The following is a 113,059-nucleotide window of genomic DNA, read 5'->3' on the forward strand; positions in this document are numbered from 1 at the left end:
ACCGGTTCATTACGTGGGGAGACGATAATGGGACAGTCATTGAAACGTGGATTTGTATCGGCCATGGCGCTGAGTTCCGCGCTGATCGCGGGGCAGGCCTGGGCCAAGGATGACATCATCGTGGCCATGCAGCTTGAACCGCCGCATCTGGACCCGACGAGTGCTGCGGCGCAGGCCATCGACTCGGTCGTCTATTCCAACGTGTTCGAGGGGCTGACCCGTTTCATGGGCGACGGCTCCATCGTGCCGGGGCTGGCGGAAAGCTGGGAAATCTCGGATGACGGCACCGTCTATACCTTCAAACTGCACGATGGCGTGACCTTTCATGACGGCTCGGCCATGGATGCCGAAGACGTCAAGTTCAGCCTCGACCGCGCCCGGGCCGAGGATAGTGCCAACGCGCAAAAGGCTCTGTTTGCAGGCATTACAGATGTGGGCGTGGTCGACCCGCTGACCGTGCAGGTCACGCTGGGTGAGCCCAACGGCAATTTTCTGTTCAACATGGCTTGGGGCGATGCGGTGATCGTGGCGCCCGAGAGCATTGACGATATCAAGACCAATCCGGTTGGCACCGGGGCCTATACATTCTCTGAATGGGTGCAGGGCGACAAGATCGTGTTGGAGCGCAATCCCGATTACTGGGGCGACCAGCCTGCGCTGGCCAAGGCGACGTTCAAGTTCATCTCGGACCCGACCGCCGCCTTTGCTGCGATGATGGCCGAGGATGTGGACGTGTTCGACAACTTCCCGGCGCCCGAGAACCTGCCGCAGTTTGAGGCTGATCCGCGCTTTCAGGTGCTGGTCGGCTCGACCGAGGGTGAGACGATCCTGTCCACCAACAACAAGCAGGCCCCGTTTGACGACATCCGCGTGCGCCAGGCCGTGGCTCATGCCATCGACCGTCAGGCCATCGTTGATGGTGCGATGTTCGGTTATGGCACCCCAATCGGCACCCATTTCGCACCGCATCACCCGGCCTATGTCGATCTGACCAGCAAGTCGGGCCATGACCCCGAACAGGCCAAGGCGCTGCTGGCCGAGGCGGGCTTTGCCGACGGGTTCGAGACCACATTGCACCTGCCGCCCCCCTCTTACGCCCGGCGTGGAGGTGAGATCATCGCCGCCCAACTGGCCGAGGTCGGCATCAAGGCCGAGATCATCAATGTCGAGTGGGCACAGTGGCTGGAAAGCGTGTTCAAGGGTAAGGATTTCGGCCTGACCATCGTTAGCCATACCGAACCGATGGATATCGGCATCTATGCCCGACCCGAATATTACTTCCAGTATGACAATCCCGAGTTTCAGGCCCTGATGGAGACCCTGAACACAACCACCGACCCCGATGAGCGCACCGAACTACTGGGGCAGGCGCAGACCATGATTTCGCAAGATTATGTCAACGGCTACCTGTTCCAGCTGGCCAAGACCGGGGTCGCCAAAGCCGGTGTGCAGGGCTTGTGGGTCAACGCGCCCACTGCCGCGTTCGATCTGTCCGAGATCAGTTGGGCGGAATGATTCGGCCATTGCCGGGGCCCCAGATTGGGCCCCGGTCCTGAATTCCACTCAAAGAAGTCTCAACCAACATGCGCCGATCTGGACTGATTGCCCGGTTCCTGCCTTTTCTTATGCTGGTGTTCTCGCTGTGGCCCGCGGTGTCTGCCGCGCAGAACCTGTTTCATTCGGGATCGAGCCCGGCGCCAGGCTCGCGGGACGAACCGCTGGAGGTGGCCATCGGCATCCACATTGACCAAATCGTGGAGGTCAATCAGAAATCTGAAAACTACAGAGCCGTGGCCACGATCCGGGCTGAATGGCGCGATCCGGCGCTGGCCTTCGATGAGGCAGAGTTCGGCAGCGACGTGCGCATTTTCAAGCCTGAGGCCTTTACCGAGCACGCCCTGTCCCTGCCCACCATCGCGCCTGCCTTCGTGATCCAGAACCAGCAGTCGAACCGCTGGATTCATCAATCTGTCGTTGCCGTCTGGTCCGATGGGCGGGTGCGGTATCTCGAGAAGTCTTCGCTCACCTTGCAGGCACCGCATTTCAACTTCCGCAAGTATCCGTTCGACAAGCAGCGGTTCTATTTCGAGATTGTCTCGGTCTACCCGTCCGACATGGTGACCTACACTGTGCTCGATGACGACTCCGGCCTCGGCAGCCTGCTGGGGGAGGAGGAATGGATCCTCGAAAAGCCCCGGATGCAGCTTTCGAAAGCCACCGGCCTGTCGGGGATGGAAAGCGACATGGTGGCGCTGGCCTTCGAGGGGCGGCGGCACGTGATGTATTACGTCATCCGCATCTTCCTGCCGATGGTGGTGTTGATCCTGGTCAGCTGGACGCTGTTCTTTCTGGACGAATACCGCAAGCGGATCGAGATCGCGGGGGCGAACCTGCTGGTCTTTGTCGCCTTCAACTGGGCGGTGTCGGACGATCTGCCTAAGCTGGGGTATCTGACTTTCCTCGATTTCATTCTGCAATGGATGTTCGTGGTCACCGGCGCCATCATTGCCTTCAACGTGATCCTGCAACGGATGCAGGTGGCAGGGCGCGAGGCGCTGGCGGCCAAGCTCGACAATTACGCGGTCAAATGGATCTATCCGCTGGCCTATGTTGCCATCGTGGGCTTTGCGGTCGGCAATTATCTGGTCATTCACTAGAGGCTGGACCGCCCTGACCCGCACGCCTAACGTGGCTCTGATGCTAAGATACGCGCTGAAACGACTGCTTTCCCTGATCCTCAGCCTGGCCGTCGCCTCACTGGTCATTTTCGCGGTGATCGAGGTGGCGCCGGGCGATCCAGCCTCGTTCATGCTGGGGGTCAACGCGCAGCCGGACACGCTTGCGGCGCTCAGGGCTGAGTTGGGGCTGGATGTGTCCAAGCCTCAGCGCTATCTGGCCTGGGTTGGCGGCATGCTGACGGGCGATTTCGGCACGTCTTACACCTATCGCACGCCGGTCTCGGACATGATCGCCGACCGGTTGTGGGTGTCGCTGCCGCTGGCTCTATATGCGCTGACGCTGTCCACCGCGATTGCCTTTCCGGCAGGCATCTACGCCGCCGCGCGGCGCGGCAAGGCGGGGGATGTGGCGGTGATGGGGGCGACCCAATTGGGTGTGGCGGTGCCGAATTTCTGGTTTGCGATGATGCTGGTGCTGATCTTCGCCATCAACCTGCGCTGGTTCAACGCGGGTGGCTTTGCGGGGTGGGAGGGCGGCCTGTGGACCGGATTGCACTCCCTGACCTTGCCCGCCATCGCGCTGGCCCTGCCGCAAGCGGCGATCCTGGCCCGCGTGATGCGCTCGGCGCTCTTGGACATTCTGGGAGAGGATTTCATGCGCACCGCCCGCGCCAAGGGCTTGTCCCGCCGTCAGGCGCTGTGGCGGCACGGGTTGCGTAATGCGCTGATCCCGGTGCTGACCATCATCGGGCTGCAATTCTCGTTCCTGCTGGCCGGTTCGATCATTATCGAGCAGGTGTTCTATCTGCCCGGCCTCGGGCGGCTGGTGTTTCAGGCGATCTCGTCCCGCGACCTGATCGTGGTGGAATCGGTGGTCATGCTGCTGGTCTTTGCCGTCATCACCGTGAACTTTCTGGTCGATCTCGCCTATGCCGCCGTCGATCCGCGGCTGAGGAGCCGGACATGAGCCGCAACCTGATCCTCGGCGCGTGCCTGTCCTCGCTGGTGGTGCTGGCGGCGCTGATTTCGTTCGTCTGGACGCCGCATGACCACGCCGCCCTGAACATCCCGGCCAAGTTACAGACCCCCGGCGCACAGCACTGGTTCGGCACCGATCATTTCGGACGCGACATGTTTTCGATGATCATGGTCGGCGCGCGCACCTCGATTGCGGTGGCGTTGGTCGCCGTTGGCATCGGCATGGCGTTGGGCGTGCCATTGGGGCTGACGGCGGCGGCGCGCAAGGGCTCGTGGCTAGATGAGTTCATAATGCGGGGCAACGATCTGGTTTTTGCCTTCCCCTCGCTGGTCATTGCCATCCTGTTCACCGCCGTGTTCGGCGCCGGTGCGATCAACGCTATCGTCGCCATCGGCGTCTTCAACATCCCCGTCTTCGCCCGCATCACCCGGGGCGCGGCGCTGTCGCTGTGGGAACGGGAGTTCATCCTTGCCGCCCGCGTCGCGGGCAAGGGCGCGGCACGGATTTCGGCCGAGCATATCCTGCCCAATGTCGCCAACCTGCTGATCGTGCAGGGCACCATCCAGTTCAGCTTGGGCATTCTGGCCGAGGCGGGGCTCAGCTATGTCGGCCTCGGCGCGCAGCCGCCCACGCCCAGTTGGGGCCGGATGCTGGCTGATGCGCAGACCATGGTCAGTTTCGCCCCGCATCTGGCTGTGATCCCCGGCTTTGCAATCATCCTGACCGTGCTGGGGCTGAACCTGATGGGCGACGGGCTGCGCGACTGGCTCGATCCCCGCATCCGTGTGGCCCGCGCATGAGCTTGCTGCAGATCCATAACCTGTCGCTGGCAATTCATGACACTGAGGTGCTGAAAGAGGTCAGCCTAACCATCGAGCCCGGTCAGATCGTGGCGGTCACGGGTGAGAGCGGTTCCGGCAAGTCGATGACGGCGCTGGCAGTGATGCAGCTTTTGCCCATTGGGGCGCGGACCTCGGGTTCAATCACACTGGACGGGCAGGAGGTGCTGGACCTGCCCGAACCCCAGATGTGCGCCCTGCGTGGCGCCTCGGTGGGCATGGTGTTTCAGGAGCCGATGACGGCGCTCAACCCGGTCCGGACCATCGGCGATCAGGTGATGGAGACCATCCTGATCCACAAGGCGATGCCGCGCGTCCAGGCGGAGGAACGCGCGCGCGAGGTGCTCACCCGCGTCGGCCTGCCGCCCGACCGCTTCCCGTTGGGCCGCTATCCACATGAGCTGTCCGGTGGCCAGCGCCAGCGCGTGGTGATCGCGATGGCCATCGCTTTGCGCCCCAAGCTGTTGATCGCGGACGAACCCACAACCGCGCTGGACGTGACCACGCAGGCGCAGATCCTCGACCTGCTCAAGGGGCTGGTGAGCGAATACGGCATGGGGCTTTTGATGATCACTCACGATCTGGCGGTGGTGGCGGACATGGCCGATCGCATCGTCGTCATGCGGTACGGAGAGGTGGTCGAAACCGGCCCCACCCGGCGCTTGCTGATGGACATGAAGCACCCCTACACAAAGATGCTGTTCGAAGCCTCGGGCCATCAGGTCGACCTGCCGCCCACCCCGGATCCCGCACCCCTGTTGACGGTGGACAAGGTGGTGCGCGACTACCGCCTGCCGCGCACGCGCCTGTTTGCCAAACCGGGTCATGCCCGGGCGGTGGATCATGTGAGCTTTACCCTGAACCGGGGCGAACGCCTTGGTCTCGTGGGCGAGTCCGGATGCGGAAAATCGACCCTAACACGGGCGATTCTGGGGCTGGAGGAGGCGCAGAGCGGTCAGATCCTGCTCGACGGGCAACCGGTCTTTACCGGCCACAGACCCAACCCGGACGTGCGCCGCAAGATGCAGGTGGTGTTTCAGGACCCCTTTGGCAGCTTCAACCCCCGTCACCGCGTCGACCGGCTGATAACCGAGCCCTTCCACCTGCTCGATACCCCGCCCAAGGGCGCTGAACGGCATGACCGGGTGGCCGAGATGCTGACCGCCGTCGGCCTGTCTCCAGATGATGCACGGAAATACATCCACGAGTTCTCGGGCGGGCAGCGGCAACGGATTGCCATTGCCCGGGCGCTGATCATCCGGCCTGAACTGATCCTGTTTGACGAGGCGGTGTCGGCACTGGATGTCTCGGTCCGCGCCCAGATCCTCGATCTGCTGGCCGAGCTGTGCGACGCCTATGACCTGACCTATCTGTTCATCAGCCACGACCTGAGCGTGGTGCGCACCATCACCGACCGGGTGCTGGTGATGCAAGCGGGGCGGGTTGTCGAGCAGGGGGACACGGGTCAGGTCTTCGACGCTCCACAACATGCCTACACCAAGGCGCTGATCGCCGCCGCCCCGCGTTTGCCAGATTTGGGAAGGGGCGCGGCATGACGCTGCGGCTGACCCCGATCCACCCTGCCGAACGTGCCAAGCTCCTGGCCGATATCAGAGCCTACTTCGCGGAAATCGCGCCAGATGCGGGTATCCCCTCGCACGAGGTGGTGGACCGGTATTGGCATGAGGTCGGACGTCATGCCTTCTGGATTGAGCAAAACAGCACCGGCGTTGGATTTGCCCTGATGGTCATCCATCCCGGCGGTCAACGCGAAGTGACCGAGTTTACCATCTTCCCGCCGCATCGGCGTCAGGGGCTGGGTTCTGCCGCTGCTCACATGCTGTTCCGCCGCTTCCCCGGCTCGTGGACATTCGGCGTCTCGGCTGGGTCTCCGCAGGCAGCGCCATTCTGGCAAGTTTGCCTCGGCGCTTGTCCGCAGGTACGGGACATCCGCCGTTTACGCGCTAAAACCCCTTATCAAAGTCATAGTTTCGATTTTGTTGTTATCGAGGAGCCGTCCATGGCTGACCCCATCTGGTTTGACCCAAGCCTCTGCCTGATCGGTGGTGACTGGCGCGCGGCGTCCTCTGGCCAGACCCTGCCGCTGATCAACCCCTCGGATGGGACTGAAATCTGCCGGATCGCGCGTGGTGACGCGGTGGATATCGACGCGGCGGTAGGGGCGGCGCAGGCGGCGCTGGATGGTGGCTGGGGCCGGATGACCGCGCTGGAGCGGGGGCGCATCCTGACCCGGCTGGGGCAGTTGGTCCTTGAACGGGCGGACGATCTGGCGGCACTGGAGGCGGCGGATGTGGGCAAGCCGCTGACCCAAGCCCGCGCCGACGCGGTGGCGCTGGCGCGGTATTGCGAGTTTTACGGCGGCGCAGCCGACAAGGTACATGGGCAGACCATTCCGTACCTCGACGGCTACACCGTCTATACCCTGCGCGAACCACATGGGGTCACGGGCCATATCGTGCCATGGAATTACCCGATGCAGATCATCGGGCGTTCGGTCGGCGCGGCGCTGGCCATGGGCAATGCTTGCGTCTTGAAACCCGCCGAAGAGGCCTGCCTGACCGCGCTGGCCTTTTCCCATCTGGCTCTTGAGGCCGGGCTGCCCGCAGGGGCGCTGAACGTGGTGCCCGGGATCGGGGCCGAGGCCGGGGCGGCGCTGGCGGGTCATCCCGGCGTGCAGCATGTGTCGTTCACCGGCTCGGTCGCAACGGGCGCGCTGGTACAGCAGGCGGCGGGCCGCAATGTGGTGCCGGTGACGCTGGAGCTGGGCGGCAAGTCTCCGCAATTGGTATTTGACGACGCCGATCTGGATGTCGCGCTGCCGTTCCTCGTCAATGCGGGCATCCAGAATGCGGGGCAGACCTGTTCTGCCTCGTCCCGGATTTTGGTGCAAATCAGTATCTATGAAAGGGTCAAGAACCGGATGGCCGAGGCCTATGACCAACTGACCGTTGGTCCTGCTACCGAGGATCTGCGCCTCGGCCCGCTGATCTCGGCCCGGCAGAAAGAGATCGTCACCGGCTGTCTCGCCAAAGGCGCGGACCTGGCCATTGCTGCAAGGGGCCGGATCGTAGACCACGCGCCCGAGGCCGGGGCCTATGTCGCGCCGACGCTCTTGGCCGACGTACCACCCGATCACCCTCTGGCACGGGATGAGATCTTTGGCCCTGTGCAGGTGCTGATCCCCTTCGAGACCGAGGATGAGGCCGTCGCCATCGCCAACGGCACCGACTATGGGCTGGTCGCCAGCATCTGGACTCGCGACGGCGGGCGCCAGATGCGGTTGGCGAAGCGGCTGCGCTCGGGGCAGGTCTTCATCAACAACTACGGCGCGGGCGGCGGGGTGGAACTGCCCTTTGGCGGTGTCGGCAAGTCGGGGCACGGACGCGAGAAAGGGTTCGAGGCACTGTATGGCTTCTCTCAGCTCAAGACCGTGGCGGTGCATCATGGCTAGGCTGGGTGTCTTTCTGTTGCTGGTGGCGACGTCCGTAGGTGTCGCAGCCCTGTTCGGCGCGGTGCACAATCAGGTGAGCTACACGGTCGGGCCGGATTATTTCCACCAATTCAAGTTTCTCCAGTTCGGTATCCCAGCGGAAACGCCGCGTCTGGGCGCGGCTCAGATCGGGTTCCGGGCCAGTTGGTGGATGGGCTTGTTTGTAAGCTTGCCGCCGTTTTTGCTCGGTCTGCTGCTGCTATCGTCGGCGCGGCAACTCTGGCGGGTCGGCGTTCAGGTCATCATAGCGGTCATTCTTATCACCGCACTGGCCGCGGCCGTGGCGCTGGTCTTCGGTCGGGTTGCGGTGGACGAAGACGTGGCGGCTGTGATTACGTTGCCGGATCACATCTCGGACCCGGTCGGCTTCCTGCGCGCAGGGATCATGCATGACGCAAGCTATCTTGGCGGCTTCATCGGCATCTTTGTTGGCGTCTGGATCGTGTTCCGGGCGAGCCGCAATACGTGACTGGCCAGAGGGACAATGTGGCGCTGGCCATCACCCTGTCATTCTTGGCGCTGGTGCTGTTCGATGTGATGGGCCTGATCATCAAGTATCTCTCGCCAAGCTACACGGCGGCTGAGTTGTCGGCTTATCGCAACTTTTTCGGCATCTTTCCCAGTCTGATCGCGCTATGGTCCTCGAAATCCTGGCATCAAGGCCGCAGGCCGCTGAAGATGCGGCAATGGAAGCTGGGGCTGTTGCGCGGGCTGTACGTCACCTTTGCGCAGTTCCTGTTCTACTACGCGCTGGGCAAGCTGGCCTTTGCGACCGCGACCACCATAACCTATGCCAACGCGATCTTCATGACTGCGCTGGCGGTGCCGCTGCTGGGTGAAAAGGTGGGTCTGATCCGTTGGTCGGCTGTGCTGCTTGGGTTTGGCGGCGTGCTTATGGTGATGAAGCCGGGCGGCGACAGCTTCTCGCTTGATGCGATGGCACCGCTTGGGGCGGCGTTCCTTTATGCGCTGGCCGGGGTGTCGGCGCGGCAGATGGATGCCGAGGTGCCAAGCCCGCTGATCAACCTCTATTCCGTGGTTGCTGCCCTGGCCGGATCTCTGGCACTAGCCCTTGCGATGGGTGGATTTTCTCCGATCCCGCATGCCCGGGATATCTTCTGGATCGTGACCATGGGCGCGGTGGGTGGAACGGCGGTGCTGTGCCTTGTGGTGTCGTACCGGATGACCGAGCAGAGCAATCTGGCGCCGTTCAGCTATTTCGGCATCCCCATCGCTTTTGCCGCCGGGTGGCTGGTGTTCGACGAAACGCCGTGGGCCGATCTGTTCCCCGGCGCTTTGCTGATCATCGCGGGCGGGCTGATGGTGATCTGGCGCGAGCGACAGTTGAAACGGGCGCCCGTGGTGCCCCGGGTTTGACCCGGGTCAGACGACGACCTGGATTGCCTCTTGCTGACCGACGCCAAACACGCGCTTGTAGCGTTCGATTTGATCCTTGGGGCCCATCGCCTTTTCCGGATTGTCCGACAGCTTCACCGTCGGGCTTCCGTTGGCTGACACCGCCTTGCACACCAGTGAGAACGGCGCCAGCCCGTCGCTCGGCACCAATCGGCGGAAATCGTTGGTCAAAAGCGTGCCCCACCCGAACGAGATATTGGCCCGCCCGGAGAACTGCGCGTGCAACTCGCGGATCTTGCCCACGTCCAGCCCGTCAGAGAAGATGATCCGCTTTTGCTTGGGGTCCTCGCCACGCGAGTTCCACCAGTCGATAGCGATCTCGGCCCCCTTGGCCGGATCGCCGCTGTCGATGCGGATGCCGGTCCAGCCGGCCAGCCAGTCCGGCGCGCGATCCAGAAACCCTTTGGTTCCATAAGTGTCGGGCAGGATGATCCGCAGGTTGCCATCATGCTCCTCATGCCAGTCGCTCAGCACGTCATAGGGCGCCTGCGCCAGTGCCGTGTCATCCTCGGCCAGTGCTGAATACACCATCGGCAGCTCGTGCGCGTTGGTGCCGATCGCCTCAACCTCGCGCCGCATGGCGATCAGGCAGTTCGACGTGCCGGTGAAGGCCGCGCCCAGCCCCTCGATCATCGCCTGAACACACCAATCCTGCCACAGGAAGGAATGCCGCCGTCTGGTGCCAAAATCAGCGATGCTCAGCTCGTTGATTCCGCGCAGGGCTTCGATCTTTTCCCAAACCCGGGTCATGGCGCGGGCATAGAGTACCTGCAGTTCGAACCGGCGCATGCCGTTCAGCACCGCGCGCGAGCGCAACTCCATCAGCACTGCCAGCGCCGGGATCTCCCAAAGCATGACCTCGTGCCACTTGCCTTCGAAGGTCAGCTCATACTGATCGCCGTTGCGTTCAAGATGATAAGGCGGAAGGCGCATGTTCTCGAACCATTCCATGAAATCAGGCCGGAACATCTGGCGCTTGCCATAAAACGTGTTGCCGCGCAGCCAGGTGCTTTCACCCCGGCTGAGGCTGAGCGACCGGATATGGTCAAGCTGCTCGCGCAATTCGCCTTCGTCGATCAGCTGTGCCAGCGGGATCCTGGTCGAGCGGTTGATCAGCGAAAAGGTCACATTGGTGTCGGGCTTGTTGCGAAAGACCGACTGGCACATCAGCAGTTTGTAGAAATCCGTGTCGATCAGTGACCGGACAATCGGATCGATCTTCCACTTGTGATTGTAGACGCGCGTGGCGATATCAACCATGACAAGCTCCTGTTCTCAAATCACTTAGAACAAGGGCCATCCCGAATGGCAAGGGCCTGAACCTACACCACATTGCCCCGCTCAGGTCACAATATCGGCGCAAAATCTGGTCAGGGTTTCACCGGTCAAAAACAAGAACGACACCAAGGCCGGACTTTCCGATGGGTCTCAAATACGATTTCGACATTTGCCCAGAGGTGTCGGAGGAAATCGTTGAGAATGACGTGCGGGCGGACCTGCAGGGGCAGGCCGCCGGGTCATTTGCGTCGTCGCCCCGCCCCGTCGCGATGTTCCGGGATGTCAGGACCTCCGATGCCTTGCGCCGGGCGTCGCCCAGGGTGCGGCAACTGTTTCTGGCCTCGGGTTTCCGGCTGGGTGTCTATGACAGCGGAGCCCCCGAAGGTTTCTATCCGGCCGAGGATGAGGCAGTTCGCCACTTGATTCTGTCGAATTTTGTCGAGAACATGAAGAATACGCCGCTGAGGGGGGAATATTGCGGTGACTTTGATTTCTCGGAGTTCATGGAACACATTCTGGCAGCCAAGCCCATACTGGAAGAGCGCGATATGACCAAAAAGACGACACCGGAGCCAGAGCAGGAAGTCCAGCGTCCGGAGCGCAAGTCGGTATTGGGTCGCGTAATCTTTGCCGTCTCGATAGCGGTGTTGGCGTTGCTGGCACTCAAGTGGCTGTCCGCCACGATACCGAACTAGAGCGTTTCCAGTTTGACTTGACGTACGGCATCGGTTCTCCGCGTTCGAGCCGAAGGCGAGAGGCAGCGGAAACCGATCCAATATGAACTGGAAGCGCTTTCGCCTGTCAGACCGGGCCGTCAGGCGAGTTTCACGCCGGCCGCGCGCATCGCGGTTTCGGCGGCAGCAAGCGAGCCATCGAGGTCAATGGCACGGCAGGCTTCCATCCGCACGGTGACATCAAACCCCAGCTTGGCGGCATCCACCGCTGAGTAGTGCACGCAGAAATCCGTCGCCAATCCGGCGACCGTGAGCGTATCGATCCCGCGTGTGCGCAAATACCCCTCAAGCCCCGTCGGCGTGGTGTGGTCGTTTTCGAAAAAGGCCGAATAGCTGTCGATTGCCGTGCGAAATCCCTTGCGCAGGATCAGATCGGCGTCGGTTCTTAGGTTGGGGTGAAACGCGGCACCTTCTGTGCTTTGCACGCAATGGTCCGGCCACAGAACTTGCGGGCCGTAGGGCATCTCAGTCAGTTCAAACGGCGCCTTGCCTGCATGGCTGCTGGCGAATGAGGAATGCCCTGCCGGGTGCCAGTCCTGTGTCAGGATCACGCTGTCAAACTCAGCCATTCTCGCGTTGATCAGCGGCACGACCTCGTCCCCTCCTGGAACGGCCAGCGCGCCGCCGGGGCAGAAATCGTTCTGAACATCGATCACAAGCAGGGCGTGGGTCATGGTGGCCTCCGTTACACTGCCTTATCGGTAGGCAGGCGCGCAGCCCGCGTCAATCCGGTCTCTTGCGACTCTGTCCGCCCGGGACTAAATCGCGCGCATGTACACGATTGCCGCTCTCTATCACTTCACCTGGTTCGATAATCCGACCGCGCTGAAACCCGCTCTGCTTGAGCTGTGCAAGGCTCAGGACGTCAAAGGCACCCTGCTTTTGGCGAAAGAGGGGATCAACGGGACCGTTGCCGGGCCCCGCGCCGGCATCGACGCGGTTCTGGCCCATGTGCGCGGCCTGCCCGGCTGCGCTGATCTGGAGTGGAAGGAGGCCATTGCCGACCATCCGCCCTTTGGCAAGATGAAGGTGCGGCTGAAGAAAGAGATCGTCACCATGGGCCAGCCGGATATCGACCCGCTTGCCCGAGTTGGCCACTATGTCGAGCCCGAGGACTGGAACGATCTGATCCGCTCCGAGGATGTGGTGGTGATCGATACCCGAAACGACTATGAGGTGGCGATTGGAACCTTTGAGGGTGCAATAGACCCTAAAACGGAGAGTTTCCGGGAGTTTCCTGCGTGGTGGGACGAGAACAAGGAACGGTTTCACAACAAACGTGTGGCCATGTTCTGCACCGGGGGGATTCGTTGTGAAAAGTCGACCAACTTCCTGTTGGGGCAGGGGGTTGATGACGTGTATCACCTGAAAGGCGGCATCTTGCGGTACCTGGAAGAGATGCCTGCGGATGACAGCACCTGGCAGGGCGAATGCTTTGTCTTCGATAACCGGGTGTCAGTCGGTCACGGATTGGTCGAGGGGCCGCATGAGTTGTGCCACGGTTGCCGCCGCCCGATCCTGCCCAAGGATCGCGAGCGTCCCGAATACGAGCATGGCGTATCATGCCATCAGTGTGCGGGTGAGACCTCGGAAGCGGACAAGATGCGGTTCCGCGAGCGGCAGAAGCAGATCGCTTTGGCCCGCGCGCGCGGACAGGAGCATCTGGGCGCGCAGTAAGCGGGGCGCGATCAGCGGTTCCGGTCAATCCATTCGGACATCATCGCCTTGTCGCGGAAACACTCCTGCGGCACCGGGCGGCGCTTGCTCCGTGCGATCCGCTCGGCAAAAGCGACCTGTTTGCCAGTGGGATAATTGGCGAACGGAGAGGGATCGGCTGGCTTATGCGCCGAAATCCAGGCCGACAGCGATCGGCGGTCGCGCTGCGCCTCAACCGGGATCTCCAGCGCGGATTTTTCGGCAATAGCGCGGGCATAGCGCATCTGCTTCTCGGTCACGGGCAACAGATGATAGTCGTTGCTGGGTCCGTTCACCGACGATCTTTGCTGTGGATGGGGCATATCTAACCTCCGCTTACGTGTGAACAAATATAGAACATTTGTTTGAGATTTTCAAGAATCGCGCTGCGACGGTCTCTTGAGATTTCGGGTGCAGGGTTTTTATTGACCCGTCAGTCAACAAACGATAGGGGCGGGTTTGACAGGTTTCCTTCGCACCCCTTGGCGACCGGGGCGTGCTCAACGAAAAGGACGCAACATGGAATTTCAGCCCAAGGCCAGCCATTTCATCAATGGCGAATATGTCGAGGATACCGCTGGCAAGCCAATTGACGTGATCTATCCGGCCACGGGCGAGGTGATTGCTCGGCTCCATTCGGCCACCCCCACGATCATAGACCAGGCTCTAAACAGTGCAAAAGCAGCCCAATCCGTTTGGGCCGCACTGTCCGGAACCGAACGGGGCCGCATCCTGCGCCGCGCCGCCGACATCATGCGCGAGCGTAACCGCGAGCTGTCGATCATCGAGACCCACGATACCGGCAAACCGTTGCAGGAAACGCTGGTGGCGGATGCCACCTCGGGCGCCGACGCGCTGGAGTATTTCGGCGGTCTGGCCGCCTCGCTTACCGGCGAACACATCCCGCTGGGCGGCGGTGATTTCGTCTATACCATCCGCGAGGCGCTGGGTGTCTGCGTCGGCATCGGCGCGTGGAACTACCCGACCCAGATCGCCTGCTGGAAGGGCGCCCCGGCGCTGGCCTGTGGCAATACGATGGTATTCAAACCGTCGGAAACCACGCCCCTGTCCGCTCTGCAAGTGGCCGAGATTTTGATCGAGGCGGGCGCGCCCAAGGGTGTCTACAACGTTGTACAAGGCTATGGCGATGTGGGCGCCTCGCTGGTGACCGACCCGCGCGTAGCCAAGGTGTCGCTGACCGGCTCGGTGCCCACGGGGCGCAAGGTTTACGCCGCCGCAGCCGATGGCATGAAGCACGTGACCATGGAACTGGGAGGCAAGTCTCCGATGATCGTGTTCGACGACGCGGATATCGAAAACGCCGTCTCGGGCGCGATTCTGGGCAATTTCTATTCCTCGGGTCAGGTCTGTTCGAATGGTACCCGCGTGTTTGTTCAGAAAGGCATCAAGGAAGCCTTCCTGAACCGCCTGTCCGAACGCCTCGCCACCGCCAAGATCGGCGACCCGTTGGATGAGGACACCAATTTCGGCCCGATGGTCAGCGAAAACCAGATGAACATCGTTCTGGGCTACATAGAAAAGGGCAAAGCCGAAGGGGCCCGGTTGATCCATGGCGGCGAACGGATCGAGAGCGACGGGTTCTACCTGCAGCCCACCGTCTTTGCTGACGTGACCGATGACATGACCATCGCGCGGGAAGAGATCTTTGGCCCGGTCATGTCTGTGCTGGATTTCGAAACCGAGGAAGAGGTCATGGCCCGCGCCAACGACACTCAGTTCGGTCTCGCCGCAGGTGTCTTCACCAACGACCTGACTCGCGCGCACCGCATCGTCGCGGGGTTCGAGGCCGGGACCTGCTATATCAACACCTACAACCTCGCACCGGTCGAGGCGCCCTTTGGCGGGTCGAAAATGTCGGGCGTGGGGCGCGAGAACTCGAAGCTGGCGATCAACCACTTCAGCGAGATGAAAACCGTCTATGTCTCGATGAACGATGTCGAGGCGCCATACTGACGGCACTTAGGGCCACGCAATACCGGCGATCCCTGCTCTGTTCCCGACATTTCGCGTCGGGAACAGAGCATACGCTGACCATGACCTGTGGCTGACTCCTGTGAAACGGCGATGATCCGACATCGCTTGCCAATCAGGAGTGAAGCCCCATGAAAACCCACGCGCAGGCCGTCGTGATCGGAGGTGGCCTTGTCGGTTGTTCGATCCTCTACCACCTGGCCAAGCTCGGCTGGATCGATGTGGTTTTGCTTGAGCGGGACGAGCTGACCAGCGGCTCCACCTGGCATGCGGCGGCGAACATTCACGGGCTGCACGACAACAACAACGTCACCCGCATCCAGCACTATACGATGAACCTGTATAAGGAGTTGGAGAAGGAGACCGGCCAGGGCTGCGGCGTATTCCAGCCCGGCTCGCTCTATCTGGCGCAGACGGAGGATCGAGAGCATCAACTGCGCCTGCAAGAGGCCAAGGCGCGGTTCTATGGGTTGAACTTCCATGAGATCAGCCGCGAACGGGCGAAGGAATTGCACCCGCTGGCGCAGTTCGACGACATTCGCTGCATCATGTACGAACCCGATGGCGGCAACGTGGACCCCTCGGGCGTGACCATGGCCTACGCCGCCGGAGCGCGGGCCACGGGCGCCACGATTGAGCGGTTTTGCCCTGTAATAGGAACTGAACAGCAACCCGACGGGTCTTGGATCGTACGTACGGAAAAGGGCGATATCCATACGCAATGGGTAGTGAATGCCGGGGGATTGTGGGGTCGCGAGGTTGCGGCGCTGGCCGGGATCGAACTGCCACTGCAACCGACCGAGCATCAGTATTTCGTGACCGAAGCCATCCCCGAAGTGGCCAATCTGGGCCGCCGCCTGCCCTCCATCGCAGACCGAGATGGCGAGTATTATTTCCGGCAGGAGGGCAACGGGTTACTGATCGGCGCCTATGAGAAAGACATGCGGTTCTGGGCCGAAAACGGCACGCCGCTGGACTTTGCCCACGACCTGTTCCCCGATGACCTCGACCGGATCATGGAGAACGTGATCCGCGCCACCGAACGTGTGCCGGTGGCTGCGACCGCCGGCGTCAAGCGGGTGATCAACGGCCCGATGATCTGGTCGCCGGATTCGAACGCGATTTGGGGGCCGGTGCCGGAACTGAAGAACTATTTCTGCTGCACCGGCATCATCCCGGGCTTTTCGCAATCGGGTGGTCTGGGCCTGTTGGCGGCGCAATGGATGATCGAGGGTGAGCCGCAATACGATATGTTCGCCTGGGATCTGGCCCGCTTTGGCGACTGGGCGGACAAGGCATTCACCAAGGCGCGGGTCGAAGACGTCTACACCCACCGCTTTGCCATCCATTTCCCGAACGAGGAACGCAGCGCAGGCCGCCCTGCGCGCGTGCGCCCTGCCTACGAGATGCAAAAAGAGATGGGCTGCGTCTTTGGCCTCAATTGCGGCTGGGAACACCCGCTGTGGTTTGCGGATCAGCCCGGCGCGGTCGAGACCAACGGTTTCACACGCCAGAACTGGTGGAAGCCGGTCGGACGCGAGGTAAAGATGCTGCGCGAGCATGTGGGCGTCATCGACATCTCGAACTTCGCCAATTACGTGATCAAGGGGCCGGGCGGGCACGACTGGTTGGACCGCCTGGTCGCCAACCGGGTGCCGACCAAGGTTGGGCGTTCCTGCCTGACCCCGCTGATCTCGGTGCGCGGCGGCGTGGCCGGGGATTTTACCATCACCAAGGTGGCTGAGGACGAATACATGATGGTCGGTTCGGGTATGGCCGAACGCTATCATCAGCGGTTCTTCAACATGGTGGACTTGCCCGAAGACACGACGTTCGAGGTTGCCACCAACCGCATCGCGGGCTTCAACGTGGCCGGTCCCAAATCGCGCGACATGCTGCAACGGATGACCAACGCGGATCTCGCGAACGAGGCGTTCCGCTTCATGCGCTCTCGGACAATCGAGGTGGTAGGCGTCACCTGTCTGGCCATCCGTGTCAGCTTTACCGGGGATCTGGGGTGGGAACTTCATTGCGCCGAGGAGGACCAGATCAGGCTCTATTCCGCGCTGTTGGAAGCTGCGAAGGAGTTTGACGGTGGTCCTGTGGGAGGTCGCGCCCTTGGCTCTCTCAGGATCGAAAAGGGCTATGGCTCCTGGGGTCGGGAATACTCTCAGGAATATTGGCCGCAGGAGGTTGGGCTGGCGGGGCTCATCAAGCTCGACAAGGATTTCCTGCACAAGGAGGCCTACCTGGCAATCAAGGACAACGCCCCGCGTGAGGTGCTCGCGATCTTTGAGGTCGAGACGACCAGCGGTGCCGATGCCACCGGCGGGGAGCCGATCTTCGCACCCGACGGCACACCTGTGGGCCGCGTGACATCGGGCGCGTATGGCTATTCGGTCGGCAAGTCGCTGGCGATTGGCTATGCCGACCCACAGGTGGCCGGGCCGGGTGACACGGTCGAGATTTTCATCCTTGGCAAGCCGCACAAGGCGACGCTACTGGCCGAGCCGCCCTTCGATCCCACCGGTCATCGGCTGCGCGACATCCAACCGGCGAAAGAGGTGGCCGCGTGACCGATACTTTCGCCCGGGTCGCCGACTTCGCGCTGAACCGCGCGCCCGAGGACGTACCCGCCAGCACTGGTGAGGCGGCTGCGCTGATGGCGCTGGATACGATGGGAATCGTGATCGCCTCGGGTCCGATGGAGGCGGGCGTGATCGCACGCGACACGGCAGCGCTGCTTTATGGCAGCTCCGATCCCGACTTCAGTGCGCGAATGATGTTCGACGGGCGACGGGTCAGCATGGCAGGCGCGGCCTACGCGGCGGCCACGCAGACGGACAATCTGGACGGGCATGACGGCTATAACCCCACCAAGGGGCATATCGGGGTTGTCGTAGTCCCGGCTCTGGCAGCGTTAGCCGAGCACCAACCGGACCTGACCGGTCGCGAGACGCTGGCGGCGATCACCGCCGGTTACGAAATCGCGGGACGCGCCGGGCTGGCGCTGCATGCCACGGTCAGCGATTATCACACCTCGGGTGCGTGGAACGCGTTGGGCGTGGTGGCCATGGCGGCGCGCCTGCGGGGGCACTCGGCGGATCAGTTGCGACAGGGGCTGGGCATCGCCGAATATCACGGCCCCCGCAGTCAGATGATGCGCGAGATCGCCAACCCCACCATGCTGCATGACGGCTCGGGCTGGGGGGCGATGGTGGGCATCTCATCGGCCATTCTCGCCGAACGCGGCTTTACCGGGGCGCCCGCGATTACCATCGAAGAGGATCGCGCCGCGCCGTATTGGGCGGATCTGGGCGAGTTCTGGCAGATGGAACATCAATATGTGAAGCCCTACCCGATCTGTCGCTGGGCCCACGCTGCCATCGACGGGGTGCGGGCGGTCATGCAGGAACATGATCTGACCCACGATCAGGTGCGGCTTATTCAGGTGAACAGCTTTCATCAGGCGGCGCGCCTCTATCCCGGGCTTCCGGGCACAACCTCGCAGGCGCAATATTCGCTCCCCTTTGCGGTGGCCATTCAGGCCGTGTATGGGCGGATCGGGGTCGAACATATCTCGGGTGCGGGGCTGCAGGACCCGGTGGTCGCGGATGTCATGCAACGGATCAGTGTTGCCGAGACCGAGCGGCACAACGCCCGGTTCCCACAGGGCCGCTGGGCGGATGTTCAGATCACCACCACGGATGGGCGCGTTCTGGATTCGGGCGATACCCCGGCCCGGGGCGGCGGCGAGGCGCCGCTGAGCCGGGACGAGGTGGTGGCGAAGTTCATGGAATTTGCGGTGCCGAGTGTGGGCGAGGGTCGTGCCGCCGCGATCCGCGATGCGATGCTGGGATTGGCCGATCCAGGCAGTCGGTTCTCGGATCTGGCCGGGCTGCTCTACGACGCGCCGGGCGCTTGATGTGAACCTTTGTGTGCGAGGGGCCAGCCCCTCGCGCTCCCCGGGATATTTTCAAACAGAAGAAGAGCAGGGGTAGTTTGCGAGGCAGTCGTGGCGCGCGCCTTTTGGGTGAAGGGTTGACGCGTAAAGTGCGAATTGAGTGACGAGCATGTCGGGATAGCGGAGTGTGGCAGTGCTTTCATCTAGTATTAGAGCCGTATTCGGCCGCAGGCGCGCAATCGTCACATGTGGGCGGAACCGGCGGCGCGGCAGGGCGATCCCGGCGTGGCGAGCGGTGCGGCTGATCTGGTTTTGCAAGGCGGTCAGTTCGGGGGAGGCGGTGACGGTGGTATGGATTGAGGAGCCGAACTGACCGATGCCAGAAAGGCTGAGCGTGAAGGGATCGAAGCGGAGACGCAGCAGGTCTTCGTGCAGGTCTTCCAGGGTTTCCTGGGGCTGGTCATCCAGAAAGGCCAGGGTGAGGTGCAGGTTCTCGCGCGGGACCGGGCGTCCGGTTTGCAGGCGCTGTTGTTGCCGGATCAGCGCCTGCGCTGCGTCTTCGGTCATCGGAATGGAGATGAAACTGCGCATCGGCGTTACAGGCGGTCGAACAGGTGTCCGGGTAGCCCATCGTGGCGCGGCAGACCCAGCGCACGCATGAGGCAGAACATCATCGCCTGGTTGGAGGTGACCACCGGTTTGCCCAGCGCGGCCTCGATCCGATCGATGGCCTCGACCGAGCGCATGTCGGTACAGCTGAGGACGATGGCCTGTGCCTGCGCGTGATCGGCGCGGCGGGCGAGGTCAAAGACCTCGTCCGGGGTCAGCTCCCCTTGTCCGTAGTTGCCCAACTCGCGGCCAATATCGGCGCGGCTGACGGTTTCGATCCCGTTTTCTGATAGGAAGGCTACGGCCTGATCATTGATTTCGCCAACATAGGGCGAGGAAAAGCCGACCTTTGTGGCGCTAATGGCCTTGATTGCTGCAATGAGCGAACTAGCGGCGGTGATTGACAGTGCGCCGGAGCCCGTCTTGATCCGGGCGGCCAGATCGGTTTCGAAGGAGGGGCCGTGGGTCAGTGTAGCCGATGTGCAACCATAGAGCACCGCCGAGGGCCGAACACCCGAGATCATGCGCAGGTCATGGGCGATGTCGGACGCGCCCAGCCCCGCCATCTGATCGGCACCGGGGATTTTGTCCACGTCATAACCGCCGAGGCGCTGGAAGTGCAGGGTGGTGCCGGGTGGGCGCATCAACTCCAGATCTGGTTCCAGATTGGTGTTGGTGAAAGGGACCAGCACGCCGATCTTGGCGAGGGTTCTGGGGGCGGTCATGACAGCACTCCTTTCAGCACGTCGTGGGCGCGGGCCATGATATCAGGTGCGCAGATGGTGGTGCGCAGGCAATCGGGCAGGCCATAGCCCCCCATTCCGCGCATCAGCAGACCTGCCGCGCGCAGGGACGCGTCGGCCAGTTGTGCCTGTTCAGTGGAAGCGAAGCGCAGCAGGACGAAATTGGTGTGGGATTGCGGTGTGGCCAGGCCCAGTGCGCGGCAATCTTCGGCGAAATAGTCGCGGATCGCGACGGTTTTGGCGACCACGTTGCGCATATGGGCCTGATCCCACATCGCCGCTGCCGCTGCTGCCTGTGACGGGATCGAGATGTTGTTTGGGTTTAGTAACTTGCGTAGTTCCTTGGCGATCTCAGGGGGGAAGTACCCCCAACCGGCGCGCGCGCCAGCCAGTCCGTAGGCTTTGGACAACGTGCGCAGGACGACCGTGTCTCCCCGATCCGCGAGCGCGCAGATTTCGGCTGGATCGTGCAGCGCGTCGGAAAACTCGGCATAGGCCTGATCGACCACCAACAACGCTTCGGCTGGCAGCGCCTGGCGCAGCCGGATGATCTCGGCATTCGGGATCAGGGTGCCGGTCGGGTTGCCTGGGTTGCAGACAAAGACGATCCGGGTTTCAGGCGTCACGGTGGTGAGGATGTTATCAACCGAGATGGTCAGGTTCACCTCGTGCGCCTTCACGTAATCCGCTTGCACCTGGGCTGAGGCCGTGGCCACGAAGGCATAGCCGTATTCCGTGCCCAGCACCCGGTCACCCGGCCCCGCATAGGCGCGAATCAGGCAGCCGATCAGCTCCATCGACCCCGCCCCGCAAAGGATGCGCGCCGAATCGAGCCCGTGCACCTCGGCAATGGCAGCGCGCAGATCGGACCAGTCCGGATCGGGATAGAGCGGCATCCCGGCCATCGCCTGCTGCCCCGCCGCGATGGCGGCAGGGCTGGCGGGAAAGGCGCTTTCGTTCTGGGCCATTGAGACCGTGCCGGGCCCGCCCAGATCGGCCAGCGCATACGGCGCCATGGCCGCGACGTGGGGAACGGGCCGGATCATGATGTGCCCCCGTAGGATTTGGCGCCCGCTGGAGTGACCAACCCGCGTTTGAGATCCAGCGCCAGTGCCTCCGGGGCACGATCTGCCGGGTTGCCGAAGCCGCCGCCGCCAGGCGTTTCAAAGATGAAATAGTCATCGCCTTCGACCCGCAACTCACCTTTACCGAGGATATCCGTATTTGCATCCCGAAGCCGGATGCGCCCCGGTGCGCCCGGATGACCACCCAAGCGGCCCAGCGCGGGAAACTTCAGCCGCTCGACCGACAGGAACACGATGAAGGGGGCGCCATTGGCCGAAGTCATCTCGATCCGCTGCCCAAGTCCGCCGCGATGCCGGCCCGCGCCGCCGGAATCCGGGCGCAGCTCGCGCTTCCAGATGGTGACCGGGGCGACGCTTTCGGTGATCTCGACCTGGCTGCCATAGACACCCGAAGGGTAGGCAGTGGCCGACAACCCGTCGGAATGCGGCCGCGCACCGGTGCCGCCGTTATGCACCGGCTCGATGGCAAATTCGCGCCCGCCATTGGCCGCCACCTCCGGCGCGTGGCGCATGGGCAGATCGAACATGCAGGATGCGCCCTCGGCCGGGACCTTGTCGGGCAAGGCCTGATGCAGGCAACCCAGCACCAGATCCGGTGTCACCTGTCCCAGCGTATGGCGCATGGCGACCGGCACCGGGCGCTGCGCGTTCAGGATGCAGCCGGGCGGGCCGTCGACGGTGAAGGGCTCCAGAGAACCCGCGTTGTTCGGAATATCCGGGCCGACGATGCAGCGCAGGGCAAAGACCGTGTAGGCGGTGGCGTAGTTCAGCGGCACGTTGATACCCTTTTTCGAACAGCCCGAGGTGCCGGTGAAATCCACATGCATGGCGGTTCCGGTCACAGTCAGCGTGGCGTGCAGATCCAGCTCTTCCTCGTAGCCGTCCATGCGCAGCACGTTCCTGTAGACCCCCGGCGGCACCTCGGCGATGGCCTCCAGAGTGCCGCGGCGCGACGTGTTGATGATGTAGCTGCCGAGCGCCTCCAGATCGTTCAACCCGAACTCGTCCATCATGTCGGTCAGGCGCGTCACCCCGGCCTCGCAGCAGGCGATCAGGGCATAGATGTCGCCTTCGTTGGCGATAGGCTCGCGCGAGTTGGCGCGGACGATGTCCATCAGCAGGGCGTTCAGCTCTCCCTGATCGACGAGCTTGCAGGGCGGAATCAGCAGTCCCTCGTCATAGATATCCGAGCCCTCGGGGCCCATGCCCAGCCCGCCGAGATCGACCAGATGCGAGGTGCATGAGGTGAAGCCGACCACCTTACCATTCCGGAAGGCGGGCATCATCAACAGGAAATCGTTCAGATGCCCCGAGGCGAGCCATGGGTCGTTGGTCATGTAGATATCGCCCGGCTTCATGGTCTGCACTGGGAAGTGTTCGCGCAGATGCATGACTGCCTCGGCCATGGTGTTGATATGGCCCGGTGTGCCGGTCACCGCCTGGGCCAGCATCCGGCCCTGAGCGTCGAAGATCCCGGCAGAGATGTCGCCGCATTCCCGTACGATTGGGGAAAAGGCGGCGCGGATCAGAGTCTGGCCCTGTTCCTCGACCACGGCCAGAAGGCGGTTCCACATCACTTGCAGGCGGGCGGGGGAAAGGCCGGTCATCGAGCAGCTCCTTTCTCGGTTCGGGTCAGCAACAGATTGCCGATGGCATCCACCTGCGCGGTGAAATCGGCAGAGACAAGCGTGGTGGTCTGTGGCTCGGTGATCAGCGCGGGACCTTGCACCAGATCGCCGGGGGTCAGGTGGTCACGCGGGAACAGACCGGCCTGCCGGGTTTGCCCATCCAGATCGCAGGTGATCGGACGTCGTTCCACCGGGTCGACCTGCTTGGACGGAGGAGCCTCCGGGATCGGCGGCGCGGGCAGGTCGGCGGTGGCCACGCGCACCGCCCAGTTCAGGATCTCGATCTCCATTCCCGGCACCGGGCGCGAGAACTGGGTGCGGTATTCCGCCTCGAACGCTGTTCTCAGCGGTTCGATGTCATCCGCTGCAAGCGGCCTGTCCGGCAGCGGGATTTCGATCTCATGCCCCTGACCGTGATAGCGCATGAAGGCGCTGCGTCGGGTTTCGGTATCTGCGCCTGCCGCGCCCTGCGCCACCACCGATTGCGCTTCGGCGATCATCTGGCCGAACACTGCGTTCACTCCGTCCAGATCAAGCTGGTCCAACAGCGAGTAGCGGCTGCGGATCACCTCGAAACTCACCGGCGCGAACAGGAACCCGACCGCCGAGCCGACCCCGGGGTTGGGCGGCACGACGATGCGCGAAACGCCCGCCGACCGGGCCACCCGGGTCGCGTGCAGCGGGCCATTGCCGCCAAAGGCGATCATCGTCCGCACGCCCAGATCCTTGCCGGATTCCACGGCGTGCATGCGCCCGGCACTGGCCATGTTTTCATCCACGATGCGACTGACTCCGTCTGCAGCCTCGGTTCCGCCAACCTCAAGTCGGGCTCCGATTTCCTTTTTTAGAGCCTGTTTTGCGGCCTCCCGGTCGACATGCAGGTGCCCTTCGGCAAAGCTGTCGGGATGGATATAGCCCAGCGCGATGTCGCTGTCGGTCACTGTGGGTTCAGTCCCGCCCCGGCCAAAGGCGACCGGACCGGGCTCCGAGCCTGCGCTTTTTGGCCCGACGGTCAGGCGGCCCAGCCGGTCCACACCGGCGATCGAGCCACCGCCGGCTCCGATCTCGATCATTTCGATCACCGGAATGCGCACCGGCATCCCGGACCCCTTGACGAACCGCGCGGCGCGCGCGATCTCGAACTGGCGCGCGGTCTGCGGGCGGGTCTCATCAATCAGGCACAGCTTGGCCGTGGTGCCGCCCATGTCGAAAGAGACTACTTGATCCAACCTCGTCTGCGCCGCGATCCGAGCCGCCAGAATAGCGCCACCCGCAGGCCCTGATTCGACCAGTCGGATCGGAAACCGCATAGCGCTGCGCAGCGAACACATGCCGCCGCCCGCCGTCATCATCAGGATCGGGCAGGCCACCCCTTCGGTCTCGAAGCTTTGGACCAACCGGGTCAAATATCCCTCCATCAGCGGCTGGATATAGGCATTGGCGACGGTGGTGCAGAGCCTGTCGAACTCCCGCGCCTCGGGGCTGACCTCGCTGGAAATCGAGACGGTCAGGTCCGGGCGGCGTTCTGCCAGAACATCCCGCAGCCGCTGCTCGTGTGCAGGATTCCTGTAGGCGTGCATCAGGCAGATGGCGACTGCATCGGCGCCGCCTGCATCGATCTCGGCGATCAGCGCGTCGATCGCTGTCTGGTCGAGAGAGATCAGGACTTCGCCCTCGACGGACATCCTTTCGCGCACTGTCAGCGCCCGCTCACGCGGCACCAGAAGGTCAGGCTTTTCCAGATTGATGTCGTACTGCGCATAGCGCCGCTCATAGGCGATTTCGAGGATATCGCGGAACCCCTCCGTGGTCACCGTCACGACGCGAGCGCCACGACGCTCGATCAGCGCATTGGTTGCAAGGGTCGTTCCATGGATGAAGCCGGTCACATCTCGGGGCCGGTGACCGGAGTGGCTCAAAACCCGCCGAACGCCCTCAAGCGCGCCATCTGCCGGATTACCATGAGTAGTCAGCGTTTTTGTCGAAGCAAGGATCCGATCCGAGCCCTGAACAAGAACCGTGTCCGTGAAAGTACCGCCAATATCGACGGCAAGTCTCAGCTTGCGGGGTGCAGTCATGTGGCTATCCGAAGATCATTGCATTGCTGGAAAGAGGGAGCGGCTGGTCGTTTATGACGTAACCAGATCCGCCCCTGTGGCGCGGCGATGCAATTGTTTCGGAGTAACGGCAGTCATGCAGAAACGATCACTTCGGTTTCCCGTCGCGTCTGTTCCAAAGGCGACATGACCGCCCGATTGCGACGACACCACCCGGTTTTCCAATCCCGCAACAACTCTCGGAATTCTAAACAGGCATCTTGGGCAACAATGATTTAACTACCGGCTAATCAAACTGTCCTATTAGGTCGCCGACCATTTCTCTTGTAAGGGTACTGTTTTCCAGCAAACGTTTTGACTCGGCCAGAGGCGGAAGCGCATTATGCGCTGCTTGCGCACTCAGATCGCGGCTCAACCCCACAATCAGCGGATACTTCGTGCCGGCTTCACCTGAAACATGGTCCCAGGCGTCCGCCAGCCAAAGATACCGGGTGGCGGCTTCGTTGTCCCCCATTTGTGAGGCATGTTCAGCTGCCGCCGCATAATTTCCGCTGGAGTACATCGCGTCTGCCCGCACAAGCGATGCGGCTGGCGTTGTGTACTCCTCAACCGCCAGCATGGCACGATGGGGAAGCCCCGTTTCGAGAGCGGCGCGGGCTAGGATCATTGCCCTCGCTTCGCGTTGAACGCCTCGGTCACCAGCCAAGCTCAATGCGGTTTCATGAAACCCGAGCGACACCAGCCGGCCAGCGACTACGTCTACTGCGTCGTCGGACATCACGGAGATCAGATCAGAACTTAAACCGACTGTGTGGCGCAAAAAGGTGATGTCATCGGCTCGTTCGGTCATCGCCACTGCCACACGTTCGAACGTCTGTCCCCACATCTTGCGTGGCCTGTGGTCACGTTCGCCAAACAATGTACCCATCGCCTCATCGAATTGCTGGTTGAGGGCCATCGCCAGCACATGCGCCATTTTCAGGGGGTTCCCGAGTTCCGATCGCCTGTATTCCAACGCAAACGCAGCCGCCAACTCCACCTCTTTGCCCGAGACAACACCCTGTTCCTCCCAACGTTTTTCGATCAGCCTGATCAGTGCAAGGGGTGCCTCAGCCGTGGCCTGTTCCGCTTCAACTGCATCTTTGAGCTTGTTTTCTTCTCTTTCTGGGTTTTCTTCCGCACTGGCCAATTCGGCCTCGACCAAAGCTGTTGTGGCCTTGGAGTTCACACCGACGCGTTCCACTGCCCGTAGAATCCGCCGGGCCGCTTCCAATTGATCGGCTTTTGTCAGCAAGCGAGCCAACTCCGGCCCCAGATGAGTCACGAGGTGATCCGGTAGCCGTAGGAATGCGAGTTCGATTGCCTCCGTGTCCGCGTTTTCGGCCACATGGCCTTCGGTCAATGTCGCCCACAGGGCTGCGTCTCCGCCACATCTCTGCTGTCCGATAAAAGGGTTCTCCGCAAGCGCTGTCGTTTTTTCCACGGCAGCGGCAATCGCCCTGATCCTTGAGCTCTCGTCAGATGAGTGGTTAGCAAGCTCAAGGATCTGTTTCGCCTCGGCGCCAAACCCGAAATAGGCGAAGAGCCTTGCCAACCTCAGTGCCTGACCGCGATCCAGTCGGTCAAACTCACCGAATAAGTTGGATCGCGCGTTGGCAAGTTGCGTAGAAAAGCTCGTTCCATTGGACCACGAGGCGAAATCAAGGACATTGTCTGATAAACAGGCGGTCTCAGGTTCCAACAGCGATATGCCGGTCGGATCACCGGTCAGGTCACGATCGACGACGGTCCCCACGGCAATATTGTGGAGGTTCAGCGTTCGCTCAAGTGCCGCTTGCAGGCTGGCGCCCGATTGCCGGGGCCCGACTGCTGCCAGATCAAGATCGAGAACCTCTTGGTCGGTTCCCTTGAGGACTTGCGTCAACAACCGAGCTTCGATTTCTTCGCCTGTTCGAGCTATATTTAACGAGGGCACCGGGGTAGGCAGAGCGTGAATACCAGTTTTTGGAGCTTGGTCTGGCGTTTGGGGCGAGCTCCTACGCGCGGCGTGCAACGTCTCCCGCGGTTTTGTGCGTGCCAAGGGTAGAACCAGCGGTGCGGAAGGCTTGTCTTTTGACTCTCGTATGTCGATGACGATCATCGCGCCTGCGTGAAGAAACCCATTTGCCACGCAATTGCAGGCGAAGCCTATGTCCAAGTCGTCACCCGGTTTTTCCTGCTTCAGAAAGAGCAGTCTGTTTTGTGACAAGCGCTCAAACACAGCGTCTGTATCGTAAGTTACATCCGGAAGTTCGACATTGAGACGAGCGCCGCGATCACTTGAGTCAAGGGTCCAGCTTGTTCCCTCAGGCACCTTGATCACAAGTCGGGTAAAGTCCTCGTGCTCGCCCGAGCGTACGGACAGTTCCTCGGCCATGGCCGAGGTCGCTATCAAGATCAGACCAAGTGCAAGGCGGAATGTCATGCGGCGTCCTGCTTAAGCTCCTTGAGGGCATCCTCAAGCTCGGCAAACGCAGGCCGGTTGTGCGTCGGAGTGTTCTGGCGACCGACCTCGATGCACATGGCTGGGTTGTGATTGTGCAGATTGGCAACCAGCACCTCTTTGATGAGCTGGTAGAAATGGTTGTCCTCCTCGACCACCGCTTTCAGTTTGCCCGCAAACGGGCCCACCAGACCGTAGGCTAGGAACACGCCCAGAAAGGTCCCGACCAGCGCGCCGCCGATCAGCTTGCCGAGAATTTCGGGGGGCTGATCAATCGAGCCCATGGTCTTGATCACGCCCAGAACGGCGGCAACGATCCCCAGAGCGGGCAGACCGTCTGCCACGGTTTGTAACGCGTGGCTGGAATGCATGGCGTGATGGAAGTTCGCTTCCATCCGCTTTTCCAGAACTTCCTCCACTTGATGCGGGTCGTCATAGTTCATCGAAGCCGAGCGCATGGTGTCGCATATCAGGTCCACTGCCTCACGATCAGACTGAATCTTTGGATATTTCGAGAACAGGGCAGAGTTCGCAGGATCTTCGATATGCTGTTCAACCTCGACCGGGTTCGCCCGCGCGATGCGGATCAGTGAGAACAGCAGGCAGAGCAGATCGCGATAGTCCTCGGGCTTCCATTTCGCCCCTTTGAAGACCTTTGCGATGTCCTTGGCCGTATGCTTGATGCCGCCCATGTCGTTGCTGATGAGAAAGGCGCCGATCGCCGCCCCTCCGATCATCATCATTTCGAACGGCAGCGATTTGACGATGATCGTCATCTTGCCGCCTGCGGCCAGATAGCCGCCGAACACCATGGCGAAGATGACGACGATCCCGACGATCCCGATCATGCTGAAACTCCACTCAAAACGATTTCGGACATGGCTGCTGCTTTATTCCTTGGGCACCGAGGCGTTTCGCCCCGCCAAAACCACACTGATCGTATAGGCCGCCTGCGGGCTGAGCCCCGCCATCACGCCCGCCGCCGCCTCGGGCTGCATCCTTGCGAGGAAACCTGCCGCGAAGGTGGGATCCATTTCTTCGAACAGAGCGGCCGCCTCTTTTGGCTTCATGTTCTGGTAGACATCCGTCAGGCGGGTGAGGTCGTTCTCTGCCGCCACGTCGGCCAGCGCCAAAGTCGCCTTGAGTGACTCCTCGGCCTGCTGAAGTTCGGCCAGCCGGTTTTCCAAGGCCTTGTTGGCGATCTCAAGCGCCTTCATCCGGTCCGTATAGTCTGCCTCACGCTGTTTCAGGTCGCTTTCACGCTGACGCAGCATCTGCAAAAGCCGGTGCAAATCTTCCGCACCGGGCGCTTGTTCGTGGTTTTTCGCCATCTTGCTTTTTGGTGGGTCCTCCACGAGTTCTCGAGCCAGCGCCGGTCCAGCCTCCAGACCCAAACGGATCAGGGCCGAGCCGATCATCAGGAGCGAGATCATCAACAGCGCCCCGCCGCGGGACGAGCGCGATTTTTCCGACGACCTTTTCATGATGCGAGCCCGTCCGCTTTGCGGTCATGGCGAAAGAACATAAGCCCTGCAGGCGCGGAAGTTTCTTTGTCCGGTTTTGCGGGCTGTTCAGGCGGGGCACCGGCCTCAGCCTTTGGAGCATCATACCGTTCACTATCGGTGGGTTTCTCCGGCACCACGTCATGCATGGAGGCCATCATCAACTCCAACCGCTGGGCCACCGCTTCGGCACGGCCTGTAAGGTCGCCCAAGGCGATGCTGGACTGATCCGATGCCGACCGCGCGGCGGCAAGCGATTTGTTGAGCTCGTCCACCTGCGAGGACAGCACGGCCACAGCCCCGCCCACACCCTTTTCAAGATCATTGAACCGCTTCAGGCGCCGCGCCAGGACAAAACAGTAGAGCCCTGCGCCCAGAGCGCCCGCAACCAGAAGAATATCCGCGACAAGTTCCAATTCTCTCTCCTAGTTCAGCACGAATTCCATCACCAGAACGTCCCGCACCCGACCCTCGCCCGCGACAATGTTGATGCGGCGCAGCATGTGCCCGCGCAGCCGTGTCAGGGCGAGCGGATCCCGCAGGTCCGAGACCTCGATCGCCCGCAGATAACCGTTCAGAACATCGATGATTCGGGGGCGCAGCAGCTCTACATCCGAGGCGTATTTCTTCGTGACCTCCAGCTGAGCGTGAAACCTGAGGTGCTGCAGCTCTCCACCCATATCCAGGGCAACGATGATCGGCGCGAGATCCACAAAACTCACTTCCGGCAGTGCCTCCGGAACTATCTCTGCCTGCTTTTTCATCTTCGCTTCGGCCTTGTCGGCACCACCCAGCAAGCCGGAAGTTGTCAGGACATATCCCCCCGCCGCCCCGGCCAACGCAAGCACGCCCGCCAGGATCAATCCCGCCTTTCCGGATTTCTGTTCGGCCTCGTCCGCCGTCGCATCGGTCATGACGTCCCTCTCGTTCTGTCTGGCCGAGTCATAACCCCTCAGGAACTAACCGATTGTTAAGGGCAATCGCGCAAACAGGGGGCGAGCCGCTCAGAATGTCGGCGTGACGGAGGTGGACGTGCAGCAGATCAGAACTGTCTGGGCAAGTTTGGACAGGCGCAAACAGGTTATTGTCGCCGGGGCCGCGATGCTGGTGTTTCTCAGCATTCTCGCGATGTCGCGAATCGCCAGCGCTCCGTCGATGACTCTGCTCTATGCCGGGTTGGAGAATGGGGCGGCGGGCGATGTCGTGCGCGCGCTCGATCAGCGCGGCGTTGCCTATGAGGTGCGCGGCGGCTCAATCTACGTGCCCGGCGCGCAACGCGACGAGCTGCGCATGACCCTGGCCAGCGAGGGGCTGCCCGCCAATGGCGGACGGGGCTATGAGCTGCTCGATTCGCTGAGCGGGTTCGGCACCACGTCTCAGATGTTCGATGCCGCCTACTGGCGCGCCAAAGAGGGTGAGTTGGCGCGCACAATTGTCGGCAGTCCGCATGTCAGCCAGGCCCGGGTTCACATTGCCAATGGCTCGACCAATCCGTTCCAGCGCAGTGTCGAGCCGACGGCCTCGGTTTCGGTGATTCCCGCAGGGGCCGAGATCACTCCGGCGCAGGCCAACGCGATCCGCTTTTTGGTTGCTTCGGCGGTCAGCGGCCTGACGGTCGAGAAGGTGGCCGTGATCGATTCGAATGGCGTAGTGATTGGGGCGCAGGAGACGGCCGCCGCCGCCAGCACGGCAGACGACCGGGCGCAGCAGATCCGGGAACGCGTCCTGCGTCTGGTCGAGGCGCGGGTCGGGCAGGGCAATGCGGTGGTCGAGGTAAGCCTGGACACGGTTACCGAAACCGAATCGATCCGAGAGCGGCGGTTTGACCCCAACGGACGGGTCGCCATCAGCACCGACGTCGAAGAGAGATCGGACAATTCCCGCAATCAATCCTCTGAGGTGACGGTGGCCTCGAACCTGCCGGATGGCGACGGCGCCGGCGGTGACGAATCGAATTCGTCCACCAGCCAGACGCGTGAGCGGGTGAATTACGAGGTTTCGGAAACCGAGTTGGAGATTCTCCGCGTGCCCGGGGCGATCAAGCGTTTGACCGTCGCGGTTCTGGTCAATGGGACGCGCGGAAAGGATGCAAACGGCGCGCAGGTTTTTGAGCCGCTGCCCGATGCGGAATTGGAGGCGCTGCGGGAACTTGTGGCCTCGGCCGTCGGGTTCAACGGCGACCGCGGCGACGTGATCACGCTGAAATCCATGGAGCTGCCTGCGGCCGAACCGCAGGGAACGCTGGCCGCTGCCTCGTTCTGGCAAAAGGTACATATCGACGTGATGTCGCTGGTCCAGATGGCGACGCTGGCCGTGGTCTCGCTGTTTCTGGGATTGTTCGTCATCCGCCCGATTCTAGCCAACCCGGCGTCCAATCCCGCGCTGCTGGCCTCGCCGGGGTTGGATAACTCGGGCGGCGGAGACGGCGCTCCGGTTCTGGTCGGCGAGATCGAGACCGAAGATGGGTTTGCAGCGATTCCGGATGGATCATCGGCCGCCACAGGGGTTCCCGCGATTGGCGGCAGTAGCTCAGATGACGCCGTGCAGCGTTTGCGCGCGATGATCGGTGACAAGCAGGAAGAGACGGTGGAAATCCTGCGAAGCTGGCTTGAAGAGAGCGAGGAGAAGGCCTGATGTCGATTGCTCATCTTCTGGAAAACTTCGACCTTGATCCGCTGAACAGCGGCATGATGCACCTGCTGCACGAGGACGCGCTGGAGGAGCAAAGGCTGGCGGCCTTTGAACAGGGATATTCAGCCGGGTGGGAAGATGCGGTTACAGCCCAGAGCGAAGATCACGCGCATCTGGAGGCGACGCTGACCCGCAACCTCGAGGATCTGTCCTTTACCTATCACGAGGCGCTGACGCAGATGACCCAGTCGCTGGAACCGATGTTCCAGAGCCTGATGACAACCGTGCTGCCGCAGACCATCGAGCAGGGGTTTGGTCATCACATCGTGGAACAGCTCACGGCCATGGCCGAGGAGCAGGTGGCCCAACCTGCCCTGCTGATCGTGCCCGCCGGTGCCGGGGCACAGCTCAAGCCGCTTCTGGATCAGCAATCCGCGCTGCCGGTGCAACTGGTCGAGGAAGCCTCGTTGCCCCCCGGACAGGCCTGCCTGCGGGTCGGAACGGCCGAGCGAGATGTGGATTGCAATGCCTTTTTGGCCTCGATCACCGAAGCCATGGATGCCTTTCTCTATGAGGCCAAGGAGATTTCGTTGAATGACTGATGCTCAAAAAACCAGCCCCGACAAATCGTCCCCCTTCGATGCGGTGCCCATCGAGGTTACGGTCTCGGTTGGCCGTGCCCGCCCGTTGGTGCGCGAGCTGCTGAGCCTAGGCGAAAACGCGGTGCTCACGCTCGACAAACGGGTCGAGGACCCGGTGGATCTATATGTCGGTGATCAATTGGTCGCGCGAGGTTTGTTGGAGGAACTGGGGGGCGATCAATCCGGGCAACTGGCGGTGCGCTTGACCGAGATTTCGGACCTACAGAACGGCATCGGGTGATGCGAACGGGTTTCACGGCGGCGCTTGTCCTGGCGCTCCTCCTGCCTTCATTTGCGGCGGCGCAGGATCTGTCCCTGTCCTTGGGCGAAGGCGGGTCGATCTCGGCCCGGTCCATTCAACTCATCCTGCTGATCACGGTTCTCAGCCTTGCCCCCGGGCTGGCGATCATGATTACCTGTTTCCCGTTTCTTGTGACCGTGCTTGCGATCCTCAGGCAGGGCATCGGGCTGCAGCAATCTCCGCCCAACATGCTGATTGTCAGCCTGGCGCTGTTTCTGACTTATTTCATCATGGAGCCGGTGTTTACCGAGGCCTGGCGGACCGGGATAGAGCCGATGATGGACGAAACACTGGGTGTGGAACCTGCAATGGAACGGGCAATCGTTCCTTTCAAGACGTTCATGGCAGCGCGTGTGGATGCCGATACCTTTCACTCCATGATGGTCCTTCGGCCCGAGGCCGAGGCAGTTGGTCTGTCCCCGGATGCACCAATCTCGGTTTTGATCCCGTCCTTCATGCTGTCCGAGATTGCCCGCGCCTTTCAGATCGGGTTTTTGATCTTTCTTCCGTTTCTGATCATCGATCTCGTCGTTGCGGCGGTGCTGATGTCGATGGGTATGATGATGGTTCCACCTGCAACGGTGGCGCTGCCCTTCAAGCTGGCATTTTTCGTCATCGCAGACGGGTGGTCGCTCATTGCAGGTGCCTTGGTGCGCAGCTATGTAGGCTGATCGCCAAAACGCATCGCTTGCCACGGCCGCGCGGAGATTGGGAAAGTGATGATTGTAAATAGGGCCGGCAAATCGTTTCTGGATGTATGTGTTCTGAGATCAGTTTAGGCGATCACGAAAGATCTTTGTGGCTGCATCGTAGAGTGAAATTTGACCGCCGATCCTTGCTGTGATCTGCGCACCCTCCACCAGTGCAAGTGCTGCCGCCGCTTCGAAACTAGGATCGCCAACGTCGTTTATGCTGCCATCCCGCTTGCCTGCGTCAAAAACTTGCGTCAGCCAGCCCAGCAGTCTTGTCCGGAACCGGTCGATTTCAGAGGTCGTCTTTGTGTCCAGCGCATCCTGACTAACGGTGTAAGCCACGCAAAGGCAAAGGGCGGAGCAGTCCTGTAATGCGTTTCGATACAAGGTCACGAATTCAATCAGTTGAGGTCCCGCCAGATCATGACTGGCTGAGAACTCTTCGACCGCATTCAGCGTTTTTTCGGCATAGCGTGCCATGATAGCGGTCAGAAGGTCTGTTTTGTTCGGGAAGTGATAGTGAATGCTTGCCTTGCGAATGCCGATTTTTTCGCTGAGGTCCTTGTAGCTGAAACCATCGGCTCCCTTTTGGCGAACCTCCTGTTCGGCAGCGTCCATCAACGCGGTCTTTGTGTCGACTTTCTCCATCGGCTTATTCCCTCAGCAACAACTTCCGTAGCGGTCGGAGCGTCAACCGTTGCACCACCCGCTTAGTAAGCGTGGTTGAACAAAGGAAAGCAACCCGCCTTGCCAAATCGAACGCATATCCATCATCCCCATCAAGGATGAAGATGCAGGGCCGCGGAATCGCAGCCCGCTTTGAATTGCATGATCCTGCCGCATCGGGGTGCCTGTTCAAGACTCAAGATCAACGTATACGTGGATTAGGCCGTGGAACTCTGCATTCCCGCACTTGGCGGCCTTGCAAACCTGAGATGGCCGGTTTTCATCCAGATGCGCGCGCCTTCAGCGCCTGCAATCGCTGACAGGGATTGGCCGTCCGGCAAACGTAACCAGGATCCCTTGCGCAGGTTTTGTCCGTTTTCGGTCGCGGTTCCTTGAAGGACAAGCAATTCGATGCCGCCCGCATCCGAGACGGTCAGGTGCGCACCGGGATCCAGGGCGCGATAAGTGACGGCTTCGCGTTCATCCTCATGCAGATTCGCCGTAGCAACTCCGTTTTCGGGCTGGGACAGGGACGCGTTCATGTCTTTCCGGAACTGTTTGCGATCGTCCATGTCGAATTGCCAGAGTTTCACGAAGATCGTGCATCCCTGATCGGATCCGGGCGTGTGGCTGGTCGTCGGTGGATTGCGGACATATGTACCGGCGGGAAAATCACCATGCTCATCCTGAAACACCCCTTCGAGCACTATGAATTCCTCGCCACCCGAGTGAGTGTGGGCGGAGAACTTGCTGCCGGGCGCATAACGAACGATTGTCGTTGCGCGTGCGACTTCGTCTCCGATGCGGTCCAGCATTCGCCGTTCCACACCGGGCATTGGCGATGCTCTCCAGGGTTCTTCGTCGGTGTGGATTAGCACGCGCTGATTGAAATCTTCGTTCAGTTCCATGATGTTGGCTCCTTCATGGTCAATTGGGCTCGCCTGAAACGCTCGGTCGGCCAGCAACTTTCTGGCGCCATGCGATCAGGCTGGTCAGGTTTGACGGCACCTCGACCTTGGCGAAATCGGCAAAGGCGAGGCCGGCATAGGCGGTGATGTCAGCCATCGAAAACGTGTCGCCCGCCAGATACGCGTTCTCGGCCAGAACATCGTCCAGATAAGACATCGTGCTTTGGGCGATGCTTTTCCGGTGGTTTCCCCATTCGGCGTTTTGATTGGTTTCGAGTTTCGGCCCCAGCCCCGGCGTGGCGTGGTGGAAATAGTCGCCGACGGCATCAAGAAGACCATTTTCGGCGCGCCGGTTCATCATGTGAACAACTGCACGCTCTTTGGCACTCGCGCCGCAGAGCGAGGGGCCGTCGAAGGCACTATCGATGTACTCGGTGATCGCGGTGCATTGAGAGATGCATGTTCCATCTTCAAGTTCGAGGCAGGGAACGCTTGCGTCCGGGTTTTTTGCCCGGAAACCCTCAGAGCGATGCTCGCCGTTCATCACGTCCACCGGAACGAACTCGCATTCGTTGGTTGCCCCTTTTTCGGCCAGCGCAATTCGCACACGGGCCGGATTTGGGAATCCTTCAACATCGTAAATCTTCATAGCGGTGTCTCCTAAAATTGCCTTCCTAGTAGTAGGTAGATAAATCAAATATAGAAAGCTCATTCTGATCACGCTTGCGTGAATGGCGACAATAACGTCGGGAAACGCGTGGAAACGACTGCGGTCGCATCCATGAGGGGCAAGCAGGATTTTGATTGTGGCCGCGCCCGCCTATCTGTTGCATCTGCCCTTCGGGAAATTCGAACAATCAGGGAAATTCAAAGCTTTCCATAGGCGAAGTCGATGTAGGTGTGCGTCTTGGGTGCAGCGCTACTCCGGCTTTGGCGCTCCACCCGAACTCTCCCGCTATCGCTCGATGATAGAGAACTGCCACTAACACACTACGTGGGTCGTTTAGGCTGACTAGTGCCGGACCCCCGTCTCAGGACAACTCGCGCCCAGCAGGGATCCGCAGCCTTGGCTTCAAACAGAAACGGTCTTCCCGGTCGCGACGCTCTCCACCGCCGCCTCGGCCAGTTTCAGTGCCTTGAGACCGTCTTCACCGGTGACCGGCATGGGGACGTTCTGCGTCAAAGCACTGATGAAACCGGTGAGTTCCGCGTCATACGCCGCAAGGTATCGGGTCATGAAAAAGTCGTGCAGGGGCGGGCGGGTATAGCCAGCTTCGGTCGCGACCTCAATGCTGACGGGGCGTTGGTTTTCGGCGTGAACCATGCCTTTGGAACCATGAACCTCGATCCGTTGATCATAACCATAAGTCGCGCGGCGCGAGTTCTGAATGACGACCTGTTTGCCGCTTTCCGTCTTCAAAACCACTGTCGCGGTATCAAAATCACTCAACTCGCGTATTGACGGATCAACCAGAGCCGATGCTGTGGCATAAACATTCTTGACCTCTTCGCCCAGGAGGAATCGGGCCATGTCAAAATCGTGGATGGTCATGTCGCGGAAGATCCCGCCTGACACGCCGATATACTCGCGAGGTGGTAATCCGGGATCGCGCGAGGTAATGGTGATTTGTTCCACGTCACCGATCTGACCGGCCTCAATCGCCCCTTTTAAAGCCACAAAATGTGGATCGAAGCGACGGTTGAAGCCGACCATCAAATGCGCGCCGGTATCGCGCACGGTGGCAAGGCAGGCCTCGACGCGGGTGACATCCAGATCCACCGGCTTTTCGCAGAAGATTGCCTTGCCAGCGCGGGCGAAGCGTTCGATCAGATCGGCATGGGTGTCAGTCGGGGTGCAGATGATGACGGCATCCACATCTCCGGCAGTTTCGATCTGGTCCATGCTGCGGATCTCACCACCATAGGTCGCCACAAGGCGCTCGGCGGCCTCGGGGAAGGCGTCGGTCACCGCAACCAGTGTGGCGTCGGGGTTGAACGAGACGGCCTTGGCGTGGACCTGACCGATGCGGCCGGCGCCGAGTATTGCAATGCGAAGGGTCATGATCGATTCTCCTTGATCTCCCGAACCGCTGCGAGATTATCTGATGGAATATTCGTTCCATTATGGCTATCGTCGTCATCAGCCATTCTGTCAAGGCCGAACAGGACCGCCCATGCAAGACCGCCCCGCGCCGCAGAGCATCGAAGGATTTCACCAACGCCTGCGCGAACTGTCAGATGGTCTGCCCAAGCGGTTGAAACAATGTGCGGAATATCTGGCGGCCAATTCCGACCGTATCGCGCTGAGTACAGTGGCCGAACTGGCCGCAGGGGCCGAGGTGCAGCCCTCGGCCATGATGCGGTTCTGCCAGATCATGGGGTTCTCCGGCTTTTCCGAGATGCAGAGACTGTTCCGCGAGTCTGTGGCGCAGGGCTTTCCCGACTATGCCAGCCGCCTCGCCAATCTGCGCGAACGAGGCGCGGGAAGCCCCTCGGCCCTGTTGGCAGAGTTTGTCGATGCTGGGCGGATGTCGCTGGAAAACCTTGCGAATACAGTAGATTCGCGAGTTCTGGACGAGGCGGTGGCCCGGCTGGCACAGGCGCAAACGCTCCACGTGATCGGGCTGCGTCGCGCCTTCCCCGTCGCGTCGTACTTGGCCTATGCCTTTGAAAAGATGGAGATCCCAGCGATGCTGCATGACGGGGTGGGCAGGCTGAACCAAGCCCATGCCGTGCGGCCAGGCGACGCGCTGATCGCCATCACTTTTGCACCTTATACCGAGGATACGGTGGCTTTGGCGCGCAACTGCGCCACGCGCGGCATCCCGGTGGTTGCTATCACCGACACGGTGATCAGTCCGGTGCAGATCGAGGGCGTTCTGCCGCTTTCTGTATCGGAAGTGGACTTTGGTGCGTTCCGGGCATTGTCGGCCACATTGTCGCTGGCGATTACGTTGGCCGTCGCTGTCGGGGCGCAGCGCAAACCCAAGTCGTAGAATTCTAGGGTTGATTTTTCCATCAATAGAATGTTTATTCTATTTATCCCGCCACTCGTGGGCTGATTCTAGATAGCGAAACGTCCAACCGACCCCAAGTTCCCGGGTCTGAAATCTTGAGAGGGCTTCAGGGAATGAGATTGCCCAATTTTGCAACCGGTTGCAAAAATGACCGAGGTGTGTTTACCTTAGGTCGGGGTTGCGGGCTGGAACCGCACTTTCGCCATCAAGAATAGTGTTAAATCTGGGAGGATACTCATGACTTCACTGGTAAGGAAACTGGCCTTTGCCACGGCGCTTGTCGCCGCGCCATTCATGGCCGCTACCACCGCGTCGGCAGAGGGCGAGAAATACGTTCTGGTCAGCCATGCGCCGGACAGCGACAGCTGGTGGAACACGATCAAGAACGGCATCGCGCTGGCGGGCGAGCAGATGGGGGTCGAGGTCGAGTATCGCAACCCGCCCACCGGTGACATCGCCGATATGGCGCGAATCATCGAACAGGCAACGGCCTCGGGGCCGAACGGCATTATCACCACTCTGGCCGACTACGACGTGCTGAGCGGCCCGATTCAGGCAGCGGTGGATTCCGGCGTCGACGTAATCATCATGAACACCGGCAGCCCGGATCAGGCCCGCGAGCTTGGCGCGCTGATGTATGTGGGTCAGCCGGAATATGACGCCGGTTATGCGGCCGGGCAGCGCGCCAAGGGCGACGGCGTGACCTCATTCCTGTGCGTGAACCACACCATCCAACAGCCGACCTTGGCCGAGCGCTGCCAGGGCTTTGCCGACGGCCTGGGCGTGGAACTGGGTGCGGCGATGCTGGACAGCGGCACCGACCCGGCGGAAGTCAAGAACAAGGTGCTGGCCTATCTGTCGGCCAATCCAGACACCGACGCGATCCTGACCCTGGGTCCGGTTTCGGCTGACCCGACCATTCTGGCGGTGGAAGAGGCTGGTCTGGCCGGTGAGATCTACTTCGGTACGTTCGATCTGGGCGACGAAATCGTCAAGGCGATCAAGGCGGGCACCATCAACTGGGGCATCGACCAGCAGCCGTTCCTGCAGGCCTATCTGCCGGTGGTGATCCTGACCAACTATCACCGCTATGGCGTGCTGCCGGGCAACAACATCAACTCGGGTCCGGGCTTTGTCACCGCTGACGGGCTGACCCTGGTCGAGAAGTTTGCGGGCGAATACCGCTAATACGTGAACGGATCGGGCGGCCAATGGGAATCGGCCGCCCTTTTTCCATCCAAAACCCGGACAACGAGAGGTCCCGACATGACCGACTCCCCTAATCAACCCGCAGCTGTCGACGAGCGTATCAAGGAACGTTCGCCGCTGCGCGAGGCCCTTATCCGCCCCGAACTGGGTGGGATCATGGGCACTGCCATCGTCTTTGTGCTGTTCCTGCTTTTCGCCTCGGACTCAGGTATGTTCAACAGCCAGGGCATCCTCAACTGGTCCCAGGTTTCCGCGCAATTCATGATCATCGCCGTCGGCGCGTGTCTGCTGATGATCGCGGGCGAGTTCGACCTGTCCGTGGGCTCAATGATCGGCTTTTGCGGCATGATGATCGCCATCTTCTCGGTCACCATGGGCTGGCCGGTTTGGCTGGCCATCATCGTCACCTTCGCTCTTTGCATCGCCATCGGTGCGCTGAACGGCTTTATCGTGATCCGCACCGGGCTGCCCAGTTTCATCGTGACGCTGGCTTTTCTGTTCATCCTGAGGGGCTTCACCATCTACTTGCCGCAAACGCTGGAACGCAAAACCATAATCGGCGGTGTCAAGGACGCGGCCGAGGGGGATTGGCTGGCGGCCATCTTCGGCGGCAAGATTCTCACCGGACTGTTTCAGTGGATGGGCGACGCGGGCATAATCGCCACCTTCGAACGCGGCTCTAACATTGGCAAACCGGTCGTGGACGGCCTGCCCATGCTGATCGTCTGGGCGATCCTGCTCATCATCTTCGGCCACATCCTGCTGACCCGCACCAAGTTCGGGAACTGGATCTTTGCCTCGGGTGGCGACGCCGAAGCGGCCCGGAACTCGGGTGTGCCGGTCAACCGTGTCAAGATCCTGATGTTCATGTTCACCGCCTTCTGCGCCTGTGTCTTCGCCACCTGTCAGGTGATGGAGTTCGGCTCAGCCGGGGCCGATCGCGGCCTGCTCAAGGAGTTCGAGGCGATCATCGCCGTGGTCATCGGCGGTGCGCTGCTGACCGGCGGCTATGGCTCGGTCATCGGGGCGGCGCTGGGCGCGCTGATCTTTGGCGTGGTGCAGCAGGGTCTGTTCTTCGCCGGGGTCGAAAGCTCGCTGTTCCGGGTGTTCCTCGGCGTGATCCTGCTCTTTGCGGTGATCCTGAACACCTATATCCGTCGCATCATCACTGGGGAGCGTTAAGATGTCTGAACCAATCATCCAGATGAAGAACATCGAAAAGCACTTTGGCAGTGTGATCGCTCTGGCCGGCGTCTCGGTCGACGTGTTCGGAGGTGAATGCCACTGCCTGCTGGGCGACAACGGTGCGGGCAAGTCGACCTTCATAAAGACCATGTCCGGTGTGCACAAGCCGACGGCGGGCGAGATCTTCTTCGAAGGTCACCCCATGAGCTTTGCCGACCCCCGCGATGCGATTGCGGCGGGCATCGCCACCGTGCACCAGCATCTGGCGATGATCCCGCTGATGTCGGTCAGCCGGAACTTCTTCATGGGCAACGAACCGGTCAAAAGCGTCGGACCGCTGAAGTTCTTCGACCATGACTACGCCAATCGCGTGACCATGGAAGAGATGCGCAAGATGGGCATCAACCTGCGCGGTCCGGATCAGGCGGTCGGCACCCTGTCGGGTGGTGAGCGTCAGACCGTGGCCATCGCACGTGCGGTCCATTTCGGCGCCAAGGTTCTGATCCTGGACGAACCGACCTCGGCTCTGGGTGTGCGGCAGACGTCGAACGTGCTGGCCACCATCGACAAGGTGCGCAAACAGGGTATCGGCGTGGTGTTCATCACCCACAACGTGCGTCACGCCATGGCGGTGGGCGACCGGTTCACGGTGCTCAACCGCGGCAAGACGCTGGGCACCGCGATGAAAGGTGAAATCGAGCATGAAGAGTTGCAGGACATGATGGCCGGCGGGCAGGAACTGGCCCAACTGGAAGGGAGCCTGGGAGGCACCGTATGAAGGCGCTCGACGTCATCACGATTGGCCGCTCGTCTGTGGACCTCTACGGGGCACAGGTGGGCGGCCGGTTGGAGGACATGTCCTCGTTCAACAAATATATCGGCGGCTCGCCCACCAACATTGCGGCGGGCACCGCGCGGTTGGGCCTAAAATCGGCGCTCATCACCCGGGTCGGGGATGAGCATATGGGCCGGTTCATCCGCGAGGAACTGGCGCGCGAAGGCGTCGATGTGCGTGGCGTCAAAACCGACCCCGAGCGTCTGACCGCGCTGGTGCTGCTGGGCATCCGTGATCAGGAGCAGTTCCCGCTGATCTTTTACCGCGAAAATTGCGCCGACATGGGGCTGTGCGAGGATGACATCGACCCGGATTTCATCGCCGAGGCGCGCGCGGTGGTGGCGACCGGTACCCATCTGAGCCATCCACAGGTTGAGGCGGCAACGCTGAAAGCGCTGCAACTGGCGCGCGAAAACGGCGCGCAGACGGCGCTGGATATTGATTACCGCCCCAATCTCTGGGGTGTGGCCGGCCACGGCGAGGGTGAGAGCCGCTATGTGGAAAGCGCCAAAGTCACCGAAAAACTGCAATCGACTCTGCACCTGTTTGATTTGATCGTCGGCACTGAGGAAGAATTCCACATCGCGGGTGGCACCACCGACACTATCGCCGCGTTGCGCGCCGTGCGCGCGGTTTCCGACGCGGTGCTGGTGTGCAAGCGCGGCCCGATGGGCGCCTCTGCCTTCACCGGCACCATCCCCGATACGCTGGATCAGGGCCAGATCGGACCCGGATTTCCCATCGACGTGTTCAACGTTCTGGGCGCGGGTGATGGCTTCATATCGGGCCTGCTGAAAGGCTGGCTGGATGGTGAGGATTGGCCCACCGCACTGGGCTACGCAAATGCCTGCGGCGCCTTCGCAGTCAGCCGCCATGGCTGTACACCCGCCTATCCCAGTTGGGAGGAACTGCGGTTCTTCCTGAGCCGAGGCGTCAAGGAAAAGGCCCTACGCAAGGATGCCGAACTGGAGCAGTTGCATTGGTCGACCAACCGCAAGGGAGACTGGCCCGAGATGCGGGTCTTCGCCTTTGATCACCGCATCCAATTCGAAGAGATGGACGGCGCCACGCCTGCAAAGATCGGCGAGTTTAAGTCGCTCTGCCTCGATGCGGTCATGCAGGTGGTGAAAGGTAATTCCGGCTATGGCCTGCTGTGCGACTCGCGCCTGGGCCGCGATGCACTCTACAAGGCTGCCGGTCAGGGGCTTTGGATCGGCCATCCAGTGGAATGGCCCGCCTCGCGCCCGCTAACGCTGGAGCCCGAGATAGGCGAGGATTTCGGCGGGCTGGCCGAGTGGCCGCTGGAGCATGTGGTCAAATGCCTGTGCTTCTACCACCCCGATGACAGCGACGAGATGAAGGCCAAGCAGGAAGGCGTGGTCAAACGTCTGTTCTCCGCCGCCCGCCGCAACCGGTTGGAATTCCTGCTTGAAGTGATCCCGTCCAAGGTTGGCCCCGTCGACCCGGCTACCACCCCGGCGATCATCCAGCGGTTCTACGATATCGGTGTCTACCCCGACTGGTGGAAGCTGGAACCGTTCAAGTCAGATGCCGAATGGGCCGCCGTGGTCGATGCGATTCAGCGCAATGACGCCCACACGCGCGGCATCGTGGTGCTGGGGCTGGACGCCCCCTCGGAAGAGCTGTTTGCCTCATTCGCGCAGGCGGCGAAGTTCGATCTGGTCAAGGGCTTTGCCGTGGGCCGCACCATCTTTGGTGATACGGCGCGGGCTTGGCTGACGGGCGCGATCACGGATGATCAGGCCGTCGGGCAGATGGCGAAGAAATACGCAGATCTCTGCGCGGTCTGGGATCAGGCGCGCGCGCAAGCAAAGGAACAGGCGGCATGAGCACGATCCGGCTGACAGCGGCACAGGCATTGGTGCGCTATCTTTCGGCGCAACTGAACGAGGATGGAGAGCCATTCATCGCCGGGGTCTGGGCGATCTTCGGCCATGGCAATGTCGCCGGTTTGGGTGAGGCGCTTTATTCCGCGCGCGACAGGCTGCAAACATATCGGGGCCATAACGAGCAGACCATGGCACATGCCGCCATCGCCTATGCCAAGCAATCGGGGCGGCGGCGCGCGATGGCAGTGACCTCGTCCATCGGCCCCGGTGCCACCAACATGGTGACCGCCGCCGCGCTGGCGCATGTGAACCGCCTGCCGCTCTTGCTGCTGCCGGGCGATGTGTTTGCAAATCGCGGCCCCGACCCGGTGCTGCAACAGATCGAGGCTTTCGGCGACGGCACCATCAGCGCCAATGACTGCTTCCGCCCGGTCAGCCGCTATTTCGACCGCATCACCCGGCCCGAACAACTGCTGACGGCTTTACCCCGCGCCTTTGCCACCATGACCGATCCCGCCGAGTGCGGGCCGGTGACGCTGACCTTCTGTCAGGACGTGCAGGCCGAGGCCTATGACTGGCCCGAGAGTTTCTTCGGTGAAAGAACCTGGCATCAGCGGCGTGTGCGACCCGACCAAGGTGAGCTTGCGCGGGTTGCGAACGCTGTGAAGGCTGCAAAAAACCCGGTGATCGTCGCGGGCGGCGGGGTGCACTACTCGGGCGCTTGCACCGAACTTCAGGCTTTTGCCGAGAGGCACCAGATCCCGGTGGTGGAAAGCCAGGCGGGCAAATCGGCATTGGCCTGGGACCATCCGCTGAACCTCGGCCCCGTGGGCGTGACCGGCGCCTCCAGCGCCAACGCGGTCTGCGAAGAGGCCGATCTGGTGCTGGGCGTCGGCACCCGCTTTCAGGACTTCACCACCGGTTCGTGGGCGCTGTTCAAGAACCCCGTCCGCCAACTGGTCAGCCTGAATGTCGCCGCCTACGACGCCGTCAAACACGGCGCGCTGCCGCTCATGGCCGATGCCCGGGTCGGGTTGCAGGAACTCGGCGCGGCGTTGGGTGACTATGCGGCCTCGGCCCCCGATGCCGCGCTCAAATCCGACTGGTTCACGGCGGTCGACCCGCTGACCGAAGCGCCCGCAGACGGCAATGCCCTCCCCACCGACCAGCAGGTAATCGGTGCTGTGCAACGCGCAAGCGGGCCCGACACGGTGGTGATGTGCGCCGCCGGGACCATGCCGGGCGAGCTGCACAAGCTGTGGAAAGCCCCGCGCCCCGGCGCCTATCACATGGAATACGGCTATTCCTGCATGGGGTACGAGATCGCGGGCGCCATGGGGATCAAGATGGCCGAGCCCGACCGCGACGTCGTCTGCATGATCGGCGACGGATCCTACATGATGGCCAATTCCGAACTGGCGACCGCCTGCATGATGGGCGTGAAAATCACCGTTGTGATCACCGACAACCGTGGCTTCGGCTGCATCAACCGGCTGCAGATGGGCACCGGCGGGGCCGAGTTCAACAACCTGCTCGATCATGCCCATCACGAAAACCCGTCGAATATCGACTTTGCGGCCCACGCCGCGTCGATGGGCGCGGCCTCGGTCCATGTCGGCTCGATTGCCGAGCTGGAGGATGCGCTGGCCCGCGCCAAGGCCGCTACAGGCCCCTTCGTCGTCGTGATCGACACCGACCCCTATCCCAGTACGCCAGATGGCGGGCACTGGTGGGACGTGGCGGTGCCCGAAGTCAGCGACCGCGACGAGGTGAATGAGGCCCGCCAAGGCTATGAGACCGCCCTGCGCGCCCGGCTGAACTGAACACCCGCCCGGCGGCACCGCCGGGCTGCACGGGCCCATCGGGTGGCGCCAACACCCGACCGCAAGACATGAACGGACACCTGCGATGATCCTTTACGGCACCAACCCCATCGCCTGGGCCAATGACGACGACCAGTCTCTGGGCGCGCATATCCCGACCGAACAGATCCTGACCGAGGCCCACGAAATCGGCTTTGACGGCATCGAAAACGGGCACCGCTGGCCGCAGGACGATCCGGAGGCGCTGAAACAGTTGCTGGGCGGCTATGGCCTGAAATTCATCTCGGGCTGGCATTCTCTGAGCCTGCTGGCCCATAGCGTTGAAGACGAAAAGGCCGCGATCCAGCCGCATCTGGACAAGCTCAAGCACAATGATTGCGCCGTCTGCATCGCCTGTGAGACCTCAAACTCGGTGCAGGGCCTCAACGTGCCGGTGAATGACGCCCCAGTTCTGTCGCAAGAAGAGATGAAAACCTTTGGTGCCAAGGTCGAGGAGATCGCGCAATACTGTGCCGACCAGGGTATTGCGCTGGTCTATCACCACCACATGGGCACCGTCGTGGAAACCCCGGATGAGATCGACGCCTTCATGGCCGCAACCGGCCCCGCCGCCAAGCTGCTCTTCGATGCCGGCCATTGTTACTTCGGGTCCAACGGCGCCGATCCCACGCCGGTGTTGGAGAAATACGCGAACCGCGTCAGCCACTTCCACGCCAAGAACGTGCGCCCGGCGGTCATGGCCCAGGTGCGCGAAAAGGGTCTCTCGTTCATGGACGGCGTGCGCAAGGGCGTTTTCACCGTGCCCGGCGACGACGAGGGCGGCATCGACTTCGCCCCACTGTTGAGCATTCTCAAGGACAAAGGTTACGGGGGCTGGCTGGTGATCGAGGCCGAACAGGATCCAGAGGTTCACAATCCGCTGCACTACCAGACGTTAGGCCTGAAATCCCTAAAACAGATGGCTAGAGAGGCCGGGCTCGACAGCGGCCAAACGACGGACCGGAGGAAGGAGCTAACATGACACAGGCCGAAGCCGGGTATGTCGGATATTACGACCATGACGCTTGCGATCTGGATGAGTTTCAAAAGCTGACCTCGCAATCCCTTGCGCCAGAGGCCGTTTCGCACGCCGCCGAAGTGCAGAAGAACATACCGCTCTATGACATGACGGCTCTGCGCGACCGGCTGGAAACGCCCGCCGCGCGCAAGGCGTTGATGGCAGAATGGGCGTGGGTTTTGGGCCAATCGGCGGGGGTTCTGGTGTTGAAATCGGCCTATGCGGATACGACTGTTCTCGACGAGGCCACCCGGATCTTTGACGAGATCATCGCACAGGAACGCGAGGCTTCCGGCGGGAAGGGCGACCACTTCGCCGCCGCCGGTGCGAATGACCGGATCTGGAACTCGGCCCAGAAACTCTGCGAACGGAATCCGGACGTTTTCGTGCGCTATTTCGGAAACACCCCGATTGCCGCCGTATGTGAGGCCTGGCTCGGCCCGAATTACCAGATGACGGCGCAGGTCAACCAGGTCCGGCCCGGCGGCACGGCGCAGCAGGCCCATCGCGACTATCATCTGGGCTTTCAGACGGAAGATATCGCTGCGGAATACCCTGCGCATATCCACCATCTATCGGCGGTGCTGACCCTGCAAGGAGGGATCGCCCACACCAATATGCCGGTGGAAAGCGGACCCACGAAGCTGCTGCCCTTCTCACAGCTTTTTGCATCCGGCTACGTTGCCTGGCGGCGCAAAGATTTCCGCGAGTATTTCGAAGAGAACTATGTGCAACTGCAGCTGCAAAAGGGCGACGCGGTATTCTTCAACCCAGCACTGTTTCACGCCGCCGGCGCCAACACCAGCGCAGACATTCTGCGTATGGCGAACCTGCTGCAGATCTCATCCGCTTTTGGCCGCGCCATGGAAAGCCTGGATCGGGCAGCGATGTGTGCCCTGCTTTATCCCGCGCTGGCTCGGCTCAAGGACCAACTGTCTGCCGGTGAAATCCGCGCTGCGATTGCCGCCGCTGCCGAGGGCTATTCCTTCCCCACCAATCTCGATCGCGACCCTCCGGTTGGTGGGCTGGCCCCCGAGACACAGGCGGCCCTTTTGACGCGGGCGCTTGACGCGGGGTGGAGCGCGGATCGGGTCAAAGCGGAACTGGATGCGCAAACCACGCGGCGCATTGCGTGAACCGGCGGGGCCACTGTTGCCCTGCATGAACGAATAGGGGATGAACCATGACGGACCTTCTGCGCAAACCCGTTGCCGAAACCGGCAAGGTGCACGACATCACGCCCGCAAGCGCCCGCGGACCGCAAAGCCCCGATTGGTCCTATGTGGGATTTGGCCTCTACCATCTGGAGACCGGTGAAACCGTAGCCGAGCCCACCGGCGAGACCGAGGTGATCCTGGTACTGGTCGAGGGCAAGGCCAAGATCGCCTGCGACACCGCCGATTTCGGCGAAATGGGCGACCGGCTGAGCGTGTTCGAAAAGACCCCACCTCATTGTGCCTATGTTCCGAACGAAAACAGCTGGTCCGTCACCGCCACCACCAAATGTGTGTTGGCGGTCTGCACAGCGCCGGGCAAAGGCAACCACCCGGCACGCCGGCTTGGGCCCGATGGTATCGAGTTGACTCCACGTGGCAAGGGGCAGAACACGAGATATATCAACAACATCGCCATGGAAGGCCGCGATGTAGCCGACAGCCTGCTGGTGACCGAAGTGTTCACGCCGGACGGCAACTGGTCTTCTTACCCCAGCCACCGGCATGACGAGGATGACTATCCCAACATGACCTATCTGGAGGAAACCTATTACCACCGGCTGAACCCATCTCAGGGTTTTGGCATCCAGCGGGTCTATTCCGAGGACGGCACGTTGGACGAGACCATGGCCATCAAGGATGGCGACGTCGTTCTGGTTCCGCGCGGTCACCACCCCTGCGGCGCGCCCTATGGTTACGAAATGTACTACCTCAACGTCATGGCCGGACCGCTGCGAAAGTGGCGATTCAAGAACGATCCCGATCACAATTGGATCGCCCAGCGTGACGTCTGAGCGGGTCACTGTCTGGCAGCGGATCGCGCCGGTGTCCCGCCGCGACTCGCCACTCCAGTTTTCGACCGCAGTATTTCGCGCCGTTGCTGCTCAACCCCCTTCAACGCCTTTCAAAGTTCTTTGGGCTGGGTACGAAGAGGTCACCTTACAACAAACTCGGCATGAAGAGCGCCCGCCGCTTTGATCGTCTTGAGGATGTCGATCATGTCTCGCGGGGACACGCCCAGCGCGTTCAAGCCGGCCACAACTTCGGACAATGAGGTGCTTTCTGGCACCTCTGCCAATCGAATCCCGTCTTCTTCTTCGATCTCGGCATTTGTTCTGGGCACCACTACGGTCTGGCCATCCGCAAAGGGATTGGGCTGGATGGCAATCGGGGCCTCTTCGACTCGCAGAGTCAGATTGCCTTGGGACACCGCCACCCGCGAAATGCGCACGTCATCCCCCATCACGATCGTGCCCGACCTTTGATCGACCACAACCCGCGCTTTGCGCTCGGGCTCGACCAGAATGTTCTCGATCCGCCCAATGGCGTGGGCGGTCGAGACCTCCCGCGTCGCGGCGATGTTCAACTCGATGGTTCCAGAGTCCCGCATCAGGGCAACGGCGCGGTTGAACTCGCCATTGATGGCCGCCTCGATCCGACCGGCGGTGGTGAAATCGGGCTCCCGCAAAGCCAGACGCAACTGGGTGAGCGACCCAAGATCGAACTCGATCTCACGCTCGACGCGCGCGCCCGAGGGGATCACACCCGAGGTCGGCACCCCGCGTACGACGGAAGCCGCATCACCTTCGGCCACCGCTCCCCCGGCAAGTACCGTGCCCTGTGCGACCGCATAGATCTGCCCGTCAGCTGCGTTCAGGGGCGTCATGATCAGTGTGCCGCCCAGCAGACTTTTGGAATCCCCGATTGCCGACACCGTCACGTCGATCTGGCCGCCCACCCGGGCAAACGGCGGCAAACTTGCCGTCACAAAAACCGCCGCCACATTCTTGGGCCGGAACTGCTCGCCCGTCACGTTGACCCCAAGGCGCTCGAGAATATTCGACATGATCTCCTCGGTGAACGGCGCATTTCGCAATCCATCACCAGTGCCGTTCAGACCGACCACCAGACCGTATCCCACCAGATCGTTGCCGCGCACTCCATCGAAATCCACAAGATCCTTGAGCCGGATGGAGTTCGCCCATACAAGGCCCGGCATCAGAAAGGCGATAAGCACAAAAAGAAATCTCATCTCAGGAAATTCACTAGCGACAGATTGGCATTGCGGACCGTTACGGAATACAGGCTTTCCAGTTGAAACTGTACGGTCTGTAGCCGCGTTGCGGTTTCATAAGGATCGGCCCCGATCAGCTCCCCTTTTGAATATTCCAAGCTGGTTCTTGCGGCAGAGTTTCGGGTTGCCGCCTGATCTATGCGCGCCTCTGCCGCGCCGATCTGTGCCCTCAATTTCACCATGTCGTCCTTGGAGTTGGCCAGTTGACCCCCGAGTTCTTTGAACAGGGCCGTTCGCTGATCCGGGGACATGGCGAGCACGGGATCGGAGGCCAGCGCAGCGACGGCGGCGCTGCGCAACGCATCCCGAAAGGCCTGGTCGTCGGCCTTCAATGGCAGGAGGACCTGTTCGCGTTCCGAAATCTGCATCGGTGCCAGAACATCCGTCGATCCCTGATACATCACCGCCTCGAACCCCGCCGGATCATTGAACCAGGTCTCGGCTGCCAGCAAGACGTCGGATGCTGTGGTCAGACCGGTGAACTCGGCCCGCAATGCAGTCAGCAGTGTGTCCGGGGAGGCAAGCGGCGTTGTGTCGGTTGCAGTTCCCGCAAACAGACTACGGCCGCCGACGCGCGCGTTCAGAGCCGAAATCATCGTGTCCAACTCGTCGGCTGCCTGCACGCTGGCCTGTGTTTGCGTCACCGCCTGATTGGATGTCCCAAAGGCCAAAAGCGTCGACGAAAGCTCAGACACGCCGGTGTCGAATGTGGTCAGGCTGATCTGCATCGCGTTCGCGAACAGCCCGGCCTCGGACGTGGCGATGGACAAACCGTCAAGCCTGGCCAGGCTGCGGTCGATATCCGCGATCTGCGCATAATCGCCGCCCAAACGCTCGGCCACATTGGCGACTTGCCCTGAGGACAACTCGTAGGACAAGGTTTCGATCTCGTTCTTGATCTGGGTGCTGCGGGTCTGACGCATCAGCCCCCGGGCCAGATCGCCGATTGAATTCAGAGCCATGGTTTACAGCCTCAACAAGGTATCCATCAGTTCATCGACCGTTTCGATGATGCGGGCATTGGCGGCGTAAGCCTGTTCGATCTGCATCATGCGCTGCAGCTCCGAATCGGCATCCACGCCCTGTTCCTTTTCGATCCGCTCAAGCTCGGTTCTGGTCGCGGAGGCAAAGGTCATGCGCCCCGAGGTGGTATTGGCGTCCTGCCCGACCCGCGATAGTAGACCCTCACTGATATCCGCCGCCGTCAGGCTGCCGGTCCCGAACCGGGTCGTCGGCAAAGTGCGCCCTGTCGTCAGCGCCTCGCCAAAGGCTTTCAACTGCCTTGCGTCGCCCGGCGCGCCCGGGGCAGTCGCTCCAAGCCCGGCGCGCAATTTCCAGCTGTCACCGCCATTGTCAGGATCAACAACGGTATTCAGCGCCAACCGCCCGGCCAGCCCGATCTCGGCCACCGGATCGAACCGGCCGCCGTCATCGGTGAAGAGGCCGGCGTCGGTCGCGGCGGCGGTCGGGTCCAGGCCCGGTGTTTCGAACCGCTCGATCAGGTCGCGCGCCAGCGCATCCAGATCTTGTTGCGCCTCGATCGCCAACTCATCGCGGATTTCGAACTGGGCGGCCAGACTGCCGCCCCTTATCGCCGAGGTGCCACCGAAGGTTGCGACTGGTCTGCCGTTGATTTCGAGCCCAGAAAGCAGCCCGTTTCCAAAGGTCATGTGCGGCATCGTATCGCCGGTCAGATCGAACGAAAGCTCTGCCGCCCGGTCGTCGAGCAGAATGGCGCCGCCATTGGAATAGAGGGCGATCCGGTCATTGTCGCGCGCGACGACGTTGACTGGAACGATCTCGTTGATCTCATCAACCAGCACCTGACGCTGATCGAGCAAAGCGGCAACGTTGCCACCCGCCGCCCGGATCTTGGCCAGCCGAGCGTTGAGGTCTTCGACATCCTTGAGCGCGGTGTTCAGACGCTCCACCTGCTGATCGATACGGCGATCCGCGTCCGAGCGCATCTGGCGCAGCCCCTCGGAAGCATCGTTGATCGCGTTGGCCAAGTGGCGTGCCTCGGTCGCCGCCGTGTCCAGCCGTGTGGCGGACTCCGGCATGCTGGCCGCCGAAATCAGGCTGCTTTCGAAATTCGCCAGCTTGTTGGCAATCGAGTTTGGGTCATTGGCCGAGCCGACCAGCTGCTCCAACCCGCTATAGAACTCCGAAGTGGCTTTGGCATGCGCATATCCCGCGTCGGCACTGCGGCGGTTGGCGGTCAGAACCGGAGTGTCGTGGCGGTTGACCCCGACCACCTGCACGCCATTGCCAGTCACGGGGCTTGTCGCCACTTCTAGCGAGCGGCGGGCATAGCCCGGGGTCAGCGCGTTCGCGATATTGTCCGAAACTACGACCGAGGTCCGGCTGGCCGCCGAAAGCCCGCTCAGCGCGTTGTGGAAGGCGGTGGAAATGCTCATGGGAAAGGTCCTCTCACCAAATCAGGGGCCCGGATCACCGCTTGATATTCGTGGTTTCCTGCAACATCTCGTCCACGGTCTGGATCACTTTGGCGCTTGAGGAATAGGCGCGCTGGGTTTGGATCATGTCGGTCAGCTCATTGGCGACATCGGTGGTCGATTCCTCGCGCGCGAAGGACACCAGATCGCCGGTCGGGCCATCACCAGCATCCCACAGGAAGTAGGTACCGCTGTCGCGCGACGGGGCGTAGGTCTGGCTGTCCAGCGCGGTCAGCCCGTTGGGGTTGGGAAGGTCCACCAGCGGGATCTGGAACACCCGACGGCTGACGCCCGAATCGTAGAAGGCATAGACGTATCCGTTTTCATCAACCTCGACGCTGGTCATGGTGCTGACCGCGGCTCCGTCCCTCGTGATCGAAACGGGGGCGAATGTGTCGGAAAGCTGCGTGATGCCGTTCGAATCGCCGATCTGGCCGATATTGATCTCCATCGGACCACCCGCAACGTTCACGACGAAGCTGCCGGTGGCCGGGTCATAGGCCCCGCCCGAAACGGCCGTGACACTGGCGAGCGTTCCCCCGCTGGTCCGGTTGTCATCGAAGGTCAGGTTGTATTCACCGATTACCGCTCCGCCGGATGCCGTGTCACGCAGAACCATGGTCCAGGCGTTGCTGGATCCGGTGGCCGGAACCGTCGGGATCAGCTCAATCTCGACATTCTCCGACTTTCCGAGGTTGTCGTAATACTCCACAGACAGCGGTTGCGTGTCCCCCGGCGATCCCGCATCCGTCGCGGTTGCCGGCAAGTTCATTCGCAGATTCATCTGCGTCGTCGGCGATCCGGAGAGCTGGTTGACGCTCAGCTGAACGGGCACCAAACCGGCCGATGTATCGCGGGGAAGGTTCGGGATCGACCCGTCGGATTGCGCCGGCCAACCCATGAGGACAAGGCCCGATTGCGAGACCAGATACCCCTGTTCGTTGGTTCGGAACGACCCGGTGGTGGCCAGAAGCATCTCATTGGTGCCCGATGCGATCTGCGAGCTGCGCATAACCGGCAGCATGCCTCGGCCACGCACGGCGAGGTCGGTGGAGTTGTTGGTCGAAACCAGCGAGCCGCGCTGGTCGATCATGCGCTGACTGGTTGTGCGCACGCCGCCCGCCGAATACGCGCCGCCGGAACTGGTCGTAACCATCGAATGAAAATCGGTTTCCACGCGCTTGTATCCAAAGGTTGAGGAGTTCGCGATGTTGTCAGAGATAGTCGCCAACCTGCTGGCATTTGCGGACAGCGCCGCAACACCGGCATTCAGCGAAGAGGAAATGGACATCGGCACGCCTTTCTGCTGCGTCAAACATGTGTTGATGCAACAGGTAACGCGCGGCGTCTTAACAGCGGGCTAACAGCTAAAATGCTCGCTATTCCTCGCCGGGGTTCCGCAGAAAGATGACCTCGATCCTGTTGTTACGCGCCGCCATCGGGTTCTTGTCCGCCAGCTTGCGGTCCGCATGCCCCGTAACCCGCTGAATACGCTCCGATTTCAACCCTGCACCCTCCAGCAGGTTTCGGGTTTTCTCGGCGCGCGCAGTGGACAGTTCCCAGACCGGATTTTCCGCAAGAACCACCGGGTGTGCCCGAATATGCCCACCCACGGCGACCCCGTTGGTCACCAGATCCGAGGATCGGGCAATCACGCGGATGAGATCCTTCATCAACTGCGTAGGCCGGTCCGAGTTTATCTCAAAAAGCGGCGAATCGTTGGTGGCGAACAGTTCGACGATCAGGCCCTCGTCGGTCACCCGCGTCACGATATGCTGACGCAGTTTCTTGGACACCAGGCTCTCACCGCCACGCCCCAGCAGCTCTGCCTCTAGCGAAGTGAATTCCTCATGCGCGCCCTGACCGCCACCCTCGGCGTTCACCCCGGTCGAGCCTCGCGCGCGCTTGGCCTTGGTCGGGTTCTTGTCGGTCGCCCCCGAGCCATCCATCACCATCGTCTTTTCCGAGAACATGTTGTCGCCACCAAAGGCTCCGTCCCCGCCCCCTGATACCGGGTTGACCGGAATCGTTGGCGAGAAGTAATCCGCCAGCCCCTTGCGTTGCTTTTCCGTCGTCGCGTTCAACAGCCACATCAACATGAAGAAGGCCATCATGGCCGTGACAAAGTCTGCATATGCGACCTTCCACGCGCCGCCGTGATGGCCATCGCCACCGCCGCCACTGCGCTTCTTCTTGATGATGATCGGCGCCGCATTGGATTGCGCACCCATCTCCACCACCTTTTGTATCACCCGACAATCGGGATATCAGGGCAGGCGTTAAGAGATATCTAACAATTAAAACTGTCTTGATTTCCGTCAGTGCGGTCCCGATTTCGCGCGCCGCAGGATCAGCGCCAACCGGTTGAAACTGTTGGCAACGCCATCGGGATCGGGCTTGCCAAAGAACCCGTCCAGCTCTCCCCAGACGCGCACGGCCTGATCCAGCACCGGGTCGGACCCCTCGGAATAGAGCCCGGCCTTTATCATGACCTCGGACTGCTCGTAGCTGCCCAGCAGCTTCCGCGTTTCCGCGATCATCCCGTTCTCTTCCGGCGTCGCAGCCCCCGGCAGGCTGCGCGAGACCGAGCGGCTGACGTCGATGGCCGGGAATCGCCCACGCTCGGCAATGTCGCGGTCCAGAACGATGTGGCCATCCAGAACCCCGCGCAGGATATCCGCGACCGGCTCATCCATGTCCGATCCCGCAACCAGAACGCTGAAAACGGCAGTGATATCACCCTGTTCCGCCGTCCCCGGCCCCGCCCGTTCGCACAGCCCGGTGATCAGCGGTGTCACCGATGGCGGGTAACCGCGCAGCGCCGGGGCCTCTCCCATCGCGGCGGAGATCTCGCGATGCGCCTCGGCAAAGCGGGTCACCGAATCGGCCAGAAACAGCACGTTCAGACCCTGATCCCGCAGCATCTCGGCCACTGACATCGCCGCCCAGGCACAGCGCCTGCGCACCAGGGCCGACTGTTCCGAGGTCGCGGCAACCACCACGGCGCTGGCCATCCCCTCGGCGCCTAGTGCGTTCTCCACGAATTCGTTAACCTCGCGACCTCGCTCGCCGATCAGAGCGACCACCACCGCATCCGCCTGCACCGACCGCGCCAGCGTCGCCATCAGGGTCGATTTCCCGACGCCTGACCCGGCAAACAGACCGATTCGTTGCCCCCGCACAATCGGCAGCATCGTGTTCAGCACCGCCAGTCCGGTCGCCATCCGCTCGCCCAGAGGCTTACGCTCGACCGCGCGCGGTGGCGCCTGCATGATGTCCCGCTCCTCGCCCCCGCGCAGCAGGGGTCGGCCGTCCAGGGGCCGCCCGAACGGATCCACCACCCGTCCCAGCCAGTGCGGCCCGGGCGCAAAGGCGGGCATCTGGCGCAAAATCACCCGGTTGCCCAGTGACACGCCCTCAGGCGCGCTATCCGGCAGCATGTGGATCACATCACGCTCGACATGCAGCACCTCACCCACCAGCGGCAAACCTGCATCGCGTTGCAACTCCAGACGGTCGCCGATCCGCGCCCTGTCGGCCAGCCCTCCAATCTCGATCACGCCGCGCGCAACGCCGGTCACGCGACCCACATGGCGCACCAGGCTCAGGCTGTCGAACTCCGCTTTCAGCAGCATCGGGTCAGGGGCGGTCATCGCGGCACCTCCATCTGTTTCCTGAAAACGGTTTCTAAAGGAATCGGGGTTAAGCCTTGATTGAAATTGATCGAGGGAGAAGCCCCGATGTTCTCTGATTTGAACGTCTTTAAGACGGCGTACGCCATGGCAACACATGCGGGACAGCGGCAGGCTGTGATCTCACGCAACATGGCTAATGCGGACACACCCGGCTACCAGGCGCGGGATATCGAAGCCTTTGATAGTGTCTATTCTGGCGGTCCTCGCACCAAAATGATCGCCTCGCGCAACGGTCACCTGAACGGGGTCGAGCGCGGGGACTGGGCCGAGTTCACGCCCGAAAACCCGACCGATCCCAACGGCAACAGCGTCTCCATCGAGGAAGAGATGCTCAAGGCCGTGGACGTCAAGCGCCAGCATGACCGCGCTCTTGCGATCTATCGCTCGTCGCTCACCATCCTGCGCGCCAGCCTCGGCAAGGTCTGAGGAGGCAGCTCATGAGTGACTTTTCCAAATCTCTCGCCGTCTCGGCCAGCGGTCTGCGCGCCCAGGCCACTCGTTTGCGTCACGTGTCCGAGAACATCTCGAACGCCGACACCCCGGGTTACCGGCGCAAGACCGTGCCGTTTGAAGCTGCAAGGGGGGATGACGGCGCTATGGTCCAGACGGGCCGTGTTCGCCTCGACCGCTCGCAACTGGCCCGCATCTATGATCCATCGCATCCGATGGCCGATGCGTCCGGGCATTACGAGGGCTCCAACGTCGATCTGATGATCGAGATCGCCGACGCCCGCGAGGCGCAGCGCAGTTACGAGGCCAACCTGAAAATGTTCGATCAGACCCGGCAGATGTCGTCGGGCCTGATGGACCTTCTCCGCAAATAAAGGACGACCAGAATGGATATCCGCTCACTCTCTGCGGCGCAGAGCTATGCTTCGGCGCGCCCGGCCACGCAGGCCAACCCCACCCATGAGGGTGCCACACAAGGGCTGCGCAACACCTTCCGCGATTTTGCGGCCACGCTTCAGCACAGCGAACAGGTGGCGCAATCCGCGATGGTCGGACAGGCCGACCCGCACGCGCTGGTGCAGGCGCTGGCCCAGACCGAACTGGCGGTCGAAACCGCGGTGACCGTTCGCAACAAGGTGGTCGAGGCCTATCAGGAAATCCTGCGCATGCCGGTCTGAACGATGCTGAGCGAAGGTCTTTTCTACGACACCCTGCGTCAGGCGCTGTGGATCGCGGTCATCACTTCGGTGCCGATCCTGGCGGTTGCGCTGGTCACCGGCCTGATCGTGGGCCTGTTTCAGGCGCTGACCTCAATCCAAGAGATGACGCTTACTTTCGTTCCCAAGCTTGCCGCCATCGTGGTGGTGTTCTGGATCTCGATGGGCTTCATGACCCAGACGCTGGTCACTTTTTTCACCGCAACGATCCTTCCCCTGATTGCAGGAGGTCTCTGATGGGTTCCACCAGCTATATCACCCTGTCCCGCCAATCCGGTCTGATGAATGAGATCCGCGCGGTCGCCAACAACATCGCCAATGCCAACACGACCGGCTACCGGCAGCAGGGTCTGGTGTTCTCGGAATACATTCAGGACACCCGCCATCAGCCCTCGCTGTCGATGGCGCGCGCGCAGGTGCGCAACACATCGCTGCAGCAGGGGGTGTTGACCCAGACCAATGGCCGGTTCGATTTCGCCATCGAGGGCGACGGGTTCTTCATGCTCGAAACCGGCGCTGGCAACCGCCTGACCCGCGCGGGCAGTTTCACACCCAATGCCGATGGCGATCTGGTGAACATGGATGGCCAGCGGGTTCTGGATGCCAATGGCGCGCCCCTCTTCGTCCCGCCCGATGCGCAGTCGGTCTATGTGGCCAGCGACGGGACCCTCAGCGCTGATGGGCAGCTTCTGGGGCAGATCGGCGTTTACCGGCCCACCGACCCGAACGGGCTGATCCGCGAAGGCGGTGTGACCTTCCGCGCCGATGGCGAAACCGAGCCGGTGGATGAGCCGACCATCCTGCAGGGATTCCTCGAAGGCTCGAACGTCAACGCCATCGAGCAGGTCACCCGCCTGGTCGAGATCCAGCGCGCCTACGAGCTGGGCCAGAGCTTTCTCGAAACCGAAGACGAACGCATCCGCAACGCCGTCAAGGCCTTGATGCGCTGATCATAAGGAGCCTTACTCATGCGTGCCTTGCAAATCGCCGCCACCGGCATGACCGCCCAGCAGATGCGGGTCGAGACGATCTCGAACAACCTCGCCAACATGAACACCACAGGCTACAACGCCCGCCGGGCCGAGTTTGCCGATCTGCACTATCAGCAGATGGCCCGCGCCGGGACGGTGAACGCGTCGGACGGCACTGTTCTGCCCACCGGTATCCAGCTTGGCCTAGGCGTGCGGCCTGCTGCTGTTACGGTGAATCTGGCACAGGGGACCCTGTCGGCCACCGGCAGCGATCTGGACGTGGCCATTGAAGGGCGCGGGTATCTCGAAATCACCCTGCCCAACGGCCAATCGGCCTACACTCGTGATGGCAGCCTGAAGCGCTCCGCCGAAGGGTTGATCGTCACCTCGGACGGTTATGCGGTCTCACCCGAGATCACCATCCCCAGCGACGCCCGCTCGATCTCGATCAATGGTGCAGGCGAAGTTTATGCCTATTTCGACGATGCCGCCGAGGGCCAGCTGCTGGGGGAATTTACGCTCTCCAGCTTCTCCAACGCCAAGGGGCTCGAGGCCATTGGCAGCAACCTGTTCAAGGAAACCGAGGCTTCGGGCGCACCTGTGGTCGGCACCCCGGGCGAGGACGGGCTTGGAACGCTGCGGCAAGGCTATCTCGAGGACAGCTCGGTCGACGCAGTGCGCGAAGTGACTGAGTTGATCGAAGCGCAGCGCGGATACGAGATGAACGCCAAGGTGATCACAGCCGTCGACCAGATGATGAGCGCCACCACACAGGTGCGGTGATGCGGCGGGTTTTTCAGATACTTCTGGTGATCTCGGCGCTGCCCGCCTGGGCCGAGATTGTGGTCCCGGCCCGGACGATCCGCGCCAAGGAAATCATCTCGACCGAAGATTTGGCGGTCAAGTCCGCCGATGTCGAAGGCGCCGTCAGTGACCCAAACGATGTGATAGGTCTTGAGGCCCGCGTGGCACTCTATGCCGGCCGGCCCATCCGTCTTACCGATGTAGGCCCACCTGCAATCGTCGATCGAAACGATCTGGTCACCCTGATCTTCGACCACGGTGCGCTTTCAATCAAAACCGAAGGGCGGGCGCTGGGCCGCGGGTCGGCGGGCGAGGTCATCCGGGTCATGAATCTGTCTTCCCGAACGACCGTTTCCGGCCGAATCCGGCCTGACGGCAGCATCGAGGTCAACTGATGAAACACTTTTCCTTCACCAAACCGCTTCTCGCCGCGCTGCTACTGGTCACCGCCTGTGGCCGTGCCGATCATCTGGGCAAACCGCCCAGCTTCACGCCGAACGCGGAATCCGCTGAACATGTGGCCATGCTCTGGCCCGGCCTTCCTCTGCACAGCCAGCCGCAACGCACGGTCGACCGGGCGTCGCTCTGGAGCGGCGGGCAAAACTCGCTGCTGGGCGACCAGCGCGCGATGAAAAAGGGAGACATTTTGACGGTTGTGATCGAACTGGACGAAAAGGCCGAGATCTCGAACGACACCAACCGGTTGCGCACCGGGTCCGAGAGCTTGGGCGTCCCGCACCTGCTGGGATTGCCTCAGCGGGCCGATGAACATTTGCCTGACGGAGCTTCATTGTCGGACGCGGTCTCAATCGATTCCGCCAGTTCGACCAAGGGCAAAGGGTCGGTCAAGCGCAAGGAAAAGCTGACCTTGCGGGTGGCGGCCACCGTGGTGGATGTGTTGCCCAACGGGGTTTTGTCGATATCCGGCTCGCAGGAGCTGCGGGTCAATTTTGAGTTGCGTGAATTGCTGGTTTCGGGTTTCGTGCGGCCCGAGGATATCTCGCGCCAGAACGAGATCACCTATGACAAGATCGCCTCCGCGCGCGTCTCTTATGGCGGTCGTGGCCAGATCACCGATGTGCAACAGCCGCGCTATGGCCAGCAGATCCTCGATGCCATTCTACCGTTCTGAGGTGATGCGATGATCAAGAAACTGCTTCCCGTTGTGTTTCTCATTGTGGGTCTCGGCGCCGGTGCTGGTGCCGGGTTGGTCCTGGGGCCTGCCGGGTCTGGCAATACTACGTCAGAAAAAGACCCCGCGCATGCTGAGAAAGAGCCAGAGGCCGCAAACGCGGATCACAAGGTACCCAAGCCCACGACACATTTCGCGTCCAAAGATAACGAGGGTTACGACAGCTCGGACTATGAATACCTGAAGCTGACCAAGCAATTCGTCGTCCCCATCGTCGAACAGGACCGGATTTCGGGGCTCGTCACCCTGTCGCTAAGCCTCGAGGCCAATCCCGGGATCAGCGAGGCCTTCTATGCGGTCGAGCCCAAGCTGCGGGACGGGTTTCTGCAGATTCTGTTCGATCACGCCAATATGGGCGGGTTCGATGGCGCATTCACGCAGTCCGGGAACCTGGAAACGCTCCGCTCGGCCCTGCTGACTGTGGTCCAAAGAGAGTTCGGGGACGACGTGACGAAAGTGCTGATCACCAGCATTGCACGGCAGGACACGTGACCTAGCAGGTCGGGCCGCTCGCTGGCCCAATCTTCCGGTTCATTTGCCGCGCGATGCGTGTTTGAGAACGGCATCCTGACACAGCGCGGCACTTTCCGCTGCCCGGCGTTTGCGAGCCGCCTCGGATCCTGCCGCTTCGGTCAAACGGGCCAGCGCCTCTTTACGACCAAACGCCGCGCGCAGGCGATCCATCGCCGTCAGTTTCTGCGCCTGAACCCGTGCCAGATCGGTGTTCAACGCCCGACGCGTCCGGGATTCCCAGCCCTGCCACAGGATGTCGGCCCCGAGTGGTTTGAAACCGGGCGTATGCTCGCCATCATGCCTGGCCTGCGCCATCTGCGCGTCGAGCCGCGCGAGCTGACCGCGCAGCCGCGCCTCTTCCTGCAGAACCGGGCGCATCCGATCGTATTCGTCGAGATAGAGTGCCTCAGTCACCTGTTTTATCCGGGACAGGGTGGTGGGCTTCATCGGATGCTCCCCTTGGCACGTTTACGCATGACTTCGGCAAACCGGATGGCGGCGGCGACGGGGCGGTAGTGTTCTTCGGCGATCTCCTGCCCGATCTCCACCGTGGCATGCAGCGCCCGCGCGGTGGGCGGGTCGGAATGGATCGGAACGCCGACCTCGCTGGCCGCCGCCCGGATCGCAGCCGCAATCTCGTCCACCCCCTTGGCCACACAGACCGGCGCCGCACCCGGCGCCCGCGACCATTTCAGCGCCACAGCGAAATGCGACGGGTTCACAATGACCACATCCGCCGTTGGCACATCCGCCATCATCTGGGTCATCGCGATCTCCTGCCCGCGCTGACGGCGCTGCTGTTTCATGTGCGGATCGCCCTCGGCATCCTTGGTTTCGTCCATGATCTCCTTGCGGGACATCCGGTTCTTGCGGATGTGTTCGGAATATTGCCACAGATAGTCGACTACCCCGATCGCCAGCGCCACCGCGATCACGATGAACATGAACCGCGTCAGCAGGCTCATCATCAGCATGATCGCGATAGGTGCCTGCGCCGCACTGGCCGCCACGATCTCGGTCAGGTTTGCGCGCAGGAACAGGGCCAGGCAGACCGAATAGAGCAGGAGCTTGGCGAAGCTCTTGGCAAACTCGAATAGCCCGCCGCGACCAAACTTATTCTTGGCGTTGGACACGAGCGAGATCCGGGACAGTTTTGGTGACAGCTTGCTGGGCGCAAACACCAGCGCCCGCTGCGCCAGCAGGCTCAGCACCACGGCGGCAGCAGGGACGGTGAAGAGAGCCAGAACCGACACCGCCACCCGGCCCAGGATGCCACCGACCGGACCGCCCGCTGGGCCATCCAGAACAAGTGCCGACAGTTGGTCCGACTGGTCGATCAGCACCATCAGCGTGGTGCCCAACTGCTCTACCGTGACCTTGCCGATTGCCAGCAGCGCAAGCAGGAGCCCGGCGTAACCGGCCACGACGGACAGGTCGTTCGACTTGGCAATCTCACCCTTTTCCCGCGCCTTCAGCAGTTTTTGCGGCGTCGGGTCAAAGGACTTTTCGCTGTCGTCGTCCTGCCCGCTCATGGCCGCATCCCGACCGGGTCCTGGACGAACTCGAACAAGGCGTCGGTCCACACCGACAGGATCAGCGGAGATCCCGCAAACAGCAGGAACAGACCGCCAAATGTGATCGCCGGGGCGCCGACGAAGGCAACCATGAGCTGCGGCATGGCGCGGTTGATGACGCCAAGCGCCAGATTGTAGACCAGCGAGGCGATGACGAAAGGCGCGGCCAGCGCAAAGGCCAGCGCGAACATGCGTGAAACCTGGCGCACGCCCCATTCGCTCAAATCAGGTGCTGCGGGCAGAGTGCCGATGGGGAACAGATCATAGGAATGGATCAGGAACTCGGCCACCCGCACATGCAGCCCCAGCAACACCGCCAGCGTCAAGCCCGACAGAACCAGCAAGTAACCCATGGCCGGAACCGGCTCGACGGCGGCCCCGCCGAGAAGCTGCGAAAGCGAGGTTGCCTGCGCGGCAATCGACCCGGCGGCCTGAAGGGCAAGCACGAACAGGCGCATGGCAACGCCCATGGCTAACCCAATCAGGATTTCGGTTCCGGCCAGCGACACAAAGGCCAAAGGATCGGGAATCCCGGGCGGCCCTGCCACTGCCGGAGTGACGATCAGGGTGAAGGCGGACGCGATGGCGAACTTCACACGCGTCGGGATCGACCGCTCGCCAAATGCGGGCAGCACCGAGACCAGCGCCGAGACGCGCAGGAAGATGGCAAAGAGCCGCCAGAATTCATCCGTCAGATAGGTCTGCAAATCCGGCGGCAGGTCGATCATGCCGCGACCATTCCCACCAGGGCCGGGCGGGCCTCAATCCCAATTTCCTCAAACGATAGCACCGGGTTTGACACGCCGCGGGCCCGCATGATCGTGCGCAGGAACCGGCGGCGGCGGGTCGAGATGACGAGGGCCGGAAACAGCCCCTGTTCCGCCGACCGCGCCATCCGGTCGGCCACACCATCGGCCAGCTTGTTGAACAGGTCCGGCGGCAGCGCGATATCTAGGCCCGAGGGGTTGGCGTCGATCTGGTAGGTCACGAATGTCTCCTCCCACTCGGGGGCGAGTTGTACCAGCGGGATCGACCCGTCCTCGCGCTTCATCTCGGCCACCAGTTGGAAGCCGAGCCGCTGCCGCACTTGTTCGCATATCGCCTCGGGCTGGGTCGTCATCAGCCGCGCCTCGGCCACGGTTTCCAGGATCAGCGGCATGTTGCGGATCGACACCCGTTCCTCAAGCAGCAGGCGCAGGACGGCATGCAGCGTGTCGATGGGCACCTTGTCGGGGATCAACTCGTCCAGCAGTTTCCGGTTCGCCTCCGCTCGCACCGGATCGCTGAGGCGGGTCATTTCCGCCAGCAGCCGGCGCAGGGATTTGAGTGTCAGTAGACGAGCGAAGTTCTGTTTGATCACCTCAAGCAGATGCGTGGCCAGAATCTCCGGTGGTGTCACGATGGTGGCGCCGGACAGCGCGGCGGCCTCCTGATCCTGCGGCAGGATCCAACGGGCCGGGGCGCCATAGACCGGCTCGGTCACGTCGGTACCATCGGGCAGCAGGTCCGGTCCTTCCGGCACCAGCGCCAACACCAGCTCAGGATGCAGCACGCCGCGCACCTGCTCGACGCCCTGCACGCGGATCACATAGGTGCCGGTGGGCAGCTCGACCTGGTCGGTCAGGCGGATGTCGGGCAGGATCAGCCCAAAAACCGAGGCCACATGCGTGCGCATATTCGCAATCCGCGCGTCCAGCCCGGTGCCCGGATTCAGCACCATGCCGACCAGATCGGGGGCGAATTCCAGATGCACGTCGTCCAGATCCAGAATGTCACCAATGGCTTGCGAGACCGGCTCCTGCGCTTCTGCAGATGCATCCTCTGCCGCTGTTTGCTCTTCCTTCTGCCGCTTCTGAACGGAATAGGCGGCAAACCCCAGCACGCCACCCCCAAGAATGAAGGGCAGGAACGGCAACCCCGGCACGAGCGCAAAGACCGCCATCAGCATCGCAACCGTCACCAGCGCGGCGGGGTGACGGCCAAGCTGCGAGAAAATGGCGTTGTCGGTCGCCCCCTGCGCGCCGCCGCGCGCCAGCAGCAAGGCTGATGCGATCGAGATGATGACGGCGGGGATTTGCGAGACCAGACCGTCGCCCACGGTCAGGATCGCGTATGTCTCAAAGGCCGACGCGATGGGCATGCTATGCACGACCACGCCCATGATCAGACCCATCACCAGGTTCAGCAGGGTGATCAACAACCCGGCAATGGCATCGCCCTTGACGAATTTCGACGCACCGTCGAGCGAACCAAAGAACGTGGTTTCCTGCTGCTCAAGCTCACGGCGTTCCTTGGCCTGCTGGTGGTCGATGGCGCCTGCGGACATGTCGCTGTCGATGGCCAACTGCTTGCCTGGCATCCCGTCCAGCGCAAATCGCGCGCCCACCTCGGCCATGCGGGCAGCACCTTTGGTGATGACCATGAAATTGACGATCAGCAACACGCCGAACACCACAAGGCCCAGAAAGACGCTGCCGCTCATGATGAACTGGGCGAAGCCCTCGATCACGTCTCCCGCTGCGTTCGGGCCGGTGTGTCCCTGTCCGATGATCAGCTTGGTCGAGGACACGTTGAGCGACAGGCGCAGCATCAGTGAGGCCAGCAGGATGGTCGGGAAGGATGAGAAATCCAGCGGACGCTCGATGAACAGTGTCAGGGTGAAGATCAGGATAGCCAGCGCGAACGAGGCGGCCAGCCCCACATCCAGCACCCAGGCGGGCACCGGCAGGATCATCATCACGATGATCGCCATCAGCGCCAGCGCCAGAAGCACGGTCGGAGAGAACAGGGCCTGTTTGTCGATCCGGGGCACTGCGCGCTCCTAGTTGAAGCTGATAAAGGCGGTCTGGGCGCCGCTCACCGGCATCAGCGACCCCAATGTGCCCCGCTGAACCGAAGGCGCCTGCGGGCGGGCAAAAAGCGGCTGTCCCGGTCCTGCCATCAGTTCGCGCGGCGCAGTGGCTACGCGAAGCGGTGGATCGTCCCGCAATTCGGCCAGCGTGGCCTCGAACCGCTGCCTGTACGAGGCGGCCAAGGCCTGCGTGCGGGAATGATAGGCGCCCGCGGCTGCGGGCCATGAGCCCAACTCGGCATGAAGCTGGCGCAGGAACCGCGCCGCGTAGGTCGCGTTTTCGTCGGGGTCGAACATGGCGTCAATCGACCGGAAAGCGCGGCCATGCCAGCGGTAATTGACCTGAAAACAGCCCACGTCAAAGCTGCGCGCGCCAGCCTTGAACACCTTGTAGACATAGGCTTTGGCCTTGGTCTCGGTGGCGAACCAGTATCCCTTGCCTTCGAGGTTCACGGCCCAGGGCCAGGGGGTAATCTGCCCACCGACCTGCCGCCCGGTTTCGACCCGTGTGATGGCGCGCAGGATGTCCAGCGGGACATCCTCGGCCATCGCAGCCCGTCGCGCGGCGGCATCGCAGATTTCGGCGGTGCGGGCGTCAACAGCCGCCAAAGCGGGCTGGCATAGCCACAACAGCGGCACAACAAACGCAAAGAGGGGTCTGGGCATTCTGCCTGTCCGGGATTCTGTCTCTCCCGGCCAAGCTAGTCGCCACCTGTTTACAGAGGGTTAGCGGCGGTGCATTCGCGAACCCGTCATGAAAAACCCACCCCGAAACGCGTCCGGGATGGGTCTAAAGCCGCACGGGCTCAGATGTCGAACTTCACGCCCTGTGCGAGTGGCAGTTCGGCAGAGTAGTTCACGGTATTGGTCTGACGCCGCATATAAGCCTTCCACGCGTCCGAGCCGCTTTCACGCCCGCCTCCGGTTTCCTTTTCGCCGCCAAAGGCACCACCGATCTCGGCGCCCGAAGGGCCGATATTGACGTTGGCGATACCGCAGTCCGAGCCTGCCGCCGACAGGAACTGCTCGGCCTCGCGCATGTTCAGGGTGAAGACGCAGGAGGAAAGCCCTTGCGGCACGTTGTTCTGGATCTCAAGCGCACCCGAGAAATCGTCATAGCCCATCACATAGAGGATCGGGGCGAAGGTTTCGGTCTTCACCGTCTCGCTCTGGGCGGGCATCTCGACGATGGCGGGCTCCATATAGACGCCGCCCGCGGGCACGCCATCGGTCACGCGGGCGCCGCCGTGCACCGTGCCGCCCTCGGCCTTTGCGGCTTCCAACGCGGCAGTCATGGCCGCGCCCGAGGCCTCATCAATCAGTGGGCCGATCAGGGTGCCATCGGTCAGCGGGTTGCCGATGGGCAGACCCGAATAGGCCTTTTTCAGCCGCGCAACCAGATCGTCCTTGATCGAGTTATGCACGATCAGACGGCGCAGGGTGGTGCAGCGCTGGCCGGCGGTGCCGACGGCCGAAAACACGATGGCACGCACCGCCATTTCCAGATCAGCCGAGGGGCCGACGATCATCGCGTTGTTGCCGCCCAGCTCCAGAATGCACTTACCGAAACGCGCCGCCACGATGGGCGCAACTGCGCGGCCCATGCAGGTCGAGCCGGTGGCCGATATGATCGGCATATCTTCCGATTCGACCAGAGCCTTGCCCAGATCGGCACCCCCGATCAGGGTCTGCAGCAGGCCCTCGGGCGCATCACCGAACCGGGCCACGGCGCGCTCGAATATCTTCTGGCAGGCCAGCGCGGTCAACGGGCTTTTCTCGGACGGTTTCCAGATCACCGGATCGCCGCAGACAAGCGCCAGCGCCGTGTTCCATGACCACACGGCCACGGGGAAGTTGAAGGCGGTGATCACGCCCACCGGGCCTGCCGGATGCCAGGTCTCCATCATCCGGTGGCCGGGGCGCTCGCTGGCGATGGTCAGGCCGTAGAGCTGGCGCGACAGGCCCACGGCGAAGTCGCAGATGTCGATCATTTCCTGCACTTCGCCCAGGCCTTCCGAGGTGATCTTGCCCGCCTCCCAGCTGACCAGAGCACCGAGATCATCCTTGGCCGCGCGCAGCTCTTCGCCCAACAGGCGGATCAACTCGCCTCGGCGGGGGGCGGGCACGGTGCGCCACGCCTTGAAGGCGGTTTTGGACTTGGCAAGGATCGTGTCCATCTTGGCCACGGGGGTCTCATGCACTTCACCCAGCAGGCGGCCATCGATCGGAGATGTGATTTTCAACGCACCGCCGGTCAGTTCGGCAGCGGTCAGGCCTAGGTTCGAAAGAGTGGTTTCAGCGGTCATGACGATGTCTTTCATGTCTCAGGCTGCCTTGTTCTGTTCGGTTACGTCCCCCGCCCGGTAGAGGCGGCCAAATTCGGTATCGAGGAAATCGGCGAGCTTCACCTGCTCCTGCCGGACAAAGCCGCGCGCAGGTAGCGCGCCGGTCCGCATCAGGTCAACCACACCCAGAACACCGGCGGCGGTGGTGATCTGGATGGCGCTCCAGACCTGTCCGTCGATCATGCGGCTGAAGGACTTATTGATGAGGGATTTCTCGCGCAACTGCCCGTCAATCGTACCCTTGGCGGTGCAATAGACCAGCACCACATCCTGATCGGTGCGGGGAAGGGCGGCCTCGAAAATCTCCTTGAGCAGGTCACGGCGGCGTTCCAGCCCCAGATCGCTCAGCAGCAGTTTCAGGATATCGCGATGACCCGGGTAGCGGATCGAGCGATAGGACACCGCGCGCGCCTTGCCCTCCAACGTCTCGGGCAGGGTGCCGAGGCCGCCGGAGGTGTTAAAGCATTCATACTCCACCCCGTCATGGCCGAGGATTTCGTAATCCTCCAGCGGTGCGGTCTTGACCCGCTCACCATTCACGATGGCATCGCAGGGGTTGCAGTATTCGTTGATCAGCCCGTCGGTGGACCAGGTCAGATTGTATTTCAGCGCGTTGGTCGGATAGAGCGGCAGGGCGCCCACTCGCATGTGCAGGCTGTCCAGCGCATCGAACTCCGCCGCCAGCGCCGCACCGGCGATGCCCACGAAACCGGGTGCCAGACCGCATTGCGGCATGAAGGCGGTGTCGCTGGCCTGCGCCAGTCCGCGCACCGCGTTGGTGGCAGCCACATCCTCGGTCAGGTCGAAATAATGCGCGCCCGCGTCGCTCGCGGCCTTGGCAATCGCCGGGGTCAGGAAAAATGGTGCGGCCGAGATCACCGCATCAAAGCCTTTCAGCCCCTCGGCCAGCCCGGCCTCATCCCCAGCGTCGATCTGTCTGGTGGCAACGCCCATCTTCTTGAGCACCGACAGCGCCGCAAGATCGTGATCGGCAACGGTGACGGCATAATTGGGCGAGGTCTTGAGCAAAGTCGCGATCATCTGGCCGATCTTCCCGGCCCCGACGATGCAGATATTCCATTGCATGGCACGTCTCCTTCTTTGTCAGAAAGTGTGACGTATCCGCTGTTCGGTCTGTAGGGAGCAGAGTGACGGAATGATTCATCATGCCGTCAAAATGACGAGAATTCCTTCAATCCGTCAGCTTCGGTCGATCCTCCGACCAAACACCACGCTGGTATTGGTGCGCTGCACGCCGGGGATTTCGGCCAGTTCATCGACCAGCACATCCAGATCCTCGATCCGGGGCGCCTCGGCGGACAAGAGCAGATCGAACTCGCCATTGATCGACAGGCACAGCTTGACTTCCGGGTAGGCCTCAAGCCGTTTGATGATGCGGGCGGTCTCTTTCTGCTGCACTTCCAGCATCACCACCACCTGCACCTTGCCCTCATCCTGTGGCTCGCGCAGGACCACCGAGTATCCCGCGATCTCCCCGCGATCCTCCATCCGGCTGATACGCTCATGCACGGTGGTGCGGGCCACGCCCAGCTTCGCCGCGATCCTGGTGGTCGAGTCCCGCGCATTGTGCTGCAGGGCGGCAATGATGCGACGGTCGAGTTGGTCCATGAGGGCTCCGGATTGCGGGTCGTGCGTCATCCCGGTTTAGGGCAGATCACGTCCGGCGCTCAAGGCTGTTGCGGGTAACGAGGGTGTAACTCGTCGATGATGATGGCGTGGCTGTGCGGAGCGTCGCCCGCCAGATGCGGATGATCCGGCGGCAGATCATGGTGGCTGTGTGGCACCGACTGCGCGCTGTTTCTGGGCCAGACCATCAATACCGCGATAATGCCCGCCGCCGACGCGACGGTGACCACGGCCATCACTACAGTGGCACCGCTTGTGGTCATCAGCCAGCCGGACAGGGGATAGAAGACCAGCCAGCAGGCATGCGACAGCGTGAACTGCGCGGCAAAGACGGCCGGGCGGTCCTCGGGGTGGGCCGAGCGTGTCAGCAACCGGCCCGAGGGGGTCAGTGTGACCGAATAGCCGAACCCGATCGCCGCCCAGCCCGCCACCAGAACCGGCAGAGTCAGAGGGGTCGTTGCGGTCAGCACGGCCATCACCGCCATCGCCCCGGTTCCGATCACAGCGCCGCTCAGCATGACCTGGCGGTCCTCGATCCGGGCCAGCAAATGCGGCAGCAGCATCGCGGCAATCATCGAACCGCCGCCAAACCCGGCAAGTGCCAGCGCCACCGCGCTTTCGGCTAGCCCCATATCGGCGCGCACGATGACCACCGTATTGACAATGACCATCGCGCTCAGCCCGGCGGCCACCCAGTTGAGTGCCAGTAGCCCGCGCAAGCGCGGCGTTTTCAGATAGATCCGGATCCCCCGAGTCGTGCGGTCATAGATCCCACGCGGCGCGGCAGGTTTCGGCGAGGGAAGGATGACCGACACCACCAGCAGCGCCGAGGCGACAAAGCCGAACCCCGTGCCCCAGAACAGGCTGTCGAAACTCACCAGCGTCAGCAGCGCTGCCGCCAGCATCGGGCTGAGCAGGCTTTCCATGTCCATCGCCAGCCGCGACAGGGACAGCGCCCGGGTATAGTCCTCCTCATTCGTCAGCACATCCGGGATCGTCGCCTGAAACGCCGGTGTGAACCCGGCCGAGGCCGATTGCAGCACAAAAATCAGTACATAGACCTGCCAGATCTCGGTCAGGAAGGGCAGGCAGACGGCAACCGCCGCGCGCACCAGATCCAGCGCCACCAGCATCCGGCGGCGATTGATCCGCTCGGCAAAGGCCGCCGCGATGGGCGCCACGACCACATAGGCCACCATCTTGATGGTCAGCGCCGTGCCCAGCACCAACCCTGCCGCGTCTCCGGCCAGATCATAGGCCAGCAGGCCCAGCGCCACGGTAGCCAGCCCGGTGCCCGTCAGCGCAACGATCTGGGCCGCGAACAGGTGGCGATAGACCCGGTTTCCCAGAACACTCAGCATGGCTCACAGAAACTTGGTGATGGTTTTGAAATCCGCGGTGTCGGCCTCGGCGCCGGGGGACAGGCAATGATCGATGTGATCGTGGATCAGCGCCCGTTTGGCATTGGTGATCGCCTTTTCCACGGCAAAGAGCTGCTGCGCGATATCGGTGCAGGGCGCCTGCGCGTCGAGCATGGTGATCACCTTGGCCAGATGCCCATGCGCCCGCTTCAGCCGGGCGGTGATTTGCGGGTGGGATGTGTGTGGCTGTGTCATGCCTTATCCCTATCCCCCCCATGAGGATAAAGTCAAAGCAGAATTGTGATACACCAAGGAAAAAAGGCGCGCCGGATGGCACGCCAATTAGCGATTCTTTGGGATGAGATGTCCGGTTTACAGCGGCGACTTAAAAAAGGCCGGTATCGCCTCGCCCTTGCCGCTCCGGTCCAGGAAACCGCGCGCGGTGTCTAACGCCTCACGAATGGTCACATCCATGTCGAGATAGCGGTAGGTCCCCAGGCGTCCCACGAACGTCACGCCGCTGGCCTGCTCGGCCAGCCCGACATACTCGCCCAACAGCGCCTTCTCCTCGACCTGCCGGATCGGGTAGTAGGGGATATCATCCGGTTCCGCCGCGCGCGAAAACTCGCGGTAGCAGACCGAGCCTTCGTGGCTCTCCCAAGGCGAAAAATGCTTGTGCTCGGTGATGCGGGTATAAGGCACCGATTCCTCGCCATAATTCATCACCGCACAGCCCTGATAGTCGCCCTCATAGGTGAAGCGTTCGAAATCCAGCGTGCGATAACCGAGGCGACCCAGCTCATAGTCGAAATACCCGTCCAGCGGCCCGGAATAGAACACATGATCGAACCCGTCGGCCATGCCGCGGTCGAAACTTGTGCTCAGCTTCACCGTGATCGACGGATGGTCCAGGATACCTTCGATCATCTCGGTATAGCCGTTCTCGGGCATGCCCTGAAACTTGTGGAAGAAATAGTTGTCGTCGTAGTTGAACCGCACCGGCAGGCGCTTAAGGATCGAGGCGGGCAGTTCGGACGGGTGACAGCCCCACTGCTTCATGGTGTAGCCCTTGAAGAACGCCTCGTAGAGGTCGCGGCCCACGAACCGCATCGCCTGTTCCTCAAAGGTCTGAGGGTCCTCGATCGAGGTATCGGCCTGTTCCTCGGTGATAAAGGCACGGGCCTCGTCCGGTCGCATGGTCTTACCGAAGAACTGGTTGATCGTGTGCAGGTTCACCGGCAGCGAGAACACCTGCCCGCGCGAGGTGGTCTTGACCCGGTTCTTGTAGGGCTGAAAGGTCGTGTACCGGTTCACATAGGTCCAGACCTCTTCATCGTCGGTGTGAAAGATGTGCGGCCCGTAGACATGCACCATGACTCCGGTCTCGGCATCGCGCTCGGTATGGCAGTTGCCGCCGATATGGTCGCGGCTGTCCACAATCGTGATCTCGTATCCCTGCTCGGCCAGTTCACGCCCGATCACCGCGCCGGACAGCCCGGCCCCTACCATCAACAACTTGCCCTTGGGCATGCTCAGTACCTCTCGTCTGGCTCAACGCACCAATGGCCGGTCCGGGACCGCAACCATGGGTCGGGGGCCTTGTGCCCTTTGCGGTTCGGCAGTGCAACCGTGGCTTGCGGTCCGGCCAGTCCCTGCCAGCCGCATTCGATCTAACTGCAACACATGGGTCGGATCGCGGTTTCCCGTTGGCTTTCGCCGGCAAGCCTTCTTAAATAGGGCGGAACAGGCCGAAACGGGCAAACGAGACAGAGGTAAGCGCAGAGGAATGGCTGAGGCGGCATCATCCGGCAACGTGTCGCTGTGCACGTTGCACGCCGTGCGTCAGGGCTCCGTGACATTGCTGGACGCGGTCACTGGAGATGCTCCGGGCATTGCCCACCTGTTCTTCACCCACGACACGCCCATGGACCGGATCACGCCGGGTGAAGGCGTGTCAGTCATCATGGCACATTCCGTCGGCGGCGCCCCAAAGATCACGGTGTCGTATGAGGCAGACGGCCCGATCCCCATGCTGTTCGACCAAGTGCCGGTGGCTGTTTCGCCCTCTCCCCGGCAATGGGATCTGTTGGATGGACGAAACGTGGCGCTTGCCATCCGCAATGGCGAGCGGACGTCTCTGGTGATGGACTGGCTGCGCTGCAATCACCGCTCGCACGGGATGAACGGCGCCGTGATCTTGTCGCGCGCGCGCCCGGACTCCGATCCGCAATTCGCCGAGGACCTAAGCGCAGCAATCGCCGAAAGCGGGCTCGACTGCGCGGTTCTGCTGGTCGATGTGGATCACCCTTTGGGCCACAAAACCCTGCCATCCGAGGCGCATCCCTATTGCGTGCCCGAAGCGCCGGGCAAGGACCGGATGGAGATACCCGAGCCAGACCCGTGGCACGCACCCTTGGCCGAGGTGCTGTATTACGAATGGGCACGCGCGCGATATCTGGGCGCCGCGAGGGCCGTGGCGAATATCGACGTGCACGATCTGCTGCCCGAGCCGGAGGGACCGGGGATTTTCGACCGGGCGGCCGGCGCGCAGACAGGCTACATCTCCCTGCAGGGACGCCATTGCTATCCGTGGCGCGTGCGAAATGGCGATGCGCCCGAATTCGCGGATCATGCCTGCGTGCAGTTTGACACGCCCCAGATCCGCCGCCGCTGGTGTGTCGCTCCGCACAAGCTGCCCGACGATTGCGTCTGGCGTTTCCTCCGTATCGGCGGTGCGACACCAGAGCCGGATCAGGTGCAGGAGTTCTACCGCTGCATGGCGCTCCGCCATCCCGCCAAACCGGTCACGCTGATTGTGCCCAGGTCCAGTCTGGTCAAGCATCCACCGCTGCTGCGAACCCTGTCGCGGCATTTCGAAAAGGACCCGGTTCGCCCGCCGCCCGAAAAGCTGCAGGTCAAGACAAACGGCAAGCGCGCAATCGTCACCACGATGAAGAACGAAGGCCCGTTCATTCTGGAGTGGATTGCCTATCACCGGGCCATCGGCATCGACGATTTTCTCGTCTACACCAATGACTGCACGGATGGCACCGACACGATCCTAGATCTTTTGCAGCAGATGGGGGTCGTTCAGCATCGCGAAAACCCGTTCCGGCAGACCGATCTGAAACCGCAGCACGCAGCGCTGGGCGCGGCTGAATCCGAGCCGGTGATTTCCGAGGCCGAGTGGATCATGTGCATGGATGTGGATGAATACATCAACATCAAATGCGGTGACGGGACGCTCGATGCGCTGTTTGCCGAACTGGGCGACGTCAACATGATCTCGATGACATGGCGGCTGTTCGGAAATGCCGGCATTCACGCCTTCGATCCGGACTTCATCACCCGGCAATTCACCCGCTGCGCGCCCGAGTACACCCGCAAACCGCATCAGGCCTGGGGGTTCAAGACGCTGTTCAAGAACACCGGCATCTACCGCAAGATGGGCGTGCACCGCCCCAAGGGCCTGAAGCCGCAATTGTGGGAGGAAATCCGCTGGGTCAACGGGTCGGGCAAACCGATGCCACGCCATACCTTTCGTAACGCCTGGCGCTCGACCATCGACAGCTACGGCTACGATCTTGTGCAGCTCAACCACTATGCGGTCCGCTCGGCCGAGAGCTTTCTGGTCAAACGCGACCGGGGTCGGGTGAACCACGTGGACCGCGATCAGGGCCTGGCCTACTGGTTCCGGATGAACAACAACGCCGACAGCGACACCTCGATCCAGCGGATGCTGCCTCGGGTGCAGGCCGAATATGACAGACTTATGGAGAACCCGGAACTGGCGGCTGCACATAACGCGGCGATCCAGGCGCATCGGGACAAGATCGCCGAGCTGCAGGCGATGCCGAAACAGGCGCAGTTCTATGCCGAACTGACGGGCGCACGGATGGAGAAACTGTCCCATATGCACGCGCATTTTGGCGCAAACGTGTTCCTGCAGGGTCCGGAATCGGTTCCGGACGAGGTGCTTGAGAAAAACCCGGATGAGGAGTTCTTTTTCACCGTTGAACGCGGAGAAACCGAGCACTAGTTCCAGCGGCCGCGGCGTTGTGCGCCGCAGGCTCTGGGGCTATATCCGGATGAGGACTAAGGCGTGTGCAGCAAAGCCCGCGTCAAAACACGGGACAAGGGCCAGAACTTGGGCGGGCAGGGCAGCATTTCGTATCAGATCGGCCATCCGTTCGACGGGTGCCGGGACCTGCCTTGGGCGCTGCGCCGCGACGCCGACGACTACGGATCGCATAATGTCAAAACGCCCAGACCTGCAGCTTATCGCGCCGCAATTGCCGAGTTCATAAAGTCCCCCCAGACGGCAAACGCTGAGGAAGTGGCCAAGCGGCTCCCAGCGCTGGACGAGGGCACGCACCTGGTGCTGTCCGATATCGACCTGATGGAGCCGGGATTGCGCATGTGGGACGGTCACACGTGGTTTCCCGGTTTGGGGCGGCGGGCCGCGCAGATCCGCGCGCTGTTCCCCGACGTACAGCTTCGGTTCCTCCTCAGCCTTCGCAGCCCGGACCGGCTGCTCTCGGATGCGCTGACCCGAGGCGCCAAACTGCCCGACGATCCCGATCCGTTTGCCCTTAGCTGGTGCGATCTGGTCAACGAACTGCGCGCCGAGCTGCCCGACGTGCCGATCACCACCTGGTGCGCCGAGGAACTTCCGTTTGTCTGGGAACGCGTGCTGCGCGCCGCCGCTGCCCTGCCGCCTGACGCGGATGTCACCGGAAAGCTGACCCCGCTAGAAAGCGTTCTGGACCCCGAGGCGATGGCCCGGCTCGACTCCTATCTGCAGGACCGCCCCGATTTCTCGGACGAGATGCGGGCACGGGTCATCTCGCTGTTCCTGGACAAGTTCGCGGCCCCCGAAAAGCTGGAAGAGGAACTGGTGATCCCCGGCTGGGACGACCAGAAGCACCAAGATATGGAGGCGCGTTACGCCGCCGACGTGGAAGCGCTTGCCGCACTGGAAGGTGTTGACCACATCGCGGCCTGAATCTGCGCGCAGTTGAGTTTGCCCACCAAACCCCCTATCTCGGGGCCGGTACGGCACAAAGGACATTTGCGTGGCTAACCATCTCTACAAAAACGACCTGCCTGACGGGCTGGATCTTGGTCCCATCGTGGCCATCGACTGCGAAACAATGGGGCTGAATCCCCATCGCGACCGGCTCTGCGTGATCCAGATGTCGGGCGGTGATGGCGACAGCCACATCGTACAGATGGAAAACGGTCAGGCGCATGCCCCGAACCTTTGTGCCATGCTGGAAAACCCCGATGTGCTGAAGCTGTTTCACTTTGGCCGCTTCGACATCGCCGCCATGTACCACACCTTCGGCGCGCTGGCCGCGCCGGTCTACTGCACCAAGATCGCCAGCCGTCTGGTGCGCACCTATACCGACCGGCACGGGCTCAAGAACCTGTGTCAGGAACTGATCGGCGTCGATATCTCGAAACAGCAGCAGATGAGCGACTGGGGTGCCGAGACCCTTACGGACGCGCAGCTCGACTATGCGGCCTCGGACGTTCTTTACCTTCACCGCCTGCGCGAGGAGCTGGACAGGCGCCTTGCCCGCGAAGGCCGGAGCGACATGGCGCAGGCCTGTTTCGACTTCCTGCCCATGCGCGCCCGGCTCGACCTCGCCGGATGGCCCGAAACGGATATCTTTGCCCACTCATGACCGAAAACGAGTCCTTTCTGAAAACGGCCCGCCAAGTCATCACCGACGAGGCCAAGGCGCTTGAGGTGCTGGCCGATGGGCTGGACGAACGGTTTGCCGAAGCCGTGCGCACGATCCTGAACGCCACGGGCCGTATCATCGTCAGCGGTATCGGCAAGTCGGGCCATATCGGCCACAAGATCGCCGCCACGCTGGCCAGCACTGGCACGCCGGCCTATTTCGTGCACCCCGCCGAGGCCAGCCACGGCGATCTGGGTATGCTGTCCAAAGGCGACGTGGTGCTTGCCATCTCGAACTCGGGCGAGGCGCCGGAACTGGCCAATCTGCTGGCCTTTACCCGCCGCTTCGGCATTCCGCTCATCGGTCTGTCCAGCGAACCCGAAAGCACGCTGATGAAACAGGCCGACGTGCATTTGCTGATCCCGTCGATGGGTGAGGCCTGCGGGTTCGGCATGGTGCCCTCGATCTCGACCACGCTGACACTGGCGATGGGCGACGCGCTGGCAATCGCGTTGATGAAATACCGCGACTTCCGGCCCGAGAACTTCCGCGATTTCCACCCCGGTGGCAAGCTTGGCGCGCGGCTCAGCAAGGTGCGCGACCTGATGCACACGGGCACGGCCCTGCCGCTGATCGGGTCCGATACACCGATGAGCGAGGTCCTGCTCGAGATCAGCCAGAAAGGCTTCGGCGTCGCCGGCGTCACCGATGCGGACGGCGCGCTGACCGGCATCATCACCGACGGCGACCTGCGTCGCCACATGGACGGGCTGCTGAACAACACTGCCGCTCAGGTGATGACCGAGAACCCCACGACCATCGCCCCCGGCGCCTTGGCCGAAGAGGCGGTCGCCATCATGAACGAACGCAAGATCACCTCGCTCTTCGTGGTGGACCCCGACGGCCCTGCGCGGGCCGAAGGCCTGCTGCACATCCACGACTGCCTGCGCGTCGGGCTGGGATAAGGGGGCGCTCCGGTGGACGGCTATTCGCGCATGGTGCAGTTCTTCAAGGTGCTGCTGCCGCTGGCCGCCATCGTGCTGCTGTCCACCATGTTCCTTCTGTCGCGCAGCATCGACACCAACACCCCGGTGCCCTTTGCCGAAAACGACATCGAAAAGCGGCTCAGCGGACAGCAGGTGACGCGCCCGTTCTTTTCCGGTGTCACCGAAAAGGGCGAAGAAATCCTGGTCTCCGCCGGTCTGGTCCGCCCCGGCGGCGACCGGGTTCCAGGTGAGGCCACCGATCTGCGCGCCCGCTTCCGGCTGGTCAACGGGCGCGAACTGACGCTGGATTCCGACCTTGGATCGGTGGCCGTGGACCGCGGTATGGCCACCTTCTCGGGCAACGTGATCATGACCACCGCCGACGGTATCCGGGTCACCACGGACACGCTGAACACGTCTCTCAACGAGATCCGCGGCGACACTCCGGGCCAGGTCACCGGCACCGGCCCGATCGGGGATTTTACCGCTGGAACCATGGTCTTCGGCGAGGAAAAAAAGGGCGGCCCGCTGCATATTATTTTTACAGACGGCGTGAAGCTGCTATATGACCCTCAGAAGTCAGAAAGATAACCTGTGATCCATTTTCGTGCTTTGAGTTTCGGTATTGCTTTGGCGTTGGGCCCGGTTGTGGCCCTTGCGCAGGAAACCAACGTCGCCTTCGGAGCGATCAAGGCGGACCCGACATTGCCGGTCGAGGTCACGGCGGATTCCCTTGATGTCAACCAAGAGGACGGCTCGGCCGAGTTCAAGGGCAACGTCCTCGTGGGGCAGGGCGAAATGCGGTTGTCGGCGCAGCGGGTGCTGGTCATCTACAACGAAGCGAACTCGGGCATCGACCGGATGGAGGCGACCGGCGACGTCGTGCTGGTGAACGGGCCTGACGCGGCGCAGGCGCAGCGCGCCGACTACACCATCGAATCCGGGGTCATCGTGATGACCGGCGATGTGCTGCTGACGCAGGGTGAAAACGCGCTGAGTTCGAGCAAGATGACGGTCAATCTGATCACCGGCACGGCCCAGATGGTTGGCCGTGTGAAAACAATTCTAAAAACGGACGGAAATTGATGAACCGTCCGAAACTGACAGTCGCCGAAGGCTCCTCGGGCCTCAAGATCGAGAAGCTGCGCAAGTCCTACCGCAAAAAGACGGTGATTCGGGACGTGTCCATGTCGTTGGGCCGGTCCGAAGTGGTCGCGCTGCTCGGGCCGAACGGCTCGGGCAAGACGACCACGTTCTACTCGGTGGCCGGGCTGGTCTTCCCCGAGGCGGGCACCGTCACCATCGACGGGCAGAATGCCACGACGTTGCCGATGTACCGCCGCGCCCGCATGGGTATCGGCTATCTGCCGCAGGAAATGTCGATCTTTCGCGGCATGAGCGTCGAGGACAACATCGCCGCCGTGCTCGATATCACCGTCAAGCACGGTCATAAGCGCAAGGAAAGGCTTGAGGAACTGCTGTCGGATTTCTCCATCGAACATCTGCGCCGCGCGCCGGCGCTGGCGCTGTCGGGAGGGGAGCGGCGGCGGGTCGAGATTGCGCGCTGCCTGGCCGCCGATCCGAAATACCTGCTGCTGGACGAACCCTTCGCCGGGGTCGATCCGATCAGCGTCGGCGATATCCGTCATCTGGTGGCCGACCTCAAGAAACGCGGCATCGGCGTCCTGATCACCGACCACAACGTGCGCGAGACGCTCGAGATCGTGGACCGCGCCTATATCCTGCATGACGGGCAGGTTCTGATGTCCGGCACCCCCGAAGAGGTGGTCGAGAACGAAAATGTCCGCCGCGTCTATCTGGGCGAAAACTTCCGGATTTCCTGACTGTTGGCAGACACCCGCCTGCTGCATGGCGGATTTCTTATGGAATCACACCTGTTTTGATTGACTCTGCCCGCGTCTCTTGCCTCAATTGGCGTATGGCATTTCCTCGGCTCCATGCTGGATCTCGATGCCCCTTCTCGGAAGGGACGGATGGCAGGCTACCGGGGACTGTGCTTCTACCCACCACCCGATAACAACAGGCACGCCGCGTTCCGTGGCGTCAAAACGGGTGCGAATTGTGAAGGAGATCACATGCGTTACCAAATCAGCGGAAAACAGATCGACATCGGCGAAGCGCTGCAGACACACGTGCAGACCGAGCTGGGCGAGGTTGTGGGCAAATATGCCCAAAGGCCAACCGACGCGAATGTCATCTTTTCCCGTTCGGCGCATGAATATGTGTGCGAGGCCACGGTCCACATGTCCACCGGGCTGACCGCGCAGGCCAAGGCATATGCAACCGAAATCTATGCGGCGTTCGAGGCATGCTGCGACAAGATGGAGACACAGATGCGGCGCTACAAACGCCGCCTTAAGGACCACCACCGCGATCGGTCCGAGCCGGTTGAACTCTTCGGGGCCTCATCCTATATCCTCGCTTCGGAAGAATCGGGTGCGGTTGCAGAGCCGGAGTCGCTGCAACCGATCATTGTGGCCGAGATGGAAACCAAGATCCCGTCTCTCAGCGTCGGCGAGGCCGTCATGCAGATGGAACTGGCTGGGGCCCCGGTGCTGGTGTTCCGGAACGAAAACAAGGACGGGTTGAATGTCGTGTACCGTCGCGATGACGGCAATATCGGCTGGATCGATCCGTAACAGGCAAGCAAAGCGGGATGTGCCTCCGCCACGCGGGGGCACCATCATGGAGCGTTGATAAATGGAGCTTTCGAGCATCCTCAAATCCGAAGCTGTTCGCACTATGTCTGCGGCTTCGAGCAAGAAGCGGCTGTTTCAGGAAATCGGCGATGTCGCCGCAAGTGCGCTGGGCCTCGATGCCCAGGCCACCGTCGAGGCGCTGCTCGAGAGGGAAAGCCTCGGCCCCACCGGGGTCGGCCACGGCGTCGCGCTGCCCCATGCCCGCCTGCCGGGTCTGGATGCGGTGGCCGGCGTCTTCGTCCTGCTGGAAAAACCGCTCGATTTCGGTGCGGTCGACCGCCAGCCGGTCGATCTGGCCTTTTCGCTCTTTGCACCGGAAGACGCCGGGGTGGAACATCTCAAGGCGCTGGCACTGGTATCGCGCACCCTGCGCGACTCCGCCGTCTGCACCAAGCTGCGCGCCAACCCGGACCCGACCAAGCTCTATGCGATCCTGACCGAAAGCCATTCGGTTCAGGCCGCCTGAAAACGGGCCGGTCCCGACGGGCAAATCAGCTAATAGGCGCGGTCCTGCTGTCAAAGGATGGCAGCACTATTGCCTTGGCAGGTGATCTACGCGTCTCACTGGGTTTCCATGCAGTGCCGCCGAAACGCCCGTTTCAGCATGTCCAGCTCGGCACGCAGCAGCTCGACTTCGGCGCGCAGGCTGTGGTGGGCAATATCCCCCGCGATCACCACGAAATCGCCCAGCTTGGTATCGGTCGCGCCGTCATAGATCAGAAAGCTGTGCACGCCATCGGCCATCGCACGGGGTGGCACCGGAATGCGCAGGTTCCATCCCTCTGGACTCTCGGTCAGATCGACCCCCTCAACCGGCCGGTCGCGATAGTCGACGCGAATCTCGGGGCTTTGGCCCTCGGGCAAATCACCCGAAAGGCGGCCTTCCCAGATGCCGTTGTTCAGCCGCGTCTTGGTCAGTGTCAGGGGGCTCATGTCTGGCAGGCTCTCACAAATCGGCACGGTGGTGGCGGCAGAGTGTCAGGTCACGCAGGACGACCTGATTCATCGCAGGCTGTTCCAGGATCAGGTCCAGCCAGATTTTCTCGATCCGCTTGTCGTTCATCTTGGTATAGGCCAGATCGAACTCGGCGCTGGCTTCGGTGGCGTCGTGCGGCAATTGACGCACGATTTGCTCGGTGTTCGGACCATGCTGAACGTTGAGACGGGCGATCACGCCCACCGGCTGTTCCTTTTCGACAATCGTATCCAGCCGGAATAGATGCGACCGGGTGATCCCCTGACGCGCCTCGGGTGGCAGGGTGATGGCCAACGACAGAAACGATCCGTTGAACTTGAACACGTCCAGCTTGAGGCCAAAGGGCGCCAGATCGGCCACCCGCGTGTTCCGCAACTGGCGCAGGGTTATCTCGGACGTGTCGCAGTCGTGAAACAGCACCACGTCCTCATCCAGCCTGACCTTTCTGTCCGGCGATGCCAGCCCGCGGGCCGCCAACGGCCCCCGCCACAGCGAGGGGCGCCACGACCAGTCGGTGCCATGCGGTTTCGGAAAACTGGACGAGCCGATGCGCGGCAGGGCAAGCTGGCCGTCCGCGAAATGGATGGTCCGGTCGATATAAGTCAGCAAGGCCCGCGCGCGGTCGCGATACACCCGCAAATCGGCCGGATCGGACACTTCCAGACTGCCCGCGACGCTGCGCCAGCGCTGCAGGGTCCGCTTGTGAAACCATCTGTCCAGTAACGTGTTCATGACCTGTCCGTCGCGCAGGGGCCGGGTTGGCCTTTCTTTATCGAAGGGACGTTATCGAGTTAAAGCACGTAACGAAGATTTGTAGAATATTTTTGTGACCGCGTCCGGCGATGCCAGCGATCCGGCTCCGCGATCGTTGGCCAAATTCAATCCAACCGGATGGCCCGGGGTGTTCTTGTAATCGCACGGACCAGTGCTTACCGTCTTGGTCCCGGTAGCAGTGGGTTTTCCGCGCCGTGCCGCGGAGCGCTCAAGCCAAGATAAGGACCGGGCATGGAATCCAGCTTGTTTTCCTTCATATGGAAATACTCCAAGCGGCAGCAATTCGTGTTGCTGTTCCTGACGGTGTTGTCCTTCCCGTTCCTCTATGCCTCGCTGGAACTGCCGAAGCGGATTATCAACGATGCCATCGGCGCCACCACCGACAATGTCACGTTGCTGGGCGTTTCGCTGACACAGGTGCAGTACCTGATGGTGTTGTGCTTTGCGTTTCTGGCCACGGTGCTGGTCAGCGGCCTCATGAAGATGCGGATCAACACGATGAAGGGGGTGTTGTCCGAGCGGATGCTGCGGCGTTTGCGCTTCAAGCTCATCAGCCGGATGATGCGCTTTCCCAAGACCTATTTCGCCACCACCAGCCAAGGAGAGCTGGTGTCGATGATCACCTCCGAGGCCGAGCCGATGGGCGGGCTGATGGGCGACGCCATCGCCCAGCCGGTGTTCCAGGCCGGGCAGATGCTGACCATCGTCACCTTCCTGTTCATGCAAAGCGTGTGGTTCGGGTTGGCTTCGATCGCGCTTATCCCTCTGCAGGCCTGGCTGATCCCGATGCTGCAACGGCAGATCAACCTGCTGAACAAGGAACGGATTCAGGAGGTGCGCAGGCTCAGTTCCGAGATCGGGGAAAGTGCCGCGGGCATCAGCGACCTGCGCGCCAATGGCGGCTGGCGCTACCGGCTGGCGCAGTTCACCGACCGTCTGGGGCGGCTCTTCGAGATTCGGTTCCGGATCTACAACAAGAAATTCTTCATGAAGTTCCTCAACAATCTGATCACTCAGATGACGCCGTTCCTGTTCTATTCGGTGGGCGGCTATCTTGCGATCAAGGGTGAAATCACTGTGGGCGCGCTGGTTGCCGCGCTGGGGGCATACAAAGACCTCTCCAGCCCGTGGAAGGAACTGCTGTTCTACTACAATCAGGTACAGGACATGTCCCTGCGCTGGGACATCGTGACCGAGCGCTTTGCGCCCCGCGACATGATCCCGGAAAAGCTGTTTCTGGGCCAACCCGACCACATCCCGCATCTGGCCGGCACGGTCGCGCTGCGCGACTTGACCGTGCGCGATCAGGACGGCAACACAATCCTCGAAGATATCGACCTGACCATCCCGCCCGGCGCCCGGGTTGCGATCCAGTCCAGCCGCGCCTCGGAACGCACGGCGATCGCGCAGCTTCTGACGCGCGAGGTTCTGCCCGCGCGGGGCGAGGTTACCGTGGCCGGTCACAAGCTGAACGAGCTGCATCAGGCGGTGATCGCCGCGCGGGTCGGCTATGCCCATTCCCGGCCCTACCTGTTCGACGGGACGCTGGGGGATAACCTGCTGATGCCGCTGCGCACCGGTCCCCGGAAGGAGGGCGACGGCCTGCGACGTCCCAGCCGCAAACAGATCGAAGCGGTGCGCGCGGGCAACAGCGCGGACGTGCTCGACGCCGACTGGATCGATCCGGGTCTTGCCGGTCTGAGCGACGGTGACCAGATCCGCGACTGGTGGTTCCAGTTGGTCGAGGCGATGGGCATTGACGAGTTCATGTTCCGCCGCACCCTGCGGTCGCGCTTCGACCCGTTGCTGCACCCGCGTCTGGCGAGCGAGATCGTCCGCCTGCGCGACACGGTGGCCGAGCGCATCCGGGCGCGCGGTCTGGACGAATTCGTGCACCGGTTCGAACCCGACCGGTTCAACCCGGCAGTGCCGCTTGGCGGCAACCTGCTCTACGCCGCGCCCACCCGCGACATCGCGCCCGAGCTTCTGGCGGGCGATCCGCGCTTTATCGGGATGCTGCAGGCTCAGGGGCTGGCGGATGAGGCGCAGGGCATCGCGCTGGGCGTGATCGAGACGCTGAAACAGACCTTTGGCCGCGACGGCACCGACCACCCGCTGTTCCTGCGCCTCGGCATGTCCGAAGAGATGTTTGGCCGCCTGCTCGACATCGTCGAGCGCCGTTCGGCCAAGGGCAACGTCGCTCTCAGCGACGAAGACCGCGCGCTGCTGCTGACGGTGCCGTTCCTGCTGACCGCCGAACAGATTGGGCCCAGCTTCCCCGAAGAATACAAGGACAAGATCCTGGCCATCCGGCGCGGTCAGGCGGACAGGCTGCGCGCCTCGATGGGCGGGCTGTTCGTTGCGGTCGATCCCGAACAATACGTGCCGCGCCTGACGGTGACCGAAAACGCCCTGTTCGGGCGGGTGTCGATCATGGCGGGCGCGCGGATGGACGAGATCGAGGATGTGGTGGCCGAGGTGCTGAACGAGGCCGGTCTGCGCCGCCGCATCGCCTCGATCATCTACGACCTGCCCTCGGGGCTGGGCGGCACCAACCTGCCCACCGTGTTCCAGGAACGCGCCGCCTTTTCCCGCGCCGGTATCAAACGGCCCGACATTCTGGTGCTGGACAAGGCGCTGGCCAGCCACGACTCGGAAAGCCGCCTGCGCACCCGGCAGAAACTGCGCGAATTGCTGCCCGAGTCGATTATGATCTTCATGGAGGATCATTTTGCCCATCCCGAGGCCTATGACCTGTTCATCGAGATCAAGGATGGCCGGATCGACGGTGTGTCACGCTCGCAACTGGAACTGGGCGAGGGCGCGGCCGCCGATCTCAGCCGCAAGCTCAAGATCATCGCCGCGACCGAGCTGTTCTCGAAACTCGACGCCCGCAACCAGCGGCTGCTGGCCTTTTCGGCGCAATGGTACGACGTGGCGGCGGGGCAGGTGATCTTTTCCAAGGGACAGGCGCCGGACGCGGCCTATCTGTGCCTCAAGGGGCGCGCCGCACTGGTCTGGCCGGACGAAAACGGCGTGGTCCGCCCGATCTCGACCGTCGAGCCCGGACGCCTGATCGGGGATCTGTCGATCATCACCCGCGAACCCCGGCAGCTCGATCTGGTCGCCGAAGAGGACAGCAGTTTCCTGCGGATCGGCGATGAAGAGTTCCGCGCGGTGGTGGAAAGCGACCCGACGGTGGCAGTGCAACTGCTTGAAACCGTCGCAGGCTATCTGGGCGGTCTGGCCGGGCGGTTGCAGTCGGCAGGCATCAATCTGGCCGATTTGGCCGACCCCGAGGACGAGCCGATGCAAGTGGAGCAGATGCATGGACGCTGACACGACCAAAGGGGTCTACGCCGCGCATGAACGGCTGGTCGCCCCGGCCCGGCTCCGGCCCGAGATCTGGCGCCTGCTGGCCGGGCTCGGACTGATCGCCGTCGTGGTCTTTGCGCTCAACGCGGGCGTTCTTGCGGTGGCAGGCAGCCTGGGGTCCGAGCTGTGGCTGCGCAATTTCCTGGCCGGAGCGACTCCGGTGGCCATGCTGATCCTGCTGGCCAGTTTCGCCTTTGTCACGCTCGGGGTGACGCTGGCCGCGCGGCAGCTGCAGCGACGCTCGCTGCAGACGATTGTCGGACCGTACCATCTGGCGCTGACCCAGTTCTGGCATGTCCTGCGCGGGCTCCTGCTGCTGGGGGCGGTGCTTCTTGTGTTGCCGCCCTATGACATGGGCGCGCCGATGCAGCCGAACCTGTCCGTCACCGTCTGGCTGGCCGTATTGCCGTTTTCGCTGCTTGCGGTGCTGATCCAGACTAGCGCCGAAGAGATTCTGTTCCGCGGCTACCTGCAGCAAAGCCTCGCCGCCCGGTTTCGCTCGCCGGTGATCTGGATGGGCCTGCCCTCGATCCTGTTCGCCATGGGCCACTATGTGCCGTCCGAGGCCGGGGACAACGCGCTGCTGATCGCGCTCTGGTCGGGCGTGTTCGGCCTGCTAATGGCCGACCTGACCGCGCGCGCCGGAACCCTTGGCCCGGCCATCGCGCTGCACCTCTTCAACAATATCGTGGCGCTGCTGTTCGTTGCCCTGCCCAACAGCCTGGACGGGCTGGCGCTGTTCCTCATTCCCTACGAGATGTCGGACACGACCAACCTGCGCGTCTGGCTTGGGGTGGATTTCGTGCTGATGCTGATTGCCTGGCTGGTGGCGCGTCTTGCCTTGCGGCGCTGATTGCATTTCCTGACGCAGCGTCTTATTTGACCAGAACGCAGCACAACCAAGGTTCCGTCATGAACTGGATCACCAATTACGTCCGCCCCCGGATCAACTCGATCTTCTCGCGCAGGGAGATGCCGGAAAACCTCTGGCACAAATGCGACGAGTGCGGAACCATGCTGTTCCACCGCGAACTGGCGGAAAACCAGAACGTCTGCACCCAGTGCGACCACCACATGGCGATCACACCGCGCGACCGGTTCAGCCATCTGTTCGATGGCGGCATCTTCACCGAGGTTGCGGTGCCCGCGCCCAAGGACGACCCGCTGCAGTTCCGCGATCAGAAGAAATATCCCGACCGCATGAAGGCGGCGCAGAAAAAGACCGGCGAGAAAGAGGCGATGCTGGTCGCCTCGGGTGAGATCGGCCGCACCCCCATCGTGGCCGCCGCGCAGGATTTCTCGTTCATGGGCGGGTCCATGGGCATGTATGTCGGCAACGCCATCATCGCCGCCGCGGAAGAGGCGGTGAAGCTCAAGCGCCCGCTCATCCTGTTCTCCGCCGCCGGTGGCGCTCGGATGCAGGAGGGGATCCTGAGCCTCATGCAGATGCCCCGCACCACCGTCGCGGTGCAGATGCTGAAAGAGGCCGATCTGCCTTATATCGTCGTGCTGACCCACCCGACCACGGGCGGCGTGACCGCCTCCTACGCGATGCTGGGCGACGTGCATATCTCGGAACCCAACGCGCTGATCTGCTTTGCCGGTCCCCGCGTGATTGAACAGACCATCCGCGAGAAACTGCCCGAAGGGTTTCAGCGCGCCGAATACCTGCTGGACCACGGCATGCTCGACCGCGTGACCAAACGTACCGAGATGCGGGACGAGCTGATCACCATCACCCGGATGCTGATGGGCCTGCCGCCCGCGATCATGGGCGATCTGCCCGCGCCCGCAGATGAAGCCCCGGCCGCCGAAGAGGCCGCCGCCGAGGCCAAGGCCGAAAAATGACCCCGCCCACATCCGACGTCATCCTCGACCGGATGATGGCGCTGCATCCCAAGATCATCGACCTGACCTTGGATCGCGTCTGGCGTCTGCTGGCCGCGCTGGACAACCCGCAGGACAAGCTACCGCCGGTGATCCACCTCGCCGGAACCAACGGCAAGGGCTCGACCCAGGCGATGATCCGCGCCGGTCTCGAAGGTGTGGGGCTGACCGCCCATGCCTATACCTCACCGCATCTGGCGCGCTTCCACGAACGCATCCGTGTTGCGGGAGAACTGATCTCGGAACCCGATCTGACAGCGGTTCTGGACGAGTGCTATACCGCCAATGCGCGTGAAAACATCACCTATTTCGAGATCACCACCTGCGCCGCCCTGCTGGCCTTTGCCCGCGCGCAGGCCGACTACACGCTGCTCGAAGTAGGCCTCGGCGGACGTCTCGACGCCACCAATGTCATCGACAAACCGGCCGTCACCGTGATCACCCCGATCTCGATCGACCATGAGCAGTTCCTCGGCGACACGCTGACCAAGATTGCCGGCGAAAAGGCCGGGATAATCAAGCGCGGCGTGCCCTGCATCGTCGGCCCGCAGCCGGACGAGGCGATGGAGGTGATCGAGACCGCCGCCGCCCGCCTCGGCGCCCCGCTGTTGGCGCATGGCCAGCACTGGCAGGTGCATGAGGAACATGGCCGTCTGATCTATCAGGACGCAACTGGTCTATGCGACCTGCCTCTGCCCAACCTGATGGGCGCCCACCAGGTCCAAAACGCCGGCGCCGCGCTGGCGGTGCTGCGCCACCTCGATCTGGGCGATACCGCCTATGAGGCCGCGATGACCAACGCCCACTGGCCCGCCCGCATGCAACGCCTGAAAACCGGCCCGCTGGTCGAGGCCGCGCCACAGGCCGAGCTGTGGCTCGATGGCGGCCACAACGCCGCCGCCGGACAGGCGCTGGCGGATGTGCTGGGCAAACTCCCAAAACGGCCCACCCACATGATCTGCGGCATGCTCAACACCAAGGACGTGACCGGCTACCTCGCCCCGCTGGCCGAACACGCCGACAGCCTCACGGCGGTCTCCATCCCCGGCGAGCCCAACACGCTCAGCGCCAAGGACACCGCATCCGCTGCCGAGTCGGTCAACCTGCCGTCAAACATCGCGCTCAGCGTCGCCTCCGCCGTCGACCGAATAACCGCCCAGGACCCGCAGGCCCGCATCCTGATCTGCGGCTCGCTCTACCTCGCCGGCAATATCCTGCGCGAAAACGGCTGACCCGTGCCCAGATACCGGGGCAGAAGCCACTCCCGCCCACCCCAGGACCTTGCGGTCCGCGGCGGTTGGGCCGGGCGCCGCTGCGCAGCGACCCAGCAACTTCTTCTGTTCAAAAATATCCCGGGGGAGGCGCCGAAGGCGACGGGGGCAGAGCCCCCTAAGGCCCCCAGTCCTTCGCCTGCATCTCCCGCAGACGCGACGCGGTGCGTTCGAATTCAAACGTCCCTTCGCCCTCGACATACAGCATCTCGGGCTCTGCCGCTGCCGAACAGATCAGCCGCACCTTTGCCTCGTACAAGGCGTCGATCAGGGTCACGAACCGCTTGGCCTCGTTGAAATTGTTCCGCGACAGGCGCGGGATATCCTCCAGCACCAGCACCTTCACCTCTTCGGCAATCGCCAGATAATCCCCGGGGCCCAGCATCCGTCCGCACAGATCGTAGAACGACGCGCGCGCCACCCCGTTGCGGAAGGCCGGCAACACCACCTCGCGCCCTTTCACATGCAGGGTCAGCGGCTCGGCCGGCCCGCCCGAAAGATCGCGCCAGACCCCGCGGATACTCTCGCGCGCCTCGGGCCCGATCGGCGTGAAATAGACCTGCGAGCCTTCCAGCCGGTTCTGCCGGTAATCGGTGGGCGAGACCATCTCCCACACCACGAGCTGTTCCTTGATCAGCTTGATGAAGGGCAGAAACAACTGCCGGTTCAGCCCGTCCTTGTAAAGGTCGTCCGGCACCCGGTTCGAGGTGGTCACCACCACCACGCCCGCGTCGAACAGGAACTCGAACAGCCGTCCCACGATCATCGCATCGGTGATGTCGGTGATCTGCATCTCGTCAAAAGCCAGAACCTTGACCGCTTTCACTACTTCGGCCGCGACCGGCGCCAGACTGTCCTCGACCCCACGCTGCCGCGCCTCGTGCATCTTGGTGTGGATCTCCTGCATGAAGGCGTGGAAATGCACCCGCCGCACCGGCACGTCACCCAGCGTCTCGACGAACATGTCCATCAGCATCGACTTGCCGCGCCCGACCCCGCCCCACAGATACAGGCCCTTGGGCGGCGGCGGCGCTTTGCGAAACAGCCCGCGCTTGACCGGGGTAGACACGGCGGCGCGGATACGCTCGAACTCCGGCAGCACCGCCTCCTGCGCGGCATCGGCCTGCAGGATGCCATCGGCCACCCGGGTGGCGTAAAATGCGGAAACGTCCGACATATCGCAGCCATAGCGCGGCGGATTCGGCTTGAAAAGCGGTGCCGGGGCAGCCCGCATCAATTTTGGTTAAGTGTGTGCGCAAAACTCCTGAATTGACGTAAACGGGATTCAGCTTAGGGTCCGACGGACACGCAACCGGAGATTTGCATGGACCGCTCGGCCCGCCTGATGACCCCCGTTCTGATCGTCGGATGTATCATCATCACCGCGAGCTTTGCCGTGCGCGCGTCCTTCGGGGTGTTCCAGATCCCGATTGCCGAAGAGTTCGGCTGGCTCAGAACCGATTTCTCGCTGGCCATCGCGATCCAGAACCTGGCCTGGGGCATCGGCCAGCCGATCTTCGGTGCCATTGCCGAAAAGATCGGCGACCGCCGGGCCATTATCCTCGGCGCACTGACCTATGCCGCCGGTATGGTGCTGTCGGCGTGGTCGGTCACGCCGCTGGGGCACCAGATCTATGCCTGGCTCGTTGGTTTCGGCATCGCCGGGACCGGCTTTGGTGTGGTGCTGGCCGTGGTCGGGCGGGCGTCCTCGGACGAGAACCGCTCGATGTCGTTGGCCATCGTCACGGCAGCAGGCAGCGCCGGACAGGTAATCGGCGCGCCAGCCGCCGAATGGTTGCTGAGCTTTCTGTCATGGCAACAGGTCTTCCTGGTCTTTGCGGCCGTGATCCTCGCTCTGATCCTGACGCTGCCCTTCATGCGCGCGCCGGAGGCCGCCAGCAAGCAGGAGCTTGAGGAAAGCATGGGCCAGATCCTGAAAAAGGCCTTTCGCGATCCGTCCTACACGCTGATTTTCCTGGGCTTTTTCAGCTGCGGCTACCAGCTGGCCTTCATCACCGCTCATTTCCCCGCCTTCGTGACCGAGATGTGCGGGCCGATCCAGCCGGGTGGCGTGCTGCATTCGATGGGCATCACCACCACCTCGGCGCTGGGTGCGGTGGCGATCTCGCTGGTGGGGCTGGCCAATATCGGCGGCACGCTGGCGGCGGGCTGGGCGGGCAAGCACTTTCCCAAGAAATACCTGCTGGCGGGCATCTATACCGCCCGCACCATCGTGGCCGCCGCCTTCATCCTGCTGCCGATCACGCCGATGTCGGTTATCATCTTCTCGGTGGTGATGGGCTCGCTGTGGCTGGCCACGGTACCGCTGACCTCGGGGCTGGTCGCGCATCTCTACGGGCTGCGCTACATGGGCACGCTCTATGGCATCGTGTTCCTCAGCCACCAGATCGGGGGGTTCCTGGGCGTCTGGCTGGGCGGGCGGATGTATGATCTCTACGGCGATTACACCATGGTCTGGTGGGTCGGCGTGGGCGTGGGCGCCTTCAGCGCCATCGTGCACCTGCCGATCCGGGAAAACCGTGGGCCAGCAGCGCAACCGGCCTGATCAGTTCAACCCGTCGCGCAGCCGCTCGCTCAGGATCGCCGCGATCTGATCGGTATGGGTATAGGTCATCCCGTGCCCGGCATCCTCGATTACCTCCTGCCAGGCGTCGCGGCTCCATTCGGTCAGGCGCCCCATGGCGGACAGCGGGATAACGTCGTCCTCGCGCGCCCAGATCGCCAGCACCGGCACACCGGCGCGGTGAATGGTGCGGTGCTCGTCCTGCAACTCGCGCGAGAGGATGCCGCGCAGGCTTGAGAGCACCGCTGGAACAAACCCGCGATAGTGCAGTTCGCGCTGTTGCAGGTCCACGATGTCCGGGACCGAACTGGGCAAGGCGCGCTCGGCCTCGGTTCCCCTGCGATGGCGCCCGGGAAACAGCGCCAGCATCAGCCAGTCACCCAGCCCCTGTTTCTGCCGGATGAACTGGGTGGCCCGGTCGGTTGTCATCACCATGCCGGACGAGGCCAGCAACACCAGGTGCCGGACCCGGTTGGGGTGCTTGGCGGCAAACACCGTGGCAATCGCCCCGCCCATGGAATAGCCGAAGAGGGTGAAATCCTCTTCAATCTCCTGATCGTCCAGCAGGTCTTCGAGCTGCTTGATGAAGAAGTCGTCGTTCTGCGACCCCTCGGGCCGATCCGAATATCCACGCCCATAAAGGTCATAAGTCAGCACCCGGTACCCCATCGCCCCCAATGCCCGCGCCAGCCCGTTCCAGACAAAAGACGGCGTGCTCAGCCCGTGGACACAGACTGCCACCGGTCCGCGCACCGCCCCATGCCACTGGTAATGGGTGACACCCTGCGACAGCGGCACGCATGTACCGGGCGCGTCTCGTCGTTCCCACTCGTCCATGGGCCTGCGCCGAGCCTCCGCCCAATAGGGCAGGGCCGCCGCCCCGATGACGAAAACGAGAAGAACGAGAATAAGGATCAGGATACCGCTTGCCATTTGTCCAGAATATAGCGACTGGTCATAAGGTCCAGATGGGCACCACCACCATTCTTGAAGAGTGTGATCTCATCCGCGCGCCGCACAAAAGCCTCCAGATCGTAGAAATCGGCAACCAGATCGCTGCGCGAGATGGTGCCGTCGTCCAGCGGGATCTGTATCTCGCCGATATGACCGATGGTGGTGTCGAAACTGTCCACAAAGATGCGCGACCGCCTCAGCGCCGTATCATCGGCCTCGCGCATGTCTGGGCGGTAGGCGCCGATCAGGTTCAGATGCTGACCGGGGCGCAGCCACTCGCCCTTGATCACCGGCTCGGTGGACATGGTGGCCGAGACCACGATGTCGGCGCGGGTCACCGCCTCCGCCAGATCCTCGGCAACACCCACGCCCTCCAGCGTCTCCGCCAAGGCCTGCGCCTTTGACAGCGTGCGGTTCCAGATCCGGATCCTGGCCTGCGGAAACCCGGCCCCGAACGCCTCGCACAGCGACCGGCCCACGGTGCCCGCGCCGACGATCAGCACCTCGCGGCTGCCGGGATCGGCCAGCCGCAGCGCGCCCAGCAGGCTGTCTCCGGCGGTCTTCCATTTGGTCACGAGGTGAAAGTCGATCAGCGCCGACAGCGTCCCGTCGCCATCGCCATAGAGGCACACCGCGCCGTTGATCATCGGCTGGCCCCGGTTCGGATTGCCCGGAAACACCGTCGCCGTCTTGACCGCCATGCCCAGCCCGTCGATCCACGCCGCCCGCGACAGCAGGGTGTCGGGATCGCGATAGAGCAACGTATCCCCGATCTCGGCCTTGGGCAGAGTGTGCCCGTCGGTCAGCGCGCGGGTCAGTTCCAGCCAGTCCAGGTTCGCCTCACCTTCAGCAAAGGGGATGTGAAGAACGCTCATGCCGCCTCGCTTTCAGTCAACAGACCCTCGGATACCAGCCGCGCGGCCCAGCCCTGCGGGCCCTCAAAGTGATGCGCCTGCCAGCCGCGCGCGGTGGCGGCGTCTATATTCTCCATCCGGTCATCGGTGAACAGCAGCGTTTCCGGGGCCAGCCCGCAATCGGCCTCGACCATCTCGTAGATCGGCGCATGCGGCTTCACGGCCTTCAACCGGCCCGAGACATAATGCCGGTCGAACTCGTTCAGGAAGGCATAGACGGTGGTGGCATAGTCGAAATTCTGCACCCCAAAATTGGTCAGCGCAAAGACCTGCACGCCCTTGCTCCGCAATGCCCGCAACAGACGGACAGAGTGCGGAATATCCGGCGCCGCCAGCTCGATCCAGTTGTCATGCCACATGCGGATCTCGTCGCGCCATTCGGGGTATTTCTCGGCCCAGCCATAGATGGTGTCGGTGAAGTGATGCCCTTGATCCACCAGATCGTTCATCCCGTGCAGATCGACCTCGGCAAACATCGCCCTGCGGCGGTCCGCGCCGATCACGCGGTCATAATAGCGTTCGGGTTGCCATTCGATAAGCACATTGCCGATATCGAAAATGACAGCGTTGACGGGCATGAAGCGCCTTTCCAATAGATCGGGCCACGGCGTTCCCGCAGCAAACAGAATACCTTACGGCAGACTGAAACAATCCTTGCGCCAATGATCAAGCCACAACCGGCCCAAATATCGCGACAACCCGCGAAATCCGGCGGTTCCAGCGCGCGGGCCTGCCCGCGCGCTGCCGGGCCCAACGGAAGGGGTCGCATCTTCGATGCGGCGCCGACGGGCGGGAGCCTCTGGCCCTTCAGGTCCGCGACGCCGCCCGGATTTCCCGTTCCAGCGCGTCCAGAAACCGCGAGCGGTCGGCCTTGGAAAACGCCTTGCCACCACCGCCCGCGCCCAGCGGGTTGGCGGCACGCAGATCGGCCATCAGGTCGCGCATCGCCAGTTGCTGACCGATATTGGCCGCCGTGAACGCCTCGCCATTGTGGCGCAGCACCCGCGCCCCGGCCTCGACGCATTTGGCGGCCAGCGGGATGTCCGAGGTCACCACCACATCGCCCGCGCCGCAGCGCTCGGCGATCCACTTGTCCGCCTCATCCGCGCCCTCGGACACGATCACCACCTGAACCAGCGGGTTCTGCGACGGGCGCAACCCGCCGTTTGACACCAGATACATGGTCAGCCCGTGGCGGGTGGCCACCCGCTCGGCCTCTTGTTTGACCGGGCAGGCATCGGCATCGACATAGAGCGCCACTACTCCGCCGCCTTGTCCTGCTTGACCTCCGCCTTTGGCTCGGCCTTCTTCGCCGCTTTCGCGGGCTTGCGGACCTTGAATTCATCCGGGATCGGCATCCGGTTGAACGCGTCGAGCCCGGCGATCTTGTAGGCCTCGGCCAGCGTCGGATAGTTGAACGTGTTCTGGACGAAGTAATCCACCGTCCCCTTCAGGTTCATCACCGCCTGACCGATATGGATCAGCTCGGTCGCGCCCTCACCGACGATCTGCACGCCCAGAACCCGGCGGGTCTTGAGGCTCAGCAGCATCTTCAGCATGCCATGCTCCAGCCCCATGATGTGCCCGCGCGAGGTCTCGCGGAACCGCGCCACACCCACCTCATAGGGAATGCCGCGCTCCTGCAACTCCTCCTCGGACATGCCGCAGGTGGACATCTCGGGCACCGAATAGATGCCGTAAGGGTACCACGGGCTTTCCGGCAGGGTCGGCGTCTCCAGCGCGTCGCAGGCCGCCACCCGGCCCTGCTGCAACGAGGTCGAGGCCAGTGACGGATGCCCGATCACGTCGCCGGTCGCGTAGATATGCGGCACGGCGGTCTGATAGGTCTTGCGATCCACCTCCAGCCGGCCCCGATGATCGGTCTCCAGCCCCACCACATCGAGATTCAGCGCCGAGGTCGCTCCCATCCGCCCAGCCGCAAACAGCAGCATTTCGCCCCGCACATGACGGCCGTTGTCGAGACTCACCTCGATATGGGTGCCCGCATCCTCGATCTTCTCCACCGCTGAACCCAGCCGCAGATCGACACCGTTCTCGCGGATCTGATGCGTGAACTCCTGAATCAGCGTGCGGTCGATGAAATCGAGAAAACTGTCGCGCGGCTCGATCAGCGACACCCGCACATCCAGCGCCGAGAACATGGTGGCGTATTCCACCCCGATCACACCGGCGCCGATGACGACCAGCGAGCGGGGGATCTCACCCATCTCCAGAAAATCGTCCCCATCCACCACGGTCTTGCCGTTGAAGGGCACGTAATCGGGGCGATAGGTCTTGGTCCCGGTGGCGATCAGGAACTTGGCCGCGGTCAGCCGGGTGGTGTCGCCTGCCTCGGTCGCCACTTCGACTTCATGCGGACCGACAAATTTCGCCAGCCCGTTCAGCGTGTCCACATGATTGCGATTGAACTGATGCTCCAGCACATCGACCTCGTAGTCCAGCGTCATGTGCAGGCGCGCCTTGAGGTCCTCGGCGCTGATCTGGTCCTTCACCCGGTAGGAGCGGCCATAAAAGCTGCGCTCGCGCCAGCCCGAGAGGTTCAGCACCGTCTCGCGCAGGGTCTTTGACGGGATGGTGCCGGTATGCACAGACACCCCGCCCAGCCGGTCCTTGCGGTCGATCACCAGCACCCGGCGCTTCAGCTTGCCCGCCTGAATTGCGGCGGACCTGCCCGAGGGGCCGGACCCGATGATAATCAGATCGTAATCGTATTTGCGCATCGCTCAGCCCTCGTACAGCGCCTCGGCATGGAAACTGACGTGATCCTCCATGAAGGTCGAGACGAAGAAATAGGAATGATCGTAGCCGGGCTGCAGCCGGTTGGTGGCCTGCTGGCGGCGTTCGGCGATGGCCCCGGCCAGCGCCTCGGGGCGCAACAGGTCGATGAACTGGTCACTGGTGCCGGTGTCGATCAGGATCGGACCGTCAAAACCCTTTTCCTTCATCAACAGCGAGGAATCGTGTGTCGCCCACGCGGCCTCGTCATCGCCCAGATAGGCGCTCAGTTGTTTGCGGCCCCAGTCGCTGCCGGTGGGGTTCGAGATCGGCGCAAAGGCCGAGACCGAACGGTAGCGCCCCGGCAGGTTCATCGCCAGCGTCAGCGCGCCGTGGCCGCCCATCGAGTGACCGGTGATCGCCTGCCGCTCGGCGTCGATGGCGAAGTTCCCGGTGATCAGCGCAGGCAGCTCCTCGGCCACATAGTCCCACATCCGGAAATGCGGTGCCCAGGGGTCTTGCGTGGCGTTGACGTAGAACCCGGCTCCCTGGCCCAGATCATAATCCTCGTGATCCGCCACGCCTTCGCCGCGCGGCGAGGTGTCGGGAAAGACCAGCGCGATGCCCTGCTCGGCGGCCCAGGCCTGGGCGCCCGCCTTGGTCATGGCGTTTTCATGGGTGCAGGTGAGGCCTGACAGGTACCACAGCACCGGAACCGGGCCGTCCTTGGCCTCGGGCGGCAGGAACAGGCCGAAGGTCATGTCGCAGTTGCAGGCGGTCGAAGCGTGGCGGTAGACGCCCTGTACGCCTCCGAAACAGGTGTTTTCCGAAACGGTTTCCATCTGGCTTGGTCCTTGTCTGGTATCGGGCGTTGGTGCTTGGCTATCGCTACCGGTCCGAGGCGCTTGCGTAAAGTGCGGGAGCCTCCGGCGGGGATATTTTTAGCAAGAGGAAGGTCAGAGCGTGCCGACCCAGGCGATCACCAGCGGTACGGTCAGGATACTGGCGGCGGTCGAAAGCAGGATGGCGGCCGAGGCGCGGTGTGGGGCCACGCCGTAATGGGCGGCCAGCATGTAGACGTTGCCAGCAACCGGCAGCGCCGCGGCGGCGATGGCAACGGTGGCGGAGAACGGGGCGACGGGAATCAGCCAGAGCAGGACAATGGCGACGAGAGCAGGGTGGATGGTCAATTTGCAGAAGCTGAGCCAGCCGGCGATCTGCACCCGTTCGGCGGATTTGCTGGCCAGCGACGCGCCGATGGCGAACAGCGCGCCCGGCGTGGCCGCGCCCCCGAGGATGGTGAGAAAGTCGTTCAGCGGCGGCGGCACCGGCAGGCGCAGGGCGGACCAGATCAGCCCGGCCGAGATAGACACGATCATGGGGTTTTTTAGCAGGCCCAGACCGATGAGCCTCAACGTCCCAGCCGTCAGCCGCCCGTCGCGGCCGCCATTGATCAGGATCACAATGAGCGACGAGAACACCACCAGATCCACCGTCAGCACCAGCATCACCGGCCCGATGGCCGCCTCGCCGAACAGGAGCGCCAGCATCGGCAGTCCGAGGAACCCTACATTGCCGATGGCCGCGCATTGCGCCTCGACCGCTGCGGTGGGGATGTCGAGGCCGCGCAGAAAGGCCACCAGCGTGGCCAGCGCGTAGACCCCGACCGTGCCGAGCAGGTAGCCCAGCATCAGGCGGGCGTCGAAGATCTCGGCAAAGGGCAGGGTCGCGGCAAAGCGGAACAGCATTGCCGACAGCGCGAAATAGAAAACGAACTTCGTCAGATAGGCCGTCGCCTCTTTGCTGAAAAAACGGCTGCGCCCGGCCCAGTAGCCCAGGCCGATGATCGCGAAGAAGGGAAGGGTGCGCAGAAAGATCTCGACCATGGCGGAATTGGTAACAGTTTTTGACCGATCCGCAATGGTGGCTCGCTATCCGCTGCCAATCAGAATGCCCGCCGCCAGCACCAGCGCCCCGCCCAGCACCACCTGAAACGCGGCGCGGAAGAACGGAGTTTCCATGTATTTGTTCTGGATCCACGCAATCGCCCAAAGCTCGAAGAACACGACGATGATGGCGACGGTGGTGGCGGTCCAGAAATCCGGAATCAGATAGGGCAGCGCATGGCCCAGCCCGCCGAGCGTGGTCATGACCCCCGACGCGATCCCGCGCTTGACCGGCGAGCCGCGCCCCGACAGCTCACCATCGTCCGACGCCGCCTCGGTGAACCCCATCGAAATCCCCGCCCCGACCGAGGCCGCGACCCCGACCAGAAAGGTCGTCCAGGTGTCCTGCGTGGCAAAGGCGGTGGCAAAGATCGGCGCCAGGGTCGAGACCGAGCCATCCATCAGCCCCGCCAGCCCCGGCTGCACCCAGGTCAGGATGAATTGCCGCCGCGCCGTGGCCTCTTCCGAGGCGCGGCTGTCGTCGTCGAGATGGGTGTTCTCCAACTCGGACGCCGTCGCCTGATGCCCGGCTTCCGCCGCCGCCAGATCGCCCAGCAGCTTGCGGGTGGCCGCGTCCGAAGTGCGTGCGGCGGCGGCCAGATAGAACCGCTCAGCATCGCGCTCCATCGCCTCGGCCTCTTCGCGGATCCGCTCGATCCCGAGGTTCTCCACCAGCCAGACCGGACGCCGGGCATAGTAGCCCGCCACATGCTCGCGCCGGATCAGCGGGATGACCGGACCGAACCGCGCCTCATGCAGCGCGATCAGTTGGGCGCGATGCTCATCCTCTTCCGCCGCCATGCCGTCGAACAGCTTTGCGGTCGCCGGATAGTCCGCACGCAGCATCTCGGCATAGGACCGGTAGATGCGCGCGTCGTCCTCTTCGGACGAAATCGCCAGTGCGATCACCTCCTGCCCGGACAGGTCGCGAAAATGTTTACGGTGAGAAAGAAATCGCATCTGCTGCCCCTGTTTTAGAATGATTCTAACATAGCAATTGCGTGTGCCCCTGCAACCCGACCCCGGAAAATCATTGAAACTAAACCGCCCGGTTTATAGGTTTGAAAGGTGACATTCCCCAGGAGAAGCCATGAACCAGCCAGCCACCATCCTGCGCACGGGCCGGAAATTCGACCAGGTATTGAAGGGCGCGCGCGAGGTGTTCATGGCCGACGGGTTCGAGGGCGCCAGCGTCGATGACATCGCCCGTGCGGCAGGCGTGTCCAAGGCAACGCTCTACAGCTATTTCCCGGACAAGCGGCTTTTGTTCATGGAGGTGGCCGAGACCGAATGCCGCCTGATGTCCGAGCGCATCCTGTCGATGATCGATGAGACCAAACCGGTGCGCGAGGTGATGACCATCGCCGCGACGCAACTGGTGGCCTTCCTGACCTCGGAATTCGCGCAGCAGGTGTTCCGCATCTGCGTGGCCGAGCGCGACCGCTTCCCCGAACTGGGCTGCGCTTTCTACGCGGCAGGCCCTGAAAACGGCCAGCGCCAGATGTGCGAGTATCTAGAAAAGGCCGTCGCGGCGGGTGAACTGGTGATCGACGACATCCCGATGGCCGCCGAGCAGTTCTCGGAGCTTTGCAAGGTGCGTCTGTGGATGCGGGCCGTCTTGGGGATTCAAAACAGCTTTACCCAGGACGAGATTGACGACGTCGCCAAACAAGCCGTGGACACCTTCATGGCGCGGTATGGGGCTTAGGCCTTGGGGCTTGGTCAGCCGGGCACATTTCGAATTCTGAAATCCGCACCCTGACCTTGTTCCTCGAAACGGCCAATGGCCCTCACCAGTTCACTAAGGCGTTTGAAGCCATATGTGCGCGAGTCGAAATCCGGGTAACGTTTCACAAGCTCGCTGCCGACAAATGCCAAAGTAGCCCAACCATCAATGTCATTTGTGTCCGACAGGACGTTGTTGATGAGTTGATACGGCTTGTTCAGATCGACATTCTTCGGCTTGGCGTCAACGTCCCCTTTTCTATTGTCTTCACGTGCGTCACCCTCAAGGTTTTCAACGTAGATGAACCGCTTACAGGCCGCCACGAACGCCGCGGGCGTCTTGCGCATTCCAATTCCAAAAACGTCGAGCCCCTGTTCCCGAATTCGGCTTGCCAGACGGGTGAAGTCGCTGTCGGATGAGATTAGTACAAAACCCTCGAAACGACCGGAATGCAGTATGTCCATCGCGTCGATAACCAAAGCGATGTCGCTTGCGTTCTTGCCGGTCGTGTTTGCGAATTGCTGATGCGGTACGATTGCCAGATTGGCCAGCGTGTCTTTGTCCCATCCTTGCGGGGATCCACTAGAAAAATCGCCATAGATGCGCCGGATGCTGGCCTCGCCGAGTGAAGCGACTTCGTCGAAGATCGCCCCGGCATATTTGGCCGAGATGTTGTCGGCATCAATAAGGACAGCGAGGCGAGGAGAAGTCGTGGGCATGACAGAATTTGTTTTGAATTAAGAAGGGCCGCTGAATTGCGGCCCTTGAGAGATTTTGTATCAGTAGATTACTACACTCCGGATACTCTCGCCCGCGTGCATCAGGTGAAAGCCCTTGTTGATGTCGTCCAGACCCATGGTGTGGGTGATCATCGGGTCGATCTCGATCTTCCCTTCCATGTACCAGTCCACGATCTTGGGCACATCCGTCCGCCCCCGCGCACCGCCGAAGGCGGTGCCGCGCCAGGACCGGCCGGTGACCAGTTGGAACGGACGGGTCGAGATCTCGGCCCCCGCGGGCGCCACACCGATGATGATGGACTCACCCCAACCCTTATGTGCCGATTCCAGCGCCGCGCGCATCACGCCGACATTGCCGGTGGCGTCAAAGGTATAGTCTGCGCCGCCCTTGGTCAGGTCCACCAGATAAGGCACCAAATCGCCCTCAACCTCGCCGGGGTTGACGAAATCGGTCATGCCGAATTTCGTGGCCATTTCCACCTTGGCGGGGTTCAGGTCGACACCGACGATCTGATCGGCGCCCGCCAGTCTCAGGCCCTGAATCACATTCAGACCGATGCCGCCCAGACCGAACACGATGGCACGTGAACCAATCTCGACCTTCGCCGTGTTGATCACCGCACCGATGCCGGTGGTCACGCCGCAACCGATATAGCAGATCTTGTCGAACGGCGCGTCCTCGCGCACCTTGGCCAGCGCGATCTCGGGCAGAACCGTGTGGTTTGAGAAGGTCGAGCAGCCCATGTAATGCAGGATCGGATCGCCATCCAGCGTCGAAAAGCGCGAGGTGCCATCGGGCATCAGGCCCTGGCCCTGCGTCGAACGGATCGCCTGGCACAGGTTGGTCTTGGGATGCAGACAGTATTCACACTCGCGGCATTCCGGCGTGTAAAGCGGGATCACGTGATCGCCCGGCTTCAAGCTGGTCACGCCCGGGCCGACCTCAACCACCACGCCCGCGCCCTCATGGCCGAGGATGGCGGGGAACAGCCCCTCGGGGTCGGCACCCGATAGGGTGAACTCATCGGTGTGGCAGATACCGGTGGCCTTGATCTCGACCAGAACCTCGCCCGCCTTGGGGCCTTCGAGGTTAACATCCATCACTTCCAAGGGCTTGCCCGCCTCAAGGGCAACGGCGGCACGGGTACGCATGGTGTTATCTCTCCCTGTCAACTTCGCTCGACCCTGCGTCAAATACAGGGTGTTTTCAACTCCCGTTTCATGACAGGCTGCCGGAAAAGACGACCTTCCGGAACCGACATCACCGGAGAGAGGAGCGCCAATGCACCGTTTTGTTCTGATCCTGCCGCTGCTGGCCGCCTGCACCGAAACCGGCGCGCCGGTGGACCTCACGGCAGAGCCCGAAGCCGCGCCGGTCGATCTGGCCTTCTGCGAAGGTGAGCCGTTCGTGGATGCCATCGGCCAGCCGGTGTCGACGATCCAGGCCACGCTGCCCACCCGGTCCCGCGTGCTCGGCCCCAATGACATCGCCACGCAGGATTACCGCATCGACCGGCTGAACGTCTTCGTCAACGGGGCCGGGGTGATTCAGCGCCTGACCTGCGGCTAAGCCCTTTTTCATATCGATAGCGACACCACCCGAGCCCGGAGCGGGACTCGACTCTGCAGGCGATTCCCGGATAAGAACAAAATAAGAACATTTGTTGCCTGCCCATGCCCAGACGCCGTATCCTCTCCCTCTGGTTTCCCCGCCTCGGTGCGGAACGGCTGATGCGCGCCGCGCGCGGCCTGCAGACCGGCCCGCTGGCCGTGGTGGCGGAACAATCCAACATGCAGGTCATCTCGGCGATGAATGCCGAGGCCGAGACCGCCGGTCTGCGCATCGGCCAGCCGGTGCGCGATGCCCACGCCATGTGCGCGGCGCTGATCACGCGGGCCCGCAACGCCCCGGCCGAGGCCAGCTTTCTCACCGCGATCCGGCGCTGGGCGGGCAAGTTCAGCCCCTGGGTGGCCGAAGAACTGCCGGACGGGTTGGTCATCGATCTGTCGGGCTGCGCCCATCTCTTCGGCGGGGAGGAGACACTGCTGAGCGTGGTCGAACAGGACTGCGCCGACATGGGGCTCAGCGTGCAGATGGGCATCGCCGACACGCTGGGCGCGGCCTGGGCGCTGGCGCGCTATGCGGGGCAAGAGGCCACATCGGACCGCAACGGCGACGCGATTTCGCAAGAGGCCCGCGCCACCCGCGCCCGGGCGGGCAAGCGGCGGCACTGGACCCGGGGCGGCGCGGCACCACAGGTGGTGGCGCTGGGCGGCGGCGCCCGGATCGCTCCGCCGGGCCAGACCTATGGCGCGCTCAGCCCGCTGCCGATTGCCGCCCTCCGGCTTGAGGATCACACAATGGCACAGCTCAACCGGCTGGGGCTGCGGCGGGTCGGCGACCTGCTGGGCCAGCCGCGTGCCGGGCTGGCCCGCCGCTTCGGGCGCGGGCTGGTGGCGCGGATGGATCAGGCCATGGGCAGCGCGCCCGAGCCGGTCTCGCCCGCCCGCCCGCCGCATCACTTCGCGGTGCGGATGACCCTGCCCAACCCGATCGGACTGGAGGAGGACGTGATGGCGGCAATCGACCGGATGCTGCCCACGCTCTGCACTCGGCTCGAGGACAAGGCGCGCGGCGTGCGCACCCTGCGGCTCGAGGCGCACCGCACCGATCAGGCCGCCGAGGTGGTCGAGGTCGGGCTGGCCCGTCCGTCCTTCGACAAATACCGCATTCGCCCCTTGTTAGAGATGAAAATCGACCAGATCGACGCCGGTTATGGTATCGACATGCTGCGGCTTGAGGCAGTGCAGACCGAGCCGGTCCATGCCCGCACCCTGACCGGCCATGCCGAGGCCAGCCGCGCCGTGCGCGACCGGCTGGCGGGCAACACCGCCGTCGATGACCTGATCGGCAAGCTGGGCGCGCGGGTGGGGCTCGAGGCGATCACCCGCCGCCACCCGGCCGCGTCCCACATCCCCGAGAAAACCGCGCAGACCCTGGCCGCCGCCTGGTCCGAGCCCGCCCGCGACTGGCCCGCCCCATCGCGTCCCCGTCCCCTGCTTCTGTGGCAGCCGGAACCGGTGACCGCACCGGACACATCCGCCGTGCCGCAGGCGTTCCGCTGGCGCGGACGCGACTGGCGGCTGGCACAGGCCTCGGGCCCCGAACGCATCGCGCCGGAATGGTGGCTGGACGATCCCAACTGGCGCAGCGGCGTGCGCGACTACTGGGTGGTGGTGACCGAGCAGGGCGACCGGTTGTGGCTGTTCTACGGCCATGGCGGCACGATGTCCTCGGGCTGGTTCTGTCAGGGGAGTTTCGGGTAAGCGTAGTCTTAGCTTGAAATTTACAGTATCGAGGTTATCTTGGCGTCAAAGGTTCCCTCCCGATGATAAGAACCCAAGGGGTTCTCCGAATGGTAGTCGGGGGGGTCAAATTTCAATAATAGTGTCGGGTACCACGCTGGAAGATGTCGAACTCACTGCGGATGAGTTGGCGAATTTTGTCATACGCTTCAGTATCGCCTCGCTCCCATTTCCGGAAAATGGCCCAGTTCAGATAATCCGCGATTTGCAGCCCGTAATGAGCTTTTGACGCGTGATGCATCAGCCGATACGGGGTTGCGGATTGCAACATCTCGGCCAAAACCGTCTTCAAGGCCTTCTCAATTGCCCGGCGCTTCCTGTTAACCGGAATCGCGTCGGTAATAATCACCAGTTCTCCAAAGCCATCGGGCGTATTCTGCATTACGTACCGCAGAAGGTATCCCAGCATCCTTGGATAAAATTGTTCAGGAGCCTGCAGGGCAGGGCCAGTTTTTGATTTCTCCACAACGACCGCGTCTACAGACTTCTCGGCAACATGCCCGGCCAGAAGCCCAAACATCTTCCGCTTGATGTACTGATTGTCCTCAGCGCAGTGAAAGTACTCCAGATCAATACGCGGCTTTTTGCGAAACTCGATCAGATCGTACTTGAATGAGTCCAAAGCGGTATGAAGCGCGAATGGACGACGCATACTCACACAGACCAGCGTAAAGTACTTTGAGCCACTCTGCGAAAAGTCAAAGTTCCCTCCCTCATCCAGAAATATATAAAGCGTTGGAAGGTCGCTCAATTTTACCTCGTGTCCACTTGTCTTGCCTCAACTTTAGGTTGCTCTGCGACCCTAGCCAAACAGCCGAGCTGAAAAAAGCGCAAAACAGGGCTATCCAGGAAACTGCAGTGATCGCGCCGCCTCAACTGCCAGCGATTTGCGCGCTGCAGGCTTGATTTGATGAAAAAAACTGGCAAGGCTTGCGGCATGAATATGCAGCCTCCCAGCCCGTTTGGTACGGGCCCGGCCCAGATGCAGGTCGCGTTCGACCGGCGCGAGTTGTCCCTTATCCTCTCTGTCTATGGCCGGATGGTGGCTTTGGGAGAGTGGCGGGATTACGGCATTTCCAGCCTGCGCGACACAGCCGTCTTCTCAATCTTCCGCCGCACCGCCGAACATCCCATCTACCGCGTGGAAAAACACCCCCGCCTGCGTCAGCGGCAGGGCATGTACTCGGTCGTCGGCATGGACGGGCGCATCCTCAAGCGCGGACAGGACCTACGCACGGTCCTGCGGGTGCTGGAACGCAAGCTGATCCGGGCAGTCGACCCGGATTAGAGCCGCTTATGCGCGGTCACCGGCCCGTCGCCCTGCGCCAAAATGCGCGGGATGGCCTCGGCAATCGGCTCATATTGCACCGCCATGTGATGCGCGTTGGCATGCAGCAGTGTGTCCGCGTCGGCAACCCAGGCCACGTGCCCTTTCCAGAACATCAAGTCACCCCGTTGCGGCGCCGTGCCCTCGGGCAGCGCCGTGCCCAAAGCACGCTCCTGAGCACCGCTGTCACCGGGGCACTCCCGCCCACAGGCCAGCAGCGCCGCCTGCACCAGGCCCGAACAATCCAGCCCGAACCGGCTGTTGCCGCCCCACAGGTACGGCGTGCCCAGAAACAGCGCCGCCACCGCCACCGGGTCGGACAGAACCGTGCCCTCGGGCCCCAGATGCACCTTGGGAATGAAACCAAGATTGGTCTCGATGAAACCTCCGGTCTCGGACAGCGCCGCCACCCGGCTGCCGAAACTCAGCGACAGCCGGTCCGGGCTTTTCATATCCGCCTGCTCATAGGCATGGGTGGCAGCTGCACTGACCCAATGGGTCGCGGCCTGCTCAAGACCTAACAACTCGGACCGGAGCCAACCGGGATAGCCATCCTTGTCGGCCACCACACGGCTCCACCCATCGGCCTCATCCTCGACGCGCACCGTATCGCCATAGAGCAACTGCCGGTCCCGTGGCCCCTCCGGTGCGCGCAGCAGATCCACGACCGGGGCGGTGACGCGCCGCGTGCTCATAGCCCCAGCAGTTCCGGCAGCGCCGCCAGCAAGGCGCGTGGTCCCTGACCCAACCCGCCCTTGGTTCGGCCCGGCTCCTTGCTCCGCTGCCAGGCATAGATGTCGAAATGCACATACCGGCTCTCGGTCACGAATCGGCGCAGGAACAGCGCGGCGGTGATCGACCCCGCAAACCCGCCCGAGGGCGCATTGTCGAGATCGGCAATCCCCGGCTCGATCAGCGCCTCGTAAGGCTCGTGAAACGGCATCCGCCAGACCGGATCGGCCGCCTGTGCCGCCGCCTGCGCCAAGGCCGAAGCCGCCGCATCGTCATCGGTGTAGAACGGCGCCAGATCCGGCCCCACCGCCACCCGCGCCGCCCCGGTCAGCGTCGCCATCGAGATCACCAGATCCGGCGCGCCCTCATCCGCCAGCGCCAGCGCATCGGCCAGCACCAGCCGCCCCTCGGCATCGGTATTGTTGATCTCGACCGTCAGCCCCTTGCGCGAGGTCAGGATGTCGCCGGGCCGGAACGCGTTGCCCGCAACCGAATTCTCGACCGCCGGGATCAGCACCCGCAATTGCAGCGGCAGCTCCAACGCCATGATCATCCGTGCCAGCCCCAGCACATTGGCCGCCCCGCCCATGTCCTTCTTCATCAGCCCCATTGCGGAGGCCGGTTTCAGGTCCAGCCCGCCGGTGTCGAAACAGACCCCCTTGCCCACCAGCGTCAACCTGGGGCCGGATGTACCCCAATTCATCTCAATCAGACGCGGCGCCTGTTCGGCAGCGCGGCCCACCGTGTGGATCATGGGAAAGTTCTGCGCCAGCACCGCATCACCGGTGATCGTCTCGCACGTAGCTCCAAACTCACCGGCCAGCCCTTCGGCAGCCGCCTGCAGCGCCTCCGGCCCCATATCCGAGGCTGGCGTGTTCACCAGATCGCGGATCAGCGCCTCGGCATTCACCTGAGCCTCGATCCGGGCAGCATCCACACTGTCAGGCGCGATCAGCCGCGCCTTGGCAGGCGACTGTTTCTTGTACCGGTCGAACGCATAACCACCGATCAGCCATCCGAAACACTCGGTCGGCAGGGGGTCATCGCCAACCCCAGACGCGATACGATACGCCCCCTCGGGCAGCTTCTCGGCGGCAGCAGCCAGAGGGAACCGCTTGCGCGCCCGCTTGGCCGCCGTGCCGTATCCGGCCAGCGCCATGCCGACGCCATCGGCGCCGGGAACCAGCAGAGCCTGCCCGATGGCGCCGGTAAACCCGTTCGCCTCGACCCAGGACCGGACAGCATCCGGCTGATCCGACAGCCAGCCCTCCAGCTCGGACTGTTCGATCACATGCAACGGAATGGCGCCATCGCTCGGCACGGCAAAGGACAGGGTCATGGGCGGCTCACCTCAATTCAGATGCAACCCAGACTAGCCTGCGAACCCGCGCCCGCAACCCCGCTCAGACCGAAAGATCCTGCAAATCCCAGACTGCCGTCAGCGAACGTTCGCCCACCCGGATCAGTCGGAACAGGGTGGCGCTGGTCGCAACCGGATCGCCACTGTCGACCGCCTCGGTCACGTCGCCCGCCACCCGGGCCAGCGCGGTCATGCCGATTTGCTCCGATATCGCGATCAGCGAGCGCGCGCTCTTGCGCAGGTCCAGCCAATCCTGCTGCCGCCACAACCGCTCGCAATTCGACAGGCGCACGGCCAGTTCCTCGATGGCCCGGCACACCACATCCTCGGCCCCGGCATCGCCGAGCTGAGAATAAAGCCCGCTCAGACGTTCGGGATCCAGACGCACGGATTCGTTCTGTACGAGTGTGATAACTTTATCCACCACGTTCACCCCAATAGTCACGTACCCCCACGGCACGGACAGCATCCTGCGGCCACAGTAGTTTGCAAAAGGTTGTCGCAGGACCGGATAATGTCTCGAATTTTTCTTCAATACCCACTAAATGACCGGACAGAACCGACAAACACAGGGACGATTAGATGGATTTTGCCCGACCTTTGCCGAGCTATCTGGTGAAACGCTACCATGGCTGGAAGGCCACGACCTATTCCGAAAATCAGGTCTGGTACCGACGTTTGGCCACCGAGGGGCAGCGCCCGCGCGCAATGGTGATCTCGTGCTGCGACAGCCGCGTGCATGTCACTTCCATCTTCGGTGCCGATCAGGGTGAGTTCTTCATTCACCGCAACATCGCCAATCTGGTGCCTCCTTACGCGCCCGACGGCGACCACCACGGCACCAGCGCCGCCATCGAATATGCGGTAACCGCGCTGAAGGTCGCGCACCTGATCGTGCTGGGCCATTCGCAATGCGGCGGCGTGCAAGGCTGTATCGACATGTGCAAGGGCAAGGCGCCGCAGCTTGAGGCCAAGGACAGCTTTGTCGGCCGCTGGATGGACATCCTGAAGCCCAAATACGATCTGGTCGCCGACGTGGAAGACAGCACCGAACAGGCGCGTCAGTTCGAAAAACAGGCGGTTGTGGCGTCGCTCGACAACCTGATGACCTTCCCTTTCATCGCCTCGGCGGTCGAGGAAGGGGCGCTCAGCCTGCATGGCCTCTGGACCGATATCGGCGAAGGCGGGCTGCAATGCTACGACCCGCAGACCGAGACATTCGTCGAGGTCTGAGGCGCAGGCAGCCCCAGCAAGGAATTGCCAAAGGGTGCGGAACAGGGCTCTGTCCGCGCCCTTTTTCTGTTATGATCACGGCAGGTTAACCCAATTTGGATTGGAGCAGGAAATGCGATTGATCAAACGAATTCTGACGGTTCTGGTGGTGATCATCGTCGCCCTTGTCGTGATCGCCTATCTGCTGCCCGGCAAGGCCGTGGTGGCGCGCTCGATCACCATCGACGCCCCGCCCGAGGCGGTGTTTCCGCACGTGAACTCGATGCAGAAAACCGAAGGCTGGTCGCCCTGGCTGTCCCGCGATCCCCAGACGCAGTTGACCTATACCGGCGCCGAGGCGGGCGTCGGCAACAAGCTGCAATGGGCGTCCGAGCATCCGCAGGTCGGATCGGGCACGCAGGAGATCATCGAGAGCGTCGAGAACCAATCGGTCAAGACCGCGCTCGATTTCGGTGACATGGGCACGGCCACGGCCCAGTTCACGCTGACCCCGGCCGGAGGGGGGACCGAGGTCACATGGGGGTTCGAGACTGAGCTCGGCCTGAACCCCGCCATGCGCTGGATGGGCCTGATGATGGATAGCTGGGTCGGCGCCGATTACGAGGCCGGGCTGGCCAACCTCAAACAGCTAGTCGAAGCGCAGAGCTGATTAGAGCGGGTCGCGTTTGCTCGGAGTTGTGAACCCGAAGGCAGCGGCGAGGCAGCGTTTGCAAAGCATAACGCGTTCGCCGATGCTGTAGGGTGCGATGCAACGCTACCCGCTCTAGCGCAGCTCCATCCCTTCGGGCCAGCCCAGCGTGGTGTCCAGCCGGATGGTCTCGGTCTGGCCCGGGGACAGCTCCATCTCCCACGCCAGAATGCCGCGCTGCTTGTCGACATTCTCCTCGTTCGGACGGGGCGAGGCGCTCCAGTCGATCTCCAGATCGTCCTGCTCGGAATAGGGCACCCGGTCCAGCAGCCGCAGGGGCCAGCTTTGCGCGGTTAGGTTCTCGATCAGGATCTCGACCCGCTCCACCTGTTGGTTCGAACTGGTGATGATGCCGGTATCGCCGCTGCTGCGGTTGAGGACATCACGCTTGATCGCCAGCCCGTGCAGCGGCCCGAACCCCATCTCGACCTCTTCGCCCTGACGGATCATCGGCGCGTATCCGGCGGCCACGAAGACACCGTCCACATACCATTTGGACAGGCTGGATTCGAGCAGCGTCTGACCGGACTCGTTGGTGAATCGCGCCGTGCGGAACGCGGTTCGGTCCTGCAAGGGCACCGCCAGCGCAAACACCTCGGCGCCTTGCGTTAGCGTGTCGATGCGCATCTCCATGAATTCCGCGCCCGAGGCCAGCGACACCGGGTTGGGCAACGTGAAGGTCACCCCGGTCCCTTCGACTGCGGACGTCACCGGCACGGCGCGGGGGGCTTCTTCCAAAACCATATCGGCCTCGGCGGACGGCTGCGCCATCGAAAACACCGCCCCTTCCGTGCTCAGTTTCCGCGCCCTCGGCTCAAAGATCATGCGGCGCCAGGGCACGAGGTACGAGGCGCTGTTTTCCCCGGTCGGCTGTAAGGTGGAAAGGTGCAGCGTCACGTCTTCCCAGTTTTCGCCGGTGTTCTGGCTCAGAACCGCGCTGCGGGCGATGGCAATCTCGGGCGCCTCGCCGGTCTTCAGGTCGAACTCATAGACCGGCGCCCATTCGCCGCCGCCGATGACAAGGTAGTCGATGGAAACCGAGCCCTGAACCGCCTCCGCCGCGCTGATGTCGACAGCGGCGAACAGCCGGGATTCATCCTCCAGCGCAATGGCGCGAAAATCCGCCTCAGCCGCCTGCAACTCCTCTTGCAACGCCTCCAGCCGCAATTCGATCTCACCGGCCTCAATCTCGGCGGTCTGCGCGGCCTCTCCGGCGCTCAGCGCTTCTTCTCCGATCATCCGGGCAATATCGCGCAGCCCATCGCTGCCGGCCTCGGCCAGCCCTTCATTGTCGCCCAGCTTGCCCAGAAACGCGATCGTCTGCGCGGCGGCCTCGGCCTTCAGGCGGGCACGGGCGGCTTCGGCCTCAACCGCCTCGATCCGGTGCTCGATCTCGGTGATCCGATCCTCAGCAGCCCGCACCTCGTCGCGTTTGTAATCATACCAGGGCACGTTATCTGTCCGCACCACCAGCGCGTTCTGTGCCGCCCCCTCAAGCTGGATATCCAGCGTTTCAAGGATCGAGTCCGAGGCGGGAATGCCCAGCAGAACCAGCCGGTGATCCCCGGCGGGCACCGCGAACTGCGCCCATCGCGTGACCGCGGCACTTTGCGGATAGAGCGTCACCTCGGAAACCTGCGTTTCCACCGGAAAGGTGTCGGCCAGGGCAAGGGACGGGATCAGGGCAAAAAGAGAAATGAGATAGCGCATGACAGCTCGCTTCGATGCAGGAAATAACTGCAGCAAGCGTCGCAAGGCACCGACGGCTTGGCAAGCACGTTCCGGGCCCACGCAAGGGGGAAATTTGTGGCCAAAACGGCCATTGCCGCACGAAAAAGGCCGCCCTGTTCGGGGCGGCCTCAGTCGAAAACGCTACCTTTCTCAGCCCTTTTTAAGGACTTCCCGACCCAACAGCTCGGCAATCTGCACCGCGTTCAGCGCCGCACCCTTGCGCAGGTTGTCGCTGACGCACCACAGGTTCAGACCGTTCTCGATGGTCGAATCCTGACGGATACGGCTGATGAAGGTGGCGAAATCGCCCACGCATTCCACCGGCGTGACATAGCCACCGGCCTCGCGCTTGTCGATCACCATGACACCCGGCGCCTCGCGCAGGATATCGCGGGCCTCATCCTCGTCCAGAAACTCCTCGAACTCGATGTTCACGGCCTCGGAATGGCCAACGAAGACCGGCACCCGCACGCAGGTCGCGGTGACCTTGATCGCGGGGTCCACGATCTTCTTGGTCTCGGCGACCATCTTCCATTCTTCCTTGGTCGAGCCGTCCTCCATGAAGACGTCGATATGCGGAATGACGTTAAAGGCGATCTGCTTCTGGAACTTCTTCGGCTCAACCTCGTTGATCGGGTTGTAGACGGCCTTGGTCTGATCCCACAGCTCGTCCATGCCTTCCTTGCCCGCGCCCGAAACCGACTGATAGGTCGAGACAACGACTCGTTTGATCGTGGCGCGGTCATGCAGCGGCTTCAGCGCCACCACCATCTGCGCGGTCGAGCAGTTGGGATTGGCGATGATGTTCTTCTTGGAATAGCCGTGGACCGCCTGCGGGTTGCACTCGGGCACGATCAGCGGAACGTCCGGGTCGTAGCGGTAGAGCGACGAGTTGTCGATCACCACACAGCCCGCCGCCGCCGCCTTGGGCGCATAATCCTTGGTCGCCGCCGAGCCCACGGCAAACAGCGCCATGTCCCAGCCGGTGAAATCGAAGGTGTCCAGGTCCTGGGTTGTCAGTGTCTTGTCGCCAAAGCTGACCTCGGTGCCCAGCGAACGGCGGCTTGCCAGGGCGGCAAGTTCGTCCACGGGGAACTGGCGCTCGGCCAGGATGTTCAGCATTTCGCGGCCCACGTTACCGGTGGCGCCGACGACAACGACGCGATAGCCCATGTTGTGTCTCCTGAATTAAGGACGCGCGTTCATAGCCGCCTTGTCCGAAAGAAAAAAGGGGCAAAGGGGGCGCATTTCCGGGTTTGACGACGATTTGAGCCGTGGCGCGGTGTCTCAGGCTTGATCCAGCAGCGCGCGGTAGACCTCGACCAGCGCTTTGGCCTCGCCTTCGATGTCGAAATGCTGTTCCACATGGGCGCGGGCGGCGCTGCCGGACTGCGCCAGAGAATCGCGGTCGCGCAGCATTTCGGTGGCAGCCTCGGTCAGCGCCGGGATGTCATCCAGCGGCACCACCCGGCCCAGCGACGGATCGGTCACGATCTCGGAAAACGCGCCCACATCGGTCGCCACCACCGGCACACCGCAGGCCATCGCCTCAAGCGGGGTCAGGCCGAACCCTTCCCACCGCTGCGGCGCGATGAACAGGTCGAGCACTTGATACCATTCGGCGATGCGGTCCACCGTGACCTCGGGCTTGAATAGGATACGCTCGGCCAGCCCGGCCTCAGTCACCCGTTCCTTGAGTTCAGCCAGATAGGCGGTGTGCTTCTCCGTGGCCCGTCCCATGACGATCCCCGCCACATCGTCGAAATCACGGCAGAGCGCGATCATCGCATCGACAAAAGCATCGGTGCCCTTCTGATGCCGGATGCGCCCGTAACAGCCCAACAACAGGCCGTCCGGCAAGCCGAGCTTTGCGCGCAGCGCGGCGCGATCCTCGGGTGGCGTGAAGTTCTCCAGGTTGATCCCGTGCATGATCACCCGCGCCTCGCAATCGAGATACCCGGCGGTCTTGCGCGAGGTGGCCACCACCGCGTCCATCTTGCCGATCAGCCATTTGGTGTAGCCAGTATGCGCCCGCTGCGAGGCGCTGGTGAACAGCAGTTTCAGCCGCATCCGAAACAGGCCGCGCAGGATCAGGCCCAGCAACATCTCGGTGTTGCGCCGCGCATGCCAGACCCGCATCTGCCCGCGCGGCAGGAACAGCACCTTGGACAGGGGAATATGCGGGATGTCCTTGGGCAGGCCCGGGCCAGTGGCGGCGATCCCGATCCACTGGCTTTGTAGCGGCACCAGCCGGGCAATGGTCGCGGTGACGCCGGACAACCTGCGTTTGAGATTGGGGGCGATGACACGCACGTCTTTCACGGGGCTCTCCTGGCGCGGGCCTAAGGTGTGGTCACTCGACACTGTCGCGGCTGAAGACATATACCGCGCAACCGGCGGCAAGTGCGACCGCAAAAAAGCCGAAGATGGCGGTATAGGGGGCCGAGGCGCCCATATCCACGGTTGCCGTATGGATGCGCCCGGTCACGAACTGCATGATACCGACGCCGCCAATGCCAAAGAGATTCAGCAAGGTCACACCGCGCCCCACCAGATGCGGCGGGATGAAGGCGCGACCATGGGCCATGATCACCGGGAACGAGGCGCCCAGCAGACCGATGGCCGCCAGCAGCACTACCGAGATCCACACCGCCTGCCCGATCCACAGGCAGAGCAGCCCCAGCGCCGCCGCCCCCAGCAGGTTGCCGCCAAGGATCACCCATTTGCGCGTGTGCAGGATGCGGTCGAGCGGTCCATAGGCGAAGGTCCCGGCAATCATCGCCGTCCCCATGATCAGCGTGGCCTGTCCGATCTGGGCCGTGTTCAGGTCAAACACATCCCGCAGATAGGGGCCCGCCCACAGCCCCCGCAGTGCCGCCGAGGGCGCATAGGCCACCAGCATCAGCGGCAGAATGGCCCAGAGCGCGGGTTCCTTCAGCAGGTCCAGCAGGGAACCTTTCTCATCGGTCTCAACCCGCTTGGGGTCATGCACGCTCATCCAGATGCCAACCGCCACCGCCGCCGAGATCAGCGCCAGCCCGCTCAGCGTCGCACGCCAGCCCACCAGCTCGACCGCCAGCGCGGTGGGGTAGGAGGCGACCAGATTGCCGACCGAGCCCACCCCCAGCATCACCGCCGCCAGCGTGGCAAACTTGGCCGGAGCGTATTCGCGCGCGAAGATGAAATACGACGCCATCAGCACCGGCGAGCAACCGACCCCGATCAGCACCATCGCCAGGCTCACATGCACCGGCGCCGTTGCCACCGCAAACAGGGCCGCCCCGCCGCCTCCGCCCAGCAGCAGCAATACCGCCGCCGTCCGGCGCGGCCCGATCCGGTCCAGGGCCCAGCCCACCGGCAATTGCATCAGCGCAAAGGTCAGAAACCACAGCCCCGACGCCGCGGCCAGATCGTCCGGCGCCGCCCCGATATCGCGGCCCAGATCGGCGGTCAGAACGGCCAGAAAGGCGCGGAAGAACTGGCTCAGCACATAGGCCAGGCACAAGACCACCAACCCTGCCTGCATGACCCGC

General features: G+C 62.6%; 111 protein-coding genes. 56 read left to right on the forward strand and 55 right to left on the reverse strand.

Annotated elements, in window-relative coordinates; all coding sequences use genetic code 11:
• Positions 1-27 precede the first annotated feature (27 nt).
• From AB3N21_RS07515 to AB3N21_RS07550, 8 genes are all read left to right on the forward strand, one after another.
• Entirely contained in the window at positions 28-1,515 is a 1,488-nt protein-coding gene (locus tag AB3N21_RS07515; RefSeq protein WP_367934647.1) for an ABC transporter substrate-binding protein, read from the forward strand.
• Between the two features lie 68 nt (positions 1,516-1,583).
• Positions 1,584-2,657, forward strand: a complete 1,074-nt coding sequence (locus tag AB3N21_RS07520; RefSeq protein ID WP_367934648.1) for a hypothetical protein — start codon at positions 1,584-1,586, stop codon at positions 2,655-2,657.
• A gap of 40 nt (positions 2,658-2,697) precedes the next feature.
• Positions 2,698-3,645 (forward strand): ABC transporter permease, encoded by a 948-nt coding sequence (locus AB3N21_RS07525; protein ID WP_367934649.1) that lies wholly within the window; start codon positions 2,698-2,700, stop codon positions 3,643-3,645.
• Entirely contained in the window at positions 3,642-4,457 is an 816-nt protein-coding gene (locus tag AB3N21_RS07530) for an ABC transporter permease (protein WP_367934650.1), read from the forward strand. The genes AB3N21_RS07525 and AB3N21_RS07530 overlap by 4 nt, the downstream gene beginning before the upstream one ends.
• Positions 4,454-6,052: an ABC transporter ATP-binding protein gene (locus AB3N21_RS07535; protein WP_367934651.1), complete on the forward strand. Its 1,599-nt coding sequence runs from the start codon at positions 4,454-4,456 to the stop codon at positions 6,050-6,052. The genes AB3N21_RS07530 and AB3N21_RS07535 overlap by 4 nt, the downstream gene beginning before the upstream one ends.
• 464 nt (positions 6,053-6,516) lie before the next feature.
• A complete protein-coding gene (locus AB3N21_RS07540) occupies positions 6,517-7,968 on the forward strand; it encodes an aldehyde dehydrogenase family protein (protein WP_367935064.1) in 1,452 nt (483 codons plus the stop codon).
• Positions 7,961-8,476, forward strand: coding sequence for a hypothetical protein (locus AB3N21_RS07545; RefSeq protein ID WP_367934652.1), 516 nt, complete (start codon positions 7,961-7,963; stop codon positions 8,474-8,476). The genes AB3N21_RS07540 and AB3N21_RS07545 overlap by 8 nt, the downstream gene beginning before the upstream one ends.
• On the forward strand, positions 8,473-9,384 hold the full coding sequence (locus AB3N21_RS07550; RefSeq protein WP_367934653.1) for a DMT family transporter: 912 nt from the start codon (positions 8,473-8,475) through the stop codon (positions 9,382-9,384). The genes AB3N21_RS07545 and AB3N21_RS07550 overlap by 4 nt, the downstream gene beginning before the upstream one ends.
• A gap of 6 nt (positions 9,385-9,390) precedes the next feature.
• Here the strand turns inward: AB3N21_RS07550 and pncB are convergent, their stop codons facing one another.
• Positions 9,391-10,683, reverse strand: coding sequence for a nicotinate phosphoribosyltransferase (gene pncB / locus AB3N21_RS07555; protein WP_367934654.1), 1,293 nt, complete (start codon positions 10,681-10,683; stop codon positions 9,391-9,393).
• 161 nt (positions 10,684-10,844) lie between these two features.
• On the opposite strand from pncB, the gene AB3N21_RS07560 reads away from it, so the two are divergent.
• Positions 10,845-11,396, forward strand: a complete 552-nt coding sequence (locus AB3N21_RS07560) for a hypothetical protein (protein ID WP_367934655.1) — start codon at positions 10,845-10,847, stop codon at positions 11,394-11,396.
• Between the two features lie 119 nt (positions 11,397-11,515).
• Here the strand turns inward: AB3N21_RS07560 and pncA are convergent, their stop codons facing one another.
• On the reverse strand, positions 11,516-12,109 hold the full coding sequence (gene pncA, locus AB3N21_RS07565) for a bifunctional nicotinamidase/pyrazinamidase (RefSeq protein WP_367934656.1): 594 nt from the start codon (positions 12,107-12,109) through the stop codon (positions 11,516-11,518).
• Between the two features lie 97 nt (positions 12,110-12,206).
• Between pncA and AB3N21_RS07570 the strand changes: the two genes are divergently transcribed.
• Positions 12,207-13,112, forward strand: coding sequence for a rhodanese-related sulfurtransferase (locus AB3N21_RS07570; RefSeq protein WP_367934657.1), 906 nt, complete (start codon positions 12,207-12,209; stop codon positions 13,110-13,112).
• 11 nt (positions 13,113-13,123) lie between these two features.
• On the opposite strand, the gene AB3N21_RS07575 is transcribed toward AB3N21_RS07570, so the two are convergent.
• Positions 13,124-13,453 (reverse strand): hypothetical protein, encoded by a 330-nt coding sequence (locus AB3N21_RS07575; RefSeq protein ID WP_367934658.1) that lies wholly within the window; start codon positions 13,451-13,453, stop codon positions 13,124-13,126.
• Between the two features lie 196 nt (positions 13,454-13,649).
• On the opposite strand from AB3N21_RS07575, the gene betB reads away from it, so the two are divergent.
• The 3 genes from betB to AB3N21_RS07590 all read left to right on the forward strand — a co-directional run bounded on the left by betB (position 13,650) and on the right by AB3N21_RS07590 (position 19,047).
• Complete coding sequence (gene betB / locus AB3N21_RS07580; protein WP_367934659.1) at positions 13,650-15,104, forward strand: betaine-aldehyde dehydrogenase; 1,455 nt, start codon at positions 13,650-13,652, stop codon at positions 15,102-15,104.
• 149 nt (positions 15,105-15,253) lie between these two features.
• Positions 15,254-17,698, forward strand: a complete 2,445-nt coding sequence (locus tag AB3N21_RS07585; protein ID WP_367934660.1) for an FAD-dependent oxidoreductase — start codon at positions 15,254-15,256, stop codon at positions 17,696-17,698.
• Positions 17,695-19,047: an MmgE/PrpD family protein gene (locus AB3N21_RS07590; protein WP_367934661.1), complete on the forward strand. Its 1,353-nt coding sequence runs from the start codon at positions 17,695-17,697 to the stop codon at positions 19,045-19,047. The genes AB3N21_RS07585 and AB3N21_RS07590 overlap by 4 nt, the downstream gene beginning before the upstream one ends.
• A 51-nt stretch (positions 19,048-19,098) precedes the next feature.
• Here AB3N21_RS07590 and thpR read toward each other — a convergent pair whose 3' ends face one another.
• The 10 genes from thpR to fliL form a co-directional block, all read right to left on the reverse strand.
• Complete coding sequence (gene thpR / locus AB3N21_RS07595) at positions 19,099-19,617, reverse strand: RNA 2',3'-cyclic phosphodiesterase (RefSeq protein WP_367934662.1); 519 nt, start codon at positions 19,615-19,617, stop codon at positions 19,099-19,101.
• A 5-nt stretch (positions 19,618-19,622) separates the two neighbouring features.
• Positions 19,623-20,360 carry an Asp/Glu racemase gene (locus tag AB3N21_RS07600; RefSeq protein ID WP_367934663.1) on the reverse strand — a complete coding sequence of 246 codons (738 nt, stop codon included), beginning with the start codon at positions 20,358-20,360 and terminating at the stop codon, positions 19,623-19,625.
• Positions 20,357-21,424 (reverse strand): histidinol-phosphate transaminase, encoded by a 1,068-nt coding sequence (locus tag AB3N21_RS07605; RefSeq protein WP_367934664.1) that lies wholly within the window; start codon positions 21,422-21,424, stop codon positions 20,357-20,359. Before AB3N21_RS07605 ends, AB3N21_RS07600 begins: the two co-directional genes overlap by 4 nt.
• Positions 21,421-23,070, reverse strand: a complete 1,650-nt coding sequence (locus tag AB3N21_RS07610; RefSeq protein WP_367934665.1) for a hydantoinase B/oxoprolinase family protein — start codon at positions 23,068-23,070, stop codon at positions 21,421-21,423. The genes AB3N21_RS07605 and AB3N21_RS07610 overlap by 4 nt, the downstream gene beginning before the upstream one ends.
• Positions 23,067-25,169, reverse strand: coding sequence for a hydantoinase/oxoprolinase family protein (locus tag AB3N21_RS07615; protein ID WP_367934666.1), 2,103 nt, complete (start codon positions 25,167-25,169; stop codon positions 23,067-23,069). Before AB3N21_RS07615 ends, AB3N21_RS07610 begins: the two co-directional genes overlap by 4 nt.
• Positions 25,170-25,434: 265 nt before the next feature.
• Positions 25,435-27,564 carry a hypothetical protein gene (locus tag AB3N21_RS07620; RefSeq protein ID WP_367934667.1) on the reverse strand — a complete coding sequence of 710 codons (2,130 nt, stop codon included), beginning with the start codon at positions 27,562-27,564 and terminating at the stop codon, positions 25,435-25,437.
• Between the two features lie 44 nt (positions 27,565-27,608).
• Positions 27,609-28,478: a flagellar motor stator protein MotA gene (motA, locus tag AB3N21_RS07625; RefSeq protein WP_171175446.1), complete on the reverse strand. Its 870-nt coding sequence runs from the start codon at positions 28,476-28,478 to the stop codon at positions 27,609-27,611.
• Positions 28,479-28,520: 42 nt separating this feature from the next.
• The gene (locus AB3N21_RS07630; RefSeq protein WP_367934668.1) at positions 28,521-29,114 is read right to left on the reverse strand and encodes a MotE family protein; all 594 of its coding nucleotides are present in this window, start codon (positions 29,112-29,114) and stop codon (positions 28,521-28,523) included.
• A complete protein-coding gene (locus AB3N21_RS07635; protein WP_367934669.1) occupies positions 29,111-29,548 on the reverse strand; it encodes a hypothetical protein in 438 nt (145 codons plus the stop codon). The genes AB3N21_RS07630 and AB3N21_RS07635 overlap by 4 nt, the downstream gene beginning before the upstream one ends.
• 9 nt (positions 29,549-29,557) lie before the next feature.
• On the reverse strand, positions 29,558-30,046 hold the full coding sequence (fliL, locus tag AB3N21_RS07640) for a flagellar basal body-associated protein FliL (RefSeq protein WP_367934670.1): 489 nt from the start codon (positions 30,044-30,046) through the stop codon (positions 29,558-29,560).
• Between the two features lie 118 nt (positions 30,047-30,164).
• Between fliL and fliF the strand changes: the two genes are divergently transcribed.
• Genes fliF through fliP form a run of 4 tightly spaced genes read left to right on the forward strand, consistent with a single transcriptional unit; the run spans position 30,165 to position 33,376 of the window.
• Entirely contained in the window at positions 30,165-31,766 is a 1,602-nt protein-coding gene (gene fliF / locus AB3N21_RS07645) for a flagellar basal-body MS-ring/collar protein FliF (protein ID WP_367934671.1), read from the forward strand.
• Complete coding sequence (locus AB3N21_RS07650; protein WP_367934672.1) at positions 31,766-32,365, forward strand: ABC transporter ATP-binding protein; 600 nt, start codon at positions 31,766-31,768, stop codon at positions 32,363-32,365. The genes fliF and AB3N21_RS07650 overlap by 1 nt, the downstream gene beginning before the upstream one ends.
• Entirely contained in the window at positions 32,358-32,645 is a 288-nt protein-coding gene (locus AB3N21_RS07655; RefSeq protein ID WP_367934673.1) for a FliM/FliN family flagellar motor switch protein, read from the forward strand. Before AB3N21_RS07650 ends, AB3N21_RS07655 begins: the two co-directional genes overlap by 8 nt.
• Positions 32,645-33,376: a flagellar type III secretion system pore protein FliP gene (fliP, locus tag AB3N21_RS07660; RefSeq protein WP_367934674.1), complete on the forward strand. Its 732-nt coding sequence runs from the start codon at positions 32,645-32,647 to the stop codon at positions 33,374-33,376. Before AB3N21_RS07655 ends, fliP begins: the two co-directional genes overlap by 1 nt.
• A gap of 99 nt (positions 33,377-33,475) precedes the next feature.
• Here fliP and AB3N21_RS07665 read toward each other — a convergent pair whose 3' ends face one another.
• From AB3N21_RS07665 to iolG, 4 genes are all read right to left on the reverse strand, one after another.
• The gene (locus AB3N21_RS07665; protein ID WP_367934675.1) at positions 33,476-34,045 is read right to left on the reverse strand and encodes a TetR/AcrR family transcriptional regulator; all 570 of its coding nucleotides are present in this window, start codon (positions 34,043-34,045) and stop codon (positions 33,476-33,478) included.
• Positions 34,046-34,281: 236 nt separating this feature from the next.
• On the reverse strand, positions 34,282-34,971 hold the full coding sequence (locus tag AB3N21_RS07670; RefSeq protein WP_367934676.1) for a cupin domain-containing protein: 690 nt from the start codon (positions 34,969-34,971) through the stop codon (positions 34,282-34,284).
• 19 nt (positions 34,972-34,990) lie between these two features.
• A complete protein-coding gene (locus tag AB3N21_RS07675; RefSeq protein WP_367934677.1) occupies positions 34,991-35,683 on the reverse strand; it encodes a glutathione S-transferase family protein in 693 nt (230 codons plus the stop codon).
• Positions 35,684-36,043: 360 nt separating this feature from the next.
• Positions 36,044-37,033 carry an inositol 2-dehydrogenase gene (gene iolG, locus AB3N21_RS07680; RefSeq protein WP_367934678.1) on the reverse strand — a complete coding sequence of 330 codons (990 nt, stop codon included), beginning with the start codon at positions 37,031-37,033 and terminating at the stop codon, positions 36,044-36,046.
• Positions 37,034-37,145: 112 nt separating this feature from the next.
• Here iolG and AB3N21_RS07685 point away from each other — a divergent pair, with 112 nt between their 5' ends.
• From AB3N21_RS07685 to iolB, 9 genes are all read left to right on the forward strand, one after another.
• On the forward strand, positions 37,146-37,967 hold the full coding sequence (locus AB3N21_RS07685; RefSeq protein WP_367934679.1) for a MurR/RpiR family transcriptional regulator: 822 nt from the start codon (positions 37,146-37,148) through the stop codon (positions 37,965-37,967).
• Between the two features lie 258 nt (positions 37,968-38,225).
• A complete protein-coding gene (locus tag AB3N21_RS07690; protein ID WP_367934680.1) occupies positions 38,226-39,176 on the forward strand; it encodes a sugar ABC transporter substrate-binding protein in 951 nt (316 codons plus the stop codon).
• Between the two features lie 78 nt (positions 39,177-39,254).
• Entirely contained in the window at positions 39,255-40,379 is a 1,125-nt protein-coding gene (locus AB3N21_RS07695; RefSeq protein ID WP_367934681.1) for an ABC transporter permease, read from the forward strand.
• Between the two features lies 1 nt (position 40,380).
• The gene (locus AB3N21_RS07700) at positions 40,381-41,160 is read left to right on the forward strand and encodes an ATP-binding cassette domain-containing protein (RefSeq protein ID WP_367934682.1); all 780 of its coding nucleotides are present in this window, start codon (positions 40,381-40,383) and stop codon (positions 41,158-41,160) included.
• Positions 41,157-43,067: a 5-dehydro-2-deoxygluconokinase gene (iolC, locus tag AB3N21_RS07705; protein WP_367934683.1), complete on the forward strand. Its 1,911-nt coding sequence runs from the start codon at positions 41,157-41,159 to the stop codon at positions 43,065-43,067. The genes AB3N21_RS07700 and iolC overlap by 4 nt, the downstream gene beginning before the upstream one ends.
• On the forward strand, positions 43,064-44,890 hold the full coding sequence (gene iolD, locus AB3N21_RS07710) for a 3D-(3,5/4)-trihydroxycyclohexane-1,2-dione acylhydrolase (decyclizing) (protein ID WP_367934684.1): 1,827 nt from the start codon (positions 43,064-43,066) through the stop codon (positions 44,888-44,890). The genes iolC and iolD overlap by 4 nt, the downstream gene beginning before the upstream one ends.
• Before the next feature lie 85 nt (positions 44,891-44,975).
• A complete protein-coding gene (gene iolE, locus AB3N21_RS07715; RefSeq protein WP_367934685.1) occupies positions 44,976-45,911 on the forward strand; it encodes a myo-inosose-2 dehydratase in 936 nt (311 codons plus the stop codon).
• Positions 45,908-47,083 (forward strand): phytanoyl-CoA dioxygenase family protein, encoded by a 1,176-nt coding sequence (locus tag AB3N21_RS07720; RefSeq protein WP_367934686.1) that lies wholly within the window; start codon positions 45,908-45,910, stop codon positions 47,081-47,083. The genes iolE and AB3N21_RS07720 overlap by 4 nt, the downstream gene beginning before the upstream one ends.
• A gap of 47 nt (positions 47,084-47,130) precedes the next feature.
• The gene (gene iolB / locus AB3N21_RS07725) at positions 47,131-47,955 is read left to right on the forward strand and encodes a 5-deoxy-glucuronate isomerase (RefSeq protein WP_367934687.1); all 825 of its coding nucleotides are present in this window, start codon (positions 47,131-47,133) and stop codon (positions 47,953-47,955) included.
• Between the two features lie 140 nt (positions 47,956-48,095).
• Here iolB and AB3N21_RS07730 read toward each other — a convergent pair whose 3' ends face one another.
• From AB3N21_RS07730 to AB3N21_RS07745, 4 genes are read right to left on the reverse strand one after another with little or no spacing between them, the layout of a single operon-like run.
• Positions 48,096-49,193 (reverse strand): flagellar basal body P-ring protein FlgI, encoded by a 1,098-nt coding sequence (locus AB3N21_RS07730; RefSeq protein WP_367934688.1) that lies wholly within the window; start codon positions 49,191-49,193, stop codon positions 48,096-48,098.
• The gene (locus tag AB3N21_RS07735) at positions 49,190-50,197 is read right to left on the reverse strand and encodes a flagellin (RefSeq protein ID WP_367934689.1); all 1,008 of its coding nucleotides are present in this window, start codon (positions 50,195-50,197) and stop codon (positions 49,190-49,192) included. Before AB3N21_RS07735 ends, AB3N21_RS07730 begins: the two co-directional genes overlap by 4 nt.
• Before the next feature lie 3 nt (positions 50,198-50,200).
• Positions 50,201-51,652: a flagellar hook-associated protein FlgK gene (gene flgK, locus AB3N21_RS07740; protein ID WP_367934690.1), complete on the reverse strand. Its 1,452-nt coding sequence runs from the start codon at positions 51,650-51,652 to the stop codon at positions 50,201-50,203.
• A 34-nt stretch (positions 51,653-51,686) separates the two neighbouring features.
• Positions 51,687-52,922, reverse strand: a complete 1,236-nt coding sequence (locus AB3N21_RS07745; protein ID WP_367935065.1) for a flagellar hook protein FlgE — start codon at positions 52,920-52,922, stop codon at positions 51,687-51,689.
• On the opposite strand from AB3N21_RS07745, the gene AB3N21_RS07750 reads away from it, so the two are divergent.
• A complete protein-coding gene (locus tag AB3N21_RS07750; RefSeq protein ID WP_367935078.1) occupies positions 52,900-53,055 on the forward strand; it encodes a hypothetical protein in 156 nt (51 codons plus the stop codon). The two genes, AB3N21_RS07745 and AB3N21_RS07750, sit on opposite strands and share 23 nt — an antisense overlap.
• A 15-nt stretch (positions 53,056-53,070) precedes the next feature.
• On the opposite strand, the gene AB3N21_RS07755 is transcribed toward AB3N21_RS07750, so the two are convergent.
• Together AB3N21_RS07755 and AB3N21_RS07760 are read right to left on the reverse strand one after the other, a co-directional pair.
• Entirely contained in the window at positions 53,071-53,922 is an 852-nt protein-coding gene (locus AB3N21_RS07755; RefSeq protein WP_367934691.1) for a flagellar motor protein MotB, read from the reverse strand.
• Positions 53,923-54,009: 87 nt separating this feature from the next.
• Entirely contained in the window at positions 54,010-55,326 is a 1,317-nt protein-coding gene (locus tag AB3N21_RS07760; RefSeq protein WP_367935066.1) for a FliI/YscN family ATPase, read from the reverse strand.
• 105 nt (positions 55,327-55,431) lie between these two features.
• Here AB3N21_RS07760 and AB3N21_RS07765 point away from each other — a divergent pair, with 105 nt between their 5' ends.
• From AB3N21_RS07765 to AB3N21_RS07805, 9 genes are read left to right on the forward strand one after another with little or no spacing between them, the layout of a single operon-like run.
• Positions 55,432-55,812: a FlgB family protein gene (locus AB3N21_RS07765; RefSeq protein ID WP_367934692.1), complete on the forward strand. Its 381-nt coding sequence runs from the start codon at positions 55,432-55,434 to the stop codon at positions 55,810-55,812.
• Between the two features lie 11 nt (positions 55,813-55,823).
• Positions 55,824-56,210 carry a flagellar basal body rod protein FlgC gene (flgC, locus tag AB3N21_RS07770; protein ID WP_367934693.1) on the forward strand — a complete coding sequence of 129 codons (387 nt, stop codon included), beginning with the start codon at positions 55,824-55,826 and terminating at the stop codon, positions 56,208-56,210.
• 12 nt (positions 56,211-56,222) lie between these two features.
• The gene (fliE, locus tag AB3N21_RS07775; RefSeq protein ID WP_367934694.1) at positions 56,223-56,513 is read left to right on the forward strand and encodes a flagellar hook-basal body complex protein FliE; all 291 of its coding nucleotides are present in this window, start codon (positions 56,223-56,225) and stop codon (positions 56,511-56,513) included.
• 3 nt (positions 56,514-56,516) lie between these two features.
• On the forward strand, positions 56,517-56,789 hold the full coding sequence (locus AB3N21_RS07780) for a flagellar biosynthetic protein FliQ (protein WP_367934695.1): 273 nt from the start codon (positions 56,517-56,519) through the stop codon (positions 56,787-56,789).
• Positions 56,789-57,502 (forward strand): flagellar hook-basal body complex protein, encoded by a 714-nt coding sequence (locus tag AB3N21_RS07785; RefSeq protein WP_367934696.1) that lies wholly within the window; start codon positions 56,789-56,791, stop codon positions 57,500-57,502. Before AB3N21_RS07780 ends, AB3N21_RS07785 begins: the two co-directional genes overlap by 1 nt.
• Before the next feature lie 18 nt (positions 57,503-57,520).
• The gene (gene flgG / locus AB3N21_RS07790) at positions 57,521-58,306 is read left to right on the forward strand and encodes a flagellar basal-body rod protein FlgG (protein WP_367934697.1); all 786 of its coding nucleotides are present in this window, start codon (positions 57,521-57,523) and stop codon (positions 58,304-58,306) included.
• A complete protein-coding gene (gene flgA / locus AB3N21_RS07795) occupies positions 58,306-58,722 on the forward strand; it encodes a flagellar basal body P-ring formation chaperone FlgA (RefSeq protein WP_367934698.1) in 417 nt (138 codons plus the stop codon). The genes flgG and flgA overlap by 1 nt, the downstream gene beginning before the upstream one ends.
• Complete coding sequence (gene flgH, locus AB3N21_RS07800) at positions 58,722-59,459, forward strand: flagellar basal body L-ring protein FlgH (RefSeq protein WP_367934699.1); 738 nt, start codon at positions 58,722-58,724, stop codon at positions 59,457-59,459. Before flgA ends, flgH begins: the two co-directional genes overlap by 1 nt.
• A gap of 9 nt (positions 59,460-59,468) precedes the next feature.
• The gene (locus tag AB3N21_RS07805) at positions 59,469-60,011 is read left to right on the forward strand and encodes a flagellar basal body-associated protein FliL (protein ID WP_367934700.1); all 543 of its coding nucleotides are present in this window, start codon (positions 59,469-59,471) and stop codon (positions 60,009-60,011) included.
• Between the two features lie 39 nt (positions 60,012-60,050).
• Here AB3N21_RS07805 and AB3N21_RS07810 read toward each other — a convergent pair whose 3' ends face one another.
• The 11 genes from AB3N21_RS07810 to glf all read right to left on the reverse strand — a co-directional run bounded on the left by AB3N21_RS07810 (position 60,051) and on the right by glf (position 71,340).
• Positions 60,051-60,479 (reverse strand): hypothetical protein, encoded by a 429-nt coding sequence (locus AB3N21_RS07810; protein ID WP_367934701.1) that lies wholly within the window; start codon positions 60,477-60,479, stop codon positions 60,051-60,053.
• On the reverse strand, positions 60,476-61,564 hold the full coding sequence (gene flhB, locus AB3N21_RS07815) for a flagellar type III secretion system protein FlhB (RefSeq protein WP_367934702.1): 1,089 nt from the start codon (positions 61,562-61,564) through the stop codon (positions 60,476-60,478). The genes AB3N21_RS07810 and flhB overlap by 4 nt, the downstream gene beginning before the upstream one ends.
• Positions 61,561-62,334: a flagellar biosynthetic protein FliR gene (locus tag AB3N21_RS07820; RefSeq protein WP_367934703.1), complete on the reverse strand. Its 774-nt coding sequence runs from the start codon at positions 62,332-62,334 to the stop codon at positions 61,561-61,563. Before AB3N21_RS07820 ends, flhB begins: the two co-directional genes overlap by 4 nt.
• The gene (flhA, locus tag AB3N21_RS07825; RefSeq protein ID WP_367934704.1) at positions 62,331-64,418 is read right to left on the reverse strand and encodes a flagellar biosynthesis protein FlhA; all 2,088 of its coding nucleotides are present in this window, start codon (positions 64,416-64,418) and stop codon (positions 62,331-62,333) included. The genes AB3N21_RS07820 and flhA overlap by 4 nt, the downstream gene beginning before the upstream one ends.
• A gap of 9 nt (positions 64,419-64,427) precedes the next feature.
• The gene (locus tag AB3N21_RS07830) at positions 64,428-65,123 is read right to left on the reverse strand and encodes a transglycosylase SLT domain-containing protein (RefSeq protein ID WP_367934705.1); all 696 of its coding nucleotides are present in this window, start codon (positions 65,121-65,123) and stop codon (positions 64,428-64,430) included.
• Between the two features lie 140 nt (positions 65,124-65,263).
• The gene (locus tag AB3N21_RS07835) at positions 65,264-66,778 is read right to left on the reverse strand and encodes an aldehyde dehydrogenase family protein (RefSeq protein WP_367934706.1); all 1,515 of its coding nucleotides are present in this window, start codon (positions 66,776-66,778) and stop codon (positions 65,264-65,266) included.
• A gap of 3 nt (positions 66,779-66,781) precedes the next feature.
• The gene (locus AB3N21_RS07840; protein ID WP_367934707.1) at positions 66,782-67,888 is read right to left on the reverse strand and encodes a saccharopine dehydrogenase family protein; all 1,107 of its coding nucleotides are present in this window, start codon (positions 67,886-67,888) and stop codon (positions 66,782-66,784) included.
• 114 nt (positions 67,889-68,002) lie between these two features.
• Positions 68,003-68,431 carry an Lrp/AsnC family transcriptional regulator gene (locus AB3N21_RS07845; RefSeq protein ID WP_367934708.1) on the reverse strand — a complete coding sequence of 143 codons (429 nt, stop codon included), beginning with the start codon at positions 68,429-68,431 and terminating at the stop codon, positions 68,003-68,005.
• 59 nt (positions 68,432-68,490) lie between these two features.
• Positions 68,491-69,810: an MFS transporter gene (locus AB3N21_RS07850; RefSeq protein ID WP_367934709.1), complete on the reverse strand. Its 1,320-nt coding sequence runs from the start codon at positions 69,808-69,810 to the stop codon at positions 68,491-68,493.
• 3 nt (positions 69,811-69,813) lie between these two features.
• Positions 69,814-70,065: a metal-sensing transcriptional repressor gene (locus tag AB3N21_RS07855; RefSeq protein ID WP_367934710.1), complete on the reverse strand. Its 252-nt coding sequence runs from the start codon at positions 70,063-70,065 to the stop codon at positions 69,814-69,816.
• Positions 70,066-70,182: 117 nt separating this feature from the next.
• Positions 70,183-71,340 carry a UDP-galactopyranose mutase gene (gene glf, locus AB3N21_RS07860; protein ID WP_367934711.1) on the reverse strand — a complete coding sequence of 386 codons (1,158 nt, stop codon included), beginning with the start codon at positions 71,338-71,340 and terminating at the stop codon, positions 70,183-70,185.
• A gap of 256 nt (positions 71,341-71,596) precedes the next feature.
• Between glf and AB3N21_RS07865 the strand changes: the two genes are divergently transcribed.
• The 9 genes from AB3N21_RS07865 to AB3N21_RS07905 all read left to right on the forward strand — a co-directional run bounded on the left by AB3N21_RS07865 (position 71,597) and on the right by AB3N21_RS07905 (position 79,672).
• Positions 71,597-73,849 (forward strand): glycosyltransferase family 2 protein, encoded by a 2,253-nt coding sequence (locus AB3N21_RS07865; RefSeq protein ID WP_367934712.1) that lies wholly within the window; start codon positions 71,597-71,599, stop codon positions 73,847-73,849.
• Positions 73,850-73,912: 63 nt separating this feature from the next.
• On the forward strand, positions 73,913-74,815 hold the full coding sequence (locus AB3N21_RS07870) for a hypothetical protein (RefSeq protein WP_367934713.1): 903 nt from the start codon (positions 73,913-73,915) through the stop codon (positions 74,813-74,815).
• A gap of 70 nt (positions 74,816-74,885) precedes the next feature.
• Complete coding sequence (locus AB3N21_RS07875; protein WP_367934714.1) at positions 74,886-75,500, forward strand: ribonuclease D; 615 nt, start codon at positions 74,886-74,888, stop codon at positions 75,498-75,500.
• Positions 75,497-76,465 (forward strand): SIS domain-containing protein, encoded by a 969-nt coding sequence (locus AB3N21_RS07880; RefSeq protein ID WP_367934715.1) that lies wholly within the window; start codon positions 75,497-75,499, stop codon positions 76,463-76,465. The genes AB3N21_RS07875 and AB3N21_RS07880 overlap by 4 nt, the downstream gene beginning before the upstream one ends.
• A gap of 12 nt (positions 76,466-76,477) precedes the next feature.
• Positions 76,478-77,077, forward strand: coding sequence for a hypothetical protein (locus AB3N21_RS07885; RefSeq protein WP_367934716.1), 600 nt, complete (start codon positions 76,478-76,480; stop codon positions 77,075-77,077).
• A 6-nt stretch (positions 77,078-77,083) separates the two neighbouring features.
• Complete coding sequence (locus AB3N21_RS07890) at positions 77,084-77,572, forward strand: LptA/OstA family protein (RefSeq protein ID WP_367935067.1); 489 nt, start codon at positions 77,084-77,086, stop codon at positions 77,570-77,572.
• Positions 77,572-78,330 carry an LPS export ABC transporter ATP-binding protein gene (gene lptB, locus AB3N21_RS07895; protein WP_171175541.1) on the forward strand — a complete coding sequence of 253 codons (759 nt, stop codon included), beginning with the start codon at positions 77,572-77,574 and terminating at the stop codon, positions 78,328-78,330. The genes AB3N21_RS07890 and lptB overlap by 1 nt, the downstream gene beginning before the upstream one ends.
• Before the next feature lie 252 nt (positions 78,331-78,582).
• Positions 78,583-79,146, forward strand: a complete 564-nt coding sequence (gene raiA, locus AB3N21_RS07900; RefSeq protein ID WP_367934717.1) for a ribosome-associated translation inhibitor RaiA — start codon at positions 78,583-78,585, stop codon at positions 79,144-79,146.
• 61 nt (positions 79,147-79,207) lie between these two features.
• Positions 79,208-79,672 carry a PTS sugar transporter subunit IIA gene (locus AB3N21_RS07905; protein ID WP_171175545.1) on the forward strand — a complete coding sequence of 155 codons (465 nt, stop codon included), beginning with the start codon at positions 79,208-79,210 and terminating at the stop codon, positions 79,670-79,672.
• A 95-nt stretch (positions 79,673-79,767) separates the two neighbouring features.
• Here the strand turns inward: AB3N21_RS07905 and AB3N21_RS07910 are convergent, their stop codons facing one another.
• A complete protein-coding gene (locus tag AB3N21_RS07910) occupies positions 79,768-80,139 on the reverse strand; it encodes a hypothetical protein (RefSeq protein ID WP_367934718.1) in 372 nt (123 codons plus the stop codon).
• A gap of 13 nt (positions 80,140-80,152) precedes the next feature.
• On the reverse strand, positions 80,153-80,914 hold the full coding sequence (locus AB3N21_RS07915; RefSeq protein WP_367934719.1) for a DUF6478 family protein: 762 nt from the start codon (positions 80,912-80,914) through the stop codon (positions 80,153-80,155).
• Positions 80,915-81,187: 273 nt separating this feature from the next.
• Here AB3N21_RS07915 and AB3N21_RS07920 point away from each other — a divergent pair, with 273 nt between their 5' ends.
• Genes AB3N21_RS07920 through AB3N21_RS07935 form a run of 4 tightly spaced genes read left to right on the forward strand, consistent with a single transcriptional unit; the run spans position 81,188 to position 87,450 of the window.
• Positions 81,188-84,295 (forward strand): ABC transporter transmembrane domain-containing protein, encoded by a 3,108-nt coding sequence (locus AB3N21_RS07920; RefSeq protein WP_367934720.1) that lies wholly within the window; start codon positions 81,188-81,190, stop codon positions 84,293-84,295.
• On the forward strand, positions 84,285-85,184 hold the full coding sequence (locus AB3N21_RS07925; protein WP_367934721.1) for a lysostaphin resistance A-like protein: 900 nt from the start codon (positions 84,285-84,287) through the stop codon (positions 85,182-85,184). The genes AB3N21_RS07920 and AB3N21_RS07925 overlap by 11 nt, the downstream gene beginning before the upstream one ends.
• Positions 85,185-85,243: 59 nt before the next feature.
• Positions 85,244-86,179, forward strand: a complete 936-nt coding sequence (accD, locus tag AB3N21_RS07930) for an acetyl-CoA carboxylase, carboxyltransferase subunit beta (RefSeq protein ID WP_367934722.1) — start codon at positions 85,244-85,246, stop codon at positions 86,177-86,179.
• Positions 86,176-87,450, forward strand: coding sequence for a folylpolyglutamate synthase/dihydrofolate synthase family protein (locus tag AB3N21_RS07935; protein WP_367934723.1), 1,275 nt, complete (start codon positions 86,176-86,178; stop codon positions 87,448-87,450). The genes accD and AB3N21_RS07935 overlap by 4 nt, the downstream gene beginning before the upstream one ends.
• 157 nt (positions 87,451-87,607) lie before the next feature.
• On the opposite strand, the gene zapE is transcribed toward AB3N21_RS07935, so the two are convergent.
• Positions 87,608-88,666, reverse strand: coding sequence for a cell division protein ZapE (gene zapE / locus AB3N21_RS07940; protein ID WP_367934724.1), 1,059 nt, complete (start codon positions 88,664-88,666; stop codon positions 87,608-87,610).
• Between the two features lie 147 nt (positions 88,667-88,813).
• Between zapE and AB3N21_RS07945 the strand changes: the two genes are divergently transcribed.
• The gene (locus tag AB3N21_RS07945; protein WP_367934725.1) at positions 88,814-90,055 is read left to right on the forward strand and encodes an MFS transporter; all 1,242 of its coding nucleotides are present in this window, start codon (positions 88,814-88,816) and stop codon (positions 90,053-90,055) included.
• Here AB3N21_RS07945 and AB3N21_RS07950 read toward each other — a convergent pair whose 3' ends face one another.
• The 8 genes from AB3N21_RS07950 to mbfA all read right to left on the reverse strand — a co-directional run bounded on the left by AB3N21_RS07950 (position 90,056) and on the right by mbfA (position 97,583).
• Entirely contained in the window at positions 90,056-91,006 is a 951-nt protein-coding gene (locus AB3N21_RS07950; protein ID WP_367934726.1) for an alpha/beta fold hydrolase, read from the reverse strand.
• A complete protein-coding gene (locus tag AB3N21_RS07955; RefSeq protein ID WP_367934727.1) occupies positions 90,988-91,902 on the reverse strand; it encodes an ornithine cyclodeaminase family protein in 915 nt (304 codons plus the stop codon). The genes AB3N21_RS07950 and AB3N21_RS07955 overlap by 19 nt, the downstream gene beginning before the upstream one ends.
• Positions 91,899-92,519, reverse strand: coding sequence for an HAD family hydrolase (locus AB3N21_RS07960; protein WP_367934728.1), 621 nt, complete (start codon positions 92,517-92,519; stop codon positions 91,899-91,901). Before AB3N21_RS07960 ends, AB3N21_RS07955 begins: the two co-directional genes overlap by 4 nt.
• Positions 92,520-92,748: 229 nt before the next feature.
• Positions 92,749-93,201 carry a YaiI/YqxD family protein gene (locus tag AB3N21_RS07965; RefSeq protein ID WP_367934729.1) on the reverse strand — a complete coding sequence of 151 codons (453 nt, stop codon included), beginning with the start codon at positions 93,199-93,201 and terminating at the stop codon, positions 92,749-92,751.
• On the reverse strand, positions 93,201-94,682 hold the full coding sequence (sthA, locus tag AB3N21_RS07970) for a Si-specific NAD(P)(+) transhydrogenase (protein WP_367934730.1): 1,482 nt from the start codon (positions 94,680-94,682) through the stop codon (positions 93,201-93,203). The genes AB3N21_RS07965 and sthA overlap by 1 nt, the downstream gene beginning before the upstream one ends.
• A 3-nt stretch (positions 94,683-94,685) precedes the next feature.
• Positions 94,686-95,519: an S-formylglutathione hydrolase gene (fghA, locus tag AB3N21_RS07975; protein ID WP_367934731.1), complete on the reverse strand. Its 834-nt coding sequence runs from the start codon at positions 95,517-95,519 to the stop codon at positions 94,686-94,688.
• A gap of 114 nt (positions 95,520-95,633) precedes the next feature.
• The gene (locus AB3N21_RS07980) at positions 95,634-96,563 is read right to left on the reverse strand and encodes an AEC family transporter (RefSeq protein WP_367934732.1); all 930 of its coding nucleotides are present in this window, start codon (positions 96,561-96,563) and stop codon (positions 95,634-95,636) included.
• Between the two features lie 45 nt (positions 96,564-96,608).
• Positions 96,609-97,583, reverse strand: a complete 975-nt coding sequence (mbfA, locus tag AB3N21_RS07985; RefSeq protein ID WP_171175569.1) for an iron exporter MbfA — start codon at positions 97,581-97,583, stop codon at positions 96,609-96,611.
• 130 nt (positions 97,584-97,713) lie between these two features.
• Here mbfA and AB3N21_RS07990 point away from each other — a divergent pair, with 130 nt between their 5' ends.
• On the forward strand, positions 97,714-98,331 hold the full coding sequence (locus AB3N21_RS07990; RefSeq protein ID WP_367934733.1) for a TetR/AcrR family transcriptional regulator: 618 nt from the start codon (positions 97,714-97,716) through the stop codon (positions 98,329-98,331).
• A gap of 14 nt (positions 98,332-98,345) precedes the next feature.
• On the opposite strand, the gene AB3N21_RS07995 is transcribed toward AB3N21_RS07990, so the two are convergent.
• Positions 98,346-99,068, reverse strand: coding sequence for an NYN domain-containing protein (locus tag AB3N21_RS07995; RefSeq protein ID WP_367934734.1), 723 nt, complete (start codon positions 99,066-99,068; stop codon positions 98,346-98,348).
• Between the two features lie 60 nt (positions 99,069-99,128).
• Positions 99,129-100,241, reverse strand: a complete 1,113-nt coding sequence (locus AB3N21_RS08000; RefSeq protein WP_367934735.1) for an S-(hydroxymethyl)glutathione dehydrogenase/class III alcohol dehydrogenase — start codon at positions 100,239-100,241, stop codon at positions 99,129-99,131.
• A gap of 130 nt (positions 100,242-100,371) precedes the next feature.
• Here AB3N21_RS08000 and AB3N21_RS08005 point away from each other — a divergent pair, with 130 nt between their 5' ends.
• Together AB3N21_RS08005 and AB3N21_RS08010 are read left to right on the forward strand one after the other, a co-directional pair.
• Positions 100,372-100,659, forward strand: coding sequence for an I78 family peptidase inhibitor (locus AB3N21_RS08005; RefSeq protein WP_367934736.1), 288 nt, complete (start codon positions 100,372-100,374; stop codon positions 100,657-100,659).
• A gap of 104 nt (positions 100,660-100,763) precedes the next feature.
• Positions 100,764-102,416 carry a DNA polymerase Y family protein gene (locus tag AB3N21_RS08010; protein ID WP_367934737.1) on the forward strand — a complete coding sequence of 551 codons (1,653 nt, stop codon included), beginning with the start codon at positions 100,764-100,766 and terminating at the stop codon, positions 102,414-102,416.
• A gap of 112 nt (positions 102,417-102,528) precedes the next feature.
• On the opposite strand, the gene AB3N21_RS08015 is transcribed toward AB3N21_RS08010, so the two are convergent.
• On the reverse strand, positions 102,529-103,206 hold the full coding sequence (locus tag AB3N21_RS08015; RefSeq protein ID WP_367934738.1) for a DUF3800 domain-containing protein: 678 nt from the start codon (positions 103,204-103,206) through the stop codon (positions 102,529-102,531).
• 186 nt (positions 103,207-103,392) lie between these two features.
• Here AB3N21_RS08015 and AB3N21_RS08020 point away from each other — a divergent pair, with 186 nt between their 5' ends.
• Positions 103,393-103,743 (forward strand): DUF2794 domain-containing protein, encoded by a 351-nt coding sequence (locus AB3N21_RS08020; protein ID WP_367934739.1) that lies wholly within the window; start codon positions 103,393-103,395, stop codon positions 103,741-103,743.
• Here the strand turns inward: AB3N21_RS08020 and AB3N21_RS08025 are convergent.
• From AB3N21_RS08025 to AB3N21_RS08035, 3 genes are all read right to left on the reverse strand, one after another.
• A complete protein-coding gene (locus AB3N21_RS08025) occupies positions 103,740-104,477 on the reverse strand; it encodes a C40 family peptidase (RefSeq protein ID WP_367934740.1) in 738 nt (245 codons plus the stop codon). The genes AB3N21_RS08020 and AB3N21_RS08025 overlap by 4 nt on opposite strands.
• Positions 104,474-105,853, reverse strand: a complete 1,380-nt coding sequence (locus AB3N21_RS08030; RefSeq protein WP_367934741.1) for a M17 family metallopeptidase — start codon at positions 105,851-105,853, stop codon at positions 104,474-104,476. The genes AB3N21_RS08025 and AB3N21_RS08030 overlap by 4 nt, the downstream gene beginning before the upstream one ends.
• Before the next feature lie 64 nt (positions 105,854-105,917).
• Positions 105,918-106,307, reverse strand: coding sequence for a hypothetical protein (locus AB3N21_RS08035; RefSeq protein WP_367935068.1), 390 nt, complete (start codon positions 106,305-106,307; stop codon positions 105,918-105,920).
• Positions 106,308-106,456: 149 nt separating this feature from the next.
• Between AB3N21_RS08035 and AB3N21_RS08040 the strand changes: the two genes are divergently transcribed.
• The gene (locus AB3N21_RS08040) at positions 106,457-107,107 is read left to right on the forward strand and encodes a carbonic anhydrase (protein WP_171179035.1); all 651 of its coding nucleotides are present in this window, start codon (positions 106,457-106,459) and stop codon (positions 107,105-107,107) included.
• Between the two features lie 112 nt (positions 107,108-107,219).
• Entirely contained in the window at positions 107,220-107,756 is a 537-nt protein-coding gene (locus AB3N21_RS08045; RefSeq protein WP_367934742.1) for an SRPBCC family protein, read from the forward strand.
• 114 nt (positions 107,757-107,870) lie between these two features.
• Here the strand turns inward: AB3N21_RS08045 and AB3N21_RS08050 are convergent, their stop codons facing one another.
• The 4 genes from AB3N21_RS08050 to AB3N21_RS08065 form a co-directional block, all read right to left on the reverse strand.
• On the reverse strand, positions 107,871-109,505 hold the full coding sequence (locus tag AB3N21_RS08050) for a DUF4139 domain-containing protein (RefSeq protein ID WP_367934743.1): 1,635 nt from the start codon (positions 109,503-109,505) through the stop codon (positions 107,871-107,873).
• 171 nt (positions 109,506-109,676) lie between these two features.
• Positions 109,677-110,699 carry an aspartate-semialdehyde dehydrogenase gene (locus AB3N21_RS08055; protein ID WP_367934744.1) on the reverse strand — a complete coding sequence of 341 codons (1,023 nt, stop codon included), beginning with the start codon at positions 110,697-110,699 and terminating at the stop codon, positions 109,677-109,679.
• Between the two features lie 114 nt (positions 110,700-110,813).
• The gene (locus AB3N21_RS08060; protein ID WP_367934745.1) at positions 110,814-111,848 is read right to left on the reverse strand and encodes a glycosyltransferase family 4 protein; all 1,035 of its coding nucleotides are present in this window, start codon (positions 111,846-111,848) and stop codon (positions 110,814-110,816) included.
• Between the two features lie 31 nt (positions 111,849-111,879).
• Positions 111,880-113,052 (reverse strand): MFS transporter, encoded by a 1,173-nt coding sequence (locus AB3N21_RS08065; protein WP_367934746.1) that lies wholly within the window; start codon positions 113,050-113,052, stop codon positions 111,880-111,882.
• Positions 113,053-113,059 lie beyond the last annotated feature (7 nt).

The sequence above is a fragment of the Ruegeria sp. genome (assembly GCF_040830605.1).
Taxonomy (GTDB): Bacteria; Pseudomonadota; Alphaproteobacteria; order Rhodobacterales; family Rhodobacteraceae; genus Ruegeria.

Coding starts and splice junctions, on each gene's coding strand:
- AB3N21_RS07730 (WP_367934688.1), bottom strand. CDS start 49,193: ATGAGATTTCTTTTTGTGCTTATCGCCTTTCTGATGCCGGGCCTTGTA.
- AB3N21_RS07990 (WP_367934733.1), top strand. CDS start 97,714: ATGAACCAGCCAGCCACCATCCTGCGCACGGGCCGGAAATTCGACCAG.
- iolC (WP_367934683.1), top strand. CDS start 41,157: ATGAAGGCGCTCGACGTCATCACGATTGGCCGCTCGTCTGTGGACCTC.
- AB3N21_RS08045 (WP_367934742.1), top strand. CDS start 107,220: ATGCGATTGATCAAACGAATTCTGACGGTTCTGGTGGTGATCATCGTC.
- AB3N21_RS07995 (WP_367934734.1), bottom strand. CDS start 99,068: ATGCCCACGACTTCTCCTCGCCTCGCTGTCCTTATTGATGCCGACAAC.
- AB3N21_RS07980 (WP_367934732.1), bottom strand. CDS start 96,563: ATGGTCGAGATCTTTCTGCGCACCCTTCCCTTCTTCGCGATCATCGGC.
- fliL (WP_367934670.1), bottom strand. CDS start 30,046: ATGACCGATGCGACGGCGGACGAGGCCGAACAGAAATCCGGAAAGGCG.
- AB3N21_RS07695 (WP_367934681.1), top strand. CDS start 39,255: ATGACCGACTCCCCTAATCAACCCGCAGCTGTCGACGAGCGTATCAAG.
- AB3N21_RS07950 (WP_367934726.1), bottom strand. CDS start 91,006: ATGGCAAGCGGTATCCTGATCCTTATTCTCGTTCTTCTCGTTTTCGTC.
- AB3N21_RS07520 (WP_367934648.1), top strand. CDS start 1,584: ATGCGCCGATCTGGACTGATTGCCCGGTTCCTGCCTTTTCTTATGCTG.
- AB3N21_RS07850 (WP_367934709.1), bottom strand. CDS start 69,810: ATGCTGAGTGTTCTGGGAAACCGGGTCTATCGCCACCTGTTCGCGGCC.
- AB3N21_RS07685 (WP_367934679.1), top strand. CDS start 37,146: ATGCAAGACCGCCCCGCGCCGCAGAGCATCGAAGGATTTCACCAACGC.
- AB3N21_RS07570 (WP_367934657.1), top strand. CDS start 12,207: ATGTACACGATTGCCGCTCTCTATCACTTCACCTGGTTCGATAATCCG.
- AB3N21_RS07575 (WP_367934658.1), bottom strand. CDS start 13,453: ATGCCCCATCCACAGCAAAGATCGTCGGTGAACGGACCCAGCAACGAC.
- AB3N21_RS08010 (WP_367934737.1), top strand. CDS start 100,764: ATGCCCAGACGCCGTATCCTCTCCCTCTGGTTTCCCCGCCTCGGTGCG.
- AB3N21_RS07605 (WP_367934664.1), bottom strand. CDS start 21,424: ATGATCCGGCCCGTTCCCCACGTCGCGGCCATGGCGCCGTATGCGCTG.
- AB3N21_RS07880 (WP_367934715.1), top strand. CDS start 75,497: ATGACCGAAAACGAGTCCTTTCTGAAAACGGCCCGCCAAGTCATCACC.
- AB3N21_RS07750 (WP_367935078.1), top strand. CDS start 52,900: ATGTTGTCAGAGATAGTCGCCAACCTGCTGGCATTTGCGGACAGCGCC.
- AB3N21_RS07780 (WP_367934695.1), top strand. CDS start 56,517: ATGCTGAGCGAAGGTCTTTTCTACGACACCCTGCGTCAGGCGCTGTGG.
- AB3N21_RS07525 (WP_367934649.1), top strand. CDS start 2,698: ATGCTAAGATACGCGCTGAAACGACTGCTTTCCCTGATCCTCAGCCTG.
- AB3N21_RS08050 (WP_367934743.1), bottom strand. CDS start 109,505: ATGCGCTATCTCATTTCTCTTTTTGCCCTGATCCCGTCCCTTGCCCTG.
- pncB (WP_367934654.1), bottom strand. CDS start 10,683: ATGGTTGATATCGCCACGCGCGTCTACAATCACAAGTGGAAGATCGAT.
- AB3N21_RS08040 (WP_171179035.1), top strand. CDS start 106,457: ATGGATTTTGCCCGACCTTTGCCGAGCTATCTGGTGAAACGCTACCAT.
- AB3N21_RS07845 (WP_367934708.1), bottom strand. CDS start 68,431: ATGGACCAACTCGACCGTCGCATCATTGCCGCCCTGCAGCACAATGCG.
- fliE (WP_367934694.1), top strand. CDS start 56,223: ATGGATATCCGCTCACTCTCTGCGGCGCAGAGCTATGCTTCGGCGCGC.
- lptB (WP_171175541.1), top strand. CDS start 77,572: ATGAACCGTCCGAAACTGACAGTCGCCGAAGGCTCCTCGGGCCTCAAG.
- AB3N21_RS07670 (WP_367934676.1), bottom strand. CDS start 34,971: ATGGAACTGAACGAAGATTTCAATCAGCGCGTGCTAATCCACACCGAC.
- flgA (WP_367934698.1), top strand. CDS start 58,306: ATGCGGCGGGTTTTTCAGATACTTCTGGTGATCTCGGCGCTGCCCGCC.
- mbfA (WP_171175569.1), bottom strand. CDS start 97,583: ATGCGATTTCTTTCTCACCGTAAACATTTTCGCGACCTGTCCGGGCAG.
- flgC (WP_367934693.1), top strand. CDS start 55,824: ATGAGTGACTTTTCCAAATCTCTCGCCGTCTCGGCCAGCGGTCTGCGC.
- AB3N21_RS07690 (WP_367934680.1), top strand. CDS start 38,226: ATGACTTCACTGGTAAGGAAACTGGCCTTTGCCACGGCGCTTGTCGCC.
- AB3N21_RS07785 (WP_367934696.1), top strand. CDS start 56,789: ATGGGTTCCACCAGCTATATCACCCTGTCCCGCCAATCCGGTCTGATG.
- fliP (WP_367934674.1), top strand. CDS start 32,645: ATGCGAACGGGTTTCACGGCGGCGCTTGTCCTGGCGCTCCTCCTGCCT.
- AB3N21_RS08020 (WP_367934739.1), top strand. CDS start 103,393: ATGAATATGCAGCCTCCCAGCCCGTTTGGTACGGGCCCGGCCCAGATG.
- AB3N21_RS07545 (WP_367934652.1), top strand. CDS start 7,961: ATGGCTAGGCTGGGTGTCTTTCTGTTGCTGGTGGCGACGTCCGTAGGT.
- flgK (WP_367934690.1), bottom strand. CDS start 51,652: ATGAGCATTTCCACCGCCTTCCACAACGCGCTGAGCGGGCTTTCGGCG.
- zapE (WP_367934724.1), bottom strand. CDS start 88,666: ATGTCGGACGTTTCCGCATTTTACGCCACCCGGGTGGCCGATGGCATC.
- iolG (WP_367934678.1), bottom strand. CDS start 37,033: ATGACCCTTCGCATTGCAATACTCGGCGCCGGCCGCATCGGTCAGGTC.
- thpR (WP_367934662.1), bottom strand. CDS start 19,617: ATGCGCAGTTTCATCTCCATTCCGATGACCGAAGACGCAGCGCAGGCG.
- AB3N21_RS07630 (WP_367934668.1), bottom strand. CDS start 29,114: ATGAAAAGGTCGTCGGAAAAATCGCGCTCGTCCCGCGGCGGGGCGCTG.
- sthA (WP_367934730.1), bottom strand. CDS start 94,682: ATGCGCAAATACGATTACGATCTGATTATCATCGGGTCCGGCCCCTCG.
- iolE (WP_367934685.1), top strand. CDS start 44,976: ATGATCCTTTACGGCACCAACCCCATCGCCTGGGCCAATGACGACGAC.
- AB3N21_RS07820 (WP_367934703.1), bottom strand. CDS start 62,334: ATGATCGACCTGCCGCCGGATTTGCAGACCTATCTGACGGATGAATTC.
- pncA (WP_367934656.1), bottom strand. CDS start 12,109: ATGACCCACGCCCTGCTTGTGATCGATGTTCAGAACGATTTCTGCCCC.
- AB3N21_RS07925 (WP_367934721.1), top strand. CDS start 84,285: ATGGACGCTGACACGACCAAAGGGGTCTACGCCGCGCATGAACGGCTG.
- AB3N21_RS07515 (WP_367934647.1), top strand. CDS start 28: ATGGGACAGTCATTGAAACGTGGATTTGTATCGGCCATGGCGCTGAGT.
- AB3N21_RS07615 (WP_367934666.1), bottom strand. CDS start 25,169: ATGACTGCACCCCGCAAGCTGAGACTTGCCGTCGATATTGGCGGTACT.
- AB3N21_RS07720 (WP_367934686.1), top strand. CDS start 45,908: ATGACACAGGCCGAAGCCGGGTATGTCGGATATTACGACCATGACGCT.
- AB3N21_RS07855 (WP_367934710.1), bottom strand. CDS start 70,065: ATGACACAGCCACACACATCCCACCCGCAAATCACCGCCCGGCTGAAG.
- AB3N21_RS07585 (WP_367934660.1), top strand. CDS start 15,254: ATGAAAACCCACGCGCAGGCCGTCGTGATCGGAGGTGGCCTTGTCGGT.
- AB3N21_RS07830 (WP_367934705.1), bottom strand. CDS start 65,123: ATGCCCAGACCCCTCTTTGCGTTTGTTGTGCCGCTGTTGTGGCTATGC.
- AB3N21_RS07650 (WP_367934672.1), top strand. CDS start 31,766: ATGTCGATTGCTCATCTTCTGGAAAACTTCGACCTTGATCCGCTGAAC.
- iolB (WP_367934687.1), top strand. CDS start 47,131: ATGACGGACCTTCTGCGCAAACCCGTTGCCGAAACCGGCAAGGTGCAC.
- AB3N21_RS07960 (WP_367934728.1), bottom strand. CDS start 92,519: ATGCCCGTCAACGCTGTCATTTTCGATATCGGCAATGTGCTTATCGAA.
- flgG (WP_367934697.1), top strand. CDS start 57,521: ATGCGTGCCTTGCAAATCGCCGCCACCGGCATGACCGCCCAGCAGATG.
- AB3N21_RS07920 (WP_367934720.1), top strand. CDS start 81,188: ATGGAATCCAGCTTGTTTTCCTTCATATGGAAATACTCCAAGCGGCAG.
- AB3N21_RS07765 (WP_367934692.1), top strand. CDS start 55,432: ATGTTCTCTGATTTGAACGTCTTTAAGACGGCGTACGCCATGGCAACA.
- AB3N21_RS07560 (WP_367934655.1), top strand. CDS start 10,845: ATGGGTCTCAAATACGATTTCGACATTTGCCCAGAGGTGTCGGAGGAA.
- AB3N21_RS07915 (WP_367934719.1), bottom strand. CDS start 80,914: ATGAACACGTTACTGGACAGATGGTTTCACAAGCGGACCCTGCAGCGC.
- AB3N21_RS07835 (WP_367934706.1), bottom strand. CDS start 66,778: ATGAAAGACATCGTCATGACCGCTGAAACCACTCTTTCGAACCTAGGC.
- flhB (WP_367934702.1), bottom strand. CDS start 61,564: ATGAGCGGGCAGGACGACGACAGCGAAAAGTCCTTTGACCCGACGCCG.
- AB3N21_RS08005 (WP_367934736.1), top strand. CDS start 100,372: ATGCACCGTTTTGTTCTGATCCTGCCGCTGCTGGCCGCCTGCACCGAA.
- AB3N21_RS07735 (WP_367934689.1), bottom strand. CDS start 50,197: ATGGCTCTGAATTCAATCGGCGATCTGGCCCGGGGGCTGATGCGTCAG.
- flgH (WP_367934699.1), top strand. CDS start 58,722: ATGAAACACTTTTCCTTCACCAAACCGCTTCTCGCCGCGCTGCTACTG.
- AB3N21_RS07665 (WP_367934675.1), bottom strand. CDS start 34,045: ATGGAGAAAGTCGACACAAAGACCGCGTTGATGGACGCTGCCGAACAG.
- motA (WP_171175446.1), bottom strand. CDS start 28,478: ATGATCGGGATCGTCGGGATCGTCGTCATCTTCGCCATGGTGTTCGGC.
- AB3N21_RS07810 (WP_367934701.1), bottom strand. CDS start 60,479: ATGAAGCCCACCACCCTGTCCCGGATAAAACAGGTGACTGAGGCACTC.
- AB3N21_RS07675 (WP_367934677.1), bottom strand. CDS start 35,683: ATGAGCTTTCTATATTTGATTTATCTACCTACTACTAGGAAGGCAATT.
- AB3N21_RS07805 (WP_367934700.1), top strand. CDS start 59,469: ATGATCAAGAAACTGCTTCCCGTTGTGTTTCTCATTGTGGGTCTCGGC.
- AB3N21_RS08000 (WP_367934735.1), bottom strand. CDS start 100,241: ATGCGTACCCGTGCCGCCGTTGCCCTTGAGGCGGGCAAGCCCTTGGAA.
- AB3N21_RS07955 (WP_367934727.1), bottom strand. CDS start 91,902: ATGAGCGTTCTTCACATCCCCTTTGCTGAAGGTGAGGCGAACCTGGAC.
- AB3N21_RS07700 (WP_367934682.1), top strand. CDS start 40,381: ATGTCTGAACCAATCATCCAGATGAAGAACATCGAAAAGCACTTTGGC.
- AB3N21_RS08030 (WP_367934741.1), bottom strand. CDS start 105,853: ATGACCCTGTCCTTTGCCGTGCCGAGCGATGGCGCCATTCCGTTGCAT.
- AB3N21_RS07530 (WP_367934650.1), top strand. CDS start 3,642: ATGAGCCGCAACCTGATCCTCGGCGCGTGCCTGTCCTCGCTGGTGGTG.
- AB3N21_RS07535 (WP_367934651.1), top strand. CDS start 4,454: ATGAGCTTGCTGCAGATCCATAACCTGTCGCTGGCAATTCATGACACT.
- AB3N21_RS07910 (WP_367934718.1), bottom strand. CDS start 80,139: ATGAGCCCCCTGACACTGACCAAGACGCGGCTGAACAACGGCATCTGG.
- accD (WP_367934722.1), top strand. CDS start 85,244: ATGAACTGGATCACCAATTACGTCCGCCCCCGGATCAACTCGATCTTC.
- AB3N21_RS07655 (WP_367934673.1), top strand. CDS start 32,358: ATGACTGATGCTCAAAAAACCAGCCCCGACAAATCGTCCCCCTTCGAT.
- betB (WP_367934659.1), top strand. CDS start 13,650: ATGGAATTTCAGCCCAAGGCCAGCCATTTCATCAATGGCGAATATGTC.
- AB3N21_RS07840 (WP_367934707.1), bottom strand. CDS start 67,888: ATGCAATGGAATATCTGCATCGTCGGGGCCGGGAAGATCGGCCAGATG.
- AB3N21_RS07755 (WP_367934691.1), bottom strand. CDS start 53,922: ATGGGTGCGCAATCCAATGCGGCGCCGATCATCATCAAGAAGAAGCGC.
- raiA (WP_367934717.1), top strand. CDS start 78,583: ATGCGTTACCAAATCAGCGGAAAACAGATCGACATCGGCGAAGCGCTG.
- AB3N21_RS07600 (WP_367934663.1), bottom strand. CDS start 20,360: ATGACCGCCCCCAGAACCCTCGCCAAGATCGGCGTGCTGGTCCCTTTC.
- AB3N21_RS07760 (WP_367935066.1), bottom strand. CDS start 55,326: ATGCTGCTGAAAGCGGAGTTCGACAGCCTGAGCCTGGTGCGCCATGTG.
- AB3N21_RS07610 (WP_367934665.1), bottom strand. CDS start 23,070: ATGACCGGCCTTTCCCCCGCCCGCCTGCAAGTGATGTGGAACCGCCTT.
- AB3N21_RS08065 (WP_367934746.1), bottom strand. CDS start 113,052: ATGCAGGCAGGGTTGGTGGTCTTGTGCCTGGCCTATGTGCTGAGCCAG.
- AB3N21_RS07865 (WP_367934712.1), top strand. CDS start 71,597: ATGGCTGAGGCGGCATCATCCGGCAACGTGTCGCTGTGCACGTTGCAC.
- AB3N21_RS07540 (WP_367935064.1), top strand. CDS start 6,517: ATGGCTGACCCCATCTGGTTTGACCCAAGCCTCTGCCTGATCGGTGGT.
- glf (WP_367934711.1), bottom strand. CDS start 71,340: ATGCCCAAGGGCAAGTTGTTGATGGTAGGGGCCGGGCTGTCCGGCGCG.
- AB3N21_RS07945 (WP_367934725.1), top strand. CDS start 88,814: ATGGACCGCTCGGCCCGCCTGATGACCCCCGTTCTGATCGTCGGATGT.
- AB3N21_RS08055 (WP_367934744.1), bottom strand. CDS start 110,699: ATGGGCTATCGCGTCGTTGTCGTCGGCGCCACCGGTAACGTGGGCCGC.
- fghA (WP_367934731.1), bottom strand. CDS start 95,519: ATGGAAACCGTTTCGGAAAACACCTGTTTCGGAGGCGTACAGGGCGTC.
- AB3N21_RS07905 (WP_171175545.1), top strand. CDS start 79,208: ATGGAGCTTTCGAGCATCCTCAAATCCGAAGCTGTTCGCACTATGTCT.
- AB3N21_RS08025 (WP_367934740.1), bottom strand. CDS start 104,477: ATGAGCACGCGGCGCGTCACCGCCCCGGTCGTGGATCTGCTGCGCGCA.
- AB3N21_RS07935 (WP_367934723.1), top strand. CDS start 86,176: ATGACCCCGCCCACATCCGACGTCATCCTCGACCGGATGATGGCGCTG.
- AB3N21_RS07620 (WP_367934667.1), bottom strand. CDS start 27,564: ATGGCCGAGGAACTGTCCGTACGCTCGGGCGAGCACGAGGACTTTACC.
- iolD (WP_367934684.1), top strand. CDS start 43,064: ATGAGCACGATCCGGCTGACAGCGGCACAGGCATTGGTGCGCTATCTT.